We start from the raw sequence: 115,343 nt of genomic DNA on the forward strand, positions 1-115,343 counted from the left end.
AGGCCAGAGGGATGGAGCGGCACTCTCCGCATCGTGGGACATACCGATGCTCAGGGGCCGGATGCCTACAACCGTGCCCTGGGGCTCAAGCGAGCCCAGTCCGTCAAAACCTTTTTGCTGTCTCTTGGCGTGGCTGAGGATGCCATCCAGGTGGACACGTTGGGGAAAGACGGATCGATCTGTCAGGAAGAAACGCCGGAATGTTTTGAACAAAACCGGCGGGCACATGTGGCCTTGCTTCCGACTTTCACACCAGAAGGAGAAAACCTCCAACTGTCGATGACTCCCGCCGACACGGAAAGCCCGGCCGGTGAAGAACTCGTTCTGACCACTGACGAATCACCCATCGTCTCTTCAGACACTGAAGTCTCCTTCCAGGAGGACGTTCAAGAGGAATCGGTCTCTTCCGATCCACTCCTCACTGTCGAATCCCTTCCCTAAGACTCTCACCCCGGGTTGGCTCACCCTGCTGTGGGTCGGCCCGGGCCCGCCCTGACGGACAGTTTTGGCCCTCACCTTTCATGACGATAAAGGAGCCGGTATGAATTACTGGAAGCAAATTCTCCTGCCACTTGCATTTTGGCTCACCGGCAGTGTGGTGGATTGCCTGGGCCTTCCTCCCGTGTCCGCTCAACCACCGGAAGCTGACGTCACGGCCCCCTCTCAACAGGCCGGACCGGACATACCACATGGCTTGTCGATCCGCCCCATGTCAGGAGGACCCATTCTCCCCGCCCCCACCGTCTCCACCCATGTCACCACGACCATCAGCGGGCTGATCGTCCGCACCACCGTCTCACAAACCTTTCATAATACCAGCTCCGAATGGGCCGAGGGCATCTATGTCTTTCCGTTACCCGACCAGGCGGCCGTCGATCACCTGCGCATGCGGATCGGCGAGCGGGTGATTGAAGGGATCATTCAAGAACGGGCCGAAGCCAAGAACACATTTGAACAGGCCAAGCGCAAGGGACAGCGTGCCAGTCTCCTGGAGCAGGAACGATCCAATGTGTTTACCGCGTCCGTCGCGAATCTTGCGCCGGGTGAACCCATCATCGTGGACATTGAATATCAGGATACGGTCCGATACGACCAGGGCCGGTTTTCTCTCCGATTTCCGATGGTGGTCGGGCCACGCTATAGTCCCGGCACTCCCCTGTCGATGGTCGAAGCGCCATCACAGACGACCGGCGTGGGATGGGCCGTCAATACCGATCAGGTTCCCGATGCATCACGGATCACGCCGCCGGTGCAACATCCCGGCGAAGGCCCCATCAATCCCCTCACCTTGCAGATCGATCTGGCACCCGGCTTTCTTCTTGATCGCGTGGAGTCGCCGACTCATCCCATTCAGGTTGACACCCATTCCAACGGACGCACGCACATCACGCTGGCCGACACTTCCACCTTTGCCGATCGCGACTTCGAATTGGCCTGGACGCCGCAAGCTTCGAATGAAACCCAAACTCAACTGTTTCTGGGGGAACACGACGGCGACACCTACGGTCTGTTGTTGTTCCTGCCGCCACAACTCATCGAAACCGGGCCGGGTGATATACCGCGTGAAGTCATCTTCGTGATCGACACGTCAGGATCCATGGCCGGCGCATCCCTCGTGCAAGCCAAAGCCGCACTGAAACTGGCCGTGTCGCGGCTGACTCCCACGGACCGATTCAACATCATTCAGTTCAATTCCATCACGAAACAATTGTTTTCGAAGGCGCGGGCCGTTGATCCCCGTTCGACTCACCTGGCGCTTGACTATATCGAGACCTTGCAGGCGGAAGGCGGCACGGAAATGCTTCCGGCTGTGATCCAGGCATTGTCACATCAGGAAGACCGGGGCTTTCTCAGGCAGGTCATTTTTATCACCGACGGACTGATCGGCAATGAGAAAGCTTTACTGGGAACACTCAATCGGCTGCTCGGGCGGAGCCGCTTGTTTACCGTGGGCATCGGCTCGGCACCCAACGGACATTTCATGCGAAAGGCCGCCCAACATGGCCGCGGCACTTATACTTTCATCGGCACCGCTAAGGAGGTGCAGGACAAAATGAACCGGCTTTTTGTGAAATTGGAACAGCCGGCCTTTCTGAATCTTGCGGTAAATTTTCCGGCCGGAGAAACCCTGGATCTTCTCCCCACTCCGCTGCCTGATGTCTACGCGGGCGAACCGCTCATGATGACGTTTCGAACTGCGACTCCCCCTGAACAACTCGCAGTGTCCGGTCATCACGGCACCCTGCCCTGGAACCGGGTGGTCCCGTTTTCGTCCGGACTTTCCCGCCAAGGCATTGCCGTGCATTGGGCCAGACAAAAAATTTCTCAACTCATGGATTCTCACACGACCTCGACTCAAACAGGCGAGCAGACGGAACTCCGGCAGGCCGTCCTCGACCTGGCCCTCCGCCATCATTTGGTGAGCAAGTACACCAGTCTGGTGGCCGTGGAAACCGTTCCCGCCCGGCCTGAACACCAACCGCTTCATTCCCATGCCATGAAAACCAATCTTCCCCACGGCATGAAGCACGAGGCGATCTTCGGCTGGCCACAAACCGCTACACCGAGCACCTTGTATCTTCTGTTAGGTACGTTGATGCTCTGGATGGCCTGGCTTTTGTCACGGCAACAGGTCGGACGCGAATGAGACGACGGTTCTGTTGGTTGTCGGCAGGGACCTTATTGCTCCTGGGAGGCTGGCTGATCGGACAGGGTGTGTGGATTTACGTGAAGGCCACAGCCGCGCAGTGGCTGCTTCACAGCGCGTGGGACCGGACACTCGAGACCCAGCAACCGGCCAAACCCTGGCCATGGGCCGACACCTGGCCAGTCGGACGACTGCTCGTTCCAGAACATGGCATCGACCAGATCATTCTGGCCGATGCCAGCGGACGATCACTAGCTTTTGGACCGGGACAGGTGAGGCATGGTGCTTTTCCTGACGGCACTCAGTCACTGATCCTGAGCGGCCACCGGGACACACATTTTTCTTTTTTGCGGAAGGTGCAACCGGGTGAGTTCATGATTGTGCACACCGTTCAGGGAAATCGGCTCGCGTATAGAGTGGAAGATACCGCGGTGGTGGACAGTCAAACCGATCCACTGTTCAATCATCAATCCGATGACAGCCTGGTGCTCATCACCTGTTATCCCTTCGATGCGATTCTGCCGGGAGGACCACTGCGATTTGTGGTAAAGGCCGCTCAAATGACTTCAGAAGCCATGTTGGCGCTAGAGATAGAAATAGCCCCATGACAGGGTATTACGCAAGGTCTTCTCCTGTTTGTACGGACACAAGCGGGCGTCCGAGTCTTCCTAGAACCGGCGGTTTGAACGACCACTGCACGCCAACACAGGTCGGTTACAGTTGTGCGGTGTCCGCCTGCTGATCGGCCAGAGCCGCCCCTGAACACATGGCGGATCGCGAGCTGCGGTCGATCGGTTTCCAGTCAGGCGGGGGCTGCCCACTACACCTGGAGCGATTCACTTGGCAAACAATTGCCCCATGTCCTTGAATGCCTTGAACTCTATGGCGTTGCCGGAGGGGTCGAGCAGGAACATCGTGGCCTGTTCGCCAACCTGTCCTTTGAATCGGACGTAGGGCTCAATCACGAATTTGGTGCCACGCGATTTCAGACGCTCGGCCGGTGCTTCCCATTGCGGCCATTCAAGCACAATCCCGAAATGTGGAATCGGCACGTCACGGCCATCGACAGGGTTCGTGTGCGCATGATCCTGGGAGGCCGTCTTGGGGTGCTCGTGGATCACCAACTGATGGCCATAGAAATTGAAATCAACCCACTGCGGACTTGAGCGCCCCTCTTCCAGGCCAAACACTTCACTATAGAAGCGTCGGGCTGTAGGGAGGTCGTGTACGGGGATTGCAAGGTGGAAAGGGGAGAGACTCATCAGAGACTCCAATTGGTTTTAGTGGTTAACGAATGGGGACGACGCTATAGTCGGTTTACTAATGAATAAGCCTTTACCTTCATCCACACCCGCTCCCTTAAAAGGGGAGGGAAATTTAAAGTGTCATAGTGGAAAGTTGAAAATTCTAGCAGACCAGGGATCAGAAACGCGTCACGCCTGACGTACGGAGGGTTGGTACGTTACCCTATGGCCCCGCCGAGAACGGGGGCCGGAATCAACGGAATTGGCGTAATCGGAATAGTCGGCTGTGACTTGAGGTAGGCATGGTGTTCATGTATGACCGCTCCCGGAGGCAGATGCTCCCCACAAGGGTCCCAGTTTTCCCCGGATGTTCCTGGCGTAAAATTCAGGCAGCTCCGCAGTTTCCCCTTCCATGAATTTTCTGACCGGGACATTGGTGTCCAACAATTTACGGATTTTGGTGTGGTATTTGATCCGGCCGAATCCTTCACTGGACACCGACCTCACGAAATTAAACCACTTGGAATCCAGCCCCGATTCAACGTCAGTTTCCTGCAATAATTCCTGGTGTAACTCTTCGCGGCCGGTATCACACCTAAAATGCACCTGATGGCCGAGCTCTTCACACCAGACTCCCACCACCTGAGGCAAAATGCTGGCCAGATTTTAGTTCATGACCCTGGCGTAGAGAAAATCCGTGGGCTCTTTGGTCACCAAATGGATGATCGTCACCCGAAGTGGGCGCATACGCATCTCCCAACGGAAAAAATCATTAAATACGAATATGAAGACGGGATTGAGTAAAGGGGAAGGAAAGTTTCCACAACTTGGGGAAAGGTCCACCACAGCGAGGGGTAATTCCTTTTTCATTAAGCCGCGGCTTCAAGGTCACCAGAACATCGGACACGATCGTCTCCAGGTCCATGTCTTGGAGACCGAAATCACTTTTACCTATCCTGGAGTACTTCAATACGGTGTTCTGTTGATCAGGCCCTCCGTACGAGATGACAAATACATAATGCCCTGGCATTTTTGACGCCCCTCCTCACCGTGCACGCTGCCATAGTCCTCTACCAGAAACCGGAATAGTTGGTATCCTCCGCCAGGGTTCCTACCAGGTTTTCTCTCGATATACCTACGATACAGTAAATAATATTGCAGTAAGCTGATGGAGAGTAGTTACAAGAAACAACAGGACATTCGGGAGGCGGGGAAAAACGACAACCTTCTGCACCCAATTTGAATAGCAGCGGTTTTCCACTCATTTTTTGAGAGGATGATGTCATGTCAAAACATATTTTTGTTGTCGGCCTCGATGAGTTCAACCTGGCCCTGCTCACACCGATTGGCCAAAAAAAGTCACTAACCTTTCATCCTCTCTCACGGGCTCATGAGGTGAAAAGGCGCGAGAGTTATCACCCGGAAAAATTGTTGCAGGAAGCTGAGCGCATTCTTGACTCGTTTCCGGGGACCGTTGATGCGATTGTAGGATATTGGGATTTCCCCACCACTTGTCTCGTCCCCCTGTTGAATCAAAAGCGGGGCATGCCGGGTCCTTCGATGACAAGCGTATTGAAATGTGAACATAAGTATTGGAGCCGATTGGAGCAACGCCAGGTGCTTACTGATATTCCGGAATTTTGCGCGTTCAATCCTCTTGAGCCCGATGCCCAATCGCCGGTGACTCTGGCCTATCCCTTCTGGATTAAGCCCGTTAAAGCGTTTGCCTCGCAGTTAGGATATCGCATTCATGATGACCGGGAATTTCAGGAAAAGGTGGAGAGCATTCGCCAGGGGATTCACAAATTTGCCAAACCGTTTAATTTTTTTCTTAATCACATCACGCTTCCACCATCAGTGGCGGGTGTTGGAGGCGAATACTGTATCGCCGAATCCCTGGTGTCAGGACGGCAATGTACCTTGGAGGGCTATGTCTACCAAAACCAGGTCGAGGTGTATGGGGTGATTGATTCTATCAGAGAGAGCAACCGATCCACGTTTAGCAGATATCAATATCCGTCGCATTTGCCGCAAGAGGTGCAAACACGAATGAAGGCTTCGGCGCAGACGATCATGCTTCATCTCGGCTATGACCAGGCACCCTTTAATATGGAATTTTTTTACGACGAATCGAACGACCGCCTGTGGGTATTGGAAATCAATCCCCGCATTTCCCAATCGCATTGCGAAATTTTTCGTAAAGTGGACGGAGCCTCCCATTTCGAAGTCATGATCGATCTGGCTCTTGGCAAGAAGCCCGGATTTCCACACCGGCAAGGAGAGTTCGGCTGTGCGGCAAAAATTTTTCTCCGCAAACATGAAGATGCCGTTGTGAAGCGAGTGCCGAATGATGAGCAGATCACGCGATTGAATGAACAATTTCCAGACGCTCTCGTGAATATTCATGTCAAAGAAGGCATGCGACTCTCCGAATTGACTAATCAGGAAAGTTACAGTTTTGAATTGGGGTATATCTTTTTGGGAGCCAAAAATGAACAGGATCTGCTGGAGAAGTACCATCAATGCCTGGACTATTTACCATTCGAATATTCTTCTTAGCCCGATAGCCCTATTCCCGAAAGGAAACCCTATTCGCATCTTTTAATGGCAGGAACTTTCAAAACCGTCCATTCGTTCCCGTATCCCGTTCGTGAGATGGATCATGTCTGATCCCTATGTCGGACGGCATCCGCTTGGCCGCCAGAATCTGGCTGCCGGAGCAGAGCGAAGCCAATCCGGTTCCCGGAATTTTAGAATACCTACCCTATCGTAAACGCGATGGCACCGCTCATCGGGATTCCGTCACGCACCCCTATCTAACCGGCCATGGCTATGCCTGTGTCCGCGTGGATTTACGGGGAAGCGGCGACTCCGAAGGCATTTTGACTGACGAATATATCCATCAGGAACAGCAGGATGGATTGGAAGTTTTGCAATGGATTGCTAATCAACCGTGATCCCTCACAACCATCCCTTCCGCTTAAAATACCAATATGGAGCGATTCCGGAGAACACCATTGCGCACACGGCCAAAGGGTATCCCCACCACCAATGCAGTTCCGGCATCACATCGAAATTCATCCCATAGATGCTGGCAATTAAGGTCGGAGGCAGAAAGACCACGGCGGCGATGGAAAAGGTCTTGATAATCTGGTTTTGTTCGATATTAATCAACCCCATGGCCGCATTCATTAAGAAATTGACCTTTTCAAACAGAAACGTGTTGTGGGGGAGCAGAGAATCGATATCGCGCAAGATTTCGCGAATCCAATCGCGTACCGTTTCGTCTCCCCGCCCTCGCCGCAGGAGGAAGGCTAAAGCGCGTTGCGTATCCATCAAACACAGCCGTACCTTTCCACTGACATCTTCCTGTCTGGTCAGCGAATCGATCGCCCCCTGCAGATTTCTGCCCTCTTTCGCCAGTACCGTTTGACTGATGGTTTCCAATGCCAAATGTGTGGCTTCCAACTGGTCGGCCAGATGTTCAATTTTCAGTTCAAACAAAGCCAGAAGAACCGACAATGGATCCCGGATCAGATCCGATTCATGTCGGGCTCTTCGCCGCATCAGACGAAACAACGGGATGGGATGATCGTGTAAGGTAATGATGCAATTGTCTTTCAGCGTAAAGGCGACCGCCCTCGTGGTGGCGCCATGATCCTCTTCCTGAAAAAAGAATGAATAGATATGGAGGCTATCCTCTCCCTCATTGACACGGGCACTGGCTTCAATTTCACGCACCTCTTTGCTCGTGGGCAGAGATTGATCGTACAAAGTCTCAATTATTTGCCGTTCGTCGTCCGTCGGAGCGGTGAGATCGATCCATATGGGTACGTGAAGAGTATTGGAAAGCTCCGGGACGGGCAAAGCCTGGAACTTTCCATCATGTAAGGCATAGGCATTGATCAATGGTCGATCCTCTCTTGTTCGCGAGATCGAAAAGAGTATCCCTTCATTGGGATTCTTCGTTCGATCCCCGGTTCGGTACTACCAGGCCCCTGCAAAACTTATTGCCGCAGAGCCCCCCTCATCAAATGCACGCCAGGATTGGGAAGAGAAAAAACAATGCGCCGTTTTTACATCAACGGGATTCGATGAAGCAAGCGATGCACCCGTGAGCGACAGTCTTGTGTTACGCGGCTACAATGAGGCGATCCTTTCCCGCTGAAAAAGAGCCAAGGGGACGGGAGAACAGCGAGCATTTTTCTATTCCGGTAAGAATCAGGAATAGATCAGAGGAGGAGGATGGTTTAAATCCTGCTGACGGAAGCCGGTCTTCTTATGGGTCTGTTGAAAAAAGCCGCCAGCGGCGTTCTCGCCATTTTTCCGTGCTCACGTATTACACATACGCTCCGCGCGTAAAAATGGCTGTGGCCTTTCCTTCGAGGGGCCTCAGGACAGGACTGGACGGACCCTTCGGGAAGACTCAGGGCATGCTTTTTGGAACCGACCCGATTCCCCTAAGGGGCCGTATGGCTGTGCGACGTTTTGCCATCGGAGATCAGAATTATTCAACACTCCGTTTATGGAACGATGAAGTGGACTCAGGGCCTTAATGCACCAATCCCGGGAGTGGTCCCACCTCAACAAGCGCAGGAGTGGGCTCCTGGTAGGAGTGCAGATACGCATGATGATCATGCATCGTGGCCCCTTCCGGAAGCAGGTCGTATAATGGACCGAGTTTTCCACGAATTTTTCTCGCGTAAAACTTGGGCAATTCCAAAGTTTCCCCTTCCAGAAAGTTTCGGACCGACATATTCGTATCCAGTAATCTCCGGATCTTCGTGTGGTATTTGATCCGGCCGAACCCTTCACTCGACACCGACCGGATGAAATTAAACCATGTGGGAATCCAGCCACGATTCAGCATCATCCGCTTGCCAATCATCGGCCAGGAAAAGGCATGCCGGGACAGATCCACGACGTGATCATAAAATTCCGGCCAGGCATAATGCTTGGGACGCACATTCATCGCGTGGTTGTTATCAAGAAAATGAAAAGGGAAGGGCAGCACCCGTCCATCCCGTTGCAATTCCCGATTAAAGGGAGCTGCCTGGCCAAATGCCGTGAGCAGGGAAAAGGCGGGAAAAGCTCCGGGAGCCAAATCTAAAAATTGTTTGGTGAGGTCAAAGGGTTCAGATCCCTGGTCGGAATCCAGGCCCAACACGAAATTCACCTGAACATAAGGGATATAGCGGAGTATCAGATTGATATGATCGGCCACCTGCTTCACTTTTCCTTGTCCTCTGTGGCGACCGGTCCGTGATTTATCGCCCATGTCATACCACGACTCAATCCCCGGCAAAATGGCCTTGAATCCATTCTGCTTTAATCGTTTCAGGTGGGGTTCGGCCAGGAGCGACAGGGTACTTTCTGCAATGAAGTCAATACTATCGGGTGGAATCGCCGTTTCAATGGCATTCATATATTCCTGAAACCGCACCCCGAAATTCGGGTCGTGCCATGCCACAATCGGTCGCTTCAACTTTGTCCGCAGAAATTTGAGATCCTCGCTGATCTGGTCAAACGACAAGGGCTGATAGTCCACATTGGCGTCCACACAAAACCCGCAGGTATAGGGGCACCCCATGCTGCCGATCATCGGCACGACTTTAAATGACGTGGGCGCCTTGGCGATGGTCGGTTCGATGAATTTCCAGCGCTCCTTCGCTCCAGGCAATGCGGTCGGCTGCCGGGCTGCTGCGAGCTGCACTCCCAGAGGACGATGCTGCGCACAATCCGCCAGAATATCCTGAATGAGATTCTTGTCCGTAAACCCCACCACATAATCGAAGTACTTGGCCGCATCCTGCGGATAGCTCCGAGCATGAGGCCCGCCCAATACCGTCACGGCCCCTCGGGCTCGAAACATGCTACTGATGGCATAGGCGGTCAGCGCGGACCGGGTAAAGGCCCCGATAAACACAATATCCGTCTCATCCAGCAATTCCCGGTGAAGATCTTCACGACCGGTATAGCAGACAAAGCGAACCTGATGGCCTAATTCCTCACACCACACCCCAACGACCTGCGGCATAATGCTCGCCAGGTTTTGATTCATGACCCGGGCATAGAGAGAATTGGTCGGTCCCTTCGTAACAAGATCCAATATCGTCACCCGACGTGGTCGCATATAAAACCTCCATAAACTCAAGCGCTAAGGCAGGAACGGTTCCAGAATGGGGAAATAGGGTTTTTCAGCAGCCTATGCTGCCCGTGAAGTTTGAAATCGAATCCCGTTGATCGTTCGGAATTGGGGGGATGCACTTCTTATTGGAACGAGAATTCATTCTGATCGTCATTCCGAACGTTCTGCCCCATTTCGCCTTTGATAAGCTCCGACCTTGTCCCAACGTAGAAAAATTGGAGAGGTAAAAGATCTGAACGGTTAATAGTCATTCAATTATACAGGAACGAATCTTACCGAAGCTGTTTTAAATTATTACGAATTGGTAAGGTTGGGGGTTTTTTGTACGGCTGAGAATTGGGCAGGGGAAATTCCAATGTTACCCGTAATCCTGGTTGGTTGTCGGAAAGACTGATACGGATTCCATGAAGATCGGCAATCGCGGACACTAAACTAAGGCCGAGTCCGCTCCCGGTTGTCGTTCGACTGGCTTCCAGCCGGTAAAAGCGTTGGAAAATTTTTTCTCGTTCGGATTCCGGAACGCCAGGTCCTGTATCGGTGATGACGGCCGTCATCCCGGACATTCGTTGAGAAAGGATGAGAGAGATTCTAGCACCTGACGGGGAATGACGAATGGCATTTTCTATGAGGTTGACGAGCATTTGGGTGATGAGTCTGCTATCGCCATGGAACTGCAGATCTGGTTGGATAGTGGCAAAGAGAATTTGATGACGCTCCTCGGCAATCGGGGCGTAGGTTTCTTCAAGGATTTCAAAGATTTCACTGAGTGAGATCTCATGAAATTTCTGCCGGTAGGCACCAGAGCCCAACTGTGCGATTCCCAAGAGGGCACTGAACGTTTCCAGAATTTCATCATTTTGTTTGAGGGCCTGATCAATAGCCTGCTCATAATCCTCCAGAGAGGTTGCGCGGTTACGCGCTCCTTCCAGTTTCTGTCGCATACGCGACAACGGCGTCCTCAAATCATGAGCCATATCTATTGAAACCTGCCGCAATCCTCCCATCAATTTTTCAATTTGTGCCAGCATCAGATTAATTTGGCGACTTAGCCGATCAAATTCGTCATTGGTCCCCTTGAGAGAAATACGACGGTCAATGTGCCCCTTGATGATGTCCCCCACAGTGAGATTGATTTCTTCCACACGTCGCAACGTAATGGCGCTCACAATCGCTCCGCAGGCGAGCCCCACTATGAGAATAGCGGCTAACAACCATCCAAACGCTTGCCGTAAAAATTCTTTCGCCGCTTCAAGATCTTTTAAATCCTGCCCGACGGTCAATTGGGTGCCATCCGGCAACAACACCGCCTGCGCGCGAAGTTTATGTGATGCATCATCAATCGGGATGTCTTTCGGCGGCAGTTCCTGAAACCATTTTTGGACAGGAGCCCCTGAAGGCAAATTCTGAACAATTGATCTCCCGGCGCTATCCCGCAACAGAAGGTAAGTCCCCGGTTCCACCAGATCGGGATTCGCCGAATTGAGAGATCCGGCCTGATACTCCTTGACGAGCATCTGAATCTGCCAGGTGATTTCTCCGTCAACACGCTCAAGTAGGTACCGGACGGCTATCCAATATGACACGACAAAGGTGGTGATCACAAAAACCGCAAACAGACACGCGGTGAAAAGGGTTAATCGGAAACTGGCAGTACGTAGAAGCTTACGCATCGGCACTCATACGATAGCCCGTGCCACGGACCGTATGGATCAGTTGCTGTGCAACGCCTTTATTGATCTTCATCCTCAGACGGCTGATATGCGTGTCGACCACGCTGGTACGGGGATCAAAATAGAAATCCCATACATGCTCAAGCAGCATGGTGCGGGTCACCACCTGACCGACATTTCGCATGAGATATTCGAGCAGGCGGAATTCGCGAGGCTGAAGCTCAATACACACCTCTCCCCGTTTTACGATTCGTGTGAGTAAATCCATTTCCAGATCCCCGACGCGCAACCGTGTCTCAATCCTTGACATGGGCGGACGACGACGCAGAGCCTCAACTCGAGCCTTTAATTCCGAAAAGGCGAAGGGTTTAGTGAGATAATCATCACCACCACATTGGAGTCCTTCGACTCGATGATCAATCTCACCCAAGGCACTGAGAAAGAGTACGGGTGTTTTCACATTTGTGGTTCGCAGTCCCTTGACCAGACTGATCCCGTCAAGACTGGGTAGCATCCGGTCTACAATCAAGACTTCATACACCTCATTTATGGCCTTCTTAAACCCCTCCTTCCCATCCGTGGCGATATCGACGACGTACCCTTCCTCGACTAGACCACTGGCAATATAGGACGCCGTTTCTTGATCATCTTCCAGCACGAGGATCTTCATTACCGTACGTAAGCCTTTATACTTGGGTTGGGGATAACTTCAGCATAACACGGGAAAGGACCCTGTCTCAGCTAAAATCTCCTGGTCCAACACCCGGAGCGAACGAGGAAATCTCCTCCACCATGTCATTAAACCATTTTGCGTTTATCGGTTTTACCCGACGTAAGTCCATCATCTTGAAACTCTAAACTCTACTTAATTCGCCCGGGTACATCGCCTTCGTTTAAATCAGAGGCCATCTAGGTTCCGGTGGTTCTCACCTTAAAGAATCTCCTTAGCTGGATGAAAGGGTAAAAAATCGCCGTCAAATGTTGAAGGGGCTTTTTTAAATTTAAGGAAAGTCAAGGAATGCCAGTTGCATTAAGACCGATCTTCCTGTACGGTTTTCCAAGAATCGACCGTCTCGCAGGATCCAAGCCATTCTCCGGCTGTTCTGGCCGGTGCCGTAGCCCAAACCTCCTCAGACCGGCCTCGATACGCAACCTCAGCATCGAACAATGTCGTTCGTGCTTCGTCTGGTTGTGTCCAACAAAGGAACCGACTGTCATGCTGAATCAAAAACGCCGAAAAGACCTTCGCAATGTCGCCATCATCGCTCACGTCGATCATGGCAAAACAACGTTAGTGGATGCCCTGCTCAGGCAAACCGGCGCGCATGTCTTCAAAGAAGGCGAAGCCGTCATTATGGATTCGAATCCATTGGAAAAAGAGCGTGGCATTACCATTTTTTCGAAAAATGCTTCCCTCCTCTATAAAGATACCCGCATCAATCTCGTCGATACGCCTGGCCATGCCGACTTTGGGAGTGAAGTCGAGCGAATTCTACGCATGGTGGACGGCGTGCTCCTGCTCGTGGATGCCTTTGATGGCCCGATGCCCCAAACCAAGTTCGTCCTGAAAAAATCGTTGGAACTGCATTTGAAACCCATCGTGGTGATTAACAAGATCGATCGCCCCAGCGCCCGTCCCGAAGAAATCGTGAATCAAACCTTTGATTTGTTTTGCGAACTCAACGCAACCGACGAACAGTTAGATTTCCCCATTGTGTATGCATCCGGAAAAGAAGGAAATTCCACGCTGGACATGAGTGATCCCGCCGTTGATATGAAACCCTTATTAGACACGATCATTCATCGGGTCCTGCCGCCCGTGGCTGACCCGGAACAACCGTTTCAAATGCTCGTGACCATGTTGGAATATGACTCCTATATCGGTCGTGTGGCAGTGGGACGGATTGTCCATGGGATGATTGAAGTCGGCAATCAGATCGTCGCCATTAAACGGGATGGCACCATTTCCCGCGGCAAGGTCACCAAACTGTTGGCCTATCAAGGGCTCACCCGGATCGAAACCGATTCCGCTCAAGCCGGAGATATTATTTCCCTGGCCGGCCATCAGGACGTTCGGGTGGGAGAAACCTTGGCTTCTCCTATAAATCCGACAGCCTTACCGACCGTCAACGTTGATGAACCCACGATTTCCATGAACTTCTCTCATAACACCAGCCCTTTGGCTGGAAAAGACGGGGGGCGCTTTCTCACATCACGACACATTCGTGAACGCCTGGCTCACGAAGCCATGATGAATGTGGGCATTAAGGTGGAGGAGGCCGACGGTGGTGAGCGATTTACGGTTTCAGGACGCGGCGAACTCCATTTGTCCATTTTAATCGAAACTATGCGTCGGGAAGGGTTTGAATTAGAAGTATCCCCGCCCAAAGTCATTTACAAAGAGATGGACGGCGAAATCCTGGAACCCGTCGAACTCGTGGTCATTGAGGTGGATCCCGGTTATCAGGGTGCGGTCATCGAAGCCCTGGGTGGCCGAAAAGCCGAAATGAAGGACCTGCGGATCAGTGCAGTCGGCACCGTCCGCATGGAATTCCACATTGCGTCGCGTGCCCTTTTGGGATTTCGCAGTGAATTATTGAGGATGACCAGAGGCAGCGGTGTCATGTCACAAATTTTCCATGAATACCAACCCTTTAAAGGAGAGATTCCTCATCGTTCGGCTGGAGTCCTCATTTCTCATGGTCCTGGGCAAGCCGTGGCCTATGGCCTCTGGGGACTTCAAGATCGTGGAGAAATTTTCCTCCATCCCGGCGACGATATTTATGAGGGCATGCTGGTTGGGGTCAACAACAAAGGCAATGACCTGGTGGTGAATGCCATTCGCGAGAAAAAACTCACAAATATTCGAGCCTCTGGAACCGATGAAGCCATTCACCTCATTCCGCCACGGGAAATGACCCTGGAATTCGCCTTGGAATTTATCGAAGATGATGAACTGGTCGAAGTGACTCCAAAAAATGTGCGCCTGCGAAAGCGCTACCTCACCGATAACGAGCGCCGCTCCGCTCGCAACCTGTCCAAGAAGGCTCAATGACTTTTGCCTCCTCCCAATTTTTGATCTGATTTTTGGGCCTTGCCATCACTCAACCGTGGCGGCGGGGCCCATGGCCATTTTCTCCGAATCAACCCGCATGACTTGTGGACCAAATAACTGTTCGCCTGGCTCGAATACCCTTTGACCAGAATTTATCCAGGACGCCTTTTTCCCAGGCCTTTCCCAACAATCATTCAAGAAATTGCTCCCGAAAGGCTGGAGAAAAGTCCTGTTTGCCCCCTCTCATTTTCAAATTGACCGGCTCAAGAGTCTAACAGGCAACTCTCTGCCCCACTCGCCATAAGATTTTAACCCCTTAGGCGTTTTCCCTTCTTCAGCACTTTCCTCTTTCATCATTTTTACGTATAATTCACGCCTACCGTCCAGACGGGAAAAAGCCTTGCCGGCAAGGCCTATCACCCGATAGCAGTCCATACCATTGTGGAGCAGGCATGAACAACAATTTCTTCAAAGGACATGGCCTGGGCAATGACTATATTGCTCTCGACCCGGCCAAAATGTCTTTTAAATTAACACCACGGACCATCCGGGCTCTCTGTGATCGGCATTGGGGAGTGGGAAGTGACGGCATTCTGGCGCTCGGGCCTTCAAAAAAAGCCGACTTTGGACTGCGCATATACAACCCGGACGGGAGTGAAGCCGAGAAATCCGGTAATGGACTGCGGATTTTCGGCTGCTATCTGTACCACACCAAACATACGAGGAAAAAACACTTTACCGTAGAAACCAAGGGCGGATTGGTTGAGATCCATTTGGAACTTAACGGCCATGGATACGTGAATGGGGCCACAGTCGATATGGGACGAGCCTCGTTTCAACCCATTTCTCTCCCCTGCACCTTACGGGTGCCTGAATTAATTCAACAGCCGGTTAAAGCCGCAGGCCAGTCTCTCCGGTTTACCGGGGTCAGTGTCGGAAACCCGCATTGCGTGGTGTATAAGAAACAGGAAGAACAATGGACCCGCCAGGACCTTCTTGAAATCGGTCCGGAACTGGAAAATCATATCATTTTTCCCAAACGAACCAATGTCCAACTGGCCGTTCCAACCGGGCCTCGGACCATTTCTATTTTGATCTGGGAACGGGGTGCGGGAGAAACACAGGCCTCAGGCTCCTCCGCCTGTGCGGCGGCTTGTGCGGGAGTACGGTTAGGGTTAGTTAAAAGTCCCGTGTGTGTAAAGGCGCCTGGAGGAACATTGGATATTACCGTTGATCCTCAGTACAACATCACGATGAAAGGGCCCGTTACCGAGGTCGCCAGAGGGGAAATCAGTCAAGCCTTCATAGACGCCCTGCGTTGAAATAGATATCTATTCCCCCACTCCTCCTCTCGCTTTAGGATTTGCTTCTTCACCCTGCTGGGGTTACCTCCCGAACCCTCACAGAAAGGCCAAGACATTCCGTATGTGCTGCTACGATAACTCTCCCTTCCTCTAGGACATCGAGGTCCCTGAATTTCAATCTCGAATCATCCTTAACAATTCTTTTTCCGACTTTTTCTGCATTGTCTCCGAGGCGGGGTCAGCGGGCCTAGGCGTGAGACTATCCACCCTCGGACCATCTCCCTGACCTTTCGTCCCGTGACCATTCAGGCAATAGCCATGGTCCGATACTCAGTTTTGCCCTGCTCTGCCTTGTCTGTGGGATAATCCTCCAACATCATTTCTCCCGACAACCTGCTACAGACCTTTGCGAAACAACCTCGAAAATGAGCATTCACCTACTCTCCGGTTTAGGCCCGTTTATTCTGGTAACTTCGGAAACTCAAACGGAATCGGTTCGCCGGTCAATGCTTTCAGAAAGGCAACAAGATCGGCTTTCTCTTTCGGCGCCAATCCCAGTGGTTTCATCAACGGACTCAACTGAGGATTGGCATTCCCACCTTTATCAAAAAAGTCGATCACCTCCTCTAATGTTTTAAAAGCGCCATCATGCATATACGGTGCAGATTCCGTAATGCTTCGAAGGGTTGGAGTTTTGAATGCTCCTTTATCGCGTTCTCGAAGGGTCACATAATACCGCCCCAAATCTTCTTCCATCGGTCCCACTTGCGGCACGCCGAGGTTGTGGAACCGATTATCTGTAAAATTGGAACCGTTGTGACAGAGAATGCACCGGCCTTTTCCTTTAAAGAGGGCCATCCCCCGTTGGGCCTCTTCTCCCATCGCTTGTTGATCACCTAAGACAAACTTATCGAAGGCCGAATTGGTGGAGATGATGGTCCGTTCATAGGCAGCGATCGCTTCGGCAATTCCCTGCAAACTCACTCCGGTTCCGAATACTTTCTGGAACTCTTCCTTATAGCCGTTTATCTTGGCAATTTTGGGAACGACACTTTCATGGGTCTCGGCCATTTCAACGGGATTATGAATAGGACCAATCGCTTGTTCTTCCAAAGAGCCGGCTCGACCATCCCAAAATTGAAATGTATTGAAAGCCGTGTTGTACACGGTCGGTGATTGCCGGCCTCCACGCTTTCCACCCACCCCCGTCGAGGTTTGGTTGGGATCGGCAAAACCCGCCACTGGGTTATGACAAAATGCACAAGAGATCGCGTTGTTCTTGGATAACCGCCCATCAAAATACAGCTGTTTACCCAGAGACAGTTTGGCGGCATAATTCAAATTGGTGGCGGGCACAGGAACCGCCGTCGGCAGTGGACCAATATCGGGAACTGTATGACCATCAACCGTAATCATTCCCACTCCGGAATCAGGGCTCGTTTCACTCCCTATTCCAGTGGAAGGGAGACCCAGTCCTACCAGGATTGTGCAAAGTACTATGGTCCGTTTCATTTTAATTGCTGGCTTCATTCCGTCTTCCCCTCCTGATCAGTTTGATGCCGTTTCCGATGTACATAACCCCTTATTCAATACTTCAGTGTACCCTAACTCTCAATAAAATTGAAAAGCAATCGCTATATACATACTGGAGAGGGATGCTCCGATCGTCTCCCTTCAGGTATGTTCCCTGTTCAACAATGAGGCCTTCCTGAGAACCTCTGATTCGCCATTCCACTTCCAATTAATTTTTCATGAAGACCCACACGTATCCCATTGATGCTATAATTCCCCAGCTACAACAGACGCTCAGGCAACACCCAATCGTCCTTCTCACCGCACAGCCGGGCGCCGGAAAAACGACACAGATCCCGCTGGCCCTTCTCAAAGAGCCGTGGTTGATCCCAAAAACTATCATCATGCTGGAGCCCCGCCGGTTGGCCGCGCGCGCCGCCGCGCGCCGCATGTCCGATCTTCTGGGGGAAACCGTTGGCACCACCGTTGGATATCGAACACGGTTGGATACCAAAATCAGCCCGAACACAAAACTGGAAGTGGTAACCGAAGGCATTCTCACCAGAATCCTGCAGCACGATCCCTCTTTACAACACTATGGCCTGATCATCTTCGATGAATTCCATGAACGCAGCCTGCAAGCCGATCTGGGCTTGGCCTTATGTCTGGAATCGCAGAAGGTATTTCGAGAGGATCTCCGGCTGTTGATCATGTCAGCCACACTAGACAGTGCGGCCATCTCGCAACAATTGAGACAGGCTCCAGTGATCAGCTGCGAAGGCAAGATGTTTCCCGTCGAAACCCGCTACATCGGAAAGCCGGAGGGGAAAAGTTTCGCCATGCAGGTGGCCCATACCATTCATCGTCTGCTGAAGACCGAACAGGGCAACCTCCTGGTGTTTCTTCCGGGTGCGGGAGAAATCCGTCAGGTGGAACGGCTCCTGGCAGACCTGCCTCTTGACCCACAGACGCGCATCGCTCCGCTCTATGGGGATTTATCCGCTCAGGCCCAGGACCAGGCTATTCTTCCACCGCCTGCCGGATGGCGCAAAGTGGTCCTATCCACAAATATTGCCGAATCCAGTCTCACCATCGAAGGCATTCGTCTCGTCATCGATACAGGGCTCATGCGCGTACCACGTTTTGATGCACGCAGCGGTATGAGCCGGCTGGCCACCCTCACGGTCTCCCAACAATCGGCAGAACAACGTCGCGGGCGAGCGGGACGCCTGGAACCCGGCCTGTGTATACGGTTCTGGTCTGAGGCCGCGCAGCGTACCTTCACTCCCCGAACCACACCGGAAATTCTTGATGCCGACCTCACCTCGCTCGTGTTGGAGTTGTCTCAATGGGGAAATCACGATCCACAGGAATTACTCTGGCTTGACCCTCCTCCTTCCGGAGCCATCGCTCGGGCACGACAGCTCCTTCACTCCCTTGGCGCATGTGATACTCATGGGCACATCACCGATCATGGCCGGGCGATGGCCGATCTCCCCATGCATCCGCGACTCGCCCATATGGTCCTGAAGGGAAAGGCGCTGGGAGTGGGAGCCTTAGCATGCGATCTCGCCGCAGTCTTAAGCGAACAAAACTTGTTCAAAGGATCATTCGCACGAGAGCATGCCGATCTTCGCACCCGATTTGATATTCTCTATGATGGCGCCCCTGGGCAGAGAAGCACCGGGGCTCTGGATATGGCAACCATCCAACGCATTCGCCAGGCCTCACAGTCATGGCAACGGACAATGCACATCGCCACTCCTCACCATGTCCCCAAACAACAGATTGATCAGTTGGGTGTACTCCTGGCGCTGGCCTACCCCGACCGGATTGCGCAACGACAATCAGATGAGGACAGACGATACCGCCTGGCCAACGGGCGAAGCGCAAGATTTCATCACCCGGATCCATTGGAACATGAAGAATGGCTCGTGATTGCAGATCTTAACGGTGCCCCGGCAACGGCACTTATCTATATGGCTGCCCCGATTTCAGTTGAAGATCTGCTCTCCCACTGCGGGGATCTCATACAGTCAACGGATTCTGTGATGTGGGATGCCTCGACGCAAGCGGTCAGATCCATCCGGCAACGACGACTCGGAGAACTCATTCTTGAGGAAGGCCGACTTCCCGATCCTGATCCTGATTTGGTGTTAACCGCCCTTCTCGACGGCCTTCGAAACACGGGCCTCTCCTGTTTGCCCTGGAACCCCACACTCAGAAACTGGCAGGCGCGCGTCCAATTTCTGCGTCGCGCCACGGAACCGGGATCCGCTTGGCCCGATGTCTCGGACGACACACTCCTTCAGACATTGAACCAGTGGCTTGGGCCTTTTCTCATCAATCTCTCCAGCCTCAATCAGCTGAAACGGATCGATCTTGCCTGGCCGCTTCAGGCGCTCCTTTCTCCTGAACAACGGCGCACGCTCGACACTCTGGCGCCCTCTCATCTCACGGTGCCCACAGGATCGCACATTCCCTTGGATTATCTGTCAGGAGAGATTCCCATTCTGGCTGTCCGTCTTCAGGAATTATTCGGACAATGCGACACGCCCCGCCTGGTCAATGGGAGAGTCCCTGTCCTCATTCATCTGCTCTCTCCGGCCAGACGCCCCGTTCAGGTCACCCAGGACCTCACAAGTTTTTGGAAAACCGGTTACACGGAAGTGAAAAAAGAATTGAAGGGCCGCTACCCCAAACACTTCTGGCCCGATGACCCTCTTCAGGCCCCGCCCACTCGCGGCATCAAAAGGCGATAATTCATCGAAGGAGGGTATACCCATGTACCTGGCAGACCAATCCGATCAAGAAATATTAGCCATCGCCATTACGGACAATTTCATGGAAGGATCAACCCCAATTGACCATGCTACACATACGAGAGATTTTACAAAACGGCTGAAGGGAATGGTCACCAAAGAACATTTGGAACGGATTTACAGGCGTTACCAAGATGAATGGGGATATTTTTCAAGAAAGGAATGGATTGCAGTCGTTCGTGGTCCTTCTTCCGTCGCCATCCTTTAAATGGGATTTTTCATTCATCTATTGACCCGTAATCCAGGGTCATGTTCCTGCATAAGGCATTGGTCTCAGACCTACCTTTCAAGGTTATTGGGACTCATTGAGATTCCAAGTGGGGCATACTTGGCTAAAAAACGGACGACTCATCCCTTGACCTCAATATTCTCAGCAAGGATTTTACCTTTACATCTTAAGGGGAGCATCCAGACTCTCTTGCTATTCTTATGGAGAATTTTTAAGGTACGCTTGACGAAGAATTCCTTCTGTAGGCCTTTTCATTTTCGACCTAAGGAGCCGGCCTCATGCATTCAAAATTAACTTCTCATATCCTGGTGACGGCGGGTTGGGTCTTCGGCAGCTTTTTTCTGGGATGCTCCAGCGTGGAGCTCACAAAGATCCCCAAAAAACCCCTGCCCTTCCATCCCTCTCCACTGATTGAATTACCATTGGAATTGCCACCGGAAGGAGGTCCGCGACGCCCCGTCGAAGCCATGTCCCCCACGACCTTATCCGGTCCGGGACCGGAGATTATCATTGTCGAATCCGACCAGCCTGCCTTACGTGCCACAGCAGAACAGGATCCGGACGTGAAGACCCAATTGGGCGATCGTTTTGCCTACATCAATACCGAGGAGGTCCCTGCCAACCAATGCCTGGTGACCCTGCAGGAAGACGACACGGCTAACCCTCGAACAACGGAACGGGCATCGGCTGCCGATGCCTCCGCCTATCGGTTAACCTACTACAGTTACACCCATAATGTGGCCGTGCATGTCTGTATGGAAAATGACCGAATGTCTTCTGTCCGGCAGGATCCGCGTGAGGGCTACCAGCCCGAAGAAGGTGAAGAAGAAATCACGACAGCCATTGAGCTGGCCAGAATAGATCAACGAATTGCCCAGGAGGTGCAGAATCTGCACGGACATGCCATTCTGACTTCCCCTGAAGAATACCGGTACTTCTGGGTGAGCGACGAAGCGGGGTTCGGCGACCGGGTATTTTGGGTCACATTTTCTGAAACGCCGGAGAGCTTGCCCCTCTACTTTGCACGAGTTGACCTCACTTCTCAGACCGTCTTAGACGCAGGCAAGGAGGCAGGACCCCAATGACTATTCCCAAACAAGGAGCGCGTCGCATGCCATCATTTCGATATTTTCTCGCCGGTGTGGCATTGACCAGTGCTTTGATGGTCAGCCCCGCTTTGGCCGACTGGGAATCCAAACCGTTTACCTGGGGTCCGTGGGCCTTATACCTTGAGATGAAAGATGCCGCTGGCCTGGGGCTACGCAATGTGTCCTATCAAGGCAGCCAGATTTTAGGTAAAGCGGATTTGCCGGTGATCCGGGTCAAGTATGTCAGGGAGTGGCCGGCCTGGCATCCCTTCAGTTGGTTTGGCCTAGGGCGATCCAGTGGCCGATGCGGACCTTTCGAGGACCGGATCAGCCCACAGCGCCTCAAAAAAAATCCTAACTGCGATGGGAAAAAGCTCTGTCAGGCCGAGCATACCATCCAAGGCGTCAAGTGGTTGGAATTAGGTGTGTATGCCAAAATCGGTCAATACCATCTGTATCAGGCCTGGTATCTGAGCGAAGACGGTCGACTGTATCCAAGCGTTCAGAGCTGGAATCTCTCCTGTAATACCGACCATGAACACCATGCCTACTGGCGGCTGGACTTTGATATCGGCGGATCCGATCAGGATCAGGTCTTTGTCCTGGACCGGAATTCTGTAAAAGACAACGGTTGGGGGCCGGGGTGGGAAAAATATTTGGTAGAGGAGGATGACAAGAAGCCCGGCACCAACAGCCAGGATCGCGTCTGGTTTGTGCGCGATTACCCCACCGGGCAGGGTGTCTGGGTTATTCCAGGTCCATTTGATGGGGAATCGAATAAGTTTTCAGATCGTGATGTCTCGATTCGAAAATTTTACCGGGATGAATATGCCGGCTGGCCATTCGGCGCACGCGGAGATTTGGAATTTAAAAGTGATGAAAGCGTCCAAGAGACCAATGTGGTCTTTTGGTATGTAGCCCATCTTCCTCATAAGGCAGCGGAAGGGGATCGACCGATGCGTTACTGGATGGGGCCACTTCTCCAGGTTCATCAAGAAACTCCCTAACACATCTTGAGGCAGTCTTCAGCAAAACCCTGCCAGTGAAAAAAGGGCGATTCCTCTCACCTGAGGCTTTACGGAGAATAGACTTCAAAGGAGGGCACGACTAATGGCTTGCTCAGGCCTCACCCGCTGATCCGGGCAGAGCATTCCAAATACCCCAAGGAGGAAGACCATGAGAAGTGCCAAACTCTCGACAAGAGGTTTTCCTGCACCGTCAATTAAGAGAACCTATCCAAGAAGGCCCCAATGCGCCCAATGAATTCGATACTCGTCACATTTCCAAATTGATTTCACAGGCCCCCTCAACAATTTCTTTCTGAGTATCCAAACTCCTGGTATGGCCTCAATTGTTAGTTTTCCTGCAGTGCATCATCGCCTTTTTCAGGAAAGGTTTGCTATGGTGACCTACTCATAACAAACAGCCGATATTATCTAAATAGTTCTTGTTTTCTTCATTATCTCTAGCTTCACGAGTAAGGAACCTCATGTCATGAAACTACTTTCCGGCATCCTAAGCATACGAACCTGTGCTCTCCTCACCTGTGCTTCAATTGTCCTATCTAGTGGGCTTGTATTGGCAGATCCCGGAATTGATGGCTTCCGGGATTTAAAATTCGGCATGACAGAACAAGAGGTAGCCGCCATACCAGCCTGCAACAACTCTAAAGAATGTCTCTATGAACTTACCGATAAAAATCGATATGTTGAACTGACCTATTTACCCGACGACGTCTCAGATACGACGGAACCAGCCGGGGAACTGGCAAAGATTACCATCGATATGGGGCTATATAGAGATGAATGGTACCAGCAGTTACAGATTATTCTTGGAGCGAGTTATCACCTCACCCAGGATCTCACTGAAGCAACCAAGCAATCGTTTCTTTCTGGACAACTCAACGAGCTGAATTCAGGTTTTGAAGATGGTCAGGTGTTACTGAAGGTTGTGCGCCGCCCGTTCGGAAATTTGGAATTAAAGGTCGTGTATCAAAATGCTGCCCTTGCGAAAACATTTATTCAAGAGAGACAAGCGACCATTTCCTCCAAATAAATCCACAATGATAGATCATCTCCGACCTAGCACTAGTGTTTGATCCATTTTCCCCTATTCCTCACCCTCTCTTCATGACGAGGATTAGGACGCTTGCTTGGGTACGGAAGCCATTTTGGGTATCAACAGGCGAGGCCGGAGACTTTTCTCTTTCGCAAAGAAGGAAATGGGCAGGGTCACCACCCCCGTCTTCCGTTGTTCATGCATCAACTTCCGCCAACACCGCCGGCACAGATCATGATCCTTCAACGAGACAGCCCGTCCTAATTTACTGGAATGGGGATTTCGTCTGGGTGAAACAAAGACCTTCACCTCACTACCACATTTGGCACAACAGATCGCCCCGGCCGCACTGCTTCTTGACGCCCGCTGGGTCTCCAGACCAATGCTTTCAGTCATATATTTTCGTTTTGGATTCCACGCATGTTCATGTGACGTGACGGATTCGGGAATATCCCATGTCAGCATTCGTCTCATGGCCCCCTCCTTGAAAAGAATGGTCGGTAGTTCAGTAACTCTTACACTGAGCAAGGGATATGCCTGGTAACACACCGGATAAGACAGAGAAGAGAAAAGCGTGTGGAAACAAAAGATAGGAGATCCAAGAACCAGAAGACGGGGCTCAGGAAGATAGGCAGGATATACGGTGGACGGGCATATCTTTCCTGTTTGAAGTCACTGGAAAATTGACACCTGTTGGAACCTTTGACAGAGAGAAAGAGAGCGGAAATATTCAACACCCATGAGGAGATTGATCAAAGGACAAGACCAGGAAATGCCGGAACATTCCACCGATCTACCCAAGGCAGACTCACGCCCCCCAACTGAGATGGGTATTCATTTTTACCTAACCGGATCACACCCTTTCCGGTGCCGATTCATTTAAAATCAGCCAATAGAGCCCCAGGTTTTGAACCGCTTGAGAGAACTCTTGAAAGTCCACTGGCTTGCGAACATAACTATTGGCTCCAAGTTGATAGCTTTTCACAATATCCTGCTCTTCCTTGGACGACGTGAGCACAACCACCGGTAGAAACTTCGTCCGTTCATCAGCTCGCAACCGTCGAAGCACTTCCAGCCCATCAATTTTAGGAAGCTTGAGATCCAGCAGAATAATTTGCGGCATCTGGCTTAAATCACGACCGACATGCGCTCCGGTTCCAAATAAATATTCCAACGCTTCTACGCCATCCCGAGCCACCACGACTTCATTTTTTATATTGTTTTTCTTGAGCGCCCGCATCGTCAACTCTTCATCATCAGGATGATCTTCCACTAACAGAATTGCTTTGTTGGTCATCATTTTCTCCTCCTTCGGTTGCCTTACAATGTAAAATGAAAGGTCGCGCCTTTGCCCACCACTCCTTCTGCCCAAATTTGACCGCCATGCCGTTGAATAATACGATGCACCGTCGCCAGCCCCACGCCCACTCCCGGAAATTCTGTATAGGCATGAAGCCGTTGGAACGCGCCGAAGAGTTTATGCGCATAGGTCATATCAAAACCCGCCCCATTGTCGGAGACAAAATAGGCTGCCTGCCCTTTATATTGCCCATAACCGAATTCGATACGGGGATGGGTTTGTTGCTGGGTAAACTTCCACGCGTTGCCGATCAAATTTTCTAAAACGGCCCGAAGCAATTGCGGGTCAGCAGTGGCGAATACATTATTGGCCACAATACATTCGACCTGCCGGTCCGGGTCCATCTTTTGAAAATCTTCAAGAACAGCCCGGGCTACAGCACTCAGATCAAAGGTCTGGGTATGAATTTCGGCTCGTGTCAACCGGGCCAGATTGAGCATGGCATCGATAAGCTTGGACATTCGTTGACTGGCCGTCCGCACCCTCCGCAAATAATTTCGTCCTGACTCATCAAGTTTTTCATCATAATCTTCCAACACGGCCTGGCTAAACCCATCGATTCCCCGTAATGGCGCGCGTAAATCATGGGAGACCGAATAACTAAACGCCTCAAGTTCCTTATTACTCGCCTCAAGTTGCGCCGAGCGCTGGACCAACTGGGAATTGAGTTTGCGTATATCCTCCTCTGCCCGCTTCCGTTCCGCCACTTCCCGAATGAGTTCGGCATTTGACGCAGCCAACTTCCCCGTTCGCTCCTGGACTCGCTTTTCCAGATTATCTTTCGCCTTCCGAAGGGTATCTTCGGCCAATAGTCGATCATGAATTTCCAATTCCAAGTGTTCGTTGGCACTTTGCAGTGCGCCGGTTCGATCGCGTACCTGGTCTTCCAATTCACTTGCCACCCGTCCGAGCTTTAACACCACTAACCCGAATCCGCCCATCCAAATGACGACCAACATCCCCATCAACCCATAAGTTCCCTGCCAACTCATTCCCATGATCGACTCCAACGAATCAACGGGATACACAACCTCCAACAAGCCGCCCACCTGCCCGATCTGCCAATCACGCTTTGGACTGTCCGGATGTCTGTTATGACACTCCACACATTCCTTCTGCATCCGATCGGCCTTCGCAAAACGGAGGGACTCACGCCCATCGACTTGCTCAAACCGATAAAATGGCTCATCCGTATCAGGATGTTGTGTGAAAAATTCCCACGCCTCTTCCTGGAAGCCATCAAAGGGTCCCCCTGATTTCTTTCCAGGGTAAAACTGATAGGGGCTAAGTAACTTCAATCGTTCGCCATTTCGCCCGGCGACCAATCGATTACCCAGGTCCCGACTGAGAGCCGCAGGGAGAGGAATTTCGCCTTGATGGTCCCGATACCCTGTCGAGGCTTCAATTCCCTGGTTGTGAAGGCGTTGAATAACTTCGACGGTGTACCATATCCGCATTTCATTCAGCGCTCTGGTATAGATCTCGGATCCCCGAAAGGCCATGGCCGTCACCATTTGGGTTTTCAATTGGGAAATATGCAGATAAATCACGATGAGACAGAGCCCAAAAAGCACGGTTAGCACCAAAATCGTATGCCGATGTAGGAGCTCCATGGCTCCCAGGATTCTGCTCACACAGGTGCGCCATAGTGCCAAAACCGACAACGGTAATACTTTACGAGGCGTCAACTCAGATACCGACAAAGGTCTTTCCTATTCTCAATGCAGGCTTTTCAATCCCCTCCCTCTTCGAGGGCGGTCCTCTGACTTACGCTATCGGATTCTTACCAACAAAATTGAGCATTCCTCCCATGAGAGGCTCCGTCATCCCCATGGCCCGGAAGACTTTGGCTTGCGTTTTTTCCCCAAGGGATTACGCCTGAATACGACTCATAATGGGCTCCCGCTATTCAGAAGATCATGGGTACCCATCCGGTCAAATATATTTGCGGAACCTCAATAAGAGAAAGGAGGGGAAGCACAGCAGAGACTAAAATTTTGCCGTTTATTCCTCGGCAGGAGGATGGCCTTTGCGCAATACGGCCGATTCCTCCACCTAGTACGCTTACTCACACAGGAGCTTGATTTTGCAAGGCGACAGCCATCAAACTTTCTTCCGACTCTGGTATCTTTTCAGAGTCAATGTCATCTGCCAGCGTGGGTTCCAGCTCCTGATCCTCGTCATACGTTTGCCGCACATCCAGAATTTCAATGTCTAATTGAGCTTCAGGGTACAATCGTCGCAAGTCCCATTCGGTAATCCATCCACGTACATACTCGCGCATCCGGGTACTGGATAATTTCTCTACAGCTGAAACGGGTGGAGGTGTCCAACTATAGGCCGATCCATGCAGAGACCGAAGCCGCTCATATAAGGCATCCACCATTGATTCATAGGGACGAATCAATGATTCGCCCTCCTGTTCGATGAGCCGGATACCCTGAATTGCCTGTAATGCTTGCCTATGAGCTTCATCCGTCGATTCCTCCTGACACATCTGCTCGATTTTCTGGGAATCCTTTTTTTCTTCCAAGATCACGCTTTGGAAATCATCAGTCAGAGCAACAATGGCTCCAATAGCCGGACAGGTATCCTCGGCTAACACCCCCATCCACCGTGCCACCTCCCTATAGGACTTGGTCCGTTGTTTAAAAGAATATCGCCCGATGATTTCCGCCTCATCAATAAGCAAGATCCACCCTTTATAGCCAGCCGCCACCATCAAGCGTGAGACAAATCGAAACCGTTGGAAGGCCAAATCCTGACCGGAAATTTTATTGAACACATAAGGGTTTTCCGGCGGACACCCCTGGAGATATTTATTGAATTGGCTATTACTCAACGGATCTCCCGCCCAATACCGGATCATGCGATGACTCAGCTCAGGATCATTTATCATCCGCTCATAGAGATACAGACTGGCAGCAAACCGGGAATCGCATCCTTGGTCCTTCCGATGCACCCAATCAAACAGATTGGCAAAGTGCGGGCTTTGGAAATTCAATTCAGCGGCTATTTCGGTGAGAGCATCACCATGTTTACCGGGAACAATGGCATTGTTGATGGCTGCACGAAAGAGGGGTACACCATTATACAAGGGTGTCTCCTTACTGATCACGATGGGACTGCAGACAAAATTCTTCTCCAGCGCTACCTGTTGCAACGCATGAAGGAGATGGGATTTCCCACTCCCAAACCCTCCTTCAATTACGATACCCTTGGTAGGCGTGTCATGAGGAACGTTCGCCTCCATCTGTTGAAGCAGCCGTCTAAATTTTCCTTCCAGGTCCGGTTGGTGACTTCCCAGTACCTGCACCACATCACGATTCGGCACTCCGGATCGCAAAGCTTCCATGGCGCGTTGATGCCCAACATCACCATTGGCCATCGCCGGCCGATCAGTGTATTCCTTTTTCCCGGTATCATGGGCATCCCCTGCCTGTTGAGATCCAAGACGAAGCAATGCCCCTAATGGGTTTTGGTATTGGCGGTCACGGACTTCGTCCCAAATGCGTAATTTCAACGCCTCATACCGGTTGAGTCCCCTCCGTTCATCTGTCAAAAATTCCTGCGGCACCTGGACCACCAACAAGAAACTTTCCAATTCATCTGTCCCATCAATAAACTGGCGAAGCATTTCGTAGGCATCTAACGTCGTGGAAATGCCGTAATACAGGCCTTCAGGAGAATCCGGCTTCTTACTGAGCAAACATCGACTCAGGTCCAGGGACACGACTAACCCTGTTTTCCCAACTAACCGTAACCAACGGCATAACGAAACAAACATATACCGGGCATTGGTCCGATTAATTTTCTGAAAAATTAGGGCTTCTTTGAGAGCTGAAATCTGACGAATCTCCCCGCCCAGCCATGACTTGACCGGCTCGGTCATAAAGGGAACTTCTGAGCCAGAGTCCAATTGTCCCAAACACAATCGGATCATGGCCATACGAAATTCCTGACACATCTGCGTATCCCGATAAATAGCCCGCTCTAACCAACTATTTAAATCTCGTCGCAGTAACGGTTCGGCCCGTTCATTCATCCGGGCGACTCCCGTCATGCAGAACTCCTCCTTGTTGTCCGGGATCTGGTACCCGTTTTCTTGAAGGAGTCGACGAACAAATTGTGAGGCCAGATCATCCCATGGGATGCGACGAGCAATCTGATGGAAAAACTTATCCATCATATGAATTTTGGTGTCTTTGGCATCAACTAAGATGCACGCATACCCCTCCTGCTGAGCCAAGGTAGCCAATTGGTCTTGGATGTCGACTCTATCCGAGTCAGAATCTGTTACCACAAACTTGACCGATGAACCTCCTTGCCCAATGAATCGTTGAAGATATTCTTGCCGAAGGGTATGAAACCATTCTTGAGATCGTAACTCCATTGCTCGTATCCTTCACAGGTTAAAAAGTCACAGGCATACACAGAAAGGTTTTTACAGACTGCCGAAAAGGCAGAGCCCTATGCTGAAACAATGTGTGGCCCCGTCTTGAAAGATTCATTCCAATCTGGTGGTTAAATTGCGCAAATTTTCTGATGACAGCCATTTTGGTCAAGATCCAAATTAGTTCGACTCGGAGAGTGCCGGGTGAAGCTGGTCTTCCTCATCCCCTTCTAATTCAGAATCTTCCGAATAATTTTGTCGAATTTCCGTTAATTCAATGTCAACTTTTTGTGTTGGATCAAGACGTGTTAGATCCCATTCGGTAATCCAGCCTTTGACATATTCACGCATCCGGGTGCTGGATAATCGCTCAATCGTTGGGACCTGAGGTGGTTCCCACCCATACGCCGCCCCATGAAGGGATCGAATTTTATGGTAAATTTCTTCTACGAGCTGGTCATAGGGACCGACCAAGGGTATGCGTTCGCATTCAATAAGCCGCATTCCCTGTTCTGCTTGGCGGGACAGCACCAAATCAGTTTCCGATCCTGATTCCCGCAACTTTTCCGGCACTTTTTCCCGATCACCTTTTTCATCAAGAATCGCACTTTGAAAATCATCTGTGAGCGCCATCACGGCCGCCAATCCGGACTTATAGCCGAGATCGGCAAAACTGGAGGCTTCCAGTCGGCCCAGCCACCTGGCTAATTCCGCATAGGACTGGGCTCGTTGCTTAAAGGAATACCTGCCAATAATTTCTGCCTCGTCGATCAGTAAAATCCAACCAGAATATCCCGCCGCAATCATCAGTCGTGAAACAAATTTAAATCGTTGCAACGCCATTTCCATGGGCGAGACTCGTTCAAATCGATAGGAAACACTCGCATCACAGGATTTGAGTAATCGCTTGATTTCAGCATCGGTTAAGGGATCCCCTGCCCAAAATCGAATGATCCGGTGACGTAACTCCGGGTCATTCACCATGCGTTCATACAGAAACACCGAGGCCGCAAAGCGCCCATCAATTTCTCCACCCTGACGATGGACCCATTCGTAAAAATTGGCGTATTGGGGACTCTTAAAATTTAAATCCGCTGCCACCTCGGCCAAAACATCTCCTCGTTTTTCGGGGATATCAGCAGACTCAATGGCAGACCGAAACATCAATGCGGGACTATATAGAGGCGTTTCCTTACTTATGACGACCTTGCTACAAACAAATCTGGATTCCAAGGCCATACGTCTTAAGGATTCCAGCAAATGTGATTTTCCCGTACCAAATCCTCCTTCAATCAACATCCCTTTTGTGGTCCACCCCTTATGAATGCTGGCCTGAGCGTCCTGCAACATCTGTTGAAATTTGGATTTGACCATCGGCTGTGGACATCCCAACGCTTGGACCACACCCGGGCTCGGGACACCTGCCCTCAAGGATTCAATAACCCGTTGATGCTGCACATCTTCTTTTCGGTTTCCCACTCTGGCCAGGAGTCTGCTCTCGGCAAAGACTGCGGTCTGGTCGGTCAGCCTGACCATCGGCGCAAAGGGATTTTGTCGGGTTTTATCCCGGACATCATCCCAAATTCGAAGCTTTAGGGCCTCATACCGATTCAGACCCAACCGTTGATCCGAGAGAAAGGCTTGCGAGGCAACGACCACGACCAATAGCCCTTCGATTTCATCGCTGCCATCAATGAATTGTCTCAGCATCTCATAGGCATCCATAACCGCAGAGGGCGAATAGTTCAGGGAGGTCGCACCGGCTTCTTTGCTGCCAGTAAAGGCTGAAATATCGATGGTCAGGACCATACCGGGTTTCCCCAACAGGCGGGTCCAATGGGCTAAGGAGACAATAAGGTCACGCGCATTACTGCGGGTGACCTTTTCAAAAATCAATATTTTTTTGAGGGCAGCCATTTGTTTCAGCTCGCCGCGAAGCCAGGCCTTAATTGCTCCAGACTCTTTAGAGGGACTATCCGGCAATTCCAGCTGAGCCACACACAACTGGATCATGGCCAGTCGAAATTCCCGACTCATGTGAAAATCCTGAAACAAGCTCCCTTCCAACCATGCGTTCACTTCTCGGTGCATCGTGGCTTCATCGCAACTATTGAGAGAGGCCAGAGAAGACCAGCAACATTCCTCCCGCCGCTCAGGAATCTTCCATTGATGCTCTCGAAAGAGTTTTTTGACATACTCGAACGCCAAGGCATCCCAATCAATTTGTCTGGCCATTTCCTTAAACAAGAGATCAATGAGTTGAACCTTCGTACAATGAGAATCCGCGTGAATCGTGACAAAGCCTTGTTCCCGTGATAGCGCACCCACCCCCACGCTCACAGCTTTAGCGACCTGAGCCTCCTCCACGACCGCAAATTTGACGGCCGATCCTCCACGACGAATAAACCCCTGAAGATAGGCAGATTTGAGAACGTTCAACCATTCCTGTGGAGACATAAATTTTTCCTTAATATCCTGTTAATCTCATTCGTCTTCTCGGTTCACCCTAGGGAAACTTAAATACGGTGCAACGGTTTATCCCGACTGGACAAAGGAAATTCCATAATAGGTTTTCTCCCGTCCCCCTTGCGCAATCACGGTTAAGGTTTTGTTGGCATCCCGCACGCCGGTACTGGCATGAAAGTTTGCCCGATGGTTGTTTTTGGTGGAAATGGTTCCACTTTTATCCAATAAATAAACATCCCGGCCAAATTCCTGTCTGGTATATTCATTGGCCTGCCACGGAAGGAGCGTCAAGAGTTGATACAGTTCCAAGAGTGGAATCACCGTTCCTTTGCCAATGAGGTGCTTCCCTCGACCCGCCACCACAATGGAATAGGCCGTATAGACCATCTCCAAAAACGTTTGCGGCTTAAATCGAAGGGGTTTATTTTGAACTTCCTTTAATCGTTTGACCAAGACCGAAGGACGAAGCCGGTTTTCCCGCATTCGATCAATGGCGACCGCACGTTCTTTATGAAGAATCCGTAATAAGACTGGATAGGAAAATAAATAGCCATCGTGCTCATAGAGATTGACACCCATCTGCTGGGCAGCGGTAAGAAGTTCCTGGCGAAACGCTTTGCCCTCCAAATATCCAGCTTCATCAAAATTCAGACGTTCCTGGGTTTTCACAAAGTCACATCCGAGGCTCAGCGTCACCTCCTTGCCCTCCTCCAGTAATTTTCGCAGATTGATCAAATCACCCACTTTCGCTGCATCTTTAATTTTTTTAAATGACGCCATCACCTGCTTCGTGGTTTTCACTAATCCCCCGGCTTGCGCTTCAATATCAGCCAAGGCCTGCTCCAAATTGACGTTCTTCGTGACAGCCTTTGAAGGTGGGCAAGAATCCGGCAACTCAAGCACACCAGTTGCCGAACTCGTACCACAGGCTTCTACCGTATTTTCAATTCCTTCGGCACTCATGTCGGTTATCGAGTCCTCTGGTTTGTGGTGAATTCAGGCAATCGGCTTTAAAGAACCGATTGATCGGCGCATACCTGTTTCATTCGGCACATCCCTGATAATTCTTAATATTTTCGGGCTTATTTCATGAGCATGGTTCAGTAAAAACCGACAACGCCTTGCTCGTGTTCAGAGCTTCTGGGTCGGCCCGCAGTTGACCTGTAGAAAGAAAGCCTTTTATGGTTGAACGATTTCTTCAGACTTTATTCATGAAAAATATGGCGCCATTCGCGGTTATTACAGGAGCTTCACGAGGGATTGGGGCCGAATATGCCAGAGCCTTGGCGGCTCAAGGCTATCATCTCCTGTTGGTCGCCCGGGATCAAAACCGCCTGAAGGAATTATCCAAGGAAATTCAACAAACCACCTCTGTTCAAATCTGGACAGAAACGCTGGATTTGGCCAGACCTAACGCGGCTGGAACCCTTTACCAATTAGCTCAATCATATGGGCCGGATGTGTCGTTACTTGTCAACAATGCCGGTTTTGGGCTGTATGGCCTATTTACAGACATGCCCCTCTCAACGATCCAAGACATGTTACAGGTCCATATCCATGCGACCACAGAAAGCACAAGGCTATTCCTACCTGGTATGATGAATCGACGGCAGGGTGCAATTATCAATGTGGCTTCCGTGGCAGGATTTTTTCCAATTCCCTATATGGCGGAATACTCCGCCACCAAAGCCTTTATCATATCTTTCTCTGAAGCCGTGGCGATGGAGGCCAAAGCAAATGAGGTAACCATCCAGGTATGCTGTCCAGGTTACACAGAAACCGATTTTCATAGGACGGCAGGGCACTGCCCACGCCACATTTCTTCTGCTCACACTCCCCACGACGTCGTACAAAAATCATTAAAGGCCTTGATGTCCCGTCAAACCCTCGTGACTATTGGATGGCAGGGACTGGCAACCCAATGGATAACTCCATTTTTTCCTAAAAAGTGGCTCATTCGTCTTGCCAGCCGATTTGTTCGACCAAATTCCTCCTCTCATTGAACACACGGCCTCCATACTAAAGGAGCACAGCATGTCCCATTCCTATTTCCATTCTTTTATTGTCCCTCTTAGCATCTGTGGTCTCTGTATCCTAGCCTTTGGGTGCTCTGGCCCTCGCCCAATCCTTTATCCCAACGACCATCTTCAACAAGTTGGCCCCGATCGAGCAGAACAGGACATTGAGGAATGCCAACAGCTTGCAGAGGATTATGTCCCGGAACACGATGCCGCGGCGGTGGCTGGGAATACTGCCGTTGGAGCGGGAGCAGGGGGTGCCATCGGTGCAGTCAGTGGGGCCATTCGAGGAGGAGCGGGTATTGGAGCAGCCATAGGTGCCGCAACAGGTGCGACCGTTGGCTTTATTCGTGGCTTATTCCAGGCCTCGCAACCAACACCCGCTCACAAGTCCTTCGTTAACCGATGTCTTTCGGAACGAGGGTACGATTCGATTGGTTGGGAATAGATCAGAAAAAACACATAGTGAACATGAGGCAAGAACACCTCGAGGCGCTGTTCGTGGTGGTTCCCACTTTGAGCCAATCCAGTATCGAAACTTGGCTCACAGGAAATGTAAGGAATGCTTAAAATGAGGAGCTTTCTGCACGACGGAGGGCTCGCATCAAAACTGGATCTTGATAAGCCACTTCACTTAAAGCGTCCAATAAATGAAGATCTTTTTCCTTGGCCAGAGCTTTAGCTTTACTGAATTGTCGTGAATTAAAGCGGGCCACGGATGGCTGACCATTGATGATCTGACACGCAAGACCTCCACCATCTTTCAGTGCAAGAGTACCCCCATGATCAAACAAGGTACGAGTCTCATCCACGCTGATCCCATGCAGTTCCGCAAAATCATGGAGCCCACTGGTCTCAATCAATCGTCCATCTGGCATGACACATTTTCGCTTAAAATGGGGAGACCAATCTTTTCGGAAATCAATATATTGAATGCCTCCACTACACGCGTTCCCGGATTCAACTTTTGTCAAATCGATCCCTAAGTTTTTTTGCCGCAACCGATCCTGTAATTCCTGAGGAAGGCCTCGATAAAAAACCCGCTCCATGCCTTCTTCCAAGGTTAGACCATAACTTTGACGCATGCGCTCTGCTGCCGCATATTGCTCAAGATCCATGACCCACGTGTGTTTCGGATCTTTGCCAAGAGGATCAACACGACAGACGAATGCGCCTTTTGTGACAAGCCTACCTTTATGCGGATAGAGATAAATTCCTCCGTCTTGAAGCACGCCTGTTATAGCTTCAAGAGGAATAGCATAACTTTCAGACAGGACTCGTGCATGCATCTCCAAATTTTCCGGTTCCGTCATTCCGCACACCATTACATTTCCAGGAGGATCATAATCCGTATAGTTCTCTAGAATATTATAGAGAACCGGGAGCTTCTCTTTTTTTAATGGACGTTTTTTTACTTTAAACATTCAATACGCTCCTTCACGCTGAGTTTCCTATGGGCCTTGAACTTCTCCACCCCCGAGGGAGAGGCAAAATTTCCACGACACCGGTGCATTCCAATTCCACACAAACATTCTCATTTTTAACACCATAATTTTTCCGCGCCCTGTTGCAGATCTCGAAGTCGTAATGGTAGAAGGAAATCGCTTGTGACTCAACCGTAACACTCTCCTAAACTTCCTATGCCAAAAAATGCCCTCATTCAAGCTTTCCATCAATTGGAAGCCTTCAAATGGAATCAGCAAGAAGGCTTTCGGCTCGCCTCAGGGAAAAACAGCCCCTATTATGTTGACTGTCGTATTGTATTGGCTCATCCGCACTCACGTCACCTTGTGGCTCAATTAGCCTATCACCTGCTCAAATCCTTAGATTTCACACTCATTGGCGGACTGGAAATCGGAGCAATTCCCCTGGCCACCTGTATTTCAGATTATGGCTATAGGGCCGATCCACAACGGGAGTGGCGAACGTTCGTTGTGCGCAAACAACCTAAGGATCATGGATTAGGCAAATTAATTGAAGGCACCATTCATTCCGGGGAAACAGCTTTAGTGGTCGACGATGTTTTAACAACAGGCGGATCATTGATAAAGGCCGCCGAAGCAGCCCGCGCCCAGGGCTTAATAGTGACGCATGGGTTAGTGGTGGTGGATCGATCTGAAGATGAGGGGAAAAGCAATCTGGCTCACATGGGCATTCAATTGCTCCCTCTTCTCACCCTGGAAGATTTAAGACAAACGCCTTCCCACCGGTAAGTCCTGGGAATATTTCCCACCACGGTTCAAAACCTTAATCAGTTTTTACGGCCATAACGGGTAGGCAGCCCATTTCTCAAAAATTATCCAGTCCAATTTGATCAATGATGACCATTTCAACTCACAACCTGGTCGGTACTCCTCTATTCCGGATGACTCCCTTGACCGTCTCTTCTGACCAACCATACAATTTTAAAACAATTACTCAACCATTGTCTGGTCCACATTCCTTTCAGAGAGGACAACGCCATTTCCCTTAACCTCCTCAAACAAGAAAGCCATTCCCAATACTACGGAGGATAACCATGAAACGTTTCTCTTTCTCCTTAACCGTTGCTCTTCTTTTTCTAGGATGGTGGAACCCCGCCATCGTTACTGCTGAGCCCTACCTTTTAACGGTTCAGCAACTCAAAACAGGACTTGAAAAGGCATCCCAACCCAAACAAAAAGGATTTGTGCTCGTCGATGTTCGGAGTCCAAACGAGCATATGAGTGGCTTCATTCCCGGAACGGATTTCAATATTGATTTTCGGGAAATGCAGGGACGCCACCAAGAGCTCAATGCGAAACTGGATCAGCATATCGTGGTGTACTGCCAATCTGGACACCGCAGCAATATCGCTGCTGAAACCTTAATGGGATTAGGATATCGGCATGTTTATAATGTGGAAGGAAGTATGAATGCCTGGACAGAAGCGGGGTATCCTATCGAACACCCCAAGTAATCAAAAACAGCCTGCGGCAAAGAATGTTAGACTTCGGCTACAGTAGAATAGATGCCGTTAAAGTCCTGATGCATCTCCCGGAAAGCCTCCAAAAGGTGTGGATCAAAATGTGTCGGCTTTGTTCTGTCGTTCCCGTTTAGAATGATGTCGCATGTCTTCTCATGGGTAAATGCTGATTTATAGGGCCTTCGGCTTCGCAAGGCATCGTAAAGGTCGCACAGCATCACAATTCGTCCCGTGATGGGAATCTGTGTTCCCTTCAGCCCTCGAGGATATCCACTTCCATCCCAACGCTCATGGTGAGTCAGCGCAACTTCCTTGGCCATCTCCAGCAAGGGAGACATCGAGCCATCCAATAAACTCGCTCCCAAAAGAGGATGCTGCCTAATTGATTGCCATTCTTCTTCCGTCAACGGGCCATGCTTTCCAAGAACGGCATCTGGAACCCCAATTTTCCCCACATCATGCATCGGCGCAACGGCGAATAAACAACGAGCGCGTGGCTGATCCCAGCCAATAGCCAAAGCAAGCGATTGCGAGTAATGGCTTAACCGTTCAATATGTGCCCCTGTTTCCTCATCTTTATAGCGTGACGCCCGGGCTAAGCGAAGAATAGTGTCGGCATAAGCCTGTTCCAATTCACAATTTTTCCGTTGCTCTGCCTCCAAAGAGAGCTTAAGGTCCCGGGCGTAAACAAGCATTTGGGCATGAGCTTTTTTAAGCAGTTGAGTTTTCTGACCTTCCTGGTCCAACATCTGCTTGAGATCTTTGGCATAGGCCATGAGTTGAGAGCGGGCCGCCTGGAGTTTCCCTGTGGCAGATACTTGTGAAGCTTCGGCCTTTGATTTCGGCATAAATGATGAAGGAAAACCCCCACCTTCCTCCTTGGGTTTATCCTCATTCATTAGGCAAGTACTTCCCGAACTTTTTGAATCAACTCTAATGGGCTAAATGGTTTGACCAAATATCCCGCAAGATCAAAAGAAGCTATCTGCTTACGTGCATCAAGTCCGTCTTTCGCCGTTAACATGACAATTGGAATTCTAGCCGTGTCGGAGTGTAGGCGAAGCTTTCGTACCACCTCACACCCATTTAGACCCGGCATCATCCAATCAAGAATCAATAAGTCTGGAATGTGGGTGCAAACGGCATCTACCGCCGCACAACCATCTATAGCAGTGAGAATCCGATACGAGGGGTTTTCAAGAGTAACCTGGACCAGGAGCCTAAGATCTTCCTCATCATCGGCAATGAGGATCGTTTTCACGGGACCCACCATGGTGAACATTTCCTGCTGGTTGGCCCTAAAGGGCTCAGGGAATATCTAATCCATCACCGCCATATTCATCCTCCTTGATGACATGATCGTCTTGTTGAGACGCAGGTTCAGTAGCGTTGTATGACCCAGAATTCCAAATATTATTTTCGACTTTTCTGGCCACGGTAATAAAACCGGAATGGGCAACCATTCGGTGATCGGGTCGAACACTCCGGCCTTTAATATTCCACGTCCGCAACAAAGTTTCAAAATTTTGAACCATGGTAAAAACTCGGCTCTGCTCCAAAGCCTGTACCGTTTGCATCACCTGCGGCACCGTCGGGACATAACTCAAATACAGACCCCCAGACCGTAATGCCCGTGCCGCATGCGGAACCACTCGCCATGGCTCTGGAAGATCCAACACCACTCGATCAAACATCCAGGAAGACGCTCCTTCCCCAATCTCGATACCTTCGTATGCATTACGAATCTGAAGGAAATGGTTAGGTACCTTTCCCATGAACCGTTCAATGTTTTTCGTGGCCGTGGCCGCAAAATCCTCTCGCATTTCATAGCTGACCACACACCCACGATCCCCCACCGCACGCAAAAGAGCCATCGTTAATGCTCCAGAGCCCACCCCGGCCTCAAAGACCCTGGCTCCTGGATAAATATCTGCCCACATTGGAATGACGGCTAAATCTTTAGGATAAATCACCTGAGCTCCTCGAGGCATTTTCAAGGTATACTCAGCTAACGTTGGATGAACGGCTACCATTAACTTTCCATTGGAAAACTGGACCACTGTCCCGTCCGGTTTTCCAATGATGTCATCATGACTAATCCGGTCTCCACTATGCTGAAAAATTTCTCCGGCTTTAAGTGTGACCGCATACGGCCGTTCTTTCTTGTCAATTAAATGAACTCGTTCTCCCGATTGAAATGTTTTCATAAGGCACGCATTCTAGCAAGGCTTTTCTCCGCTTTGATACCCACCATAATGGTGGAAACTTTTTAAGTGAACCAACGCGACAACTAATCGACATTTCAATGGGATCATTCTTGACACCCTCCCCATTCAGACGTATGATTAACCAACTTCAGTCTTTACATACCTATCGCCACCAAATTCTCCAAATTTTTCAGATCCTTTAATTTTGCAAGGGGCACTTGTGCGAATGTTCTTAATATACAAAAAAAACCGAACACCGGCTCTGGAACGGATCAGAAGAATTTTCTTAACCACAGCACTCTCGGGTACTCTTGATGCAGGAATAGTCGCATGATGAAAACCATGGTCGTTGCTAATTTACCATGAAACGCCTTTTTACAGTTATTGGGCTTGGGCGCTTTGGCTATAGCGTGGCGCAAGGATTGGTCACCAAAGGATGCGAAGTACTTGCCATCGATAAGGATGAGGAAAAAATCCAGGCGATTAGTGACATTGCGACATTTGCCGTCCAATGCGATGCGACTGATGAACGCGCGTTAAAAGCAGTCAGTGCTCAAAACGTCGATGTCGCAGTCGTCAGTATCGGTGAAAACATTGAAGCCAGTATTCTTATTGTTCAAACACTCAAAGAAATGGGGGTAAAATCCATTGTGGCGAAAGCCGTGGCTCCAATCCAGGGGAAAATATTAATGAACCTAGGGGTCGATGAGGTCATCTACCCTGAACGAGATGCGGCTATCCGTCTCGCACACAGGCTAGTCTCACCGAGCGTACTCGAATACTTAGAATTGGCTCCGGGCTTTAGTGTGGAAGAAGTGTCCGTTTCAGAGAGCTTGTCCGGATTAAGTCTTGAGGACGTAAAATTACGCGGCAAGCATAACTTGAATGTGATTGGGATAAAAAAACAAGTTACCAGAATGGTCAAGGGGCGCATGATGAAAGAAGAAATATTTAATTTCACCCCAAAACCCGATGACGTCATTGAAAAAGGTGATGTCTTGGTCATGATTGGCCGGGAAGAAGATTTGGACCGTTTTTGCAATAACGTGTAAGAAATATAACAGTTCCGTCAATTACCTCTGCACTTTTTAATTCCTCACCACCTCTCTCCTATAAATTGTGCGTTTTTCCCCTTTCGCACTATCCAGGGAATGCGATGGGCGACCGATTTCTTCAATAGCAATCCTTTCATTCTAAAAGATAGGATAAATTTCACGGAGAGCAGTTTTATCCTTTAATTTCATAATGTTATCACTTTGATGAAATAAGAGCTTCACTTCATACCATCCTAATAAAGGAAATTCAGCTTTTCCAAAAAATGACATTAAATTCCTTTCCATTGATAGATAGGGCTAAAACATATTATTGGCTTGATTTTTGCTTTTATAGCTTATTTAAAATTCACATTGATGTTGAACTATTGCCTATCGAAAATCTGAACCCACAGGGGAAACTATCATGGAATACCAAACTGTTTTGGATGAGCCCACAGAAACCGAACTCGCTACCATAAAGACTGAGGGAGTCAAATCTTCGATCAGAGGATTCGGGCCAGCTCTTGAATCATTATATTTCCGATCATTTGGCAGCCGCCCCCTTCTCAATAAAGATTCCGAAATCGAATTGGCGAAGGAGATTGACCAAGCGTCCAGAACCATCAGGGTCATTATCAAACAAAGCCTTCACCTCACACAGCCATTAAAAAAGGGACCAGAGAGAGAAGATACTATTGCTTTACTCAAGGAAACGTTTGCCTTAAGTGGCTTTTCGGCTCCCGCCATTGAAAAATTGAAATCCGTTCTGTTGGCCTTAGGCCAAACGTATCCCTCCCTGTCCTCACCCATTCAGGACCTCTGCCAACAACTTCAAAAAGCGAAATTTCAACTAGAAAAAGCGAAATCCGAACTCGTTCAGCGAAATCTTCGCCTGGTTGTAGACATCGCGAAACGATATACGGGTCATGGATTGGCCTTTTTGGACTTAGTCCAAGAGGGGAATATCGGGCTTATGAAGGCGGCAGAACGATTTCAATATCGCAAAGGGTTTAAGTTCAGCACCTATGCCACATGGTGGATTCGACAAGGGATTACGCGATCACTCGCCGACCAATCTAGAACCATTCGTGTCCCCGTCCATTTAAATGAAATCTCCAATAAGATTGCTCGTGCCTCCAAACGGTTGACACAACGATATGCCCGCCCAGTTCTGTTGGATGACATTGGAGAGTCGCTCAAATTGAGTGTGGAAAAAGTTCATGACACCATTCAAGCCTTTCAGGATCCTATATCGTTAGAAACTCCGGTTGGGGATGGAGAATCCTTTCTCACAGACTTCATTCCAGATATGGGAACATTGACGCCCGATGGACCGGTCTCACGCCAGGAGACGAACCAACAAGTCGAACGGATTTTGGATTCGCTGACTCCAAGGGAACAAATGGTGATCCGCCTGCGTTTTGGCATTGGCCAAGACGAGCCATGGACTCTTGAAGAAGTCGGGCAAAGTATGTCGGTTACCCGGGAACGTGTCCGCCAAATTGAAGCCAAGGCCCTTCAAAAATTAAAGGAGCCTGCTATGAAGGATATGCTATATTCCATTAAGTAGAAAATTACTACGTTCAATCCCTCATTACCCCTTGCATTCAACCATTTCTTCTAGGTGGATTTGCCTTTTGTAAGCAAGGACTTGTCAACAAGCCAATTCCCGCTTTAATATAGGTCTATTCGGCTTCTGTTTCATCTATGAAAAAGACCAGTGCACTTGTTGCCATCCGACCCTATTTACAGACTTCGACAAGAATTCAGGGGGCATCTTGAAGAATTCTACACCCATCTGAATCTGGCCCCGCCCTACCACAGTATTGAAAAAGCGGTTCAACATTTTTCCAATACGCTCAGAACAAAACCTGAAGAATTCTCCCGGGGATTGCTACAAGATGCTTCAAAAAAATGGACGGTATTTCAGGAAATTTTCTTAGCCTCTGGCTTACATAAAAAGCATCGAGGAATCATTCAACAATTAGCTCATTCTCATTATGCGACTTTAGTTGATGAACCTGAATCCCGTCGCTTCCTTCAAAATTTTTTAACAAACTAGCAAGAATCCACTTCCAAACCAGTAAATCATCCACCACCGCAGCCAATCCTTCCCCACTGACCAATCCTTTAACAACCATTTAGTGAAAAAAGTATACATTTGTTTGGTTTCTGCAACACTCAAAAACAGAAAGGCATAATTTCAACTACAAACACCGCCTTTCTCTAAATCATTGCGTAGTACAAATTTTGCATAATTAAATACTAAAGATTCCCACGAACTTATGCGTCACCAACAAACACTCGAAACATCATCATTCTTATCTGGCATTGGTCTCCATTCTGGTAACCCTGCCTCAATTGCCATTCATCCAGCCCCGGTAAACACCGGGGTGGTCTTTGTGAAGCATGTAGCTGATCAAATCCAGCCATGCCCAGCCAGCATCGCCTTTTTAGGACAAACCGATCATTGCACCACACTTCAAGTGGGTGATTTTGACATTCAAACGGTTGAACATGTGTTAAGTGCACTAGCTGGCCTGGAAATTGATAATGCCTACGTGGAATTGCTTGGTAGTGAAATTCCTGCAGCCGACGGCAGTGCCACTCCGTTCGTCCATATGGTTTACCAAAGCGGGGTTCTCACCCAGGAAGAACCACGCAAATACCTTAAAATTATTCAACCAATTACCGTGGAGGATGGGCACCGATCAATCAGTGTTCTTCCCTCATCCCTCCCACAAATAACCTATTTCATTGATTTTCCTCACCCCCTTATACAACAACAAGAATATCACCATTTTTGCACACCACAGGATTATGGCAAAAATATTGCTGGAGCCCGTACTTTCGCCTTTCGAAAAGAGGTGGAATATTTATGGTCGCGAGGACTTGGGCTCGGTGGTTCACTACACAATACTCTCGTCTTTGCTGAAACGGGATTGGTCAATGATGATGCCTTACGGTTCTCGGACGAATGTGTTCGACATAAAGTGCTCGACCTTATTGGCGATTTATCATTATTAGGAATCCCCGTTATTGGTCACTTCTTCGCAAAATGCGCCGGGCACGCACTCCATACTCAATTGGTACAAGCCATCATGGATAATTCTGACAAGTGGATCATGTTAAACGCGGGGGAATCTGGAAAGGATGACATCTTCAACGGACAGTCCTACTCTAATCCAACGATTCATCTCCCTGAACTCCAACCTGCCTTTCACGCATTCTAACGCCTCTCCTTCTTTCCCACTGTGTGCCCTCAATTAACCTTGCGTTTGCTATTTGCCTATCAATATTCTTTTCTCCATTGTCTTCATCCCCTACGCGTGGTAGCGTCTGGCATTACCATGAGATTTCAATCATTTGTCCGCCCTAATAGAACCAGCAGGTTTAAATTACTTTTCATCATTTGCGTCTGCCTTTTCCCGTGGACGCCCGCCATAAGCGCTACACCAATAGAAAATGATCCCAAAGGATTTTTTGGCAGCCTCTGGGGCCATTCTCTCGAAGATCGCGCAGACCTAAAAGAAATCGATTCCATAGATTCATTGCGTATCTATACGGTTAAACGCGGGGCTCCCTTGCTTGGATCTACTGAGTTGGAATCCGTCAAACTTTATACCTTAGATGGAAAGTATGCCCGGGCTCTCTTTCATTACCAGGGGGAAGCTATCCACAAAGCCATCCTACAGTACCTGAGAAATGAGTTTGGAAAAACAAACAACCCGTATGGATCCATGATCCGGGGATTAAGCCAACAGTACACTTGGCGAGGACCAGAAACCGAAATCACGCTTACCTACCATGGATTTCGAGAGCGGGGAACTTTAACTGTTGAGGGTCGGATCTATGCCCCACTGTTTCTTGACGCACTTTCTGCGAATTCCTATTAATAGCTGAGTTTCCTTCGTGATCACAAACAATAAATTATCAGACATTGTGATAATTCTTCGCAGACCTCGCATGGAGGCAATCATGTGTTTCTTTTCGGTTTATCTCTCCTTTCAAATATGCCGAGGGGCAAACAATAAAAGATTTCAATACGATAATTGGCTCTCCATAAGCCAGGTGGCAACAACAATCGGTTAAAAAAGTATTACTTCACCCCCGTTCATAACTTCCTGATACAAAAAATTAGAGAATTTCCCAATTGAAAGCATTGCGTTTTAACAGAATGTCACGGAATGCTCATGCATTTCGGTTTCCTTTATCTGGAAAAAGTGTCCACTCCTTCGGGATTCATCCAAGGAGAATGTCCGGGCCAAAGTTACCCAGATTACCACCAACTACTTGGTTATGATCTTAGCCTCATAGAGACATCACGCCGCCACTTCCAGCTCGGCAAAGCCGACCCCACGACTATATTCACCCATACTAAATTGGGGTATAGAGTGAAGCGACCAAGGCACCATTAAGAAGAGCGATCGTAACGCGGGGACAACACATTTCCTATTTCCAGGTATGCCCCCATACAGTGAGCCCCAAACAATACTGAACTAATCCTAGATGACAGCCTCTACACAGCTGTCCTTTCCAGGTTACCTTCTAGGCTCAGCCCTGTGTAAATCCAATTCACCACATCCACCGAGGATGGGACGTTCACTCTTCATGGCATCCACGGCTTCAACGGCCCTCATAATGCTATGGACAAAAGAGGAATAATGAATATGGTCTGATATCGGCTGAGGAAAGGTCATTCGAATCTGCTTTCATACTTTTCCAAATATAGGTCCCATGGCTCCAGACTCCTTTCAATGCGATGCTGGCCTCATGTGGTAATCGTTCCTCTATCCAGCAAAATTTCATGAAAAGCCCTTGACTCCTCCTGAAACAAGGTTCACTATAGGCCCGTTTTTCAAGGTCATCCTAGCCGAATATCAATAGGGACTCCATGTCCAATCACATTCGCTCGGATCTTCTCGCCCTCAATCCCCACCAAACGGCATCAATTCAGCGCGTTGGAATAGGCTACCATCAGGTCGTGATTGTAGATAATTTCTATCAATACCCTGATGAAATATTGAAAGTCGCGTTGAGCCTGCCCTATACCGACCGCTTCGAAATCGTGGGAAATTTTCCGGGAGTCCGAGCCCGCCTCAATTATGAGCACCGGGAACTTGTGGAATCTCTAAGCGCACTTTGGGGATCTCCTCTCTTCACATTTTTTTCTCCCCAACCAGTCGTCTTTCAAGGTATCAAAACCGACAACTACACGCTAAACGTTGGGCAACGGCAACCTCACATCGATCAGGATATCACCGCCATGGTCTATTTGAACCCTGCAGATTCATGTACGGGTGGAACCGGCTTATATCGCCACCGACCGACAGGACTCGAACGCGTACCATCGATACCCGATGGGACAATTCGACAACTTGCGAACCAACTGGAACTCAGCGACGAATTTTTCAACAGCCCGGAAGGTTATGAAAACTTCCAAAATAGCATGATTTTTAATCCACTCTTCGCTTGTCGAGACAATAGGTATATCAACGATGGCAATGAATATTGGGAATTACTGAAACTTATCGAGATGCGTCCAAACAGATTGATGATGTTTGATGGACGATGCTTTCATTCTCAGTATATCCAATCCGGCTACTACAACCAGGCCTTTCGGGTAAACCAAATTTTGTACCTCAGTCAAAAGCGACAAATGTTCTGATTCTTTATTACCTCCGCCTAATCCTCCCCTCCCTACAACGCTTCTTTCGTTTTCATTAGACTTCCTAACTCCTCCTAGTCAAAGCTTAAACAAATATCAGAACATCATAAGGGTTCTTTGCCTATATCTGGTTTACAACCTGGGAGAGAATATCCCTCTCAACCAAGGGCAAAAAAGAAAAATGTGATTATCTGAACGTGCATAGATCCAGGCCTATGATGCTCTGGTCAGATCATCACGGTCGTGTTCCGTGCAAGTACGCTTTTTCCTCGTACCCTTTCATCACCAGAAGAAACAGGCAGGCAACAAGAAACATGATGCCTGCAAAAAACCAATAGTAGTCCGGGCCAGTCAACGCAACAGTCCCATCTGAATTCTGAATCCAGAAATTTACAAAGGCGGTAAATCCGTTGCCTAAGGACACGGAAAGCAAAAATAAGCCCATCAAGAGCGATTTGAGTTTGAGTGGAGCCTGTGTATAAGAAAATTCGAGACAGGTAATGGACACCATGACCTCTGCCGCCGTAATCACCACAAAGGCCAATAACTGCCAGGCAATCGCCGGTTCCATCCCCGACTCAATTTGTTGCTCAATATAGGCAGAGATCAGAAACGCCCCAACCGCCAGAAAAAAGCCTATAGCCATTTTTCGCAAAGATGTGAGGCGAACCATTCTATTCAACACCGGATAGACCACATAGGTAAACAACGGAATAAACACCATGATCAAGACCGGATTCACTGCTTGAATTTGCGAAGGCAACCATTCAACACCCAGCCAGATCCGATTCATATGTTGAGCTTGAAGAACCCACGCTGAAGAGGTTTGGTCATAGAGGGACCAAAAAAATGCGACAAACACATAAATACCCGCCAACTTCCCAATCGCTCGCCATGTCTGCGGACGAGAAAGCGCCTGAAATACACCTGAACGGTCAGGAGGAATATGCGCATAGTGGGTCCGGCCAAACCAAAAAATGATGGTCGCCACAAACATCAAGATGCCAGGCACCCCAAATGCCAGGCCGGGGCCAAAATGCTCCAACAGCCAGGGGGTGAGCATCACGGATCCAAATGCCCCCACGTTGATGGCAAAGTAAAACCAGGCAAAGGCCTTGGTTAAAAGATGTCCATTGACCAAACCAAACTGGTCCCCCAAATTAGCTGACACACAGGGTTTAATTCCCCCGGAGCCGATCGCGATTAAAGTCAATCCAACAAGCAGGCCGAATCGGGTGTGATCTAAAGCCAAAACGACATGGCCGCCACAATACACCAGAGAAAGGAGAATGATGGTTTTATATTTTCCAAAAAAGGCATCGGCCAAGATCGCCCCCAAAAAAGGGAAAAAGTACACTCCCGAGGCAAACAGATGGAAATAACTTTTCGCTTCCGCCTCGCCCATGGGATCCAAGCTTCCCTGTGTATTCAGCAACATCCCCGTCATAAACACCACCAGAATGGAACGCATCCCGTAGTAACTAAATCGTTCAGCGCCTTCATTGACAACCAAATGCACGACTCCCGATGGCATGGAAGCCGTGGTCAATGGCTCTGTTCGAAATTCAGGTTTTTTCATGAACAAACTTTCATCTGTAAGAAGTGGACAACCATTGAAAATTCGTATAGATCCTATCCGGTGAGAACGGCTGTGTCAGTCCGACAAGCAAACCTCCGTCCCCACCGGAATGTCATTGTATAATGCCGACCCCTTTCCCGCCATTCCCAGGCATAATCCTCTTGGCCAGTCTTTCAGTTATAAGAATATGGCTTCCCACCCCGGTACAGTCCGAGGAATCATCGGTTACCACTCTTGATACGATGATTGTCACAGGTTCCGCACAACCCACCCAACCCCACCAATCAACTCAAAGCATTTCGACCCTCAATGCTGAACAGATTGCCCCCCTTCAGCCCAATCGGGTTACCACCATCCTCCAGCAAGTCCCAGGACTCCATACCGATGAGATGAGCGGAAGAAGCGGAATCAGCTCAGTGTATCTCCGAGGTGCCGATCCCAACTTCACCTTGATTATGTTGGATGGGGTTCCCATGAATGACTCAACGAACCAGCGAGGCGGATCAGTTGATCTTTCCACAATTCCTATTGATCGGATTGAGCGAGTAGAAATTGTTCGTGGGCCTCTCTCGGCATTTTATGGTTCTGAAGCCATGGCGGGAGCAATCAATTTCATTACTAAATCTGCTTCCACGGCTCCCTCCTTTCGCCTCTTGGGGGAAGGCGGTCGATACGATTATCTCAAAGGGCTTGTCCAATCAGGAGGATCACTTGGACCATTGTCCGTCAATCTGACGCTGTCCCATACCCAAAATGGAGAGCAAATCGAGAAAGATTCATTTTTGATGGACTCGGCTGGATGGAATTTTTCCATTCAGACAGATCCCAACTTTGCCATTCAACTAAACGGGCAATTTACAGATTCAACGGTCCGGAGTTTTCCGGAAGGCAGTGGTGGGTCAAAACTGGCTTTACTCCGGGAAACCGAACGACGAAAGACCCAAGAATTTCTGACCGGTTTGTCAGCCTCATTTCACATTCATTCGGGTTGGCAGCATCAGATATTTCTGAGCGTCATTCGAAGACTTCAAGACGTGTCAAACCCCGGAATTCTTGCGACTCCAACCACCTATGCCCTGCCTCCGGCTGACTTTGAAACACTTTATACCCGTTTTCAAACACGTATGACGACAACATGGACGATCAGCCCCCAATGGAAGTTTTCACTTGGTGAACAGCTGACTCATGAACGCGGAAGGCGAAACGGGACTCAAGACCTGAGTTCCTTCGGAGGCTCCTCTGACCAACCAGATGACTTTACCATCCAGCGGACACTCGGAGGAACCTTTGCGGAACTCACGTCCGTCTGGTGGCAAAAACTGACCCTGAACTCCGGTGTTCGAGCCGATCTCTCACAAGGGTTTCAGCCGAAGATTAGCCCCAGGATTGGAGCGAAATATCAACTGGTAGACTCAATCCAGATTCGTGGTGGCTATGGAAGGGCGTTCAAATTGCCCAGCTTATCCAGTTTAGGAGACCCTTTAATTGGGAACCCTTCCTTACAACCCGAAACCAGCGTCGGATGGGATCTCGGCCTAGACTATCACACATTCGATGGAAGATTTACCGCAACGATAGAATACTTTCACAACCGGTTCAGGAACCTTATTGACCTCGATCCCGACCTCCTTAATCAAGGAATTATTCGCCTGGCCAATATTGATGAGGCAGAAACTCATGGTTGGAATATTTCACTGTCCCTCACGCCAATCCCTGCTGTTTCTTTCCAGTCGAGTCTCACACACCTCACCACTCGAGTGACGGAAACGGGAGATCAACTAAGAAATCGCCCAAAATGGCGCGCATGGCTTGGGCTTATGATGAAGCTATCTCCCGCCCTCAATGTCAAAAGCCAAGTCACCTGGGTCAGTTCAAGTTTTGATTTTCAAGTTCCAACCCAAACCACACGAGTAGGAGGATTTGCCAAGGCAGACATCACGGTCAATTACCATCCCTTTACTGAATGGAGTTGCTATGCAGCCCTCGAAAATGTCACCAACTCCTCATATGAACAGTTTGCCGGGTTCCCAGCTCCGCCCTTCACCTTTCGATTAGGATTGGAATACCGGCCAGAATTGTAAGGTCAGTAATTATTTCTCCAAAGGAGCCATTGGCGACATCATCAATCAAGTTTTCTCCATGAACCTATCGCAAAAACCTGCTTAAGCCAGGTCCTCTTTTGACCGAAAAAGGAAAAGACGTTGAAAAGACGTAGGCGAAGATGTGACAAACATCGCCTCCTACCTTACATTTCACTAGGAATCTTTCATGCAACTCATACTTCCATTAGATCCGGTTCAGGACGAAGAGCGTTCCACGATTTTTGCGAGAATAAAAAGCTGTAAATCCTTACCTATTCTCTCTCCCTTGGCCTCGACCATTCTCAAGATGTGCCAAAATGAGGAAACCAGTGCTTCCGAATTAGCGGCGATTATAAGCCAGGATCCAGGAATGGCGGCACAAATTTTATTTATGGCGAATTCGGGGTATTACGGTGGGTCTCGACACAAGGTGACCGGCATCGGACAGGCCGTGACCTTGCTTGGATTTTCAACGATCGCCAATCTGGCTCTATCTTTTTGCTTTTACCGTTTAATTAAGGACATGAAAGAGGTCTCAACATCCGGGATTGACCATGTAAAATTCTGGCGGCGATCCATTCTGGCTAGTGTCGCAGCTCGTGCCATTGGAACACACTTCGCCTTTCCTGATGTCGAGCTCATGTTTCTTGGTGCCCTGCTTCAAGACATCGGACTATTAGCATTAAACGAGGTGGCCGCAAGAGAAATTGCCTCACTCCAGGATCACAATCAGGACGAACATGCCAACTTACACCAATATGAACTTGAACACTTAGGAGTTGATCATTCACAGGTTGGAGCTTGGCTGGCCCAACATTGGCAACTTCCTGAGGAGTTTCAGGTGGCCATCCTCTATAGTCATACGCCCGAATTATTTGAAACGCCGCCGGACTTTCAATCTCTGGTAGATACCGTTGCACTCTCCGGTATCATCGCGGACATCTGGATTAATCCCGATACCGAGGCGGCCATTGCCTCAGTCCGTAAAAATAGTCAGGGTCGCTTATCCGTGCAACCGGAAGATTGGGAACCGATTCTTGGGCACATGATGACGGGAATTCCACAAATTGCCAGTTTTTTTCACAGCCGGATTGGGAACTTCGAAGACATCGCCCACATCCATCACGTAGCCTTACAACAGCTGAACTCCACTGATCCCCAATTATTCAACTAACCAGACCCAACTCCCGCCACTCTGACTCAGCCATTCTTCCCCACTCCGTCATGCTCATTCGCCAAACACAGTTGGTTCCGACCATTGTCTTTTGCCCGATACAACGCACGATCTGCACGTTCAAGCCAGGAAAGTGCGGTTTCGCCGGGAAGTAGCTCCGCCAAACCGATCGATGCCGTGACCGGAATGGTGATATCTTGGTAAGAAAATCCCTCTCCTCTCACGGCATCCAGCAGCCGCTCACCCAGTCGTTGACTCAGCTTCCCATCGGCTCCCTGAAGCAAAACACAAAATTCCTCCCCTCCATATCTGGCAATAAAATCAGTTTTTCTGGGAAAAGTCGATACCAGACGTTTCGCCACCTGCTGTAGCACCACATCCCCAGCCGGGTGGCCATAGGTATCGTTCACAAGCTTAAAATGATCGATATCAACCATCAAAATGCAGGCCGACGTCCCAGAGAAAAAACTCATCCCGGCCGTTCGTTCTAATTGAAGATCCAATGCTCCACGATTATACAGCTGGGTCAAACCATCCAGCGTCATTTGCTTTCGCGCACCTCCCAGTTCCTCCTCAACAAGACGTAATTTTTCTCCGAGATTTTCCAATCGTTGCTGCTGACGTTCTTTTCGTTCATCCACAAGAGCACTGATGCCTTCAACCACAGCCAATAAGGCCTGCTTCACATCGTGAAAGGAACCGTCCTCGGTTGCCGTGCGCAATTGAACAAGATGATTGGTCACTTTTTGATCGGTTTCCTGATCCTCGACAAACGCGCGCCCCATGATATTGGTAAATTCGCAAAGAACAGTTCGCATATCTTGAAGATTCCGTGTCACATAGGATTTTTCCTGTTGACGATGTCCATTAACAAATTGCGTGAGTGCCCCCCAATCACGGCGTGGGCCGGCCTCGGGTTTTTTTGAATCGTCGGCATCAATCTGAGTGCCCACCAACACATGTCTCGCCCACCGTTCAAACTCTTTTTCTATATCCTCTTCCGACAGTTGATCGAGTTCAAATGCATGACGGCCGAGACATCGCAAAACCCTGGCCAATGATTGAAATACCTTGTCGGACTCTTCGGAAAACTCTGGGGCCCGAGATCCGTTGGCGACCGGCTCTTTTTGTGCCCTATTCTCATTAGAGTGATCTTTTTTCCCAATGGACCAAGATCCTAACATGCCTTCCTCCTCTTCAATTCACTTCTGCCTCTGCCTGTTTCAGTGACCATCCAGCTAATGCATGGGGAGAGTGGGGTAACGGTTTGATTCAGTTATCGGCATTTCCTCTATGTCTCTTGAGTCACTTTTTGCTATGCTCTTCGCCAAGAGCTACACAACACCATGTCTCAATGACTACATTGATATTCCATTTCATCGTTCACGCGCATTTTTCTGAACCCTCGTGAATCAACGATACACGATCTCCAGCAGACAAAATTCCCATTTCAAACGATGGGTATCGTTACTTGACTCTCAAGGGATTAAACGTCATCACCTCTGCCTCGTTTCCGGGAATAAACTCCGGAAGGAAATCGGGACGCATTCTGGGGTAAATGTCCACGAAATCTTACTTCCGCCCTGGTGGACATCCAGAGATGACCTCCCTTCTCAGGCCCTCCAGTATGATTTATCACACTCCCTGTTTCAGGAGTTGGACGTGTTTGGGACAAAAGAACCGCTCCTGGTCTGCGGTGTCCCCGAAATGTCGCGAAGAGATCTCAGCCAGGCCCCCAATGGATTGGAAGTCCTGTGTCCGATTGGAGACCCTGGGAACCTTGGAGCCTTACTTCGGTGTTGTCGGGCCTTTGACGTGCAAACGGTCGTGTTGCTTCAGGAAGCCGTACACCCCTTCCACCCGAAGGTCATTCGTGCCAGTAGCGGTGCGGTTTTTGTCCAGTCCTTAGAATGGGCAGGCTCCATCACCGACCTGGATGCCCCGGAAACCTTGCAATGGATTACCGCATTAGATTTACATGGGACGAATATGTCCACGGTACAATGGTCCAAACATGTTCGATTACTTATTGGAGAAGAAGGCGTTGGTATTCCACCCTTTCAATTTTTGGAACGCCTGTGTATTCCTCAAATCCATCCATCGATCCCATTAAATGCGACAGTCGCAGGTAGCATCGCCCTCTATGCGTATCGCCAACACCACTCACAGCCCTAACCATGTGCGATCCGCCCAACTACGAGGCAGTCCATATCTGGTGGTAGCACCACGCAATCAGAGCAACACCCGCACATCTTATTCATACATTACAGCCGCGTCAGGATGAGGGTCTTAACGATGATTCAACCAGGCAGATATCGTCACTATAAAGGGAAAGAATACCAGGTTATTGGCGTCGCCAAACATTCCGAAACAGAAGAAGATCTCGTGGTCTACCGGGCACTCTATGGCGAATTCGGCCTTTGGGTCAGACCGGAAAAGATGTTTAGGGAAAAAATTGAAATAGAGGGGAAACTCGTCTTCAGATTTGAAAATATCGACGGTGCCAACGCCGGAACAGACACCACGACCATCAAACCCTGAGGAGTGAAACCGGAATTCGTCTGATCAGACAGGCTGTCTTTCCATGTTGATGGCCAGCCCGGCCGGACAGCTCATCTTTGATTTCGCTTCGGGAGGCTCCTGGGAATTCCCCCCATCAAAGACCGAGCCTGTCATGCACCTTGCTTCACAAACCATCTGTAGAATTCTCCATCGACACTCACAACTGTTCTGCCAACACAACACGCGTTTGTTCTTCTCTATAGGCATTCAACCGTTTGGAGAGAGAAGCATCTGCCAAGGCTAAAATCGCAGCAGCCAACAACGCCGCATTCACGGCTCCAGCGCCCCCTATCGCCAAGGTTCCTACAGGAATACCTTTGGGCATTTGCACAATGGACAAGAGGGAATCGAGGCCTTGCAGAGCCTTTGATTGCAGGGGGACACCCAACACCGGTAATTGGGTTTTGGCCGCAATTGCCCCGGCTAAATGGGCCGCCCCTCCAGCCCCGGCAATAAACACCTGCACTCCACCAGCTTCCGCCTCACGAATATAATCCTCCAAGGCATCTGGAGCCCTATGGGCAGAAAAAACCCTATTCTCATGGGTTATATCCAGCTTAGTCAGCGTTTCACCCGCTAACCGCATCGTGTCCCAATCCGATTGGCTGCCCATGAGAATTGCAACCCGAAATGATGACTGAGCCATAACCTCTTGTACTCCTTCTTACCTTATCTATTCATAGATGACGAGGGATGGGCGAAAAGTCCATGGTTCCTTAAACGGGCTTACGATAGCGCATCTTGACCCAAGTTGACCATATAACAGAAACTGTCTTACACTAGTTTTCCTCCGTTTTTTGTAAAAATTTTCTTTAGGAGCTAACAAATTTTCTCGCGGGATTTTCTATACCTGAGAGATGTATTATTCACCTCATTCATAATGGGAGAGAAAGATTATGGCAATACGTCTAGGAGATGAAGCACCAAATTTTACAGCAGAAACGACGCAAGGTACCGTGAATTTCCATGAATGGCTCGGTAACGGGTGGGGCATACTCTTTTCACATCCTAAGGATTTCACTCCCGTGTGCACCACGGAATTGGGAACCATGGCGAATATGACGGAAGAGTTTAAAAAACGAAATGTGAAAGTGTTGGCTATCAGCGTGGATCCACTCGACTCCCATAAAGGCTGGGTCAAGGACATTGATGAAACTCAACACTGTACGGTCAGTTATCCCATCATTGCCGATCCCGAAAAAAAGGTCGCAAACCTCTATGATATGATTCACCCCAACGCACTCGATAATATGACCGTTCGTTCGGTATTCGTGATCGGACCGGATAAAAAGGTCAAATTAACGCTCACCTATCCCGCATCAACCGGCAGGAATTTCAACGAAATTCTTCGTGTAATTGACTCACTGCAATTAACGGCCAAACATAAAGTTGCCACCCCGGCAAACTGGAAAGACGGAGAAGATTGTATTATCACACCAGCCGTGACGGATGCGGAAATCCCCGCACTGTTCCCGAAAGGGCATCGTGCAGTAAAACCTTATCTACGCTTTACCCCGCAACCCAACCGTTAGAGCTTCTGAAAAAAAGTTGAGGCAGCGCCATACACATGTGGCGCTGCCTCCTGTGACGCATCCAATCATTTTCTCTCCGCATCCCCTCCCAATTGCTCAAGGAGTCAGGTTCACACATGACTACCTTAACTACGATTATCCCACGGATGACAGGGGGTACCTTCAGAATCGCAAGTGTCCCAAGACCACCCAAAGTCAGAAGAACAAGTACACTCAAGTTCTGTACGGGGGAGACCGCTGACAGACAAGTGAAATATCCCACACAGGACTCGCTTCCGTTCAACCCTTCTCAGAAGACGCTTCAAAATTGAGAAACATCTGTGGGCATTCAAGAGAAACGTTGAAAAACGACAAGAACGAATTGCAGAAAAAGATCAGTCAAGATTGATGGGTCTCAAACAGGGCCACATGCAACTCATAGGTATGATGACAGGAGCCACATTTGAATTCTACCGCAGACTGTTCGATATGGACCAAGCTGACCCTGACATCCTGAGGATGATTCTGAACACATCCTTGAAGCAGAAATAGTTTCTGACGCGCAATTTCGGTACCCGACTCCGTGGACACGGGGGCCTGCGGAAGGGTTAAACGATGGCGCATCCGACAATTCGTACAGAGCACACCGACAATGTGGGGGGGAGAAACAAGCTTAACATTCAGACAAAGCGGGTGTACTGAGAAACATTGCTGAAGAAAGGCTCCGCTTTTATGCACACTCATGCGTTTAATCCCATCAATTCTTTTGTGTGAAAATTCCTATCACCACGGTGAGGATCTCATGCTGACTTCTGTGAACTGAACCATACCTAGCCGGAAAGTCCGCGTTGAAACGGATCGGGGGGTTGGGGAATTTGACAGAGCTCCCGCACCCAATGGCGCAAGACCCCCTCTTTGTCAAAGGTCAAAACATACATAAAACAATAGACTTTTTCACGTGGGCCACCTTGAGCCCCACCCATCAAGCTTCCAGCCTGCTTACCCAAGGCTTTGACTCCGGACGGATCCAATTCACTTTCGGACATCGCAAACCTGTACGTCCAAGTGGTCTTGTCCGAAAGCAATGGATCTTTAACTATATGAGGTTTTCCCAGCTTCTCTTTGATATCCGACTGCGTTAACACCCCCACGCCATCATCGAAATAGCTATCACGCCAGTGAGAACAGGCTGCGAGTGTGAGACAGAGCATAAGGACTACCCATGGAATAAGTTGGCTCACAACAAGACGATGAGGCATCGCACTACCGGATAATTCAGTCATCCCCCTTGCCTTGTGAACCCACAAAACAGGCCTTCACTAATGCAAACACTTGTGCGACTAAGCCCGTCGCAATCATCCCTAAAGCGGTCGGAAGCATGGGAGAGCCAGGATGTTCTAATCCATGAATACCCAGCATAAATCCTACAGCGACACACAGAATCCCAATGACTCTGGCAATCATAACGGAACGACGTCTCCCGGTCGATGTTGAAACAGGAGGAGACTTCTCTGAGGAAGAAGGACTATTGACAGGTTCTCTTGCCATCCTTATTCCATCAGGATTTGGTCAGTTTTCTGTATCGAATTTGATGGGGATGTTCTGCAGCCTTCCCTAATCGCTTTTTGCGATTAGCCTCATATTCACTGTAATTGCCTTCATACCAACTCACCTGGCTGTTCCCTTCAAAGGCTAATATATGGGTGGCCACACGATCCAGAAACCATCGGTCATGACTGCTGATCACCGCACATCCTCCGAAATGATTCAAGCCCTCCTCTAAAGCCCGCAGAGTGTTGACATCCAGATCGTTCGTCGGCTCATCCAGCAATAACAGGTTCGCACCCTCTTTCAGCGTGCGGGCTAAATGCACCCGGTTGCGTTCTCCTCCTGACAAATCCTTCACCATTTTTTGTTGATCAGATCCTGAAAAATTAAACCGGGACACATACCCCCGCGAATTCACTTCCATCTTTCCTAATGTAACAGTTTCTTTTCCATCAGAAATACATTCCCAGACGTTCAAATTACCATCAATCTCGCGATTCTGATCTACATAGCCCAATGTTACCGTTTCACCCAAAGTCAGATTGCCGGTATCCGGCTTAACCAACCCCGCAATAATTTTAAACAGGGTGGATTTTCCAGCCCCATTCGGCCCAACCACACCGACGATACCCCCTTTGGGAAGAGAAAATGAGAGATTATCAAACAGCAGGGAATCCCCATAGCTCTTCGAGAGATTGGTGGCTTCCACCACGACATCACCAAGACGCGGGCCGGAAGGAATATAAATCTCCAAATCGTCTGTTTGTTGGCTCTGCTCTTCACTCACTAATTGTTCATATTTCGTTACACGGGCTTTCCCCTTAGCCTGGCGGCCTTTGGGAGACATGCGAATCCATTCCAGTTCCCGTTCCAACGTTTTTTGTCGTTTTGACTCGGATTTTTCCTCCTGCGCCAGCCTCGCCTGTTTCTGCTCCAACCAGGAAGAATAGTTGCCCTGGAAGGGAATCCCTTGCCCACGGTCCAACTCCAGGATCCACCCAGCCACATTGTCTAAAAAATACCGGTCATGGGTCACCGCAATCACAGTGCCCTTATATTCCTGAAGGTGTTGCTCCAACCACCCCACCGTCTCCGCATCCAAATGGTTTGTGGGCTCGTCAAGCAGCAAGATGTCGGGTTCCTGGATCAGCAACCGGCACAAAGCCACCCTCCGACGTTCGCCGCCTGACAAGAGGTCAACTTTGGTATCCGGTGGTGGACAGCGGAGAGCATCCATGGCGATCTCCAACTGATGTTCCAATTCCCATCCGTTGACCGCTTCGATTTGCTCTTGCAGTCTGCCCTGCCGCTCAAGCAATTTTTCCATCTCTTCAGGACTCACATCTCCCGAAAAGGCCTGACTGATCTCTTCGTAATCCCGGAGTAATTTGGCAACCTCGGCCCGCCCTTCTTCAACGACTTCTTTCACCGTTTTCCCAGGCTCCAAATACGGCTCCTGTTCAAAGAGTCCGATGGAATACCCCTTCGAGAAAGTAATTTTCCCGATATAATTGGTATCCACGCCGGCAATAATTCTGAGAAGGGTACTCTTTCCCGATCCATTTAATCCCAAAACCCCGATTTTTGCCCCGTAAAAAAATGAGAGATAGATATCCTTCAAGACCTGCTTTTTCGGGGGATGGATGCGGCCCACACCCACCAAAGAAAAAATAATTTGTCGATCATTCGTACTCATGCCGTTGGCTCCAATCAGTTCTCACACGATCTAAGATTTGTCAGGGTTGCAAGAAAGCACATGCAGATGCCAACCTTACCAAAGGAATACGAAGATTCACAATGCAGGGCGGCAAATGGGCCCCTTTCCTTACAAAATGTGACTGGGATATGCTGCCCATAATGAAAAGGATCCGTCATGGAAACACGCCATTGAATTACAGGCGAGACAGAGTATGATAAAGAAAAGCCCACATGACCCAGGTCCTTCAGATCGTGAAACACGCTCAAGTATCTCGCTCAACATCTTGTCCATCTAAATTTAGATCTACCACCTTGCCCAACACCATCAAATACTGTGCTCAATGTGGAGGCGTTGTTGAAGAAAAAATTCCTTCGGGTGAATCCCTTCTCAGAGCCGTTTGTCCCTCCTGCCATACCATCCACTATGAAAACCCCAAGATCGTGGCGGGCAGTATTCCTGAATGGGAAGACAAAATTCTCCTATGCCGACGGGCCATCGAACCTCGTTTAGGGCTCTGGACCTTTCCGGCTGGATTTATGGAATTAGGCGAGAGCACCGAAGAGGCGGCAACCCGGGAAACCCTTGAAGAAGCGCACGCGGAAATCACCATTCATAGTTTATTTGGTATATTTAGCCTTCCACATGTTTCTCAAGTCTATGTGGTCTACCGGGCCCATCTACAAAACCTGAACTTTAAACCGGGTCCGGAAAGCCTGGAGGTCCAACTGATTTCCCTAGCCGACATCCCCTGGAAGGATCTGGCATTCCCTGTCATCCATGAATCATTAAGTCGATACGTCAAGGATATCCAAACCTCCACCTCTCAAACCCATTCTTCCGTCGTCCCCACCCAAAAGCCTCCGTCCTTTTATTCATCCTAACCATTGGCCAAGGAGACCGTGTAGATGTCCGGACGGGACCTCTCTACGAAATGCCGTGCCAACCTGAGTATTTCCCCCGTAGAGACGTTCCGGTGGAACGTCCTCTTTCCCTTCTCGTCATGGAAAAAAATTCCGGCTAACAACCGACTGGAATGACAACATGGGAAAATTTCTGCGGCCGTCCGGGGCCGTCGGAATGTTGCCTATCACACTTGTGTCTCCAACTCTGGTGACAACGTGATTTCCTGTGTTGCCGGGTTTCGCCCCGGCGGTCGAGGTCCCCTTCTTTCGGGAAAAGGACCCAAAACCAGTGACGCCCCGTCCGGCCGCATTGGATGGGACGGACGCGAGTACTAGGAGGGCGGGCCAACTCGCTGCCCTCACACAAGGCCCGCCGGATGAACTGCGCGTCCATCCCTGATGCCTAGCGGCAGGCATCGGACCAAGGGAAGAGGGAAGAGTGAGGAGGGGAAACCTCAAACGGTGCCTAGTGCGAGGTAGAGGCGCAGAGCAATTCCTGCCAACTCATAGACAGAAGGACAGATCGGATAATGGATGGGCCAGAAAGCATCCTGCATGATGCATCAATCGACGAGTCATCTCTGCAGCTTGTCGGCAGGGATCTTTCTTGTGTTTCGCCCGACGAAGCAAGCACCAGATTTGTACTCAGGCCTTGAAAACAACTTCCTTCCAGTTTAGTGTCTTTGGATGGCTCATCCGTGCACCTTCAATTTCCCCAGAATTCCTTTTATGGGTTTCTCCAAGAAAGGGAAACCAGGTGCAGCAGATTTACCGTGCATATCCTTTCCATACCTATCCAAGACTAGGCATGAATTGGTTCGTCTTTTGGTTTTTCCAACTTTTTCCCACGTTTACCCTCTTTTGTTTATTCAACGGTTAATGGTGATGGACTGCAGACCACGAGAAAATTAGCAAATGTGGAACAAATTGATCGAAATAGCGCAAAATCCTATTACAACCTTGGCCTTAAGCTTAATCAGTATTTTGCTCGCCGTTATCCTATATGGAAAGAGTAGACGAGTTAAGGACCCAAAATATTATGTTGAAAGCAACACAATCATTGAAGGGCTGGAAACCGAACTTGACGAGATAGAGGTAAGGTTCAAGGGCATCCCACAAACTCGCCTCACAAGATCGTTGATCTTTTTTTGGAACGCAGGAAAAGGGACAATCGACCGCGACGATCTGGTACCATTGGACCCTCTGAGGTTAATAGTTCCTTCTAATACGAAACTTCTTGATGCACGAGTTGTGAAAACATCGAGTCCATCAAACGAGTTCGGTATAGTCAAGGTGAACCAGGAAGTGGGTGAAAATCACGAGGGCGGAGTTATCCTAGACTTCCATTATCTTGATTTGGAGGAAGGTGGAGTGATTCAGCTGATACACACTGGGAACAGACAGACAAAAATTCAAATGAAGGGAAAGATTAAGGGCGTGAAAGCGTTAGGCATTACTTTGCCAATTGCAAGAATACTCTACAATACATCTCCCTACCTCTTGAAAGTAATCATGCGCAGCCGATTATATGCTTGGCAAACTTCGCTTTTTTATTCATTTTTTGGGGTTTACCTCTTAGTCACACCGATAATTTCTGACGTAGCTTGGTATGTTGCTTTGCTGGCTCCATTTTTCTTCTTTGTCGCTTGGTTAATACATTTCATGTTTGTCTCAAGCAGACTGCCCCATCATCTGACAGAGGTGTAACTTGCTAAATCTAGGGAGCACACAATAACAGGTCTTGTCATGTGGGTACACTTCTCTTCTACCATTTAGCGGGAAAAATGATATCAGACATCTTAATCGAAGAGGCTTGAGCAGATTTTTCCCAATCTCTAGCGATCGATCGACAAAAATTTCTTACCCGTTTGGTGTTGTTCCAATCCCAACAAGGCGGTTTTGATGGGCAGTCCACCTCCGTAACCGACCAGTTTTCCATTAGATCCGATTACCCGATGGCACGGGACGATAATAGACACAGGGTTTTGGCCATTGGCGGCTCCCACAGCTCGTGAGGCTTTCGGGCTGCCAACCTGTTGAGCAATTTCTCCGTACGACACCGTTCGGCCATAGGGAATACGTTGCAGGGCCTTCCAGACATGACGTTGAAAAGGGGTCCCTTGAAGGTTCAATGTGATCTGAAACCGTGTCCGTGAACCGTCAAAATATTCCTCCAGTTGCGCCAGCACCGCGTAAAACGGCTCACGGGACTGTGTCCATGTCGGCTGGATGTCCAGAGGGTGGGCTCCATCTTGAAACTGCAGACCCTGCAACCCATCTGAGTTTCCCACCAAAAGAAGGCGGCCAACCGGACTCGGACTAATCCAGTAAAAAATCCCGGAATCCTTGGAGGATTTTTGGGGCAATGGTGGCTTCACTATCCTGATCCTCCCGTTTATCGCAGATGAAACTGTTTAGGGTGCGGCCGAATTGAAGATGGACAGGCCGACGAACATTCTCATATGATCGAATCATGTCCATTCAGCAACATTTGAGTCAATGGTGTCAAACCAGAGGACTCTCTCTGGCCGACCTGAGTCAACAAACGGGCGTGGCCCTGACGAATTTACAGGATTTTCAAAAGGGCAACTGGGACCCTCCGTTGTCCACGATGGCGTTGATTGCAGAATCCTTGAATGTGCCTGAGCCCTGGCTCCATCATGATCCACGGACCCTTCTGCGATTATGGAATGACTCTGAGGAAGATAATCCGGAACTTCCGAGCACCTCTTCTCCCGATCCCCTATTTCAACGAATTATCCAAACCAGCCGCGATTACCAAGACCTCTTCGTCCTGCTCACAAGCCTGCTGCACCACGGTGATCCCAAATTAATTCGCGCCGCTCAGGTTAACCTCCAAAGCCTTTTTAAGCAGGTGCGCCCCACCACTGTCCCCTGGGGGTCGAGACCTCCAGGACACTTCGAACCTCCCAACGATTAACCACCCAAACCCTCTTACCCAAAGGTTGAGTTGAACCAATGAAAGAAATGGCTGTTATGAAAATGGGACAGGAACGGGAGAAGAACCAACGTAACCGACCAAAGCCCTTTGCACGGTTTGGAGAAGCTCATCAACAGTAAAGGGTTTTTGCAGGGTGCAGATCGGCTGGAATATTTGGTGAGGACCCTTCATTCGTCCACCAGATGCAGGAATATTTCCCGTCAGAGTGATCATCGGAATACTAGAAGATTGTTCAAGAACAGGTGCAGTGAGTTCGTCCTCTCTTTCTTCCATCGCCAATACATCCATAATAATCAAGGACGCTTGGAAATTTTCATGATTTTGGAGTCCCTCCCGGCAGGACCCTGCGGCCATGACCGTATACCCGGCCGTTTCCAAAGAAAGAGAAACGGACTCCCTCACCTGGATATCATCATCAATCAGCAAAATTCGATTCATGTGTAAACCAAAAGTTATTCACAAATAAAAATGCTCGTTACCCTTGAAAATGGCGCAATTTCGTCGCCCCCAATTTACGAGCAATTTATGTTCCTTCCAAATTAAAATTGTCGGTCAATAAAATTTTCTTTAAAAATCAAAACTTACACCATTACTTCAGAAATAATTTAGTGACCGCCATGAAGGAGGAAACCTGCAACATGCAGGGTTTATCATTCACCGTTCTCCCCATCATCCCCCCTAATGAACCTCCAAACCACCTGACTGGTCCAGGAGCCAGCCGAGCACTCCTCGAACAATCCTTAAAATTTGTGTAAGTGGGAGTGTTGAATAATAAAGATTTTCAAGGGAAAATTTGCCCAGGATTAGATTTCTCATCAAAGGCTCCGGGTCGGTTCAAAAAGTCCGTCCAGCAAGGCCGCAGCCGTTTTTACGCGCGGAGCGTACGCGTAGTACGTGAGCACGGAAAAATGGCGAGAACGCCGCTGGCGGCTTTTTTCAACAGACCCTAAGTGGACATCAAACCTGCAACTGTTTCCTCCATAGCCACCATAGTTGAAATCCTAAGCCGCTAAGCATCGCGGCCAAGCCCACATATAATCCGGTCACTTGTCCATAAAGAACTCCGGCCAGTAAAAAGATGGAACTTCCAAACAGATACAAACACACGGCTTGAGTAATAACGGAAGTCATCCCACGATGAACAAACTGGCCTTGAAAAAAACTTTCCCATGGACTCAAAGCGGGAAAAATCACCATGAGCCAGAGCGCTGTAGAGGCCAACACGGTCAGCTCCGGAGTCAGAGCCGCGCCCCATTCAAACCAGAGAGTGGAGAGAGGAGTGGCAGCAATGATAAAAAGGATTCCGCTCGTACAGATTGAAACCATCGTCACAAATTTCTTCAGAGGGACGAGGAAATGCGGTCGGTCATAGAGGGCGACAACCACCTCCTGCATCGCCAATCCTCCACTCCGAAACACAAACGAGAGCCCACCTAACACCGGCCAGACAGCCAAGGACTCTATAGCATTTGGCATCCGACTGATGGCCGCACTGACAATCGGTAAATTCCCAAGAGAAATGAGTGGAGTAAATGCGAGAGGCCAATAAAACACGCGTAATTGATTCAGTGTGAGAGGCGATGGATGCACAGGACTCAATTTAAGATTGGCGAGGATCGGACGCACGAAAAACAAAATAAAGCCAGCCTCGACCATTGCCCCGGAAGACATCGCGACTGTCGCCACGACAATCCCTGGGGAACTCTGTAGAACTATTCCGCAAAATAAGACCGAACTGCTTATGAATAAACGGACCAAGGTTCCCAGGCCAATCAGGCGCGTCTGCCCTGCACGAATCACCACTCCCTGAAAAAACCTTCTCACCGCAATCGAGAGCGTCCATGGCGTCATGCATTGAAGACCGATTCTGGCCGGTTCCACAATACTATCAGGAACACCTAGCACGTCTTGTACGATCATCCCGTACACCGGCGTAAAGGCCACGACGATATGCACGACAGTTAGAAGACTTCCCAAAACCACAATGAAATTTCGAATAAGCCGATAGGCCAACCAATCTTTACATAAGGCGGTAGACGCAACCAGAATCATAATGACGGGTGCCTCGATCAACAATGAGAGAGGAAAAACCACTCCACCATAGGCTGCTAAATGGACCTCAGGATCGGCCAGGCGGGATACCGTGGCAGTGACCAGTGGAAACTCCAAGCCCATGAGCATCCAACTCGCGGCCAGGGGCCACCACATGCGGAAAATCGTGAGAAACGGAGAAGGAGAGGCAGGTAAGGCCTGCGTGTTAGCAGTCACGAAACGACAAGCGGATCAAAAAAACCCATATTCCTAGTGTCCAAAAATAGATAGGAAACCTGAGAGGAGGGAAAAGGAAACCAGGTACATTTGCAAATGAATACGGCTACATATTCGGGGATAGTAAAGTAGAGCGTCATGCACGAAAGGGAACCGCCCTTTCGTGATGAGCCTACCTTATCATGAACGCGAGGAGTTCCGCCAAAAGGTCAGAACCGGAGCTAGAAAGCAGTTTTAGGGCCATTCGTGAAGGAGCCAGAGGTGTTTGGAGTGCCGGGGGCAACAAATTCCTGTTCTCCGGATTTTTCCGCCATCATCGAATCGGCTTCCACCGCAAAACGCCCCCCATGGCTTTTCTGCTGGTTATCTTCTTCCGCGTTGGCTTTCTGGGCGTTTTCCTGCTCAACACAAGACGGCTTCCATGGCGAAGCTTCAATTTCACACGCTTCTCCGGGATAGAAACGAAGTGAATCCCAATGTGTCACCCAACTCTTCACGTATTTCCGCATACTGGTTCCCGGGATAATTTGGGCCGGATCATTTGCCGCATTTTCCCACATATGCCACCCATGCCCTTTCAGATGAAGCGATCGAATCGTCTGATAGGATTCTTGAATAATATCGTTCGGTGGCTGTCCGAGGGGAATACGTTGTGTCTCCAATAAACCCATGCCTTTCTCCGCTTTGTCGGCTAGTAGTCGTTCGGCTTCCGTATGCTTCGCTCGAAGTTTTTCCAGAAGTTTGATCTTGTCACCTTTTTTCTCTAAGACCTCTTCCCGAAAATCATTGGTTAAGGCCAGCACGGCACCCAATCCTGGCAGGGTAGGACCGCCATCTAAATTCATGAGGCGTGCCACTTCAGCATAGGATTTCGCGCGCTGATTCACCGAATATCGGCCAATCAGTTCCGCTTCATCGATCAGCAAAATCCACCCGGCATATCCCGCGGCTTGCATCAGACGGGCAGCAAACTGAAAGCGCTGAAGCGCCAATTCTGCAGCCGATATTTTTCCAAACGCATACCGCTCTCCAAATCCGGCTTCTTGCAGGTACTTTTTTAAATCTCCTACCCCGATGGGGTCTCCCGTCCAAAATCGAGTCATTCGGTGGCCCAACTCCATATCGGAGCTCAATCGTTCATACAGCATCAACGTCGCGGCAAACCTGGCATCAATCTGACTCTCCGGATCATTCACCCACGTCACAAGATTCTTATAGCGCGGCGCCCAGACATCACATTGACCCGCAATTTCCGAAAACACTTCCCCGCGTTTGTCAGGAATTACCGCAGCTTCGATCGCAGAATAATACAAACGGACAGGGTGATACAGAGGCGTTTCCTTACTGATCACAATCCTGCTGCAGATGAAATTGGCATCCAGCGCCAGATTTTGGAGATACTCCAGGATATGCGATTTTCCACTACCAAACGCGCCCTCGATCACCATACCACGTGGGCACGAACCCGCAGTAATATTTTGCTGTGTGGCTTCTAATAACCGCCGAAAACGTCCCTCCACCTCCGGCTGAAGACATCCAAGCGTCGTCACCACATGCCGGTTCGGAACCCCCGCCCGAAGACCTTCAATGACACGACGGGCTTCTCCATCAGGCACCATTCTCCTCGGCGTGGCGGTGGAAGCAGCATGCTCTTCTTCAGAAACCTGTTGATGATGATTATGAATCCGGACCAACGAGGCCAATGGATTCTGACGGTGTTTCGGACGAACGTCATCCCATACTCGCAATTTCAAAGCCTCGTACCGATCCACACCACGGCGGGAATCGGTCAGGAACTCTTGCGGAGCCAGGACCACCATCAGCAAGCCTTCCATCTCATCAGCCGAATCAATAAATTGACGAAGCAATTCATACAAATCTATCGTGGCTGAAGGCGAAAATGACAGTGAACCATCATTCGGCAAGCCATCCTTTTTCATAAGATACCGAGAGATATCGAGTGAGAGAATGAGGCCTCCCTGTCCCGTTAATCGAAGCCAGCGAGTTAAAGAAGACAGCATGTACCGTGCATTATGGCGCGAGATTTTTTGATAGATGAGCGCCTTTTTGACTCCACTCACCAGTCGAAGGTCTCCACACAACCACTCTTTCACCGCTGAGGCCAAGACACGATCGGAATCGCCGGCATCCAACTGAGCCATACACAGCCGGATCATCGCCATGCGAAATTCACGGCACAGGCCTGAATCGCCTTCAATCGCTTTTTCCATCCATGTTTGAATATCCCGGCGGAGCATCGGCTCCTTCCGTTCATTCACCATTGCAATCTGCCGCAACGAGAATTCTTGTCGGTCTGAAGGAATTTGGTGACCATGCTCTTCGAGCAATCTTTGAAGAAATCGATAAGCGAGTTCATCCCAATCTATTTGTTTGGCAATTTTCTGAAACAGTCGCTCGATCATGTGGGCTTTTGTGAATCGCGCGTCGACTTTTGCCAAGACATATCCTTCACGTTTGGCCATTCCCTCTAATTCCTGTTGGCAGGTTTTTAATCCGTCTTCACTGGGAAACACGGCAAATTTGACCGCTCCACCCCCCTCACGGACGAAACTTCCAAGATATTCATGGTGAAGAATCCCCAGCCATTCGCCGAGAGCCAGATTAAATCGTGGACTCTCCTCGGAGTGACGATTGTTCTTGGACGATGGTTTCGTATCCGGCCGATGTTGTTGCACAGATTCCGGCTTGTCCGGACGTGAGTCAGTGAGCAAAGAATGGGAGGAAGGTAGACCTTCTTCTGTTCTCACGGACTGTAAACGATTTAAGGCCTCAATTAATTTGCTCATCGTACGGTTCCTTCCCCCATATACATACTGAAATTTTCAGACTTCTACATTTCCACACCTGATGCGATGACCATGGCCACACTCTGACGGGCTCTCGTGATCTTGAACCTCTTACACAGGAAAATGCACACTGATTTGACACGCACGTTTATACATTTGATTGGCTCGCGCTTCGCATATTTCATCATCGTGTAGATGAAATAACGTTCGTCCAATTTCATGAAACGGCACGCCGAGATCCACCGCATCCAGGACGCGGAGATACATCGGCCATTCGTCACGACATTTTCTCCGTTCGAGATTTCGACCGACTTGATGTTGTTGCCATTCCATAAGATCTGCCTTCACTTTTTCGATTTGACCCGACAACGGCTTTTTCAGATCAAACACGGCCGCCATTCGCCATTCCGACAAACACAAGGTGACCTCTTCACCTCCCCCGAGCCAATCCGGTCCCTGTCCGAAATAGATCCGGCCGTAATTCGAATCAAAGGACAACATCCAGGGTTTGGCAATGGAGGGATTCGGTAGCCCACTGAGATGGTATTTTTCTAATGAATTCGGCATGCGAGCTTTAAATGCCGGATGATCCGGCGTAAAAACTTTTTTGCGATACCGAGTGGGATATTGAGGATCTTTGGCACAGGACAGATCAAAATCGTACGTTTGCAAATAGTGCTGTTCCCAATCCTTCCGGTAATCTGAACGACGCCGGAGAAACTCCCACCGCCAAAAGGTATCGTTTAAACTCTGGGCGCAGGGATAGGTATCCTCACGTTGCCAGTTGGGAACGGTCCCTACCACTCGTGGATGCCGGTGTAGTTCCTTGGGCGGTCGTTTGCTGCTCGACATATCGCCGGACCTCCTGTTCGGGAGTATTCAAGGTAGATCGCGGAATATGAGTTACGTGCCGGGTCCGAAGAGAGCCAAAGACAGTCAATCCCCGCTCACACGACATTCCAACAACCAACCTCAAAACCGCAAGGACTCAGGAATACTGATAGCACGGTCAAAAAAGAATGGATTCGGTTCTCAAACTAAATACGAACAAACGAGGCAGGCGTCGGGAGATGAGCTGAGTGATCTTTACTCATGATGAGGAGAACAGGTTTTGCGCCTTGACCAAGATACTCCATGGACCCACCCAAACCAGGAGAGCACCGTCACGCAGCAAGCGAGAGCAACCATGGCCAAGACAAAACAAATTTTCCCTAGCATGTCGAAGACCCCCAGGATAGCGGTTCTTCATTCCTGCCTCTACTCTCTGTATCGGCAGGGTTTTTACAGGTCTTTACTCGATGCTTAAAAAAAACATACCCTTTCTTTAAAGAAAATAACTCCAAAAATTCTACAAAACAACGGGCAAGACTTTCTTCCCGGAAACTTTCATCTTTTTTCCTTAAAAAACAATGGATTATAGAAAAACTTCAATTAGGAGACGCCTCAGGTGGCGATTTCAACTCCGCAACACTCTTCAGAATTCATATTTACGTTCCAGCCAGGGCTTTGAGCCGCTCACTATTCCATTGAGCCGGATAGTAAAAAACACTTATAAAATACAGAGCCCAGTTGGTTGGCACACCCTTCATCGAATCCAAGGCTATTGGATCAGAGTACCGGAAGCGATTCGTGGAGACATTTCTCTCAAAGCCACAACCATTTGGCCAAGAAGGAGCCCGAACTTGTGAGTGGCAACAAGAACCACCAGAGATCTCGAATTCCTCCGCCACTGTCGATTCAATAAAAAACAACCATGTCTGAGTTCAAGAAATTGGGCGCTGGAGCAGGTCCTTCTCCTCCGGCGCGAACCAGCGTCATCCTGTTCCATAAGCCCAAAGGGTACCTGGTGACTCGAAAGGATGAGAGGGAGAGAAAAACCGTCTACCATATCCTACCGCCTTTCTTATTGCAGGAAGGCTGGGTACCAATCGGCCGATTAGACAAAGACTCCCGTGGCCTCCTACTCTTCACTCAAGATGGAGCATTGGTTGACCGGCTCACAGCGCCAGGCGGATGCGAAAAAACCTATGAGGTTGAGGTCCGGGGAAGAATTTCAGACGATGACTTATCCCAATTGTTACAGGGAGTGTCCACTTCCATTGGAATTTTAAAAGTACACAGGGTTACAAAAAAAAGAGAAGTCGGACCCAAAACACAGCTAGAAGTCGTCTTACAGGAGGGGAAAAACCGGCACCTCCGTCGAATCTTCCATGCCCTGAAAGATCCAAAATTTCATACGCCGCTCAAAGTTCTCGATCTCAAACGCATACAAATCGGCCCTTTGCCCTTGGATATCCCGGCAGGAACCTGGAGATTTTCAACACCCGACGAGGAGACGCAATTGTTGGCTATTTTCAAAATACCAATACATCGGGGTTGAATCTTTGGTAAAAGAGCGCTCACTTCTTATCAATTTTCGCCCATGTATCTCGAAGCGGCACCGTCCGGTTAAAGACCAAACGATCCTGTGTGGAATCCGGATCAAGACAAAAATATCCCTGCCGCTCAAACTGAAACCGACTACCTGATGGAGTCCCTCTAAGACCGGGTTCGACCTGGCAATCAGACAACACGGTCAAGGAATGTGGATTGAGCAGACGGTGAAGGTCCTGAGGCTCACTCCCCGAACCGGGATTCGGTTGAGTCAACAGGGCCTCATAAAGTCTTACTTCGGCAGGAAGGGCATGCTGAGCCGAGACCCAGTGGAGAGTCCCTTTTACCTTTCGACTTGATTGACTCCCGCCACTTTTCGTCTCAGGATCGAAGGTACATCGTAGAGCCGTCACTTCTCCGGTTCCGGGATCCTTCTCGACACCGACACAGCGAATAATATAGGCATAGCGCAGACGTACTTCCTGCCCTGGAGATAAGCGAAAAAACTTTTTAGGTGGATCTTCCCGGAAATCGTCTTGTTCAATATACAGCTCACGAGAAAATGGGATTTCCCGTTTGCCCTGGGTGGGATCCTCAGGATTATTGATCGCCTCTAAGACCTCAACCTGCCTATCCGGATAATTTTCAATAATGACTTTCAGAGGATGCAATACCGCCATCACCCGCGGCGCCGACCGGTTCAGATCTTCTCGAATAGCATGCTCCAACACAGCCATTTCAATCACACTGTCACGTTTCGCCACCCCCACCCGCTCACAAAAATTGCGAATCGCTTCAGGCGTGTAACCCCGACGCCGAAGCCCTTTCAAAGTGGGCAACCGAGGATCCCCCCACCCGTTCACATGCTTCTCCTCCACCAACTGGTGAAGCTTGCGTTTACTCATCACAGTATGCCCGAGATTCAAACGGGCGAATTCAATTTGCTGGGGATAACACGAGACCTCACACACCCGGAGCAACCAGTCATATAAGGGACGGTGACCCTCAAACTCCAGCGTACACAACGAATGCGTAATGCCCTCTAATGAATCGGAAAGAGGATGCGCAAAGTCATAGGTGGGATAGAGGCACCAATCATCGCCGGTCCGATAGTGCGAGGCATGTCGGATACGATACAAGGCAGGATCTCGCAGATTAATATTCGGCGAGGCCATATCTATTTTGGCTCGCAACACATGGGCTCCGTCCTCAAATTCTCCGGACCGCATTCGGGTAAATAAGGCCAAATTTTCTTCAATGGTACGATTCCGGTACGGGCTATCCTTCCCTGGCTCAGTCAGCGTCCCTCGACAAACCCGGATCTCCTCGGCCGTTAAACTATCCACATAGGCATGGCCGCTTTGAATCAGTCGCACCGCAAATTGATACAGCTGCTCAAAATAGTCTGAGGCAAAAAAGAGGCGATCATCCCAATCAAAGCCCAACCACCGGACATCTTCCTGAATTGAAGAGACATATTCCATGTTCTCCTTGGTCGGATTCGTATCATCGAAACGAAGATTACACAGCCCACCGAATTCCTGGGCAATGCCAAAATTCAAACAGATGGATTTCGCATGACCAATATGTAAATGCCCGTTAGGTTCAGGGGGGAAACGAGTGTGCACTCGTTTGCCAATAGTCTGGTTTTCCAGATCTGCAATAACCTTGGCTCTGATAAAGTCGATGGAATCATGTTGGTCTGGTGACGACATAGTGAACAAGCTTTCAGAAAATTAAATGCAAAATTATTCAGCGACTCGCATCTTCAAAAAAAAGACTCGGGCCGTTTAAATCTCCCGTATCTAGGCATAGAGAATGTCCGAAAAGGTCCGAGGACGGCCTTCCCCAACAACTTTTCCAAACGACCTGTGGGTTATTCGCCAGGCGTGGAGAGTACAGTTGCCCCCACGCTACCATGAGTCGCGCCAACTCTCAACACGAGCAAGACAATACTCGATCTTTCAGGGTTACTAAATCCCGTCAAACCGGATCCGGACAGAGACGGCATGAGCGTCGCGACTCTCAAGAATAACAGGCATGACGGCTAGAGAGAAATTGAGGATCCCACGGGGCAAATGCAATCCGGCTTCCGGAAAGAGATTGGCAAGCCACCGCCCCAGGGTTTCATCGATTCATATGGTGGATTCGAATCAAGAACCTTGGGTGGGGGCACGGAAGGGATGACAGGGGGTGAAGAGCACTTCAACGCCCTTCAGGAGACCCCTTCCCTGTTATAAAGATGAGGTGGATCAAAAAACAACCAACAGCGGACGGACCGCAACCGGATTTTAGGAGAAGGTTTTGGTATACACAAAATTCTGACGCACAGAGACTCCATCTTTGCCCGCTGCAGGGGGTTTTCCCTGTTGGGCTGCGCCTTTCTCTTTTGGCCCTTTCTCGCCTTCTTCATGGTTCGCGTTCAATTCAGCGAATTCAGATCCCTTCGCAGCTTTCGATTCCCCACCCTCATCCTGACCTTTTTTCAATTGCCTGGCCCAGAGGTTGGGCTGACAAACAAGGTGAAAGTTGGGAGCAGGGACGGAATCATCAATGCGCCATAATTCAAGTTCAGCGCCGTAGAATGTCACTTCATCACGGGAAACGCCATTCAGCCAATCCAGGGTTTGGCGTATCTCCGCAGAAATACCCTGGGCCACACACACCACCGTCTTCGCATCAAGGCCCGCAGCATACATAATCAGTTTACCCAGGGCGTCGGGATCAATGCCCTCCAAATGACCCAACACAATCACGTAACTCCCGGTCTTCGCATCTTTGGCGAGGACTCCTCCGGCCAAAATACTGAGTGGAATGTCACTGCCAGCCGGCTTAAGGGGGCGCTCGATCGTCTCTCCCAATATGTCTAAAATTTCCTCCTGCTGGAGCCATGAAGCAAACCCGTCGGCCTCATTTCCCCACACTTCACTCAAATTTATTTTTCGAAGCTTTCCAACTGGTTTTGCCATAACAACCTCGACCGCAAAAAAATTGTTGTTTACTACTTACTATCCCAATGAGACGTACTAGTCTTATCGACAGGTATTCAAAAAAGTTAAGACACAAAATATACATAAGGCACCACCTCCCCATGGACCGTGTCCTATCCTGTCATAACCGAACCACAACAGGACAACCAGATTCATGGAAGACCTCCATCCAAATCGCCCCCTGTCCAGAGCATCCCTAGATATCGGTTTCAATCAGGTCAATGGTCAGGCAAGACATTCACGTAAAAAAAATTACCTACTTATCATTGATCTTTCTTCAAATTAGAGTACAATAGATTAAGTTCATTCACGCATGGATTGGTCCTCGTACCCCATTCAACCCCTTCTCCAGACTCGTAGACCCCTCTGGAACGAAGGACCAAAAGGATGGACAGCAAGGTGTTCCCCAACTTTAACAGGAGGTTTCTGCTATGAATCGATTTTCCCTATTAGGGCTGAGTCTCGTCTGTGCGCTTGGACTGATGGCTTCACTCTCAGGGTGCGGGGAAACGGAAGGTCCTGCCGAAAAAGCTGGGAAGACCCTTGATCAAGCGGCAGAAAAAACAACCGAATCCGTCAAGGACGCTATGGAAAGCACAGGGGAAGCCATGGACAACGCGGCCGAAAAAACCGGAGAAGCCCTCAATGAGGCAATGGAAAGTACCGAGAAAATGGCAGAGGATACCGCGAAACATTAAAAAAATTTCCTGAACTCACGTCTCTGAGGGTCCATGACACCCTCCCAAATTTTCCAGCTTATGCTGGCAACGGGCGGGAGGAGATGGGCCAAAGGCCTCATCTTCCTTTTTTCTTGGGCCTTCAGATGGTCGATGGTATACCATCAGGATCCAGGGAAGAGGGAAGTTGTGAAAACGAGTTTAAGCTAAAACGGCGGGGGCAGCACTAAAGACCAGTGAGTGATTCAGAAATAAGGAAAGGATAAGTCCCATCGCTCACACAACCAATTGAATCAAGAGGAAAACGAGACATGATGATCGATAAGTGGATAAAAACGATCTTGGCCGTCTTAGCCCTCCTTTTTGCGCTCTCAGTAGGCAGTCCTTTCGCACGGGCAGAAAACAAGTGGGCGTTTGGAACGGATATCGGTTTCCTGTCAGATACCACCGACGACACCGTGTTCACGCTCGGTTTCCAGGGAGACTATTTTCTCAACTCACAAGTTTCTGTTGGCCCGCAACTCTTGTTTTCTCCCGGCGGCGACCTCACTCAAGTCACCTTCGCCGGAATCGGTCGATATCACATTCCCGTCGGTGCTGTCACCATCATTCCTTTTGGCGGAATTGGCTTTGTCTATGCGGATTTGGAACACGGCCGTCGTGATGACAGCGATGTCAGTTATAGCTTTCCTTTTGGGGCTACCGCAGCCTTCAAGATCAATCGGACTGTTGATCTGTCAAGTACACTCATATTTACTTTCCAAGATATTGATCTGAATAATCGGAAAAGTAGCGACAATTTCAATATCGGTATGTTATTCGGCTTTCGGTTCCAACCCTAATACCCTCACATCACCCTTTACGATGGCAGGCGGTCGTACCGTTGGATGACTATTACCATGGGAACTGACGTGCTCAAAGGGATTCGGAGAGCTTACACTAAAAACAGATGAATGGATGCGTTCCCATCGTGTGAAGCTGCCAGAGGGTTGTTACTCCTTCACGTTTTCTAAATACTCGGCCATTCGATCCAACGCCATCGCATTCAGTCGCTTCCCATACCATCGGGGCATCACCCGATCGGAGTATCCGGGCACCACGTAGGCGCCTGGATTCAAAATCGATTCCTGGACATATTCACGAACGGTTGTCGCCGTCCCGTGATATTGAGGGTCCGCCAATCGAAGGGGTCCATTCGTCCCTAGGACTAACCGAGGACCCTCACGCCCCAGAGCAGGAGCAATACCTGGAATCGTATGACACACCGCGCAGCCGGATTGCACAAACAACTTTTCCAGCGGCTCGGTACCCGTGGCCAGTGGCACATCGGTTAGCTCCACAGACGGAATTTTGGCGGATGGGGATTTTGTTTGCTCCGGATTGGTGGATTCCCCCACGCGGGCTTCGCTAGGATCCGAAGGCGATTGATTGAACAGATTCACTGAAATGGTCGCCATAATCCCGCAGGCCACCACAATAAAAATGAGAAAGGTTTCCCGGCTTCCTGCAAATTGTGAAGACTTTGGTTTTTTCATAGACACGTTCACGATCCTACGGTAAAGATTGACGGAATATGGGCAAACTAAATGGACCAACAACACATAAAAACCTGAGGTGGTCTACCGAAAGTTCTCGTGCCCTGTCAAATAGTCATTCCCCGTGTAAGATATTCACACCCACCCGATCGGCCACTTCCTGTCTAATGCCCTTATCCTGACTTGTCTTACGCACAGGAGTTTTGGTATCCCAAACATGCGAGACAATCGAAAAGCCGCCATCGAAAGCCTCATCCTGCTCACCCATGGTTAATCATTGTTTGTGGCCGTCCCAACCTTTTATTCCACACCCGTGGTTAGATGGCCCGCACCGCATGACCCTTCTCCCCCGCTGGTGGCCCCGTGGTCGTTTCCCATCGGCACTGCCCACACAAGACCGTATCTTTCAGGTCTCTCCCGAGGTAGGCCTACTCACAAAATGTCATTGGCAACCCTGCCCCTCACAACACCCCACCATCCTGATGGTTCATGGCCTCGAAGGGTGCACCGAATCCCACTATATGCGGGGACTGGCCAGGAAATGTTGGGATGCAGGATGGAATTGCATTCGCATCAATCAACGCAATTGTGGCGGATCCGAACATCTGACACCTACCCTCTATCACAATGGGCTCAGTCAGGATTACGCCAGGATTATTCAAGAAATTACCGAGGAGAATCGCTGCACCGCGGTGTGGCTCATCGGGTATTCCATGGGAGGCAATCTTGCCCTCAAATTGGCTGGCGAGCATGGAACCACCCTCCCCTCTCTTCGTGGAGTCGCGGCCGTCTGTCCCAACATCCAGCCCGCAGCCTGCGTACACGCCCTGCAACATCCTTCCAACTGGCTTTATCATCGGTATTTCCTGAAAAGCCTAACAGGAAAATTGCGCAAAAAAGCCCGCCTCTTCCCAGGTCGGTGGGATCTCTCACACCTTTCTCATATACGGACCATGTGGGAATTTGACGAAATCTATACCGCTCCAGACGGAGGGTATCGAGATGCCGAAGACTATTACGAACAAAGCGCCGCTTGGAACACGCTATCTTCAATCACCATCCCGACCCTCATCATCACGGCCCAAGACGACCCGTTTATCCCCTACCACATGTTTGCCGACCCTGCTCTCGACGCGAACCCCTTCATCCAGCTTGAGGCACCTGCTCATGGGGGCCACTGCGGATTTTTTCAACAACACCATAAGGATGAGGATCCCTTTTGGGCCGAAAATCGTCTATGCGACTGGATTCATGCTCAACTTAACTCAGCATGACCACGATCGGTTCCCGGACTCATTCCCTTTGAACGCCATTTAAACGCCCTTTACTCCTATGCTTCACTTGCCTGAGACCTCTCAGGTAGGGTAGAACTCTGTTCAAATGCGTAGCGAATCCTTTCCATCACGATTCTCATCACAAGTTTTCACACGTCCATGAAATTAAAACCCGGATCCCCAGGAAAAGGCATTCTTCGCCAAATGCATAAGGCGCAAGAAAAATATTTGGAAGGCTGGTTGGATGTTCCCGCCCATGTGCATCACACCGCCTATCGTATGGCGAACCCGGCAGTTGAACGTCCGCAGAGTCGAAAAGAGTTCCAACAGCTTTTGGCCTGTTTAGAGATCGATCCCACCCACGCCGTCATGGAAGACAAGGTTGGATTCGGAGTAAAAAAAGGAACGAATGAGGACAAACTCATTGTCATTTGGGAGGCTCACACTGAATATTACAGCTATCAGGTTTGGCATATCCCCTCTAACGCAACCCAACCATTAGGATTCGGACCGTTGGGATTTCCCGACTATGTGTTTCCCTTTTCTCCGTTGGGCATCCAAGTCAACGCCTTGGATCTCTTGGTCATCCCTGCGCGTACTTACGACCAGGAGGAATTGGCAACCCTTCTCCCCGGACCACAAATGTATGCCAGCAAGGTTCTGGGGGAGGACATCTCCGTGGCCACCAGCTTTACTCCAGACGAACATGATCGAGAACGATATCTCATTTGGGCTCCTGATCCTGTTTTGCTTCGGCAAAAACTAGCCAGACTCATGACGATTTTGACGACTCTTGAAAATTATACCCATCTGATTTTACTGCCCTATCCAGCCTTTTCCCGGTCAGTCGATCAGGTTCAAATCTTTGAACAGCGTCATCTCTATCAACGGACCCTTATCACAAAAGAACTGAACCGAGCCACACACAGCACACTTCAACAATGGCTGGAAGGGTTAACCCATGATTTCCTTGAAGTGGGACGGTTGACCGCTTCGCTACGTTACCGCCTTTCGGCTTCGGTCCCCTATGATCGAATTGTGCACAGTAATACTCTGGCACTCCAAGAGCAGCCGCTGCCCTACGGTCGAACGCTCATCGATTATTTTCAATGGAAAATTACAGGAGTCGCCGATGGATACCAGCAATTGCTCTCCCGGGTTCAGGCCTTAGAGCAGGACTTTGAAGGCACCATTGCCGTCTTGCGCACCAAGGTGGAACTACTCTTACAAGAGCAAAATTTGGCGCAACAAGATCAAAACGTGAATCTCCTGGCCAGCTTGGATAAGACCACCAAAAGCCAGGTCGTCTTGCAACATACCGTGGAAGGCCTCTCCGTGATCGTGATTGCCTATTATGTAAGTGGCCTCGCCAACTACCTCTTTAAGGCCCTGCACGAACTCGGTTGGCTCGACAAGTATGAGTTGGCCTCCGGGATCTTCGTACCCATTGCTCTAGGTCTCTCGTTTGGCATCATCACATGGGGAAGGAACCGCATCCAAAAAAAAATTACAGCAATGCCTCCGGCCTCCACCTCTCACACTCCCGATCGTGCCTAATCGTTCCTCCCACAATGCTCGTTCCTTCACAAGCATGACCGCAGCCTGATCTGACCAACCAGGGACAGGCTTTCTCCGGCATTCTCCACAAACAAACCGTTTGGCCCCCGCCCAGTTCCATGGTTCAAAAGCCCGGAACGGGAAAGGATTCATTTTAAGTACCCCGGGGAAATATCCGAGAACTATAAGAAAAGGTCGACGTTTTGACCATTGAACTCCAGAGTTGCACCAGAAGGGATCACCATGCTAACAGCCGAGGAATTGGTAAAAAATTGCACGAAACTCTTTACCCTGCCGGAAGTCTATCTACAAGTCAAAAAGGTCATCGATAATCCAGAGTCCACCATGGCCGATCTGTCCAGGGCGATCAGCATTGACCCCGGCATGACCGTCGCCGTCCTCAAATTAGTGAATAGCGCATTTTATGCCATGCCTCGAAAAGTCGAGACCATTTCGCGGGCTGTCGGAATCCTCGGGATGCAACCTCTCCATGATTTGACGCTCGCCATCTCGGTCACCAAAACTTTTTCAGGCCTCAATCAACACGTAATGAGTATGAGTGTCTATTGGTCTAACAGCTTTTTTAGTGGACTGGTCGCACGGGAATTGGCCAGAAAATGTTTTCTGGTTGATAGTGAACGGATGTTTGTTGAGGGCCTGTTGAGAGATATTGGACATCTCCTCCTCTATGAGCAACTTCCCGAACCGTCCGAACAGGTGTTACGGGAGTCGGCCAAAGATGGCTCTCCCGTCCATATCCTGGAACAACAGTTGTTGGGATTCGATTATACCGAAGTGGGTCAGACACTCATTGAGGAATGGCAACTACCCAAAAATTTCGGGATCGCTATTCGGTATCAGAACAATCCATCAGGGACCAGCGAGCACGGATTTGAAGCGGCGCTCCTCAATATGGCCGGCGCACTCACGGAAGGGTTCCAATCTCCCAAGGGACATGCCGAATGGCAAAATCTCGTAGCTCCTGAATCGTGGAAATTAACAGGGCTGGATGAGGAAGGCCTCAAAGAGTGCATGCTGGAAGCAGGCAAACAGCTCTCCGCCATGTTAACCCTCATGGAAGAAGCCCGCCTACCCGTCACAGCCTCATAAAGACGAGAGAGACCTGAGTGTCGGCGCGTCAAACAAAAAAAGCTGAACACCGGAATGCACCCATATGAAGGCTGGGAGGCCTTTCAGACACATATCCGGTTGGCGACGAATGCAGTGGAGAACGAATATACCCCACCGTATCTCTCCCGTATCGGGTTACGTTTCAGAAATATCATTCGGAAGTCCGTCCTTGGCCTGACGGACAAAGATTGGAATCAACTGCCACAGAAGAAATGGACAGGAGATCTCGCCTGGTCTGAGGTGGCCGGAGCCATGAAAGCCACGCACAGTGAAGTGGTGATAGGACTGAATGGTGGAGATGACCTGGTGTGCGTTCGACATGGTCTCGTTCCGATCGCGCAACCTATACAGGAAATGGGCTATCTCATCGACCATGATTTATTTGTGAATGGGCAATTTGCAATGACAGAGATCGCAGGGAAACTGACAGAATATCACCAAGTCGCCCAACGATTCTTCAAATTATGGATCACTGATATGTTGCATCAGGCCATGAACCCGACGAACTGAGCTGGGTGCGTTCATCCTGGCAGGAAGCAGAAGGTTTTCAAGAGATGCTTCTCAAATTTTTATAGTACTCTGCGCTTTCCACCACATTCACTCTTGAGGGTATGTAAAATAAAGAATAATTCCAATCCAAACTATTAGACCAACCCAAAAACTGACCTCTCTATATGGTAGTTCGCTTTTAATGGCCTCCTTTTTAAGTTGAGGTCGTTTATACCCTAAGCTCAAAATACCAAGACAAAGTTCTCCAGTTACCAGAAAAAGTGGTGCAATAAAAGACAAAATTAATTGTACTGCAGTTCCAAAAATCGCCCAGAAAAATTCCATCGTAAAGTCATCCCATAGCACTACACTCACGCTTTCCATTCAGACCGCCGAAAAAATCCTTCATCCACTTCGATGTCATCTGCGAGGGGCATTTCCTCAAATAGGGGCTAGGTAGAAATCATCCGTAAATTGCATATGATCCGACTTCCTCCTCCGCTACAGCTAGGATTCTGAGTGACTCATTAATTTCTCATCCTGAGCCGACCCAGCGACCGCTTCATCAACCGTCCACTGTTTCACCCGATTTCGCCCATTCTCCTTGGCCACATACAAGGCTTTGTCGGCTTGGGCCACCAATTCCAAATAATCAGAAGCTCCTAAAGTGGCGGCTGACACACCAAAACTCATCGTAATTTTCTGTCCGGAGGTGGTGCGAATAGCCGTACTGGCCGAAAGCTCAATGGTTTCGCGTAACCGTTCGGCCACCAACATGCCCTCGACACAAGTCCGCCCAGGCAGGAGAATGCAAAATTCCTCTCCCCCATATCGGCCGATAATATCCAACGGACGCAAAGTTGTTGATAACAATTTCGCCACGAGTTGAATCACTTGATCCCCAACCGCATGGCCAAACCGATCGTTATACGACTTGAAATGGTCGATATCCGCCATAATACAGACCAAATCGCTCCCATCATGGTGAGCCCTCTCCCACAGTTCTTCAAACGCCTCGAATAACGCTCGCCGGTTGCAACAACCCGTCAAGGGATCTCGGTGAGCCAGTTTTTCCAATTCGGTTTTTGACAACTCTAACTCCCGAATCGTGCCCTCCAATACCGTCACATCATTGAAAGACACCAAAATTCCTCGGACCTGCTTGCGTTCACCCAAGATGGGAGTGCAATTGACTCGAAACTTTTTTACGGTTTTTCCCCTCCTCTCCCAAACCAGGGGCACATCCAATCTCAAGCATTTTCCCTGTCGCGCCGTCTTCCACGGGTAGATGCTCAACGGGTCAACCGTGTCAGATGACGTCCATTCAAAACTATCCAGTGTTTTCCCGATCAGGTCGTGAGGAGCCACGTCAACAATGAGACTAAAGGCGCGATTGGCTAGCACAATACGGTCCTCACCATCCAGGAACACCACACCCTCCGCCAACACATCAAACGCGGCTTGCACACGCATGGGCACCACTGAACTGGGATCGAGTTGCCGCAACGTTCGCTTCATATATAGGAAATAGCCCACAAATCCGTAGACCATGACCAGCCCAAGAATTCGGACCCAGGCATTATCGAGGACACGGGCCCAAAAACTAATATCCGGCGAAGGAAATCGGAGTTGTAAGGTTCCCCAATGCAGGTCCCCCTTGGAAATGGGAATCTGAATGTGTTCAGGCGTAGAGTGACCTTCTGAAGGTTGGCTCCAGAGAGCATGATGGGGCCCGGCCATGGCCATAATCTCACCGCTTTCCAAGACCAAAGCCACTGATTGGATATCCCCATTCCGTTCAACCAAGAGATCCAAAGCCTGCTGAAGGCCCTGATTGTCACCCCTCTGCGCCAGGATGAAATACTGGACAGCCATCGCTTCGCTGAACTTTTGCCGGTAGGTAAAGATTTGGGCAGCTTGGTCCGGAATGAGACCCACCATCAGGTCACTGATTAAGAGGATACTCAGGGTAAGGGATACCAGCCCCAGACTCATCCAAAAGATGGGCGTCAGTCGTTTCATGAGGATACGGAGGGGAAAGTCGAGGTGAGAACGAGACCATTACTGTCAACCGTATATATAGAAGAGGGTGTACTATCATATAAAAAGGCTTGGCTCCACGGCTTGATTGAGTGAACCTCATTAGATTGCTCGCCCATCTCCAAGGACGCTGATTCAAATGCGATATATGCGGTCTCAGTTAACAGCCCGTGCCATTCATCGGGTCCGGCACTGTTAATGATGAGGTATGGGAACTCCCCGTTGAGCTTCTGGTCCCCTTGAACACCAAAATTCGTACTTCCTGGCAGGTCGGTTTTAGCGGCAATATCTGCGTCGGTGAGCTGCGCAAATTTCCCTGGTACGGCTCGCCCAGCGGTCCGTTCCCCATCCTTCCAGCCGTCAATAAAAATATTGCCCGTGCTCGAACGGGCGTCGGAAATAATGGTCCACTCATTGCCGCAGGCCTCATGCATTGAATCAAACGTGAGGAGACCTGTCCCCAACCGAAGCCCTGCTTGGTTCCCATGCGAAATGAGATGAATGACGTCAATGTCCGTACGACCTTTCAGGACTTCAGTAATTTGTTCGATACCATCTTGCGTGGAATTTAAAAAAATGACCTCAGCGGCATGATAGATCCCTTCCATATCTTTACGTTCCGGCGTCGCAGAAAAGGAGAGACCAGACAATCGCAGGGCACCCTGGGCAGAAGAATCCGCATAAGTCCAATCTGTGGTTGTTTCGGCCTCGATGCCAAGAGTGTCCGCCGTGGTGGTAGCTTGAACGATTTCTGCTCCCGTGGCGAAGGCGGCTCCATCAAACTGGATCCTTTCCTTTAAGGCCGTAAAGGTTCCGGGAAATCTGACGGTGGAGGATCCTTGGAGTGGAGTGTGCCTCCGGATCTTTTGGGAACCAGGTTTCACCACCTTGACGTCATTCACGGCTTCGAGCGTCGCGGGCTTGTAATGCATAAGTTTCATGGGACGCTCTTTAATAGTAAAAGAAATATGAGGATAAAAATTCTCGTGCCACAGATGGTGCAAAAGCCTTGATTTCTCCAGAGGAAATCGGTCAACGCAATGGACCCCTCAAAAGGAGGATCTCCCATATCCTTTGTCGGATCCGGGGGGGATACTCTTGATGTGGGTTGAGGGCTGTTTTAGCGGGTTATTGTGGCGCTGCTGAATGGTGGTGGATGTTCGTCTGTGGAAAATGACAATTCCGGGTGTCGGGTGTCAGAAGGCCTACCAACACAAATAAAGTTGCCAGAATTTTTACTATACAGTAAGGATTTAATATAAATGAAAGGAGGATGCCATGCCCTTTGCCACATTAATCAGCAAAGGACAAATTACCCTTCCCAAGGAGATCCGAGGACAATTAAAGCTACAACCCGGAGATCGGGTGGAATTTCTTGTGGGGCCAGATGGCGGATTACCGTGTGGCCGGTGACCTCGGATGTCACAATATTAAAAGGTTTGCTTCCTAAGCCCAAACAACCAGTCACTCTCGAAGCCATGCGAGCTGCCATAAAACAGCGAGGGGCAGACCATGACAGACCCCGATACGAATGTGCTCGTCCGCTATCTCGTCCAGGACGATCCCGCCCAACCCAGGGCTGCTACGCAGCTTATTGAAAAGCAATGCTCGCAGGAAAACCCCGGCTTTTTAAACCACTTGGTGTTGTGTGAAACGTTTTGGGTTCTTGAGGGCTATTACCGACAAACAAAAGAGACTCTCGTAAAGACCATCGAATACGTATTGCATGTCGCCCAATTACGAGTTGAAGATCCCCAGGTGGTCTGGCAAGCTTTGGACGATTACCGAAAGAGTCGTGCTAATTTTACCCGCCATTTACTAAGCCGAATTAATGATGGTCATGATTGCATCACTACTGTGACTCTTGATCGGGAGGCCGGGAAGTCTCGAGGATTTTCCTAGTTGCAGTAGCCAAAGAAAATGCCGATTAACCGAGTGCATCTACCCAACTCCACGTTTCCACCTAACAATCAGGCTCCGCTTTCACGAATGAGAATGGAGGCCGCACGTGCCCCAAGGTGCCCCATCACACTTTGACCATTGCCCTTCACATGGACCACCCCTCGCACAACCTGATTCCAGAAGAGATCCTTGTCCGTCACATCCAGTTCCACCCGGTACACGGAATGCTCGGGGATCAATCTGCCCCGCGCATCCTGGCGCACGGGCACACCTCCGGAATAGGTGGAGGCTAAATACGGTAACGCCATTTCCGATTCGTCCACATGACGAAGGTCCCGAAGCTGCCCTGGTCGGGCAGACCGCGTAGGGTCGTCCGGATAAAACCATCCTTCATTCCCCACCGAGAGCCTGGCTTTTTCTTTTTCCGTGGCGAGGGCCAGCACCACGGATGGATGTTCCCCAATCACATGGGCCATCGCCATGTCGGTATTCACCCACAGCCCTGGATGGAGGGACGACGACAGATCCGTGACCACGCCGGAGAACGGAGCACGCAAGGTCAATTGTTCCCGGAGCATGATCAGGCCGTCCAACGCCTTTCGTTCGCCCACCAGCGTCTCCCAAATCACCAGATGATCATCCCGATCATCCTGATAGGCGACTTCTCGTCCCGCGCGCAATTCTAAGGCCGCAATGCGATGTTCGATAATGTCAATCTGATGTTCCACCTGCGGCGACTGTAACATCAAAAGTGTTTGGCCATGTTCGACCCGATCTCCCTCCTCAACCAACACCTCCACCACCATTGCCGGAGCCGGTGGAAACAGGGTCGTGCGTTCCGGAGCTTCAAGAATTGCGGGAATCTCCACTGTCGTATCCAATGGCATCATGCTCATGAGCAGACACCCCGTCAGTACGACTCCAATTCCCCGCCCTCGCCAGGATTGAATCACGGCCGTCCGACGTCTCCACCAGACCTGCAGTTCCTCATAGACCGGCCATGCCAGAAACCAGCCTATTTCCACGAGAAAGAGGATGACGCCCAAAACCTTGAAAAAAAAGTAATACACCAGGACCGCAATGCCGACAAACACGACGGCCCGGTAGACCCACACCGCCCACGCATAGGCGATCAGCACCAATTGCCGTTGCCGGGGCATCTGTTCCGGAGGAACATCTCCCCAGGCAAACAGCCATTCCCGTAATTTCCAACGACCAAACCCGAAAGCCCGTGATTGCAAATTCGGGACACCCAGCCAATCCGAGAGGACGTAGTAGCCGTCAAAACGGAGCAGCGGATTCAAATTGATCAACAGCCCGGTCACCCAACTGGTGGTCGCCAACACAAAGAGCATGCTTTTGACAATGCCATCAGGACAGAAGTTCCACAAAAAAGTCGCGAGCATCGCCACACTGAGTTCCACCACCATTCCCGCAGCGGCAATGGCCGCGCGTTGCTTCCGGACCGTGAGCCGCCAGGAGTCGGTCGTGTCGGTATAGAGGACAGGCACCATAATGAGGAACCCGAGGCCCATCGTGGGAACCCGGCACCCGTATCGAACAGCGGTATAGGCATGCCCCAGTTCATGCAAGATCTTAATGGCCACCAACCCGATGATATATCCGGCCATCCCTTGAAACGTAAAAAAGTATAAAAAGACATTGGCAAACGATTCCCACCGCCGCACGACTCCCATACACCCGATCACACCCAATATGATCACGCACCATACGGCCCAGCGACTAAACAGCGGAGTGACGAACGGAAGCGTTGCTCGTAAGAACCGGTCGGGATTACATAAGGGAATTCTGAAAAATAAATAGTTGTGGAGCACTCTCAGCACCCAATGTTGTTTTGCCTGTTCGGCCTGCCCGAGGAACCCCTGACTTCCACCGGCTAAGGAATCCCGGGTTAAATTGTTCCGATAGAGAAACTGGATCAACTCCATCACATTCCCGGTTGAGACCTTGGCCGAGGTGGTTCGAGTAACCGAATCCACCAGTCCCTCGACAGTTCCCGCCTGCCAATGTGAAAGCAGTTGGAACGCGGACCATTCAATTTGGAAAAATTGATTTCGAACCGTGTCCACAATCGTCCAGGTGGGGACACCATCGGGCGTGGGCGTACCGGGCAGGATCTGAAGATCTTCTCGCAAGGGTGGAAGGGGAACGTCTTCTTGAGGCTTTGACTGACCCATTTAGATACCTAACGTTTGTCGAAGAACTCCAAGGGGGCGACGGAAGAGATGGAAAAACAGAGTGACCGGTTCCCCATAGATTTTGGCAGTGCCCTGCCAGCCGATTCGAATATCTTCAGGCGGGTCCATGAACGCGGCTTCCACCCGATAGGCCAGGACATTGGTCGGGAGAATACTTGCATGGTAACTGGCATGGATTAATTGGGCAGGAATGGCTTGTAAGGGATTGGCATTCAAAAACACCTCAACCTCGGCGCCTTCCCGTAACACAATAGCGTCTTCCACCGGTAGATCAATTTTCAATTCAAACTCCTGGGGATCGGCCACTTCCATAATGCGTTCGCCCACCACCACCGGCTTGCCGATCCACTCGGATTTATCCGTGAAAATCACAATGCCCGCCCGGGGAGCTTTGACCTCCACTTGCTGTAACATGTCCCAGGCGTAATCCCGTTCGGCTTCCTTTAGCCGGACTTCCGAAGCTTGCACGGGCATACCCGCACCGGTGTCATGGTCGACAAAGGCACTCTGCGACACTTTGCGATACTCCATCCAGGTGACGGACAGATTCTTTTCCGCCACTTCAAACTGATTCCGGAATGTGGTGTCCTCGTAGCGAAAAAGGGTTTGACCGGTTTGAACAAGTGTATTCGGGTGGACAAGGATTTCTCCCAGCACCCCATCCAATGGAGCCGTCACCACCGACGGATCCCGCGGCACCACTTCCACCGGAGCCAGCGTGGACAATCGAACGGGCAGCCACATGGCGGCCATCACTACCACCAGCACTCCCCATATCCAGGTCTTGATAACCTGCCAGTTTTTCACTCTCCGTTTCGTGCCCCCGAGCGCCTGCCAGGCATGAGCCACCGTTTCGGCAAACCGCTGGATCACTTGCACTTCCTCATCTTGCCAGGCTATCTCCCTGGTTAACCACAGACCACCAATTACCTGCTGATCCCCACGGATCAATGGACACCAGAGGACATAAGGAAATGCAAAGGACTTCCAATCACGTCGGAATTCTGTCGAACAATGAGTGGAGGAGAGAGGACCGGGATCTTTGAGACTACCTTGTTCCCATAATTCTGAAATGACGCGTTCGATCCAATTGATCATCGGCGCATTGCGGTCAACCACGGCCACACTGGACACCGCTTCCACCCTGCCCCGCGCCCGCCCCTTCGGATTGATGGAAAAGATACAGGCTTGTCGAAAGTCCACGAGACGTCGGGTCTCATTGGCCAGAAGAAAACAGAGTTCTTTTACTGTTTGAGCCTTGCGAACCTGACTTTCCAGTTGAAGCAGTGCCAGGAAAATACTTGAATCTTTTTCCGTTTTGACCTTGGACGCGATGGAAGGGGCGCCAGCCAGACCGGAGGAGGGTTTAAAGTCCTTACCGGTCCCTCGCGAAGGGGACTCTGTCTGGGTTACTGTTTGCACCACGAAGGTTTCCCTCATTTTGATCAACAGAGAGGTCGATCCGGAAAGGAGTTAATGTTTGACAGTCTGCTTACTCTTGGACGTCGGTGAGGCTACAGGTTTCGTACTTGGCGTAATTGTTGATTGAGTGGGAAACGTGCCTTCCGGAAATTGCGCGCTTCCACTCATACCGGCCAAGACACCTGTGGGGTGTTTGTGAAATCGACCAAAGACCCGAATGGTTTGACTCACGGGATCTACACGAGAACCAATTTCCACCACTTCCGCGGAGTAGTCCTTTTGAGTCTCATCGATACTAAACGAAAACGGACTCTTCTTGGCGATCCACCGCAGCGAAGACGACGGAAGAATCAATTCAATATCCAAATCCTGATTACTCACAATACTCACCACATCATCGTAGGGATTCACACTTTCATAAGGGTGGACCAACGTCTTGACCACATGGCCGGCAAAAGGGGCAGGAATCCGGCAACCTTGAACAATCACTTGTGCTCTGGTGAGAACCGCCTGAGCCTTTTTTAGTTCGGCCTTGGAGATGTCCACTTCCAACCGGCCAATCCCGTGAAGAGCGGCCAGCTCCTCGTTATTGATGACGGTCTTTTGCCTTGCATCCAAATCCGCTTGGGCGGCCGATAATTCCGCCCGGTATTTGGCACATTCAAATTCAACGAGGATGTCTCCCTTATTAAATGCGTCCCCGTCTCGAAACGGCATCCGCTTCACTAACGCCTGAATTTCACTGGCCAGGACCGCTTCAACGACGGGTTTCACGATGCCCCGGATTGTCTGAAGGTCCGATGAGGGCAAACGGCTGCGTCCTCCGCTTTTTGCCAAACTGACGCTTGACGGCAGCATGATCAGATTCAGGACTAAACACAGAATAATGATAGGGTATCGATGTATCATGGATTGTCTCTCTCCTGAGGTTGAGTGGTTGTCTCTTGGGATGGCATGTCAGTTTCTTGGGATTGAGCGACAGTCTCCTGGAGTTGAATGTTAGTCCGTTGGGGTTGTGTGTTTGTCTTTTCAGGTTGAGTTTCAGATTGATCAACTCGCGCGAAGACCTCGGGGCGATCAAGCCATTCCCAACGTTCTTGTAAGGCCACGGCCAATTCTTCGACTCCGTCTCCAGTGATGTCCGTGGGGAAGGGGTCTTCTCCTATCGCGGCCAGCACATTGGCATAGGCCATTTCCAATTTGGCCAGAGCCGATTCATACCGTAATTCGGCCACCAGGCCTTGCATCTTTTCCCGGATGACCAGATGTTCACTCAGCCGGTTAAGGGACCAGGCACGTTGGACCTGGTCGGCAATGGCCATTTGAGTATCGAGATAGCGCTTCCCCGTGGCTACATCCTTCATCGCCGCATGATATTGCGCCACCGACACATGGACCTGACTCATCAGAGCCATCGTCAACGCCAGACTTTGCATGTCCAGCACCTTCTCCTGGGCGTCAATAACCTGCAAACGGACGGGGTGTCGGAACACATTCAACAGATTCCAGCTGACTTTGGCCCCGTAATTCAGCCAATTATTATGAAACAGGAAATTATTGCTATCGTAATTGCCCCCCATATACACATGGAGATTCGGGAGCAATTCCAGGATGGCGGCTTTGGTTTCTTTGGCGTTAATCCGTTTTTGGTAGTCGACCTTTCGCAGTTCCGGACGATTCATAAGTGCCCGGTATTCCAAATCTTCCAGCTTCTCCTCGACTTTCGACACGAGGGGTGGATGTTCCGGCACCGCCAGTTCATAGGGTTCCCCCGGATCCAGGTTCATGAGTTCGGCAAGGTGAATTCGTGATAACGATAAGTCCTGATAGAGCTGTTGAATTTCCCGTTGCGCGCTCAGGAGTTCTCGTTCATATTGCAGTGAGGTCAGTGGATCCGCCAAGGCCCGCTCCCGGATTACATGCACTTCACCCAGCGCTTGTGTGACCCAATCCTGGAGGAAAGCCAGGCGACCCAACGCCCGTTCCGCCCCCACGGCTTTCCAAAAGGCCGACCGGACATCTTGGATGACCCGATTGGCAATTCGGCGTTTATCTTCTTCCGCAATGAGGACGTCGTCCGCGGCTTGTTCGGCCCGCACATAGGACAAACCGAAATCCAAGACATCCCAGCTCAATGCCAAATTCGAGGTATAAATATTTTTATCAGATGAGGTAGAACTCACGAGAGATTGTTGGCCCGTTTCTAACGACTGGCTGCTCGCCCCCGCAAAGTTGCTGCGTCCGTTATAGGCCGCATCCGCCACCACTTTTGGCAACATATCGTAATGCGCCAGATCCAGTTGCCGATGCGCCACCATTTCCTTTAATCCCTGCACCCGTGTTTCTAAATTATATTTCAGCGCCCGCGCCATCGCTTCAAACAACGTGATGGGACGAGCCACCGGTTCCTGGAATTGCGTGAGTTGGGCCAGGTTCTCTTGGACCCGCTGTTGAATTTCGACCTGAGTAAGTGGAGTGGGCAGAACCGCACAACCCGAGCCAATCAGGGCCAACCCGATCACCACCAGACCGACTAGAATTTTTTGAATGTGTAACGCCATAGATAAGTGGCTACCGACCCATTCGATACAATGTACTTGCGCACGTGTCTCATGCCAGCCCAAACCGGCCTTCGGATAGTCGGCACCCGACTGACTGCTTGACCGGCAATGTCGAATCTTCCTCAACTCAAGTCCGTCTATCCTTCCGGCCTCTTCGACCATTTTTTCTTACAGGATCACGCACAGCCACCTCTTTGCAGCTTTCCAGCTCTGTTTCTCGGAGTTTCTTTTGGCAAGATTAAGAAAGTAAACCGTTCTCATTTATGTGATTTCTGCCCAGGAGTTAAACAATCTTCATCAATTCCTCACAACATCTTGCCAACTCATTATTTGAGCAACATGGCACCAAAAATTTATTTTCAATTTCACCTCATTTTTCCACCAGGTCTTATTTTCACTTACCTCATGAACCCGACCTCAAGTGGATTTTGGTTAATCAAAATTCCGATCCGGTTCTCTCAATTGGACACTTGTGCTCCAGAATCCAATCTCATCCTCATGAAAAAATCTTGATGGGAAAATTTTCCATAATTCTTCCAGTAAATGAAGCTCATAGCCGATTAAGGAGATGGATGAATCTCATGCCGTGAGATTGTGTCAAAAGGGAAAACAAGGGAGAGGCTCCATGGAAATTCGATTGGATTCGTGCCCACAAGGGAAATACAAAACGAAGAATCATGTCAATGGATAGATGCCTGATACCAGGTGCACCAACACAAGCAGGGAGAATGCCTGAATCAAGCATCGTATACGCCAGCGATAAAATGGCATGGAGATGGTCGGCGGAATGAAAACACTGTTAGCCCTCGAACCCAGAATTTTATTTGATGGAGCCGCACTCGCCACCGGGGCGGAAGTCGCTCAGGATCAGACAGCCCAGGATCCATCTATTCCGGTAAACGATGCTGATGCAGCAACTAATTCCGGTGAAACCATGGGCACTGACAGTGCCGCCTCCTGGTCCTCCGGTTTCTCACCCGCAACTCCAACAGATCGTCGGGAAATGGTCTTCATCGATACGCGGGTTGAGGATTACCAGGCACTCATGAACGGTATCCATCCTGGCGCAGAAGTCATTCTCCTTGATGCCGGGCGGGACGGGATCGAACAAATTTCTGAAGCGCTCAAGGGCCGGAGTGCTATTGATGCCGTCCATCTCATCGGGGAAGGCACCGAGGCGGAACTTCATTTGGGCACGGCCTTCCTCACCAATGATTCGATCAGCGGTCACTATACAGCGCTGTTGAGTCAAATTGGGCAAAGTTTGTCTGCAGACGCAGATTTACTGATCTATGGCTGTAACTTTGGACGTGGTCAGGCCGGTCTAACCGCGATGCAAACCTTAGCCGAACTGATAGGGGCTGATATTGCCGCGAGCACGGACCGGACCGGGCACGTCAGCGAATATGCCAACTGGGAATTGGAAGTAGCAACCGGGTTCATTGAAACGTCAGTCGTCATTGGCGAAGCCACCCAGGAAGCCTGGGAGGGCGTGCTGGCCACTTTTACCGTGACCAACACCAATGACGCCGGAGCGGGGTCACTCCGCCAGGCCATTATCGATGCTGACGCCACGCCAGGTACTGACACGATCATCATTCCAACAGGAACATACGTGTTGACCACTGGTCCAATGCAAATTAATGACGATGTAATCATCACCGGAGCCGGCGCGGCCACCACCATCATCGATGGCAACAATGCCTCACGCTTATTTGAAACCAGGGGAAGCAGTACGACCACCATGAGTGGAATTACCATTCAAAACGGGGATAATGGTGGTAATGGGGCCGGGGTGTTAGTCGATAACACCAGCACCTTAAATCTCAGCGACGCCATCCTGACAAATATCGACGGCACGGGTGGGCAAGGTGGGGCGTTTCATGTCCATGGCACGCTGAATCTCAACCGCGTTCTCATTGCCAATAACCTGGCGGATCATGGGGCCGGGATTTACTTTCACAATGCCGTCGGTGGAACCCTGACCAACGTGACGTTCAGCGGCAACACTGCCCTCTACGAAGGGGGCGGGATCTGGACGGATACACCGATCACCGTGATCAATTCCACCTTCACGCTCAACAATGCCAATGACGCGGGTGGCATATACTCCATCGGCGCTTTGGTTCAAATTTCCAACACCATAGTCAGCGACAATACGGCGGCTACAGCCAATGATGATGTCCTGGGCAATTTCAGCAGCAGTGGGTACAACCTGATCGAAGTCGTAGGCGGAGCGATCGGTTTTGTTGGAAGCGACATTACCGGCCTGAGTGCCAATCTTGATGTCCTCGCCGACAACAGCGGTCCGACTCGAACACATGCGCTGCTGGCCGGCAGCCCCGCACTCAATGCGGGAACACCAACGGGTGCCCCTGCCGTCGACCAGCGGGGAATCACTCGTGATGCCGTACCGGACATCGGAGCCTTCGAATATACGACCTCCGCCTTTGTCTCGAAGAGTGAATTCATGGTCAACGATCCTTCCGGGAACAACGAACAAACCAGCGGGCCCGTGCGAGGAGCCGAGCGAGCGGTTGATATCGCACCGAACGGCGATTATGTGGTGGTCTGGACGAACGGGACATCAAACGACAAAGTGTTCGCCAAGGTGTTGGATGGTGGTGGCAATGAGAAGGTCGCGCAGTTTCAAGTCAACATCGGGAGCGGAACGAACGCGTGGACCGATGTGGCCGTCGACGACAGCGGAAATTTTCTCGTCACCTGGACCCAAGGCGGGGATATTTTCATGCGACGATTTCTCGCCAACGGCACAGCCGTCGATGCTGGAGACCTCATCGTCAACACCGGCACGCCTAACACTCAGCACAATCCATCCGTGAACATGAATGGCGCCGGTGATTTCGTGATCGCATGGGAAGGCGACGGCGGGGGCAACGAAGGAATTTTTGTACGACGCGGCAGCATGGGCGGAGGGTTGACCGGCAGTGACATCACCGTCAACACCGCAGCAGCTGCGAAGGATCCCTCGGTAGGGATTGCGGATTCTGGCGGATTTGTGGTCGTCTGGGATAACGGTTCGGACGTCTTCTTTCAGCTCTACAACAGCGCGGGTGTTCCACAAAACAACGGGCAGGTTGACGTGCTCTTACAGCTCAGTGCCGGTGCCGCTGCAGTGGATATGAGTAGCGATGGGCGGTTTACCGTGGCCTATCGCGCTACAGTCCTTGATGTGGAAGTCTATGTCAGGCAATTCGACGCAGCAGGAAATGCGCTCTTTCTGCCCAAAATTGCCAATACCTCAGGTCTCTTGACCACTCAGACTAATCCCTCTATCACCATGGATGATATCGGTGAATTCATCGTTGTATGGGAGGGGGCGGGAAATCGGCCTGGGCAGAATGACACCGCCGGGGTCTTTGGCCAGAAATTCAACTCCAGTGGTCAAAAAATCGGTGTCGAGTTTTTGATTAATCAAACCACCGCCAACGTGCAGGACCGCGCCTCGGTGGCCATGCTGGACCGAGATAACTTTGTCGCCGTGTGGACCGGTAGCGACGGGACGCAAACCGATATTTTTGCGCGCCAGTACGGAGCGACAACCTCACCGACTCTCGACTTGGATGCCAACAACAGTTCCGGAGCCACCGGCAACGATTATGCATTCACGTTTACTGAGGGAGACGGCCCCACGGCCATTGCCGACAGCGATACCGACCTTGCGGATGTGGATAGTACGACCTTCGCCTACGTGACCGTGTCTCTCAGTGGCCTCCTAGATGGCAATGCGGAAGCCTTGGTCCTCGACGGGGATACCTTTGCGCTGGCCACCGAGGCGCCAGGCCAGGATACCACCGGCGGCAACTACCATGTGCGTGTATCAACGGCCGCCGGCACGGCCATTGTGACGATCATCAAGCAGGGCGGCGGGACGTTTACAGAGGTCGAAACGGAAACACTCATCAAGGCGATTCAGTACCAGCACCAGGATACGGGCACACCATCTGATGGTGACAGGTTGATCGAGGTGAAGGTCAATGACGGCACGACCGACAGTGCCGCCGCCCGCACGACCATTAACGTGGATCCTGGCAATGACCAGCCTGTCTTCGGCGGTCTGGATAACACGCCCGCCTTCACTGAAGGCGGTGGGGCGGTGGTGCTCGACAGCAATGCCACAATCGCCGACCCTGAACTGGATGCTGCCAATGATTACACCGGCGCTTCGCTCACGTTGACCCGGAACGGAGGAGCCAATGCCGAGGACGTGTTCGCTGGGAGCGGGACGCTGAGTACCCTGACCGAAAGCGGCAGCCTGGTGGTTGGCGGTACGACCATCGGCACGGTCACCACCAACAGCGGTGGAACATTGATCCTCTCTTTCAACAGCAACGCCACCACCGCCCTAGTCAACAGTGCCCTGCAGCAAATCACGTATGCCAATAGCAGCAGCAACCCGCCGGCCAGCGTGCAGGTTGATTTTGTGATGAACGACGGCAACTCTGGCGGACAAGGCAGCGGCGGCGCGCTGAGCGGTACGGGATCCATTACCGTCACCATCAATGCCATCAATGATCCGCCGACCGTGGACCTCGATGCCAACGACAGTTCCGGTGCCACCGGCAACGACTATACCGTTACGTTTACTGAAGGCGGCGGGCCGATTGGCATCGCCGATAGTGACACGGATCTGTTGGATCCGGATAGCACCACATTCGCCTATGTGAAACTGGGCGTGAACGGTCTGCTGGACGGCAATGCCGAGACGCTCATGCTCGATGGCGACACCTTTAACCTGGCGACCGCCGTGGCCGGTCAGGACACCACAGGCGGAAATTATCACGTCGTGCTCGCCACGGGGGCCGGGACAGCCACTATCACGATTACCAAACAAGGCGGCGGGACGTTTACAGAGGTCGAAACGGAAACACTCATCAAGGCGATTCAGTACCAGCACCAGGATACGGGCACACCATCTGATGGTAACAGGTTGATCGAGGTGAAAGTCAATGACGGCACGACCGACAGTGCCGCCGCCCGTACGACCATCAACGTCAATCCCGTTAATGATCCCCCGGTAGCCATGGGGGACGGTTTTATCGTCAATGAAGGGTCGACCACCCGGCTGAATCTTTCCAACAATGATGGCGATCCCGATGACGGGTTGGATCTGACCAGCATCGTCATTGTCTCCGGCCCCACCAATGGCACCATCACGAGCATTAATGCTGATGGGACGGTGGATTATACCCATGATGGCTCCGAAACCCTCTCCGACAGTTTCACCTACAGCATCAAGGACCTGTCAGGCGCTACCTCGAATACGGTGACGGTGAGCTTGACCGTGACGCCACAAAACGATGCCCCTACAGCCGTAGCCAACAGCTTTACGGTCAACGAAGGCTCGACCACCATCCTGAACCTTTCCAACAATGATAGCGATCCCGATGACGGGTTGGATCTGACCAGTATCAACATTGTCGCCGGCCCCACCAATGGCACCATCACCAGCGTGAATGCCAATGGAACAGTGGATTATACCCATAATGGCTCCGAAACCCTCTCCGACAGCTTCACATATACGATCCGGGATCTGTCCGGCCTCACCTCGAATACGGTCACGGTGGACCTGACCGTGACACCGGTCAACGATGCTCCCGTCATCACCTCAGATGGGGGTGGCGCCACGGCGAATGTTCCCGTTGTCACGGGCAACACGGCGGTGACTAATGTGAATGCCACAGATGCAGAGAGCAACCCCCTGACCTACAGCATTGTGGGCGGTGTGGATGCGGCTTTTTTTACTATCGATCCCGCGACCGGGGCCCTTACATTCATCACCGCTCCGGATTTCCAGGCACCGGGCGATGTCGGGGCCGATAATATCTATGACGTGATCGTCCAGGCCTCCGATGGCACATCCGTCGATACGCAGGCAATCGCCGTCACGGTGACCCAAGCCAATGTTCCGCCCCAAATTTTTATTCCCCCGCCACCGGACCCTGCGCCTTCAATCGATCCCCCCCCGAGAGATACCGGCGAAGAGACTTCAGAGGACCAGGCGCCGAGCAATGGGGGCAGTCTTGATCCCGGCTCGCCAGGTAATATCCCTGACGGCGGCCAGGGTTCCACAATCACTGGGGCGGAAAATTCGGAGACGGATAATACCCTGGGACGACCTGAATTGCCGGCTAAGCAGGAGGATGGAGAACGCACGGGCCTCGTGGGGATAGTGAGTGACATGTGGAGTTTGCTCAGGAAGCCCCTTGATATCACAGCCTTCAAGGATGAAATCCGGTCCTTGCTGCACAGATCAGGATTCCTTCAGGACCTGGATCGGGTTCGCGACGATGTTCAGGAGGTTGCCGCCACCGAACAAACCTATTTGGCCTCCAGCATTGCGGTCTCCACCGGGTTGTCCATCGGCTATGTCGTCTGGCTCCTTCGCAGTGGGGTGCTATTGACGGCCCTCCTTTCATCAGTGCCGGCCTGGCAGTTTGTGAACCCCCTGTTGGTGCTCGATGCCGCGGGGAAGAAGAAACGACAACGGAGCCAGAAAGGCGTGGACGGCGATTCAGTAGAGTCCCTGTTTGAGAAACCCACCGCATCTGCCGAGATAGGTGAGGGGAAGACCGGGGCCGCCGCTAAGACTCTTAGAGCCCGGTGGTTCAATTGGAATAAGGGATGAACATCCTTTCGACAAAATCCCGTCTGGCCTTCGGCCAGGTCAGTCTCCTTATCAGTGTGTTACTGACAGCGAGCTTGTTTGGTTTGATGCCGGACCGAACCGGTGCGGTTCGCCAGGGACGTGCGGCTCTGGCCGAGTCCATTGCCGCCAATAGCACGATTCTGATTACCCAGGATGATGTTGACCGCCTGGAGGGGATTTTACAGTTGGTCGTGGACCGTAACCCAGACCTGTTGTCTGCCGGATTGCGAACTGAAGCGGGTGATTGGCTTGTCACAATAGGTGACCATGAGAACAATTGGCGGGACAACAATTCGGACTATTCGTCTAATACCCAGGTAATGGTCGCTATCTGGGAAGGGGAAAACAAATGGGGCCAAGTCGAACTGCGATTTACACCATTAAATGACGAAGGCTGGCTCGGGTATATCACCGGCCCACAGCCACAACTCCTGCTGTTTGTAGGTCTGATGTGTTTCATCGGATTTTATCTGTATTTGGGAAAAATGTTGAAGCAACTCGATCCCTCTCAGGCTGTTCCTGAGCGTGTGCGATCCGCTCTGGATACGATGGCAGAAGGGCTCCTGGTGCTCGACAACAAAGGGCAAATCATGCTGGCCAACCGAGCCTTCGCCACGTTGTTAACCAAGACGCCTGAGACGCTCTTGGGCCAGGCGGTCGGAGCCTTTCCGTGGTCGGACATCGAAGGCCATCCATTGGCACCGGGGACACACCCCTGGTATATCGCATTGAATTCGGGAGAAGCGCAAAAGAACGAACGCGTCCGATTGACTCTTCCCGACGGGACACGGCTGACATTTATGATTAACTGCTCCCCTATCCTTGGCAGCGGAGCCAAAAATGTCGGAGTCCTGGTCAGCTTTGACGACGTCACCCAATTGGAAGAAGCGGAAATCGAGCTACTGAAGTCCAAAGAGGAGGCCGTTGCGGCCAATCAGGCCAAGAGTGCCTTCCTGGCCAATATGAGTCATGAGATCCGCACACCGATGAATGCCATCCTGGGTTTCACAGAACTGATTAAACGTGGATACGGACGTGACTCGGTTGAAACCCGTAAACACCTCGAGATCATCCATTCCAGCGGGAAACATTTGCTTGACCTCATTAACGATATTCTGGATCTCTCGAAGGTCGAGTCGGGACATCTGGAGATCGAACGGGTACGATTCAATCCCTATCTCGTGATCATGGATGTCGTCAGAGTCCTGGGTGTGAGGGCACACGAGAAGGGCATCAAACTCGAACTCAAGATACCTGATGACGTCCCGGAGACCATAATCGGCGATCCGGGCCGGATTCGCCAGATAATCACCAACCTTGTGGGAAACGCGGTGAAATTCACTGAGCGCGGCGCGGTCACAGTGACTGCGCACACCAAGCAGGTCGCGGGAGAGCTGATCCAATTTCATATCGATGTCGCAGACACCGGGATTGGAATGAATGCAGAAGCCACTCAGCGAATTTTTGAAGATTTTGTCCAGGCCGATGCGTCGGTCACCCGAAAGTTTGGCGGAACCGGCCTTGGATTAGCGATCAGCCGCAAGTTCGCACGCGCCCTGGGTGGGGATATTACGGTGGACAGTCAGCCGGGAGTCGGCAGTGTATTCAAGATCACACTGGATGCCGGCAGTGCGGTGGAGGTGGCCTGGGTCACACCCGAGCAGGCCTTAACGACCGACGAATCGGGCATGATGCAGGAGCACACCAACTGGATCTTTCCATTGGCCAGGATCCTAGTCGTAGACGATGGCCCGGAAAACCGCGAATTCGTGAAGGTGGTCCTGGAGGGTTATGGTCTGAGCATCGACGAAGCGGGGAATGGTCTGATAGGAGTGGAAATGGCTATGGCCAGCGAGTATGACATCATTCTCATGGACATGCAGATGCCTGAGATGGACGGGCTCACTGCCACTCGCACGTTACGTGACAGAGGCCTGCAGATCCCCATCCTTGCGCTCACCGCCAACGCCATGAAAGGCTTCGAGCAGGAGTTATTTGATGCCGGATTTTCCGACTATCTCACCAAGCCCATCGACATCGACCGGTTCCTCGCTAAATTGGCTCAATTCCTCCATGGTCAACCAGTCGGTGAATCGTCCAGACAATCCGTCCTCCCGGCGTCCTCACACCATCAAACCTCACAGATTGAGGATTCCTCACCCATCGTTTCCAAGTTAGGATCAACCAACCCCAAATTCGCTAACGTGATTGCCCGTTTTGTAGGTCGCCTGGGTGAACAACTGCAGGCAATGGATGCCGCCTATTCGAATCGGGATATGGAGACCCTGGCCAAGCTGGCTCATTGGCTGAAGGGTGCGGGTGGCACTGTGGGGTTCGATGTGTTGAACAAGCCGGCTGCTGAACTGGAAGCCGCGGCCAAGGCTGTCGATCTGGTAATTATTGAACAGCACCTTTACCGCATTCACCTTCTGGCGACACGAATAGCTCTTGGAGCTCAAGGCATCCTAAAGCCTATGGCAATGGGAGTGCCCTCTGCATCCAAGTCTGTCGGATAAAGCTCGGCAGACCTTTCCAACGTCGGGGGCTGCCCCGGCTGACGTTCCGGCTCCATAACCGTCAGGTGGCCCCCGGGTATCCAGACTTAGTCGTCTTCATCTTTCCGATTTTTCGCCTTATAAACTTTATTTTCCCTTTCGAAAGACCGAAAAGTTCCCATAGAAAAAGAACACCCTTGCCCCCAAGGGGAAGATACGGGCCATTTAAGCTTTGAAATGATCGCGGCATGGAAACAGAACAGACAGATCAGAGAGCATACCAATCACACAATAACGACGGGCTTCTCTTGGCGAAACCCGTTCTGAATGAATTGGGGTGCGATGAAACCTCCCTGACTCAGGCCACGATCATGATGGTCGACGATGAGGAAACGACCATGGAGATCATGCGGGCCTATCTGGAGGATGCTGGTTATCAAAACTTTGTGCTGGTGGAGGATTCCTCTCTGGCCATGCAACAGATTGAAGAATATCGACCGGATATTCTGCTACTAGATCTGATGATGCCGAACGTCCCGGGATTCGAAATCCTGCAGCTTGTGAGGGACCATCCCAAACTGAAACATCTCCCTGTCATTATCCTGACTTCCTCCTCAGACGCGGAAACCAAACTCCAGGCTCTTGACCGGGGTGCCACAGATTTTCTCGCCAAGCCGGTCGATCCCAGTGAATTGAAGCTTCGGGTTCGCAATACTCTCGCCGCCCGAGCCTATCAGAACCAACTTGCCTACTATGATGCCTTGACGAAATTGCCGAACCGGAGTTTGTTTCTTGACCGATTGGCTTGGTTTATACAGCGAGCGGAACGCCATCATGACAACCTGGTTTTGCTCCATATTACTCTCAACCAGTTTAAGCGCCTCTCCACGACCTTCGGGCCGGAAATCTCGGATCAGCTCATCTCACAGATCGCGGAGCGGATGAGTTCCTGCATGCGCCGATCGGATGTATTTGGGCGAGGAATACCCGATTCGACTGAGCTGGATAGCCTGTTTCGCGTGGATGGGGATGAATTCTCTTTATTGTGCCCGACAATGGCGCATGCCGAACATGCGACCAAGTTGGCTTCTCGTATTCTCAAGGTCATGGAATCTTCATTTAATGCCAATGGGACCGAGGTCTTCATTTCCCCAAGTATTGGGATTGCGAGTTTTCCTGCGGATGCCACAGATGTGACCGCCCTCATCCAATGCGCTGTTGGTGCGAGCACCCAGGCCAACTTGCATGGAAAGGGAGGTTTCAATTTTTATTCGAGCGAACTGAATTCTCAAAGCCTGGAGCTCCTGCGGATGGAAGCAGACTTGCGCCATGCCATCGAGGGAGACCAACTGCTGTTGTACTATCAGCCGAAGGTTGAGGTGAAGAGCGGTCACATCATCGGGGTCGAAGCGCTGGTTCGATGGCAAAAACCGGACGGCACGCTTATCTTTCCGGACCAATTCATTCCCTTAGCCGAAGAGACCGGCCTGATCATCTCTCTGGGTGAATGGGTTCTCAAAGAAGCGTGTGCGCAATTAGGACGATGGCAGGCTCAGGGGATACGGCTTCAGGTGGCGGTCAATGTGTCGGCAAAACAATTCAATGACGGCTATCTGGTGCAATTGGTGAGGGAGACCTTACAGAGCACGGGGATCGATGCAACGTATTTAACACTCGAGCTGACGGAAAGCCTCTTAATGGGAAATGCCGAACAGGCCGTGGAGACCTTGAACCACCTGATGGCCTTGGGGCCAAAGATCTCTATGGATGATTTCGGAACAGGCTACTCCTCTCTCAGCTATTTGAAACGTTTCCCCATTCATGAATTGAAGATCGACCGCTCCTTTTTGACCGATATTACCCATAACCCTGAAGCCCGAGCCTTGGTCTCTGCCATGATTTATTTGGCGCATGAGTTTTCTCTGACGGTTGTTGCCGAAGGGGTAGAGAATCAGGAGCAACTTGATCTTCTCACCACCTTGAATTGCGACCAATATCAGGGTTATTTCTTCAGCCGACCTATCAGAGTTGAGGCCCTGGCTACCCTTCTCCATCCTAAATGCCTTTCAGTGAAGGCATAGACTCTTTCCCAGAAAATCTCGGATTTTCGCTGGGCATCGATTCCGTTCGCTCACATGCCATGGCCTTTCATCCGGTTGAGCCGTCTTTCCCATAAACCGAAGCTCGGCCCCATTCACCACCCTAAAGATGCCAAGGAAATCGCTGAACAGAGGCAGATTGTTACTCCTCTCATGATTTCCCTACCCGATGTTTGTGAATACTTGAAAAACTGCCTGGAACGCCAAACAAGTGCATCGAGCGCAGCCATCGGGAAGTCCTCGGATAGCTAGGCGGCGTGCATAACAAGCCGGAATTTCCAGATCCCGATCAACGACTTCCGTATTCTTTTGCGGACTTCAATACATATTTTTGATTTCTCAATTCATTCCTGTGAACGACCGACAATAATGAAAGGAAACCTCTACCAGATTGGAAATCCCAGATGAGAATAATCGGTATCATCACAGGCATAGGCATGCCGCTCCCCTCGAGACAAATTAACACTGCTAATCTTCGTCTGTAGTCATGAACACCGGCATTGCCAACTATGGAAATATCTTCGTCGGTCGCCAGCCCATTTTAGGCCCGAATCTGAAAACCATTGGCTATGAGGTGCTGTATCGAGATTGTGAATCCGACTCCGCGAACATCCCGGATGAGGCAATGGCCACGGCCCAGGTCCTCTTAAATACCTACCTCGATATTGGACTGGAACATGTGGTGGGAACACATCTGGCTTTTTTGAATATTCCCAATCAATTTTTATTAAACAGACATTGTGAGGCCCTCCCGAAACACCGCGTGGTCTTGGAAATATTGGAAACGGTGGAGCCCACCCCAGAAGTCATTGAGGCCTTGGCCTCCCTCTCTCAGCAGGGCTATACCATTGCCCTGGATGATTTTGTCTTCCATGATCGCTTCCGACCGTTTCTGGAATTGGCCGATATCGTAAAAATCGATGTCTTAGGTAAAAGCTCCGAACAATTACAACTTGAGATCCAACACCTCCGGAATTACCGTGCGCGCCTCCTCGCCGAAAAAGTGGAGACACGGGAGACCTTTGAGACCTGCAAACAACTTGGGATTTTCTATTTTCAAGGATTCTTCTTTTATCGCCCAGATATTATTCGCGGACACGAAATCCCCGCGAACCGTGTCGCCCTCCTGGAATTATTAGGAAAAATTCAGGATCCGAATATCTCTTTTGAATGTCTGGTCGAAAGTATCCGAAACGATCTGTCTTTGAGCTACAAGATTCTTCGATATGTGAACTCGGCCTCTGTCGGACTTCCCAGGAGAGTGGAATCCATTGAGCAAGCTGCCTGTATGGTAGGCCTCGACAGGATACGCACTTGGGCCTCCCTTATTCTGATGGCCATTGGAAAGGACCAGCCGATGGAAATGCTGGTAATTGCCTTGGTGCGAGCAAAAATGTGTGAGAGCCTAGGACAGCAGCTTGGCACCAATTCTCCAGAAAAGTATTTCACCATGGGCCTTCTGTCGGTCTTGGAAGCCTTGTACGGATCTTCTATGGAAAAACTTGTGGGGAACCTTCCACTCCCGGACGATATTCTTGAAGCCTTAATACTGGAGAAGGGAACAATGGGAGCCGCGTTGAGTAGCGTGAAAGCCTATGAAAAGGGGGAGTGGTTGCACCTCAAATCACTCCAACTCTCCCCTGGCACAATTCGGGATTTCTATGTGAAAGCCATTGATTGGGCCAACCATTTTTCTCCTATGATTGATGAACCCGCTTGACATGCTGATAACCCCCCCATTTGCTCACATTCGCTTACCTCAGTTCAACCCTCATCTCTCAAGATTCCCCTCGCTCCTTGAGTCTCTTGCAGATATCTTCGAGAAAGTAGGCATCCCTATATTCACGTGTTAGAATAGGCCATGGCTATCGGGTTCGTGATCTCTTTGATACCACCTCAGAACACATTCACGGGTCACCATAAAACTCAAAGACATCCATGACATTCATCCCTACTTCAGAAATCACTCCCGTCTCTTCTTCCGGAAAGACCTCCCGCAGGAGAAACCTCCCTGCCTGGTTCAAAGTCCGTTTCCGGCCTGGCCCCCATTACCAGGAAATCCGTCAACTGATGGATACGCACCGCCTGCATACCATTTGTGAAGAAGCCCGATGTCCGAATATATGGGAATGTTGGAATAATCGGACGGCCACCTTCCTTATCCTTGGAGATATTTGTACCAGGCGTTGTCATTACTGTTCGGTGACCACCGGACGCCCATCCGCAGTCGACCGAGAAGAGCCTCAGCGCGTGGCGGATGCCGTCAAGCTCCTTAAACTGCGGCATGCGGTGGTGACATCGGTCAATCGAGACGATCTCCCCGATGGAGGGGCCGCACTATTTGCGGAGACCATTCAACGAATCAGACATGAAAATCCCGCATGCACCGTCGAAGTATTGATCCCGGACTTTCAGGGGCATCAGACTGATCTGGAAATAGTTATGAAGGCCAAGCCGGATATTTTGAACCATAATATTGAGAGCGTTCCTCGCCTCTTTCCTTCCATTCGTCCACAGGGAAAATACCAACGCTCGCTTCAGGTTCTTGATTGGGCTAAGACCATGGGAGGACGAACCAAATCCGGACTAATGGCAGGTTTGGGAGAATCAAACGATGAAATTCGGCAGGTGATGCAGGACCTTCGAAAAGTGAATTGTGACATTCTGACCATCGGCCAATATCTTCAGCCGACTCTTCAGCATGCGCCGGTTTCTCGATACTATAGTCCGGAGGAATTTGAAGAATTCAAACAGGAGGGAACGGCTTTAGGTTTTCAGCACGTAGAATCCGGCCCCCTCGTCCGGAGTTCTTACCATGCAGAAGAGCAAACACACGGACAGACTTATCCCTGAAACCCGTTTCTTCTGTTTGTCCCAAGCCATTCGATCTGCGTGGCCGCAGACTCTAGTCAGACCGGTTGGTGAAGATCTAATCGAGAAACAGGCTTGTCTGACTGGGCATAGGAGGGATTCTGCTTCTGGGCGAGGGAATCCAAATACACATGTTCGCAGAGGTTCCGCAGAGTGACGAAATCAAATTGCGTATATTCTTGACAGCAGGTTTCACATTTCATCATTGGCCTTCTCTCCAATAATTTGCTAACATGCACCCAATAAATTAAAATTAGCGGAAGGACGAACACTTCGAATCACACACCGTGACTCCCCCAAGTGACAAAGTGAATAATTCTGAAATGTCCACCCTTCCCGCATTCATGACATCGTGGTGTCTTCCTCTTATCTCCATTCGCGATGCCCTCTTCCCATAAAATTCTTTCTTACCGTTTCAGTCTCAGGCAACGAATTAGCACTTCATGTTATCGAATGATCAACGCATGTCCGTCCTGGGCGGAGACCAAGGCATTAACGGGTTGCCCGAGTTCTTTTTGCCCATTGGGAAAGGCGGTATCTTTCCCCACCTGGATTTTAATCTGTTGTTCGGCTGACGCCCCTTCAATAATAAACAGATCTCCCTGGATAGACTGAAGCGTCCCTTCCACATTGACATATCGTGCCGTCGAAGTCGGCGAATTCGTCCTTAGTTCCTCTCGAACTTGAGGTGCTTGAGACATCTGCTCCCCCTCCATGGCAAGTCCCGAGAGAACCCACTGGGAACAACCCATCACCAACATCAAGATACAAAATTTGGTCAATGGTTTCATTTCAACCTCCTTCCACGACATATAAATGCGACTGAGGACCTTATCGTGTTTCGTTGCTGACACTTAATTGATATTGCAAGGCTCATTCCCTACCATGACATCTATTTTTTCATGAACAACATCAAGTGTTTAGATTTCTCCTGTGGCAAACCGCAACAGGATTCACATGAGGAGGTGCAGGCAATCGCCTACAACTTCTCCAATAACCCTGTAGGGAGATAAATGCAGATGGACAGATACATGAAACAGGACGGGCCCCTCCTCCTGTTGATGAAGAAGGGGCCCTAAAGGCGGACTGGTTCGAACGCTCGATGCGCCCAAACATCAATACGTCCTCTCAGGTCCAAAAGAAAACGAAAGAAATTTCCTCAAGGGACCTTTTTATGATCAGGGATGGTTTTTCTCTATCTCACCGCCACGACCATGCTATTTTTCGGGATACTCTCCATGATCTCCTGAATGAAAGGCCATGCCTTCCATATGTTCACGTAGCCGGGACCGAAACTGTTCATATTGCACGGGCGTCAAGACCTCTTTGACTTTGAGATAAACCCCGACACGGTACATCATCATGTTTTTTTGTAACAGGCTGATTTCATCAACCTTACTGGCAATGGCGGCCATATCGGCTTGTTTCGCATCCATAAGGGTTCCCATATCGACCATCGCCACCCGCAAATCGGCCCCATTCTGAATCATGGTTTTCCGATAGTCCATTTCAAGCGGACGGAGCCGGGTCACTTGATCCTCAGAAAGACCCAACTCTTCTTTCATGTCCAATGGAGAAAGACCACCATGATGCTCCATCCCTTCATGAGCACTTTTGCCATATCCCATTCCCGCATGCGGCTGTTTCCCATGTGGATCGTGAGCACTCCCGGAGTCCGCTCCTGCCAAGGATCCTATTCCCCCCATGACAAATGTCACCAATCCCACAACGACCATGAATTGTTTAAAACCCTGCATACTCAAATCCCCTTTCATGAAAGTAAAATACTCCCCTTCCGAGACCAATGACCATGCCTCTATTATAGTCAAAACCTCTTTTCATAATAATTTCCCAATTCACTATAGCAAATTCATCCGGAAAGTTGGGGGGAAGATCATGAGCAAGGTATACTAAAAATATACGCCATTTTTCGGAGATGAAATCTAAGAGAAAGAGAAGATGATATGGAAGATTTTTTGCCAGGCCTAGCGGGGGTTCCTGCCGCGAAATCAACAATCAGTTATGTCGATGGGAACCAGGGGATTCTAGAATATCGCGGGATCCCGATTGAGGAACTTGCAACCCGAAGCACCTTTACCGAAACGGCGTTTTTATTATTATTCAACCGGCTTCCAACCCGGGAAGAACTCTCCCGCTTTCATGAGGATCTAACTCACCATCGCCGGATCAAATATCGCATCACCGATCTCCTGAAATGTCTCCCGGAACATGGACACCCGATGGATGCCCTTCAAGCGGCCGTGGCCGCCCTCGGCATGTTTTATCCGGTGCCGGATGTCCGTGATGATGCTACCCGCTACTGGACCGCTGTCCGGCTCATCGCCAAACTCCCTACCATCGTCGCCGCGTTTGCCCGGCTGCGTCATGGTGATGAGCAGATACAACCGCGTGACGACCTGTCCTTCGCCGAAAACTTTCTGTACATGCTCACCGAAAAAGTTCCTGCTCCCGACATGGCCAGGATGTTCGATATCTGTTTGATTCTTCATGCCGAACACACCATGAACGCCTCGACATTCAGCGGACTGGTGACGGCCTCCACACTCGCCGATCCGTTTACGGTAATCGCCTCTGCCATAGGCACCCTGGAGGGCCCACTACATGGCGGCGCTAATGAGGCGGTCATTCACATGCTGGAGGAGATAGGAACCCTTGAGGCTATTCCTGCATACCTGGACCAGAAATTTTCATTAAAGCAAAAAATTATGGGGTTCGGGCATCGCATTTATAAGGTCAAAGACCCACGCGCCACTGTGTTACAAGAGTTCGCCCAAGAATTGGATACCCGACCGGATGGCAGTTCCTTGTTTGCGCTAGCCAGAGCGGTTGAACAGGAAATGGAAAAACGCGTGGGATCCAAAGGCATACGGCCCAACGTGGATTTTTACTCCGGGATTATTTACCATCGAATGGGCATCGACACTGATTTATTCACTCCGGTCTTTGCCATGGCCAGGGTGGCCGGGTGGTTAGCGCACTGCTTTGAACAATATCAGGATAATCACCTATTCCGGCCTGACCAGATTTATGAGGGACCCCGCCATCGTGCATATCAATCAGTGGAAACACGTGAAACCCGTTAATCAGGTCACATCCCCGACCGACGTCATCGCTGTAAGAATCTTTGTGCCACGTATTTTTGCTTGAAAATAATGAACTCTTCCTTTTCTTATGATGTGCTCGTCATTGGGGCCGGTCTGGCGGGAATGCGGGCTGCTATCGCCGCGCATAACCAAGGGGCTTCAGTGGCCATCATGACGAAAGTCCATCCGGTGCGCAGTCATTCCAATGCCGCGCAAGGCGGCATTAACGCCGCTCTGACCGACCGGGGGGACCACTGGGAGGACCATGCCTTTGAAACGGTGAAAGGCAGTGATTATCTGAGCGACCAGGACGCCGTTGAGGTCCTCGCTCAAGAAGCCGGCCAGGATATTATCGCCTTGGAGCATATGGGGGTCATCTTTAACCGAAACGAGGAAGGCCAGCTCGGGACGCGTCGATTCGGTGGACAAAAACGGGCACGAACTTTTTTTGTGTCCGATTTTACCGGGCAGGCGCTGCTTCACGTGCTGTATGAACAAACGCTGCAGGCAAAAATTCCCGTCTACGAAGAATGGTTTGCGACCTCCCTCGTGAAAGACGACCAGGGACGGTGTGCCGGAATGGTGGCCTTTGAAATTCGTACAGGGACGTTCGCGCTATTTCGAGCCAAAGCCGTGATCATGGCCACAGGCGGCTTAGGCCGGGTGTACGAACCCAGCACCAACGCCTTGATTTGTACGGGGGATGGCATGGCCGTGGCCTACCGTGCCGGGGCGCCTTTAATGGATATGGAAATGGTGCAATATCACCCGACGACCCTGAAGGGGAAGGGCCTACTGATTACAGAAGCCGCCAGAGGAGAAGGGGCCTATCTTCTCAACAGCAAGGGGGAGCGCTTCATGGAACGCTATGCGCCCAATATGCTAGAGCTGGCTTCACGGGATGTCGTCTCCCGGGCGGAACAAATTGAAATCAATGAAGGGCGTGGCATCAAAGGCTGCGTCCTGCTCGACTGCCGGCATTTGGGACGGGCCTTTCTTCAGGATCGTCTCGGACAAATCTATGCCGAAGCCAAAACGTTTGCCAATATCGATTTAGCCGAAGAGCCGTTACCCATCCGACCGGGCATGCATTACCAAATGGGGGGCATCAAAACCGATACCGAAGGCCGATGTTGGGATGTCCAGGGCCACTGGACCGGCGTGCCGGGCCTCTTCGCTGCGGGAGAAACTGCCTGCGTGAGCTTGCATGGCGGCAACAGGCTTGGCGCGAACTCTCTCTTGGACACCGTGGTATTTGGCCGACGGGCAGGAACATGTGCCGCGGAGTATGCCAACACACTCCCTTCTCCCACCATTTCAGACAGCGCGATGGACGCAGACAAACACCTGGTGGCCGGCATCGTGTCACGGAAAGGACCGGGAGAACGAGCGGCTGCGCTGCGGCTGGAAATGGGCACCACCATGAACCGGCATGTGTCGGTCTTTCGTGAGGAGGAAGGCATGGAGACCGCCCTCCACCAAATCACCCAATTAAAAGCCCGTTGGCCCGACCTCACCATCCAGGATAAAGGGCAGGTGTTTAATACCGGATTGATCGCGGCACTGGAATTGGGGTTTATGTTGGACTGTGCAGAAGCCATCATTGTGGGCGCGCTCACCAGACAGGAAAGCCGTGGGGCCCATTTCCGGACGGATTATCTTGATCGGGACGACGAACACTGGCTCAAACATGTGTTGTTGTATCATAGACCCGATGCTCCTCCACACGTCGACTATTTACCGGTGCGAATCACCCAATGGCAACCTCAAATTCGCGTCTATTAATGAAGTCAAAATGCGCATTATGGCCTCTTTGGAACCATTTTAGAGTTGCCAAGCCACCCGGTAACGGCCTAAAGGAGGTATACTATAAACATAAGCCGAGGAATCACCCCCACTGATGCACACCACTCTTCGCATACGCCGCTTTAATCCTGAACACGATCATCCCTCCTCGTACTATCAGGAATATGACCTGGAAATCGATCCTTCCGACAGTGTCCTCGATGGACTCATTAAAATCCGGGAAACCATTGATGATTCTTTAACACTTCGTTGTTCCTGTCGTGGAGCCATTTGCGGATCTTGCGGCATGCGCATTAACGGACACGCCACACTGGCCTGTAAAACCAAAATGATTTCGGTCTCCTCGGAAGGAGGGACAATCCAGGTTGAACCCATGAATAACATGCCGGTCATTAAAGATCTGGTCACGGATATGGCCCCATTCTGGACAAAGATTCGACAGATTCAGCCGTGGCTCCAACCGGAAGGGCCGCTTCCCACCGCTGAATACACCGCCTCCCCGGAATCCATGAGCCACCTCTCCGGGGTCATGAGCTGCATTATGTGTGGCGCCTGCGTCTCCGACTGCACGGTCTTGGATGTCGATAAGACATTCGTCGGGCCTGCTGCCCTGGCGAAAGCCTATCGATTTGTCGCCGATCCGCGGGATGCGGCGACTTTCCAACGACTGACTTCCCTCAATCAGGCGGGCGGCATGTGGGATTGCACCCGCTGCATGGAATGTATTCAGGTCTGCCCCAAAGGGGTAGGCCCGATGGACCGAATCATGGCGTTGCGGGCAAAAGGTCTGGAAGAAAAAGTTCCTGCGACTTGTGGCTCCCGCCATGCCGAGGTATTTTCGGACATCATCAAACACAAGGGAATTCTTGACGAACCGATGCTGGCGATCAGAACCTTCGGCCTTAAAAATATTGGCCGATTACTCGGTATGATCCCCATGGTTGTTCAATCGGTCTTTAAAGGCAAAGTCCCTCTCTCGGGTCCGCTTCACCGGCCGATTCCGGGAATCCAACATATCCAACGGCTCTTTAAACAGGTCAGGATGAAACGATGACATCTGCCAAAACCATCTCATGTATTTCTGGGCACAAACCTTTCCTTCCTGATATTGCAAGAAATACGGAAGGGGGAGAGCGATGAAATATGCCTTCTTTCCCGGGTGCGTCTCAAAGGGAGCCTGCCCCGAATTGTATCAATCCGTCATGCAGGTCTATCCCAAATTGGGAATCGAACTCGCGGAAATGACCACCGCCTCCTGTACCGGTGCGGGTGTGTTGCAGGAAAAAGACCTGCGGCTGGGCGATGCGCTGAATGCCCGCACCTTTGCGCTGGCCGAACAACAAGGTCTCCCCATCATGACCATCTGCAGTACCTGCCAGGGCGTGATGAGCCAGGCCAACCATCGTCTCACGACTCAACCGCACTATCTTCAGGAAATTAACGGCTTGCTCCAAGAGGAAGGATTGACCTATCGGGGAACCACCACGATCAAACATTTTTTGTGGATTCTCCTGGAAGACGTGGGGGAGGAAACTTTGCGACGCCACATCACCCGTCCCTTATCGGGTCTTCGTGCCGCGCCGTTTTATGGGTGCTATATTCAACGGCCGACCAATGCGCTGGAATTCGACCGGCATCCCGATCGAGGAAAATCCCTTGAACGGATCATCGAAATATTAGGAGCGGAGGTCGTGAACTTTCCAGGGAAAACCCGATGTTGCGGATTTCCCATTTTGACCATTAATGAAAAAAACTCGCTCACGATGGTCGCCACGCATACGCGGGATGCGAAATCACACGGAGCCGATATCATGGTTACCCCCTGCCCGCTCTGCCATCTCAACCTCGACGGCATGCAGACCAAAGCTGCCAGCCAAGAACAGGCCTCTATCGATCTCCCGATTCTCCATCTTCCCCAACTATTAGGCCTTGCCATAGGGTTGGATACCAAGAGCCTCGGATTACAACGAAATCTCATTTCTCCTGAATCGGCTCTGGCTAGAATTGGTGGCGGCGGATAACCACATTTTCCCTGTTAAAGGTCTGCAGTTTTAGAGCGGTGCCTCATCGAAGCTTAACGCAATCGCATAAATACCGAATTGGGGCACCCAATGGCCGTGTTTTCGATAATCATCCCGCCAATACTGGGGCATCTCCATATGCGTCACAATATGATTGACGTATAAGTCACGAAATGCCAGGTTCCGAGTGGATTGAAAGAGCGTCCAGAATGCCCAAGCACGGCTAAAGTTGAGTCCTGCGGAATGTGGCGTGGGAGCTGTGGGGATCGGTTCCATAGAAAAGCCGTCTGGACAAAATGACTCAAACCATCGCCAAGATTCTTCTTTGGAAAGAATCGTAAAAATGGTTCTGGTCCGTTGCAGAGAGGCCGCAAAAAACTCATTCGTCACGTTGTCATATGAAGGAGGTAAGGTCTCATCAAGAAGGACAACCCACATTCGTGTAAACCTAAGAAGTTTTTCGATTAAAACTTGGTCGGCCTTCCATTGACTCCAATTCCACAAATTCAGCAACGCCCATGACAAATTACCATAGTTCCTCTGTTTCAAATGACAAATGACCTCTCCAGCGGGAAGAGAAAAAATCCATTGTTCCAAATGTGTGGAAATTTCTGCCGCCAACGGTAACAAGTCTATCTTCCCCCACCCCTGCTCCCGCTCTAGGGCCAGTTTCAAAAACCAAGAAAAGCCATAGGGTATTTCATGATTGAGTTCTCCGTTCCTGAGTGAGGCCAATTCGGCCTCCAGACAATCAGGCGAGAGTGCCGCATCGACTATTTCAGCCCAGCGAGGTTGTCCGGTCAGCCGCGAAGCCGTTAATAAGGCGTAGGCGCCATGAACACTGGAATGCCAATCGATACACCCACAGAAGGTCGGATGAGTCGTATCCCGCCGGAGAAAACTCTGCTCCACCGTCTCAGCCAAGATCCGAACATAGTCCAGCCGGGCCCCGCAAAATGCCTCCCACAACGGATAGTGTTGACCGGACTGTGCATTCACCATTGATCCTACTCCCTATTTCATTCGTAACCTACATCAACCCATCATGGCTCAGCTAGACAGTCTGGTTCCTCTAAAGATTTCGTTTCCCCTCGCCAGATTTTGGGTACGCAAACTTATCATGGATCTGCTACACTCCCTCGACGTTCAGATATCTCATGTCCACCGACAAAGGCGTTTCCCATGAATTTTGATCCAGCCATCGCTGCCCTGCATGCGCTACAACACGCTGAAGAGCAAGGAGAACTTGGCGATCTGGAATCGGACATTTTAGAAACGGAGGCGATATTTTCCACCGACCAAGGCCCACAAGCCAAGCACGCGTTTGATACTCTTCAGGAATTGGGGGCACAGCTTCCACAGGCCCGACACCTGCAGGAGTTCCTCATTTACATTACCTGGCAGCAAGTCACCGAAGGCCCCCTGCCCCGTTATTTTCAACTTGGGCTGGACCTCTGCAATCGGTTCCTCGATCGATTCGGAAAACAAATTGAAGGCACTCCCTCACATCAACACGTGATCGCCATCCGGGAATCGTTTCAGGGCGGATTAGGCATCGAGGAAGAAGAGGATCTCATGCCGGAACATGACGAGGATGCCTTCCTGGGCGGTGATTGACCCTGAGACATCCCCTGTTTATCCGCCGGTATCTCCCAGAATGATCAGACCTCCTGCGGCTTCGTCCGATCGAATGAATGAGCTTCGCTGAAAATCACATGCCGCCTCTCCTTTCCCTTCATCTCTCCTCTATCCTTGCCTCACCAACTTCCCATTTTGTACAGTTCGCTGAAATCCGTCAGCCTAAAAATATACCAACGTATTGCTTCTTGCTCTACTCTTCGAATGCCCCCAACTAATCGAGCTTCGGCCCGCAAAACTAGATGGCCCGTTCCGATGGAAGTCAAACCCAGTGGCATTGAGGGCCGCGGCCTATTCACCAAGGTGCCATTGCGCCCCAGACAAAAAATCGGAGAGTATGAGGGAGAACGCATTACCCAACGAGAAGGACGAAGGCGCGCCAAAACTCAAAAGTGGATTGCCATCGTCGAAGTGAATAATGGGAAGTCGATCGATGGGGCAGCAGAGACAACAGGATTCCGGTTCATCAACCATTCCTGCACACCCAATACCTTTATGCGCATCATAGGTGAACGGGCAGAGTTTTATGCCTTGCACCCGATCAAGGCCGGAACCGAACTCACGCTCGACTATGGCGACTCGCACCATAACGGGGAACTGCCCTGTACGTGTCAGTCCACACACTGCCGGCGTTACATTTAACATTCGCATCATCTTTCTCTTAAACATGACCGTAACCAGAATTGTGAAGACTTTCACCTAACAATGAAATACACACGCTTTAGGGAATTTTTTTCCTTCCCTGCTTTAGCCACAGGCAAAGCAGAGACACACTTCCATTTGATATACTAAAGGACTAACCCTTTCAATTACTGTTTTTCACACAGGAGGTAGGAATGAATCGGACAAGTCAACGCCGCATGATCCATGAGGGAACAATCCAAACAGTCTCGCGCATGATGGGGCTTTTCATGCTGACAGCCGCATTGAGTCTGTCTGGGGCAGCAGCCTGGGCCGATGGAGATGGTCACGGTTACAGTCATGATCCAAAATCCAAACTGGAGAAACTCACGAAGAAGTTGGATCTGACGAAAGAACAACAGGACAAGATCCTCCCCATCCTTGAGGAGAAGCACCAGAAGATGGAGGGGCTTCACCAACAAATGAAAGACATGCGCCATCAGGCCATGGGCAAAATTGAGGCCGAACTGACGCCGGAACAACAAGCGAAATGGAAGGAAATGCAAGAAGAACGGGAAGCAAAGATGAAGGAATACAAAAAAAAACATGGCAAAGATTGTGACAAAAAAGGCAAACACGGCAAGGGCGAAAAGCACGATTAAGCCTTAATTGAGAATGGGGGGCGGATCTATTCACTATCAGGTGCATATCCGTCCCTCTTTCCTACCCTTTCAGCATACTCCTGCTCCCTATCCTCCCCTGCCAAATTAACCGCAGGCCGTAAATTGTCTCCCCTTCCATTGACTCTCCGATGATTCAAAGGCTTACCGATCTGGTATCCCCACGACTATCCATCCGTAGAAGACGCGACGGGCTCAAATGGAGAGCCGGAAATCAACCGGGATGCTTGATAAAAAATCCGGCATGAGAGGAAAGGAGGGGGACAAGGCAAGGCATGTCTGGCAAGACAAAAAAAAATTCACACGTGCTCTACTCAATTTCCCAAGAGACGCCATTATTGTTAGGGTATGACTTCAAATAGGGTTTATTCGACCGCACAGGGAGATCAAGGCATGCTTGAGGTGGTAGAAATTCGGGTGAGCTATCGATATGTGAAAGAGCATTCCTGGGTGGTACAGGGCATCACGGGGTTTCTTTCTGCTTATTTCATGGAAAAACCAGGATTTACTCTGAAACGACACTTTGAAGAATTGGAAACCGGCATGCACGTCTGGTTGTGTGATGTTCCTCCAAAGATGAAAGTTCCCACGCTCCTGAGGCGGCTGAAGGATGACATTCCTCCCTGCCAATATAAACAGCTCGAAACGAGTCCCCCGGCGCCACCGCGATTTCTCATCGATTCACTGGAGCCGGAATCGGCATCTTCCTAATCTACTCTAAACGAAGGTTTTGAAGCGAGAAAGGACGGAAGGGCAACAGAGCAATAACACGGGAAGCGCCACGAGGTAAGCTGAAATTCACGCTCACTAGGCTGAGCAAACTACAGGGGTTGGTTGGGATCGATGCGCAAAGCCGACCGAAGAAGATGGACCCGATCGGACAGCTGTTCAGCGGAAAGCCGAACAGGCTCATGCGGCACACACCACACCGGTTTCAACGGATCGGGGTCGGTCTTGAGCCTTGGAATCAGATGCCAATGGATGTGAGGCACCTGATTTCCGAGCAGTTCATAGTTGATCTTCTTCGCGTCAAATACTTGTGTCAGTATCTGCGCCACGTGGGTGATTTCCTCCATCAACACGCCGCGCGCAACTCTGGATAAATCAAACAGTTCTGAAGCATGGTCTTTCAACACCAATACGGTCCAGCCCGCAAAAAACTGGTCCTCAAACACAAACGCTCTGGTCAGACCACAATCGACAACAAAATGATCCGTGAACGGCCATGCTCCAACACATATTTTGCAAGGTGGCTCAGTCACGGCAACGAAAAAAACGAGGGGATCAAGAATTCCCCAATAGAGAGTAAAGATTTCAGGGACACCACACGGAAGAGACGAAGCCGATTGGACCCATGACACCTTCCGTTATTCTGGGACAACATACCGCACACTCCCTTCATCGTGAAAGGCTACATCCTGCAACATGTGGTATTTGAAAGTAGGGAGAATATATGAAAAAATGACCGAAGAAGCGAACGGTCCATCCACGGTCCAGAGTTGTCACCCGTCGGCCATCAGCCTTACGGTTGCTATAGTCCTGCCACTTCCATATTTGGAGAAGGAATCCATATGACAATAGACCCTCATAACTTGTCCAGAAGAACCCTGTTAAAGCGGGGTATGGGCATCTTCGGCTTGTTAGCTGGAGGCCTCATTAGCTCCTCCAGCCTTGCAGAAATACTCAAGGAACCTACTCCGCGTCAATCCCTGGGGCCATTTTTCCCCGACGAGGGAGACCCGATAGATGCCATTCGCGAAAACCACGGGATCGGCATTCCCATAAGTCAGGCGAACGATCAGGATCTCACGTTTGTCAAAGGCCGCAGGGGAAAAGCCAAAGGACAGGTCATCTATCTGAAAGGAAAAGTCCTGAGCGCAAAAACCGGAAAGGCAATACCTCACACGGTGATCATCATGTGGAGTGCCTCAGCCTCCGGCCGATACAACCACAAAAAGGATGACGGTATGTTGAAATTTCCCCATCCCACGACCGGAGAAATCATTCACCGGACGTACGATGCATATTTTCAATACTGGGGACGGGCGGTCACCAATGAGCAGGGAGACTATTGGTTCAAAACCATTGTACCCGGCTTTTACCCCATCGATCTGGAAGCCGGACTGTACCGCCCTTCCCACCTGCACTTTCAACTGTTCCCTCCAGGGCACCCGAAGCTGGTCACACAGCTCTATTTCCGTGGCGACC

At 50.4% G+C, this 115,343-nt stretch carries 96 protein-coding genes and 1 pseudogene (2 of these 97 cut by a window edge); 53 read left to right on the forward strand and 44 right to left on the reverse strand.

Translation table 11 applies throughout. The features are described 5' to 3' along the window. The 3 genes from ACTRXD_RS04605 to ACTRXD_RS04615 all read left to right on the forward strand — a co-directional run. On the forward strand, positions 1-441 hold the 3' portion of the coding sequence (locus ACTRXD_RS04605) for an OmpA family protein (protein WP_442430668.1). The gene continues 429 nt to the left of window position 1, outside the view; the window shows 441 of its 870 coding nt (coding positions 430-870); its start codon lies beyond the left edge, outside the window; its stop codon occupies positions 439-441. A 100-nt stretch (positions 442-541) separates the two neighbouring features. Next, entirely contained in the window at positions 542-2,647 is a 2,106-nt protein-coding gene (locus ACTRXD_RS04610) for a marine proteobacterial sortase target protein (protein WP_442430669.1), read from the forward strand. Next, positions 2,644-3,255 carry a class GN sortase gene (locus ACTRXD_RS04615; protein ID WP_442430670.1) on the forward strand — a complete coding sequence of 204 codons (612 nt, stop codon included), beginning with the start codon at positions 2,644-2,646 and terminating at the stop codon, positions 3,253-3,255. The genes ACTRXD_RS04610 and ACTRXD_RS04615 overlap by 4 nt, the downstream gene beginning before the upstream one ends. Positions 3,256-3,483: 228 nt before the next feature. On the opposite strand, the gene ACTRXD_RS04620 is transcribed toward ACTRXD_RS04615, so the two are convergent. Then, entirely contained in the window at positions 3,484-3,909 is a 426-nt protein-coding gene (locus ACTRXD_RS04620; RefSeq protein ID WP_442430671.1) for a VOC family protein, read from the reverse strand. 1,266 nt (positions 3,910-5,175) lie between these two features. Between ACTRXD_RS04620 and ACTRXD_RS04625 the strand changes: the two genes are divergently transcribed. Together ACTRXD_RS04625 and ACTRXD_RS04630 are read left to right on the forward strand one after the other, a co-directional pair. Continuing rightward, the gene (locus ACTRXD_RS04625; RefSeq protein ID WP_442430672.1) at positions 5,176-6,450 is read left to right on the forward strand and encodes an ATP-grasp domain-containing protein; all 1,275 of its coding nucleotides are present in this window, start codon (positions 5,176-5,178) and stop codon (positions 6,448-6,450) included. 45 nt (positions 6,451-6,495) lie between these two features. Next, positions 6,496-6,845 (forward strand): annotated as a pseudogene (locus tag ACTRXD_RS04630) (CocE/NonD family hydrolase); the annotation flags it as partial. Positions 6,846-6,852: 7 nt separating this feature from the next. Here ACTRXD_RS04630 and corA read toward each other — a convergent pair. Then, positions 6,853-7,800 carry a magnesium/cobalt transporter CorA gene (gene corA, locus ACTRXD_RS04635; RefSeq protein ID WP_442430673.1) on the reverse strand — a complete coding sequence of 316 codons (948 nt, stop codon included), beginning with the start codon at positions 7,798-7,800 and terminating at the stop codon, positions 6,853-6,855. On the opposite strand from corA, the gene ACTRXD_RS04640 reads away from it, so the two are divergent. After that, the gene (locus ACTRXD_RS04640; protein ID WP_442430674.1) at positions 7,793-8,059 is read left to right on the forward strand and encodes a hypothetical protein; all 267 of its coding nucleotides are present in this window, start codon (positions 7,793-7,795) and stop codon (positions 8,057-8,059) included. The two genes, corA and ACTRXD_RS04640, sit on opposite strands and share 8 nt — an antisense overlap. Before the next feature lie 384 nt (positions 8,060-8,443). Here ACTRXD_RS04640 and ACTRXD_RS04645 read toward each other — a convergent pair whose 3' ends face one another. The 3 genes from ACTRXD_RS04645 to ACTRXD_RS04655 all read right to left on the reverse strand — a co-directional run bounded on the left by ACTRXD_RS04645 (position 8,444) and on the right by ACTRXD_RS04655 (position 12,379). Next, positions 8,444-10,024 carry a B12-binding domain-containing radical SAM protein gene (locus ACTRXD_RS04645; RefSeq protein WP_442430675.1) on the reverse strand — a complete coding sequence of 527 codons (1,581 nt, stop codon included), beginning with the start codon at positions 10,022-10,024 and terminating at the stop codon, positions 8,444-8,446. A gap of 287 nt (positions 10,025-10,311) precedes the next feature. Next, positions 10,312-11,709 (reverse strand): ATP-binding protein, encoded by a 1,398-nt coding sequence (locus ACTRXD_RS04650; RefSeq protein ID WP_442430676.1) that lies wholly within the window; start codon positions 11,707-11,709, stop codon positions 10,312-10,314. Beyond that, entirely contained in the window at positions 11,702-12,379 is a 678-nt protein-coding gene (locus ACTRXD_RS04655) for a winged helix-turn-helix domain-containing protein (RefSeq protein WP_442430677.1), read from the reverse strand. Before ACTRXD_RS04655 ends, ACTRXD_RS04650 begins: the two co-directional genes overlap by 8 nt. 546 nt (positions 12,380-12,925) lie before the next feature. On the opposite strand from ACTRXD_RS04655, the gene typA reads away from it, so the two are divergent. Then, complete coding sequence (typA, locus tag ACTRXD_RS04660; protein ID WP_442430678.1) at positions 12,926-14,764, forward strand: translational GTPase TypA; 1,839 nt, start codon at positions 12,926-12,928, stop codon at positions 14,762-14,764. A gap of 452 nt (positions 14,765-15,216) precedes the next feature. Further along, positions 15,217-16,086, forward strand: a complete 870-nt coding sequence (gene dapF / locus ACTRXD_RS04665) for a diaminopimelate epimerase (protein ID WP_442430679.1) — start codon at positions 15,217-15,219, stop codon at positions 16,084-16,086. 441 nt (positions 16,087-16,527) lie between these two features. Here dapF and ACTRXD_RS04670 read toward each other — a convergent pair whose 3' ends face one another. After that, a complete protein-coding gene (locus ACTRXD_RS04670) occupies positions 16,528-17,598 on the reverse strand; it encodes a cytochrome-c peroxidase (RefSeq protein WP_442430680.1) in 1,071 nt (356 codons plus the stop codon). 221 nt (positions 17,599-17,819) lie between these two features. Here ACTRXD_RS04670 and hrpB point away from each other — a divergent pair, with 221 nt between their 5' ends. The 5 genes from hrpB (at position 17,820) to ACTRXD_RS04695 (ending at position 23,774) form a co-directional block, all read left to right on the forward strand. Then, positions 17,820-20,342, forward strand: a complete 2,523-nt coding sequence (gene hrpB, locus ACTRXD_RS04675) for an ATP-dependent helicase HrpB (protein ID WP_442430681.1) — start codon at positions 17,820-17,822, stop codon at positions 20,340-20,342. Between the two features lie 22 nt (positions 20,343-20,364). Further along, positions 20,365-20,610 (forward strand): hypothetical protein, encoded by a 246-nt coding sequence (locus ACTRXD_RS04680; RefSeq protein ID WP_442430682.1) that lies wholly within the window; start codon positions 20,365-20,367, stop codon positions 20,608-20,610. A 299-nt stretch (positions 20,611-20,909) separates the two neighbouring features. Beyond that, on the forward strand, positions 20,910-21,716 hold the full coding sequence (locus ACTRXD_RS04685) for a hypothetical protein (protein WP_442430683.1): 807 nt from the start codon (positions 20,910-20,912) through the stop codon (positions 21,714-21,716). A gap of 26 nt (positions 21,717-21,742) precedes the next feature. Then, complete coding sequence (locus ACTRXD_RS04690; RefSeq protein ID WP_442430684.1) at positions 21,743-22,726, forward strand: hypothetical protein; 984 nt, start codon at positions 21,743-21,745, stop codon at positions 22,724-22,726. Positions 22,727-23,213: 487 nt separating this feature from the next. Then, on the forward strand, positions 23,214-23,774 hold the full coding sequence (locus ACTRXD_RS04695) for a hypothetical protein (protein WP_442430685.1): 561 nt from the start codon (positions 23,214-23,216) through the stop codon (positions 23,772-23,774). An 84-nt stretch (positions 23,775-23,858) separates the two neighbouring features. Here the strand turns inward: ACTRXD_RS04695 and ACTRXD_RS04700 are convergent, their stop codons facing one another. From ACTRXD_RS04700 to ACTRXD_RS04725, 6 genes are all read right to left on the reverse strand, one after another. After that, a complete protein-coding gene (locus ACTRXD_RS04700) occupies positions 23,859-24,251 on the reverse strand; it encodes a hypothetical protein (protein WP_442430686.1) in 393 nt (130 codons plus the stop codon). Positions 24,252-24,630: 379 nt separating this feature from the next. Further along, the gene (locus ACTRXD_RS04705) at positions 24,631-25,077 is read right to left on the reverse strand and encodes a response regulator (RefSeq protein WP_442430687.1); all 447 of its coding nucleotides are present in this window, start codon (positions 25,075-25,077) and stop codon (positions 24,631-24,633) included. 20 nt (positions 25,078-25,097) lie between these two features. After that, positions 25,098-26,771, reverse strand: coding sequence for an ATP-binding protein (locus ACTRXD_RS04710; protein WP_442430688.1), 1,674 nt, complete (start codon positions 26,769-26,771; stop codon positions 25,098-25,100). Between the two features lie 434 nt (positions 26,772-27,205). After that, positions 27,206-29,530, reverse strand: a complete 2,325-nt coding sequence (locus ACTRXD_RS04715; protein WP_442430689.1) for a BREX system ATP-binding domain-containing protein — start codon at positions 29,528-29,530, stop codon at positions 27,206-27,208. Between the two features lie 180 nt (positions 29,531-29,710). Next, positions 29,711-31,987, reverse strand: coding sequence for a BREX system ATP-binding domain-containing protein (locus ACTRXD_RS04720; RefSeq protein WP_442430690.1), 2,277 nt, complete (start codon positions 31,985-31,987; stop codon positions 29,711-29,713). Positions 31,988-32,065: 78 nt separating this feature from the next. Next, entirely contained in the window at positions 32,066-32,959 is an 894-nt protein-coding gene (locus ACTRXD_RS04725) for a hypothetical protein (protein WP_442430691.1), read from the reverse strand. Positions 32,960-33,177: 218 nt separating this feature from the next. On the opposite strand from ACTRXD_RS04725, the gene ACTRXD_RS04730 reads away from it, so the two are divergent. After that, positions 33,178-33,999, forward strand: coding sequence for an SDR family NAD(P)-dependent oxidoreductase (locus ACTRXD_RS04730; RefSeq protein ID WP_442430692.1), 822 nt, complete (start codon positions 33,178-33,180; stop codon positions 33,997-33,999). Positions 34,000-34,030: 31 nt separating this feature from the next. After that, positions 34,031-34,462, forward strand: coding sequence for a glycine zipper family protein (locus tag ACTRXD_RS04735; protein ID WP_442430693.1), 432 nt, complete (start codon positions 34,031-34,033; stop codon positions 34,460-34,462). A gap of 118 nt (positions 34,463-34,580) precedes the next feature. On the opposite strand, the gene ACTRXD_RS04740 is transcribed toward ACTRXD_RS04735, so the two are convergent. Next, the gene (locus ACTRXD_RS04740) at positions 34,581-35,438 is read right to left on the reverse strand and encodes a hypothetical protein (protein ID WP_442430694.1); all 858 of its coding nucleotides are present in this window, start codon (positions 35,436-35,438) and stop codon (positions 34,581-34,583) included. A 216-nt stretch (positions 35,439-35,654) separates the two neighbouring features. On the opposite strand from ACTRXD_RS04740, the gene pyrE reads away from it, so the two are divergent. Together pyrE and ACTRXD_RS04750 are read left to right on the forward strand one after the other, a co-directional pair. Further along, positions 35,655-36,227, forward strand: a complete 573-nt coding sequence (gene pyrE, locus ACTRXD_RS04745; protein WP_442430695.1) for an orotate phosphoribosyltransferase — start codon at positions 35,655-35,657, stop codon at positions 36,225-36,227. 305 nt (positions 36,228-36,532) lie between these two features. After that, entirely contained in the window at positions 36,533-36,952 is a 420-nt protein-coding gene (locus ACTRXD_RS04750; protein ID WP_442430696.1) for a rhodanese-like domain-containing protein, read from the forward strand. A gap of 26 nt (positions 36,953-36,978) precedes the next feature. On the opposite strand, the gene ACTRXD_RS04755 is transcribed toward ACTRXD_RS04750, so the two are convergent. Genes ACTRXD_RS04755 through ACTRXD_RS04765 form a run of 3 tightly spaced genes read right to left on the reverse strand, consistent with a single transcriptional unit; the run spans position 36,979 to position 39,165 of the window. Continuing rightward, positions 36,979-37,857: an HD-GYP domain-containing protein gene (locus tag ACTRXD_RS04755; RefSeq protein ID WP_442430697.1), complete on the reverse strand. Its 879-nt coding sequence runs from the start codon at positions 37,855-37,857 to the stop codon at positions 36,979-36,981. Continuing rightward, positions 37,857-38,231 (reverse strand): response regulator transcription factor, encoded by a 375-nt coding sequence (locus ACTRXD_RS04760; RefSeq protein WP_442430698.1) that lies wholly within the window; start codon positions 38,229-38,231, stop codon positions 37,857-37,859. The genes ACTRXD_RS04755 and ACTRXD_RS04760 overlap by 1 nt, the downstream gene beginning before the upstream one ends. Before the next feature lie 34 nt (positions 38,232-38,265). After that, a complete protein-coding gene (locus ACTRXD_RS04765; protein ID WP_442430699.1) occupies positions 38,266-39,165 on the reverse strand; it encodes a tRNA (adenine-N1)-methyltransferase in 900 nt (299 codons plus the stop codon). 362 nt (positions 39,166-39,527) lie between these two features. Between ACTRXD_RS04765 and ACTRXD_RS04770 the strand changes: the two genes are divergently transcribed. From ACTRXD_RS04770 to ACTRXD_RS04790, 5 genes are all read left to right on the forward strand, one after another. After that, a complete protein-coding gene (locus tag ACTRXD_RS04770) occupies positions 39,528-40,217 on the forward strand; it encodes a potassium channel family protein (protein WP_312748546.1) in 690 nt (229 codons plus the stop codon). Positions 40,218-40,623: 406 nt separating this feature from the next. Continuing rightward, complete coding sequence (locus tag ACTRXD_RS04775) at positions 40,624-41,769, forward strand: sigma-70 family RNA polymerase sigma factor (RefSeq protein ID WP_442430700.1); 1,146 nt, start codon at positions 40,624-40,626, stop codon at positions 41,767-41,769. Positions 41,770-42,484: 715 nt separating this feature from the next. After that, positions 42,485-43,432, forward strand: coding sequence for a UDP-3-O-acyl-N-acetylglucosamine deacetylase (lpxC, locus tag ACTRXD_RS04780; RefSeq protein ID WP_442430701.1), 948 nt, complete (start codon positions 42,485-42,487; stop codon positions 43,430-43,432). A 117-nt stretch (positions 43,433-43,549) separates the two neighbouring features. Further along, positions 43,550-44,095 (forward strand): hypothetical protein, encoded by a 546-nt coding sequence (locus tag ACTRXD_RS04785; protein ID WP_442430702.1) that lies wholly within the window; start codon positions 43,550-43,552, stop codon positions 44,093-44,095. 998 nt (positions 44,096-45,093) lie between these two features. Then, positions 45,094-45,867, forward strand: coding sequence for a DUF6445 family protein (locus ACTRXD_RS04790; protein ID WP_442430703.1), 774 nt, complete (start codon positions 45,094-45,096; stop codon positions 45,865-45,867). Between the two features lie 235 nt (positions 45,868-46,102). On the opposite strand, the gene ACTRXD_RS04795 is transcribed toward ACTRXD_RS04790, so the two are convergent. Continuing rightward, entirely contained in the window at positions 46,103-47,446 is a 1,344-nt protein-coding gene (locus tag ACTRXD_RS04795) for a POT family MFS transporter (protein WP_442430704.1), read from the reverse strand. 161 nt (positions 47,447-47,607) lie between these two features. Between ACTRXD_RS04795 and ACTRXD_RS04800 the strand changes: the two genes are divergently transcribed. Continuing rightward, the gene (locus ACTRXD_RS04800) at positions 47,608-49,527 is read left to right on the forward strand and encodes a TonB-dependent receptor plug domain-containing protein (protein ID WP_442430705.1); all 1,920 of its coding nucleotides are present in this window, start codon (positions 47,608-47,610) and stop codon (positions 49,525-49,527) included. A gap of 187 nt (positions 49,528-49,714) precedes the next feature. Next, entirely contained in the window at positions 49,715-50,701 is a 987-nt protein-coding gene (locus ACTRXD_RS04805) for an HDOD domain-containing protein (RefSeq protein WP_442430706.1), read from the forward strand. A gap of 26 nt (positions 50,702-50,727) precedes the next feature. Here the strand turns inward: ACTRXD_RS04805 and ACTRXD_RS04810 are convergent, their stop codons facing one another. After that, positions 50,728-51,885 carry a GGDEF domain-containing protein gene (locus ACTRXD_RS04810; RefSeq protein ID WP_442430707.1) on the reverse strand — a complete coding sequence of 386 codons (1,158 nt, stop codon included), beginning with the start codon at positions 51,883-51,885 and terminating at the stop codon, positions 50,728-50,730. Between the two features lie 478 nt (positions 51,886-52,363). On the opposite strand from ACTRXD_RS04810, the gene ACTRXD_RS04815 reads away from it, so the two are divergent. Both ACTRXD_RS04815 and ACTRXD_RS04820 read left to right on the forward strand, forming a co-directional pair. Then, a complete protein-coding gene (locus tag ACTRXD_RS04815) occupies positions 52,364-52,876 on the forward strand; it encodes a TrmH family RNA methyltransferase (RefSeq protein ID WP_442430708.1) in 513 nt (170 codons plus the stop codon). Positions 52,877-52,996: 120 nt separating this feature from the next. Next, positions 52,997-53,242 (forward strand): DUF1653 domain-containing protein, encoded by a 246-nt coding sequence (locus tag ACTRXD_RS04820; protein ID WP_442430709.1) that lies wholly within the window; start codon positions 52,997-52,999, stop codon positions 53,240-53,242. Positions 53,243-53,420: 178 nt separating this feature from the next. Here the strand turns inward: ACTRXD_RS04820 and purE are convergent, their stop codons facing one another. Beyond that, positions 53,421-53,909 carry a 5-(carboxyamino)imidazole ribonucleotide mutase gene (purE, locus tag ACTRXD_RS04825; RefSeq protein WP_442430710.1) on the reverse strand — a complete coding sequence of 163 codons (489 nt, stop codon included), beginning with the start codon at positions 53,907-53,909 and terminating at the stop codon, positions 53,421-53,423. Positions 53,910-54,159: 250 nt separating this feature from the next. On the opposite strand from purE, the gene ACTRXD_RS04830 reads away from it, so the two are divergent. After that, on the forward strand, positions 54,160-54,795 hold the full coding sequence (locus ACTRXD_RS04830; protein ID WP_442430711.1) for a peroxiredoxin: 636 nt from the start codon (positions 54,160-54,162) through the stop codon (positions 54,793-54,795). A gap of 378 nt (positions 54,796-55,173) precedes the next feature. Here ACTRXD_RS04830 and ACTRXD_RS04835 read toward each other — a convergent pair whose 3' ends face one another. The 4 genes from ACTRXD_RS04835 to ettA form a co-directional block, all read right to left on the reverse strand. After that, positions 55,174-55,518, reverse strand: a complete 345-nt coding sequence (locus ACTRXD_RS04835; RefSeq protein WP_442430712.1) for a hypothetical protein — start codon at positions 55,516-55,518, stop codon at positions 55,174-55,176. Positions 55,519-55,604: 86 nt separating this feature from the next. Beyond that, entirely contained in the window at positions 55,605-56,057 is a 453-nt protein-coding gene (locus ACTRXD_RS04840; RefSeq protein ID WP_442430713.1) for a hypothetical protein, read from the reverse strand. Beyond that, positions 56,050-56,322 carry a hypothetical protein gene (locus ACTRXD_RS04845; RefSeq protein WP_442430714.1) on the reverse strand — a complete coding sequence of 91 codons (273 nt, stop codon included), beginning with the start codon at positions 56,320-56,322 and terminating at the stop codon, positions 56,050-56,052. Before ACTRXD_RS04845 ends, ACTRXD_RS04840 begins: the two co-directional genes overlap by 8 nt. Positions 56,323-56,332: 10 nt before the next feature. After that, positions 56,333-58,018: an energy-dependent translational throttle protein EttA gene (gene ettA, locus ACTRXD_RS04850; protein ID WP_442430715.1), complete on the reverse strand. Its 1,686-nt coding sequence runs from the start codon at positions 58,016-58,018 to the stop codon at positions 56,333-56,335. Between the two features lie 326 nt (positions 58,019-58,344). Here ettA and ACTRXD_RS04855 point away from each other — a divergent pair, with 326 nt between their 5' ends. Beyond that, on the forward strand, positions 58,345-58,902 hold the full coding sequence (locus ACTRXD_RS04855; RefSeq protein ID WP_442430766.1) for an NUDIX hydrolase: 558 nt from the start codon (positions 58,345-58,347) through the stop codon (positions 58,900-58,902). A gap of 936 nt (positions 58,903-59,838) precedes the next feature. Then, positions 59,839-60,630, forward strand: a complete 792-nt coding sequence (locus tag ACTRXD_RS04860) for a hypothetical protein (protein ID WP_442430716.1) — start codon at positions 59,839-59,841, stop codon at positions 60,628-60,630. A gap of 128 nt (positions 60,631-60,758) precedes the next feature. Here the strand turns inward: ACTRXD_RS04860 and ACTRXD_RS04865 are convergent, their stop codons facing one another. Further along, positions 60,759-61,301, reverse strand: a complete 543-nt coding sequence (locus ACTRXD_RS04865; RefSeq protein WP_442430717.1) for a methylated-DNA--[protein]-cysteine S-methyltransferase — start codon at positions 61,299-61,301, stop codon at positions 60,759-60,761. Positions 61,302-61,396: 95 nt separating this feature from the next. Between ACTRXD_RS04865 and ACTRXD_RS04870 the strand changes: the two genes are divergently transcribed. Beyond that, positions 61,397-61,864: a helix-turn-helix domain-containing protein gene (locus tag ACTRXD_RS04870; protein ID WP_442430718.1), complete on the forward strand. Its 468-nt coding sequence runs from the start codon at positions 61,397-61,399 to the stop codon at positions 61,862-61,864. A gap of 54 nt (positions 61,865-61,918) precedes the next feature. On the opposite strand, the gene ACTRXD_RS04875 is transcribed toward ACTRXD_RS04870, so the two are convergent. From ACTRXD_RS04875 to ACTRXD_RS04890, 4 genes are all read right to left on the reverse strand, one after another. After that, positions 61,919-62,323, reverse strand: a complete 405-nt coding sequence (locus ACTRXD_RS04875) for a response regulator (protein ID WP_442430719.1) — start codon at positions 62,321-62,323, stop codon at positions 61,919-61,921. Positions 62,324-62,842: 519 nt separating this feature from the next. Then, positions 62,843-64,153, reverse strand: coding sequence for a hypothetical protein (locus ACTRXD_RS04880; RefSeq protein ID WP_442430720.1), 1,311 nt, complete (start codon positions 64,151-64,153; stop codon positions 62,843-62,845). A gap of 221 nt (positions 64,154-64,374) precedes the next feature. Continuing rightward, on the reverse strand, positions 64,375-66,960 hold the full coding sequence (locus ACTRXD_RS04885; protein WP_442430721.1) for a BREX system ATP-binding domain-containing protein: 2,586 nt from the start codon (positions 66,958-66,960) through the stop codon (positions 64,375-64,377). Positions 66,961-67,071: 111 nt separating this feature from the next. After that, complete coding sequence (locus tag ACTRXD_RS04890; protein WP_442430722.1) at positions 67,072-67,812, reverse strand: hypothetical protein; 741 nt, start codon at positions 67,810-67,812, stop codon at positions 67,072-67,074. Positions 67,813-68,713: 901 nt separating this feature from the next. Here ACTRXD_RS04890 and ACTRXD_RS04895 point away from each other — a divergent pair. Continuing rightward, the gene (locus tag ACTRXD_RS04895; protein WP_442430723.1) at positions 68,714-69,340 is read left to right on the forward strand and encodes a pseudouridine synthase; all 627 of its coding nucleotides are present in this window, start codon (positions 68,714-68,716) and stop codon (positions 69,338-69,340) included. Positions 69,341-69,359: 19 nt separating this feature from the next. Here ACTRXD_RS04895 and ACTRXD_RS04900 read toward each other — a convergent pair whose 3' ends face one another. Next, complete coding sequence (locus tag ACTRXD_RS04900) at positions 69,360-71,048, reverse strand: glutamine--tRNA ligase/YqeY domain fusion protein (protein ID WP_442430724.1); 1,689 nt, start codon at positions 71,046-71,048, stop codon at positions 69,360-69,362. 576 nt (positions 71,049-71,624) lie between these two features. Further along, positions 71,625-72,302 carry a hypothetical protein gene (locus ACTRXD_RS04905; protein WP_442430725.1) on the reverse strand — a complete coding sequence of 226 codons (678 nt, stop codon included), beginning with the start codon at positions 72,300-72,302 and terminating at the stop codon, positions 71,625-71,627. A gap of 452 nt (positions 72,303-72,754) precedes the next feature. Between ACTRXD_RS04905 and ACTRXD_RS04910 the strand changes: the two genes are divergently transcribed. Together ACTRXD_RS04910 and ACTRXD_RS04915 are read left to right on the forward strand one after the other, a co-directional pair. Continuing rightward, a complete protein-coding gene (locus ACTRXD_RS04910; protein WP_442430726.1) occupies positions 72,755-73,021 on the forward strand; it encodes a YtxH domain-containing protein in 267 nt (88 codons plus the stop codon). A gap of 290 nt (positions 73,022-73,311) precedes the next feature. Then, entirely contained in the window at positions 73,312-73,842 is a 531-nt protein-coding gene (locus ACTRXD_RS04915; protein ID WP_442430727.1) for an outer membrane beta-barrel protein, read from the forward strand. 150 nt (positions 73,843-73,992) lie between these two features. Here ACTRXD_RS04915 and ACTRXD_RS04920 read toward each other — a convergent pair whose 3' ends face one another. Further along, on the reverse strand, positions 73,993-74,535 hold the full coding sequence (locus ACTRXD_RS04920) for a c-type cytochrome (RefSeq protein WP_442430728.1): 543 nt from the start codon (positions 74,533-74,535) through the stop codon (positions 73,993-73,995). Positions 74,536-74,650: 115 nt separating this feature from the next. Continuing rightward, on the reverse strand, positions 74,651-74,803 hold the full coding sequence (locus tag ACTRXD_RS04925; protein ID WP_442430729.1) for a hypothetical protein: 153 nt from the start codon (positions 74,801-74,803) through the stop codon (positions 74,651-74,653). A 67-nt stretch (positions 74,804-74,870) separates the two neighbouring features. On the opposite strand from ACTRXD_RS04925, the gene ACTRXD_RS04930 reads away from it, so the two are divergent. The 4 genes from ACTRXD_RS04930 to ACTRXD_RS04945 all read left to right on the forward strand — a co-directional run bounded on the left by ACTRXD_RS04930 (position 74,871) and on the right by ACTRXD_RS04945 (position 79,007). Continuing rightward, a complete protein-coding gene (locus tag ACTRXD_RS04930) occupies positions 74,871-75,809 on the forward strand; it encodes a YheT family hydrolase (RefSeq protein ID WP_442430730.1) in 939 nt (312 codons plus the stop codon). 204 nt (positions 75,810-76,013) lie between these two features. Then, positions 76,014-77,366: a DUF3422 family protein gene (locus tag ACTRXD_RS04935; protein ID WP_442430731.1), complete on the forward strand. Its 1,353-nt coding sequence runs from the start codon at positions 76,014-76,016 to the stop codon at positions 77,364-77,366. 243 nt (positions 77,367-77,609) lie between these two features. Next, on the forward strand, positions 77,610-78,476 hold the full coding sequence (locus ACTRXD_RS04940) for an HDOD domain-containing protein (protein WP_442430732.1): 867 nt from the start codon (positions 77,610-77,612) through the stop codon (positions 78,474-78,476). 54 nt (positions 78,477-78,530) lie between these two features. Next, positions 78,531-79,007: a TIGR04255 family protein gene (locus ACTRXD_RS04945; RefSeq protein ID WP_442430733.1), complete on the forward strand. Its 477-nt coding sequence runs from the start codon at positions 78,531-78,533 to the stop codon at positions 79,005-79,007. Positions 79,008-79,094: 87 nt separating this feature from the next. On the opposite strand, the gene ACTRXD_RS04950 is transcribed toward ACTRXD_RS04945, so the two are convergent. The 3 genes from ACTRXD_RS04950 to ACTRXD_RS04960 form a co-directional block, all read right to left on the reverse strand. Continuing rightward, a complete protein-coding gene (locus tag ACTRXD_RS04950) occupies positions 79,095-79,361 on the reverse strand; it encodes a hypothetical protein (RefSeq protein WP_442430734.1) in 267 nt (88 codons plus the stop codon). A 132-nt stretch (positions 79,362-79,493) separates the two neighbouring features. Then, positions 79,494-81,008, reverse strand: a complete 1,515-nt coding sequence (locus ACTRXD_RS04955; RefSeq protein ID WP_442430735.1) for a diguanylate cyclase — start codon at positions 81,006-81,008, stop codon at positions 79,494-79,496. Then, on the reverse strand, positions 81,005-81,967 hold the full coding sequence (locus ACTRXD_RS04960; RefSeq protein ID WP_442430736.1) for a DUF4347 domain-containing protein: 963 nt from the start codon (positions 81,965-81,967) through the stop codon (positions 81,005-81,007). The genes ACTRXD_RS04955 and ACTRXD_RS04960 overlap by 4 nt, the downstream gene beginning before the upstream one ends. 337 nt (positions 81,968-82,304) lie before the next feature. On the opposite strand from ACTRXD_RS04960, the gene ACTRXD_RS04965 reads away from it, so the two are divergent. After that, positions 82,305-82,439: an AbrB/MazE/SpoVT family DNA-binding domain-containing protein gene (locus ACTRXD_RS04965; protein ID WP_442430737.1), complete on the forward strand. Its 135-nt coding sequence runs from the start codon at positions 82,305-82,307 to the stop codon at positions 82,437-82,439. Between the two features lie 99 nt (positions 82,440-82,538). Then, on the forward strand, positions 82,539-82,928 hold the full coding sequence (locus tag ACTRXD_RS04970) for a PIN domain-containing protein (RefSeq protein WP_442430738.1): 390 nt from the start codon (positions 82,539-82,541) through the stop codon (positions 82,926-82,928). A gap of 68 nt (positions 82,929-82,996) precedes the next feature. On the opposite strand, the gene ACTRXD_RS04975 is transcribed toward ACTRXD_RS04970, so the two are convergent. Genes ACTRXD_RS04975 through ACTRXD_RS04990 form a run of 4 tightly spaced genes read right to left on the reverse strand, consistent with a single transcriptional unit; the run spans position 82,997 to position 89,256 of the window. Continuing rightward, on the reverse strand, positions 82,997-85,126 hold the full coding sequence (locus ACTRXD_RS04975) for a site-2 protease family protein (RefSeq protein WP_442430739.1): 2,130 nt from the start codon (positions 85,124-85,126) through the stop codon (positions 82,997-82,999). Further along, positions 85,127-86,572 carry an efflux RND transporter periplasmic adaptor subunit gene (locus tag ACTRXD_RS04980; protein WP_442430740.1) on the reverse strand — a complete coding sequence of 482 codons (1,446 nt, stop codon included), beginning with the start codon at positions 86,570-86,572 and terminating at the stop codon, positions 85,127-85,129. Positions 86,573-86,620: 48 nt separating this feature from the next. Continuing rightward, positions 86,621-87,478, reverse strand: coding sequence for an efflux RND transporter periplasmic adaptor subunit (locus tag ACTRXD_RS04985; RefSeq protein WP_442430741.1), 858 nt, complete (start codon positions 87,476-87,478; stop codon positions 86,621-86,623). Further along, positions 87,475-89,256: a TolC family protein gene (locus ACTRXD_RS04990; RefSeq protein WP_442430742.1), complete on the reverse strand. Its 1,782-nt coding sequence runs from the start codon at positions 89,254-89,256 to the stop codon at positions 87,475-87,477. The genes ACTRXD_RS04985 and ACTRXD_RS04990 overlap by 4 nt, the downstream gene beginning before the upstream one ends. 661 nt (positions 89,257-89,917) lie before the next feature. Between ACTRXD_RS04990 and ACTRXD_RS04995 the strand changes: the two genes are divergently transcribed. The 5 genes from ACTRXD_RS04995 (at position 89,918) to lipA (ending at position 103,247) form a co-directional block, all read left to right on the forward strand. Then, positions 89,918-95,779 (forward strand): DUF4347 domain-containing protein, encoded by a 5,862-nt coding sequence (locus tag ACTRXD_RS04995; RefSeq protein WP_442430743.1) that lies wholly within the window; start codon positions 89,918-89,920, stop codon positions 95,777-95,779. After that, complete coding sequence (locus ACTRXD_RS05000; protein WP_442430744.1) at positions 95,776-98,316, forward strand: ATP-binding protein; 2,541 nt, start codon at positions 95,776-95,778, stop codon at positions 98,314-98,316. Before ACTRXD_RS04995 ends, ACTRXD_RS05000 begins: the two co-directional genes overlap by 4 nt. A gap of 227 nt (positions 98,317-98,543) precedes the next feature. Continuing rightward, positions 98,544-100,376 (forward strand): putative bifunctional diguanylate cyclase/phosphodiesterase, encoded by a 1,833-nt coding sequence (locus tag ACTRXD_RS05005; RefSeq protein ID WP_442430745.1) that lies wholly within the window; start codon positions 98,544-98,546, stop codon positions 100,374-100,376. Between the two features lie 505 nt (positions 100,377-100,881). Further along, positions 100,882-102,114, forward strand: coding sequence for an EAL and HDOD domain-containing protein (locus ACTRXD_RS05010; protein ID WP_442430746.1), 1,233 nt, complete (start codon positions 100,882-100,884; stop codon positions 102,112-102,114). A 218-nt stretch (positions 102,115-102,332) separates the two neighbouring features. Next, positions 102,333-103,247, forward strand: coding sequence for a lipoyl synthase (gene lipA / locus ACTRXD_RS05015; RefSeq protein ID WP_442430747.1), 915 nt, complete (start codon positions 102,333-102,335; stop codon positions 103,245-103,247). A gap of 56 nt (positions 103,248-103,303) precedes the next feature. On the opposite strand, the gene ACTRXD_RS05020 is transcribed toward lipA, so the two are convergent. The 3 genes from ACTRXD_RS05020 to ACTRXD_RS05030 all read right to left on the reverse strand — a co-directional run bounded on the left by ACTRXD_RS05020 (position 103,304) and on the right by ACTRXD_RS05030 (position 105,022). Further along, complete coding sequence (locus ACTRXD_RS05020; protein WP_442430748.1) at positions 103,304-103,471, reverse strand: hypothetical protein; 168 nt, start codon at positions 103,469-103,471, stop codon at positions 103,304-103,306. Between the two features lie 240 nt (positions 103,472-103,711). Further along, complete coding sequence (locus ACTRXD_RS05025) at positions 103,712-104,056, reverse strand: hypothetical protein (protein ID WP_442430749.1); 345 nt, start codon at positions 104,054-104,056, stop codon at positions 103,712-103,714. A 426-nt stretch (positions 104,057-104,482) separates the two neighbouring features. After that, on the reverse strand, positions 104,483-105,022 hold the full coding sequence (locus tag ACTRXD_RS05030) for a Spy/CpxP family protein refolding chaperone (protein ID WP_442430750.1): 540 nt from the start codon (positions 105,020-105,022) through the stop codon (positions 104,483-104,485). A 207-nt stretch (positions 105,023-105,229) separates the two neighbouring features. On the opposite strand from ACTRXD_RS05030, the gene ACTRXD_RS05035 reads away from it, so the two are divergent. From ACTRXD_RS05035 to ACTRXD_RS05050, 4 genes are all read left to right on the forward strand, one after another. Beyond that, positions 105,230-106,369 carry a citrate synthase gene (locus ACTRXD_RS05035; protein ID WP_442430751.1) on the forward strand — a complete coding sequence of 380 codons (1,140 nt, stop codon included), beginning with the start codon at positions 105,230-105,232 and terminating at the stop codon, positions 106,367-106,369. A gap of 69 nt (positions 106,370-106,438) precedes the next feature. Continuing rightward, positions 106,439-108,154, forward strand: a complete 1,716-nt coding sequence (locus ACTRXD_RS05040) for an FAD-binding protein (protein WP_442430752.1) — start codon at positions 106,439-106,441, stop codon at positions 108,152-108,154. 115 nt (positions 108,155-108,269) lie between these two features. Further along, positions 108,270-109,229: a succinate dehydrogenase/fumarate reductase iron-sulfur subunit gene (locus ACTRXD_RS05045; protein ID WP_442430753.1), complete on the forward strand. Its 960-nt coding sequence runs from the start codon at positions 108,270-108,272 to the stop codon at positions 109,227-109,229. 82 nt (positions 109,230-109,311) lie between these two features. After that, on the forward strand, positions 109,312-110,196 hold the full coding sequence (locus ACTRXD_RS05050) for a CoB--CoM heterodisulfide reductase iron-sulfur subunit B family protein (RefSeq protein WP_442430754.1): 885 nt from the start codon (positions 109,312-109,314) through the stop codon (positions 110,194-110,196). A gap of 30 nt (positions 110,197-110,226) precedes the next feature. Here the strand turns inward: ACTRXD_RS05050 and ACTRXD_RS05055 are convergent, their stop codons facing one another. Beyond that, the gene (locus ACTRXD_RS05055; RefSeq protein WP_442430755.1) at positions 110,227-111,198 is read right to left on the reverse strand and encodes a DUF2891 family protein; all 972 of its coding nucleotides are present in this window, start codon (positions 111,196-111,198) and stop codon (positions 110,227-110,229) included. Between the two features lie 180 nt (positions 111,199-111,378). Between ACTRXD_RS05055 and ACTRXD_RS05060 the strand changes: the two genes are divergently transcribed. From ACTRXD_RS05060 to ACTRXD_RS05075, 4 genes are all read left to right on the forward strand, one after another. Then, a complete protein-coding gene (locus tag ACTRXD_RS05060) occupies positions 111,379-111,813 on the forward strand; it encodes a hypothetical protein (RefSeq protein ID WP_442430756.1) in 435 nt (144 codons plus the stop codon). 276 nt (positions 111,814-112,089) lie between these two features. Further along, entirely contained in the window at positions 112,090-112,476 is a 387-nt protein-coding gene (locus tag ACTRXD_RS05065) for an SET domain-containing protein (RefSeq protein WP_442430757.1), read from the forward strand. Positions 112,477-112,670: 194 nt separating this feature from the next. Beyond that, complete coding sequence (locus ACTRXD_RS05070) at positions 112,671-113,117, forward strand: hypothetical protein (RefSeq protein ID WP_442430758.1); 447 nt, start codon at positions 112,671-112,673, stop codon at positions 113,115-113,117. A gap of 411 nt (positions 113,118-113,528) precedes the next feature. Further along, positions 113,529-113,846 carry a hypothetical protein gene (locus ACTRXD_RS05075; RefSeq protein ID WP_442430759.1) on the forward strand — a complete coding sequence of 106 codons (318 nt, stop codon included), beginning with the start codon at positions 113,529-113,531 and terminating at the stop codon, positions 113,844-113,846. Between the two features lie 110 nt (positions 113,847-113,956). On the opposite strand, the gene ACTRXD_RS05080 is transcribed toward ACTRXD_RS05075, so the two are convergent. Then, a complete protein-coding gene (locus ACTRXD_RS05080; protein WP_442430760.1) occupies positions 113,957-114,496 on the reverse strand; it encodes an HIT family protein in 540 nt (179 codons plus the stop codon). Between the two features lie 210 nt (positions 114,497-114,706). On the opposite strand from ACTRXD_RS05080, the gene ACTRXD_RS05085 reads away from it, so the two are divergent. Continuing rightward, positions 114,707-115,343 carry the 5' portion of a dioxygenase family protein gene (locus tag ACTRXD_RS05085; protein ID WP_442430761.1) on the forward strand. 173 nt of this gene lie beyond the right edge of the window, so 637 of the gene's 810 nt are visible here — the first part of the coding sequence; it begins with the start codon at positions 114,707-114,709; the stop codon falls past the right edge of the window.

It is taken from the genome of Nitrospira sp. T9, from assembly GCF_052156535.1.
GTDB lineage: Bacteria > Nitrospirota > Nitrospiria > Nitrospirales > UBA8639 > Nitrospira_E.

Excerpts from the sequence above, each read along its gene's own strand:
- ACTRXD_RS04930 (WP_442430730.1), top strand. The coding sequence starts at position 74,871 with ATGACCCTTCTCCCCCGCTGGTGGCCCCGTGGTCGTTTCCCATCGGCA.
- ACTRXD_RS05070 (WP_442430758.1), top strand. The coding sequence starts at position 112,671 with ATGAATCGGACAAGTCAACGCCGCATGATCCATGAGGGAACAATCCAA.
- ACTRXD_RS04840 (WP_442430713.1), bottom strand. The coding sequence starts at position 56,057 with ATGACTGAATTATCCGGTAGTGCGATGCCTCATCGTCTTGTTGTGAGC.
- dapF (WP_442430679.1), top strand. The coding sequence starts at position 15,217 with ATGAACAACAATTTCTTCAAAGGACATGGCCTGGGCAATGACTATATT.
- ACTRXD_RS04860 (WP_442430716.1), top strand. The coding sequence starts at position 59,839 with ATGTGGAACAAATTGATCGAAATAGCGCAAAATCCTATTACAACCTTG.
- ACTRXD_RS04735 (WP_442430693.1), top strand. The coding sequence starts at position 34,031 with ATGTCCCATTCCTATTTCCATTCTTTTATTGTCCCTCTTAGCATCTGT.
- ACTRXD_RS04740 (WP_442430694.1), bottom strand. The coding sequence starts at position 35,438 with ATGTTTAAAGTAAAAAAACGTCCATTAAAAAAAGAGAAGCTCCCGGTT.
- ACTRXD_RS04895 (WP_442430723.1), top strand. The coding sequence starts at position 68,714 with ATGTCTGAGTTCAAGAAATTGGGCGCTGGAGCAGGTCCTTCTCCTCCG.
- ACTRXD_RS04755 (WP_442430697.1), bottom strand. The coding sequence starts at position 37,857 with ATGAATGAGGATAAACCCAAGGAGGAAGGTGGGGGTTTTCCTTCATCA.
- hrpB (WP_442430681.1), top strand. The coding sequence starts at position 17,820 with ATGAAGACCCACACGTATCCCATTGATGCTATAATTCCCCAGCTACAA.
- ACTRXD_RS04975 (WP_442430739.1), bottom strand. The coding sequence starts at position 85,126 with ATGGGTCAGTCAAAGCCTCAAGAAGACGTTCCCCTTCCACCCTTGCGA.
- ACTRXD_RS05075 (WP_442430759.1), top strand. The coding sequence starts at position 113,529 with ATGCTTGAGGTGGTAGAAATTCGGGTGAGCTATCGATATGTGAAAGAG.
- ACTRXD_RS04685 (WP_442430683.1), top strand. The coding sequence starts at position 20,910 with ATGCATTCAAAATTAACTTCTCATATCCTGGTGACGGCGGGTTGGGTC.
- ACTRXD_RS04915 (WP_442430727.1), top strand. The coding sequence starts at position 73,312 with ATGATGATCGATAAGTGGATAAAAACGATCTTGGCCGTCTTAGCCCTC.
- ACTRXD_RS04795 (WP_442430704.1), bottom strand. The coding sequence starts at position 47,446 with ATGAAAAAACCTGAATTTCGAACAGAGCCATTGACCACGGCTTCCATG.
- ACTRXD_RS04785 (WP_442430702.1), top strand. The coding sequence starts at position 43,550 with ATGAGATTTCAATCATTTGTCCGCCCTAATAGAACCAGCAGGTTTAAA.
- ACTRXD_RS04835 (WP_442430712.1), bottom strand. The coding sequence starts at position 55,518 with ATGAGTGTGCATAAAAGCGGAGCCTTTCTTCAGCAATGTTTCTCAGTA.
- ACTRXD_RS04940 (WP_442430732.1), top strand. The coding sequence starts at position 77,610 with ATGCTAACAGCCGAGGAATTGGTAAAAAATTGCACGAAACTCTTTACC.
- ACTRXD_RS04625 (WP_442430672.1), top strand. The coding sequence starts at position 5,176 with ATGTCAAAACATATTTTTGTTGTCGGCCTCGATGAGTTCAACCTGGCC.
- ACTRXD_RS04655 (WP_442430677.1), bottom strand. The coding sequence starts at position 12,379 with ATGAAGATCCTCGTGCTGGAAGATGATCAAGAAACGGCGTCCTATATT.
- lipA (WP_442430747.1), top strand. The coding sequence starts at position 102,333 with ATGACATTCATCCCTACTTCAGAAATCACTCCCGTCTCTTCTTCCGGA.
- ettA (WP_442430715.1), bottom strand. The coding sequence starts at position 58,018 with ATGAGTACGAATGATCGACAAATTATTTTTTCTTTGGTGGGTGTGGGC.
- ACTRXD_RS04870 (WP_442430718.1), top strand. The coding sequence starts at position 61,397 with ATGTCCATTCAGCAACATTTGAGTCAATGGTGTCAAACCAGAGGACTC.
- pyrE (WP_442430695.1), top strand. The coding sequence starts at position 35,655 with ATGCCAAAAAATGCCCTCATTCAAGCTTTCCATCAATTGGAAGCCTTC.
- ACTRXD_RS05065 (WP_442430757.1), top strand. The coding sequence starts at position 112,090 with ATGGAAGTCAAACCCAGTGGCATTGAGGGCCGCGGCCTATTCACCAAG.
- ACTRXD_RS04715 (WP_442430689.1), bottom strand. The coding sequence starts at position 29,530 with ATGGAGTTACGATCTCAAGAATGGTTTCATACCCTTCGGCAAGAATAT.
- ACTRXD_RS04830 (WP_442430711.1), top strand. The coding sequence starts at position 54,160 with ATGGCAATACGTCTAGGAGATGAAGCACCAAATTTTACAGCAGAAACG.
- ACTRXD_RS05000 (WP_442430744.1), top strand. The coding sequence starts at position 95,776 with ATGAACATCCTTTCGACAAAATCCCGTCTGGCCTTCGGCCAGGTCAGT.
- ACTRXD_RS04970 (WP_442430738.1), top strand. The coding sequence starts at position 82,539 with ATGACAGACCCCGATACGAATGTGCTCGTCCGCTATCTCGTCCAGGAC.
- ACTRXD_RS04725 (WP_442430691.1), bottom strand. The coding sequence starts at position 32,959 with ATGAGTGCCGAAGGAATTGAAAATACGGTAGAAGCCTGTGGTACGAGT.
- ACTRXD_RS04810 (WP_442430707.1), bottom strand. The coding sequence starts at position 51,885 with ATGTTAGGATCTTGGTCCATTGGGAAAAAAGATCACTCTAATGAGAAT.
- ACTRXD_RS04775 (WP_442430700.1), top strand. The coding sequence starts at position 40,624 with ATGGAATACCAAACTGTTTTGGATGAGCCCACAGAAACCGAACTCGCT.
- ACTRXD_RS04845 (WP_442430714.1), bottom strand. The coding sequence starts at position 56,322 with ATGGCAAGAGAACCTGTCAATAGTCCTTCTTCCTCAGAGAAGTCTCCT.
- ACTRXD_RS04820 (WP_442430709.1), top strand. The coding sequence starts at position 52,997 with ATGATTCAACCAGGCAGATATCGTCACTATAAAGGGAAAGAATACCAG.
- ACTRXD_RS04920 (WP_442430728.1), bottom strand. The coding sequence starts at position 74,535 with ATGAAAAAACCAAAGTCTTCACAATTTGCAGGAAGCCGGGAAACCTTT.
- ACTRXD_RS04925 (WP_442430729.1), bottom strand. The coding sequence starts at position 74,803 with ATGGGTGAGCAGGATGAGGCTTTCGATGGCGGCTTTTCGATTGTCTCG.
- ACTRXD_RS04700 (WP_442430686.1), bottom strand. The coding sequence starts at position 24,251 with ATGAGACGAATGCTGACATGGGATATTCCCGAATCCGTCACGTCACAT.
- ACTRXD_RS04935 (WP_442430731.1), top strand. The coding sequence starts at position 76,014 with ATGCATAAGGCGCAAGAAAAATATTTGGAAGGCTGGTTGGATGTTCCC.
- ACTRXD_RS04680 (WP_442430682.1), top strand. The coding sequence starts at position 20,365 with ATGTACCTGGCAGACCAATCCGATCAAGAAATATTAGCCATCGCCATT.
- ACTRXD_RS05010 (WP_442430746.1), top strand. The coding sequence starts at position 100,882 with ATGAACACCGGCATTGCCAACTATGGAAATATCTTCGTCGGTCGCCAG.
- ACTRXD_RS04760 (WP_442430698.1), bottom strand. The coding sequence starts at position 38,231 with ATGGTGGGTCCCGTGAAAACGATCCTCATTGCCGATGATGAGGAAGAT.
- ACTRXD_RS04945 (WP_442430733.1), top strand. The coding sequence starts at position 78,531 with ATGCACCCATATGAAGGCTGGGAGGCCTTTCAGACACATATCCGGTTG.
- ACTRXD_RS05030 (WP_442430750.1), bottom strand. The coding sequence starts at position 105,022 with ATGCAGGGTTTTAAACAATTCATGGTCGTTGTGGGATTGGTGACATTT.
- ACTRXD_RS04995 (WP_442430743.1), top strand. The coding sequence starts at position 89,918 with ATGAAAACACTGTTAGCCCTCGAACCCAGAATTTTATTTGATGGAGCC.
- ACTRXD_RS04610 (WP_442430669.1), top strand. The coding sequence starts at position 542 with ATGAATTACTGGAAGCAAATTCTCCTGCCACTTGCATTTTGGCTCACC.
- ACTRXD_RS05020 (WP_442430748.1), bottom strand. The coding sequence starts at position 103,471 with ATGATGAAATGTGAAACCTGCTGTCAAGAATATACGCAATTTGATTTC.
- ACTRXD_RS05055 (WP_442430755.1), bottom strand. The coding sequence starts at position 111,198 with ATGGTGAATGCACAGTCCGGTCAACACTATCCGTTGTGGGAGGCATTT.
- ACTRXD_RS04730 (WP_442430692.1), top strand. The coding sequence starts at position 33,178 with ATGGTTGAACGATTTCTTCAGACTTTATTCATGAAAAATATGGCGCCA.
- purE (WP_442430710.1), bottom strand. The coding sequence starts at position 53,909 with ATGGCTCAGTCATCATTTCGGGTTGCAATTCTCATGGGCAGCCAATCG.
- ACTRXD_RS04770 (WP_312748546.1), top strand. The coding sequence starts at position 39,528 with ATGAAACGCCTTTTTACAGTTATTGGGCTTGGGCGCTTTGGCTATAGC.
- ACTRXD_RS05060 (WP_442430756.1), top strand. The coding sequence starts at position 111,379 with ATGAATTTTGATCCAGCCATCGCTGCCCTGCATGCGCTACAACACGCT.
- ACTRXD_RS04805 (WP_442430706.1), top strand. The coding sequence starts at position 49,715 with ATGCAACTCATACTTCCATTAGATCCGGTTCAGGACGAAGAGCGTTCC.
- ACTRXD_RS04750 (WP_442430696.1), top strand. The coding sequence starts at position 36,533 with ATGAAACGTTTCTCTTTCTCCTTAACCGTTGCTCTTCTTTTTCTAGGA.
- ACTRXD_RS04690 (WP_442430684.1), top strand. The coding sequence starts at position 21,743 with ATGCCATCATTTCGATATTTTCTCGCCGGTGTGGCATTGACCAGTGCT.
- ACTRXD_RS04705 (WP_442430687.1), bottom strand. The coding sequence starts at position 25,077 with ATGATGACCAACAAAGCAATTCTGTTAGTGGAAGATCATCCTGATGAT.
- ACTRXD_RS04670 (WP_442430680.1), bottom strand. The coding sequence starts at position 17,598 with ATGAAGCCAGCAATTAAAATGAAACGGACCATAGTACTTTGCACAATC.
- ACTRXD_RS05050 (WP_442430754.1), top strand. The coding sequence starts at position 109,312 with ATGAAATATGCCTTCTTTCCCGGGTGCGTCTCAAAGGGAGCCTGCCCC.
- ACTRXD_RS04985 (WP_442430741.1), bottom strand. The coding sequence starts at position 87,478 with ATGATACATCGATACCCTATCATTATTCTGTGTTTAGTCCTGAATCTG.
- ACTRXD_RS05005 (WP_442430745.1), top strand. The coding sequence starts at position 98,544 with ATGGAAACAGAACAGACAGATCAGAGAGCATACCAATCACACAATAAC.
- ACTRXD_RS05035 (WP_442430751.1), top strand. The coding sequence starts at position 105,230 with ATGGAAGATTTTTTGCCAGGCCTAGCGGGGGTTCCTGCCGCGAAATCA.
- ACTRXD_RS04720 (WP_442430690.1), bottom strand. The coding sequence starts at position 31,987 with ATGTCTCCACAGGAATGGTTGAACGTTCTCAAATCTGCCTATCTTCAG.
- ACTRXD_RS04645 (WP_442430675.1), bottom strand. The coding sequence starts at position 10,024 with ATGCGACCACGTCGGGTGACGATATTGGATCTTGTTACGAAGGGACCG.
- ACTRXD_RS04695 (WP_442430685.1), top strand. The coding sequence starts at position 23,214 with ATGAAACTACTTTCCGGCATCCTAAGCATACGAACCTGTGCTCTCCTC.
- ACTRXD_RS05040 (WP_442430752.1), top strand. The coding sequence starts at position 106,439 with ATGAACTCTTCCTTTTCTTATGATGTGCTCGTCATTGGGGCCGGTCTG.
- ACTRXD_RS04885 (WP_442430721.1), bottom strand. The coding sequence starts at position 66,960 with ATGAGCAAATTAATTGAGGCCTTAAATCGTTTACAGTCCGTGAGAACA.
- ACTRXD_RS05045 (WP_442430753.1), top strand. The coding sequence starts at position 108,270 with ATGCACACCACTCTTCGCATACGCCGCTTTAATCCTGAACACGATCAT.
- lpxC (WP_442430701.1), top strand. The coding sequence starts at position 42,485 with ATGCGTCACCAACAAACACTCGAAACATCATCATTCTTATCTGGCATT.
- ACTRXD_RS04955 (WP_442430735.1), bottom strand. The coding sequence starts at position 81,008 with ATGAAACGACTGACGCCCATCTTTTGGATGAGTCTGGGGCTGGTATCC.
- ACTRXD_RS04900 (WP_442430724.1), bottom strand. The coding sequence starts at position 71,048 with ATGTCGTCACCAGACCAACATGATTCCATCGACTTTATCAGAGCCAAG.
- ACTRXD_RS04910 (WP_442430726.1), top strand. The coding sequence starts at position 72,755 with ATGAATCGATTTTCCCTATTAGGGCTGAGTCTCGTCTGTGCGCTTGGA.
- ACTRXD_RS04765 (WP_442430699.1), bottom strand. The coding sequence starts at position 39,165 with ATGAAAACATTTCAATCGGGAGAACGAGTTCATTTAATTGACAAGAAA.
- ACTRXD_RS04960 (WP_442430736.1), bottom strand. The coding sequence starts at position 81,967 with ATGAAACTTATGCATTACAAGCCCGCGACGCTCGAAGCCGTGAATGAC.
- ACTRXD_RS04615 (WP_442430670.1), top strand. The coding sequence starts at position 2,644 with ATGAGACGACGGTTCTGTTGGTTGTCGGCAGGGACCTTATTGCTCCTG.
- ACTRXD_RS04890 (WP_442430722.1), bottom strand. The coding sequence starts at position 67,812 with ATGTCGAGCAGCAAACGACCGCCCAAGGAACTACACCGGCATCCACGA.
- ACTRXD_RS04905 (WP_442430725.1), bottom strand. The coding sequence starts at position 72,302 with ATGGCAAAACCAGTTGGAAAGCTTCGAAAAATAAATTTGAGTGAAGTG.
- typA (WP_442430678.1), top strand. The coding sequence starts at position 12,926 with ATGCTGAATCAAAAACGCCGAAAAGACCTTCGCAATGTCGCCATCATC.
- ACTRXD_RS04790 (WP_442430703.1), top strand. The coding sequence starts at position 45,094 with ATGTCCAATCACATTCGCTCGGATCTTCTCGCCCTCAATCCCCACCAA.
- ACTRXD_RS05025 (WP_442430749.1), bottom strand. The coding sequence starts at position 104,056 with ATGAAACCATTGACCAAATTTTGTATCTTGATGTTGGTGATGGGTTGT.
- ACTRXD_RS04650 (WP_442430676.1), bottom strand. The coding sequence starts at position 11,709 with ATGCGTAAGCTTCTACGTACTGCCAGTTTCCGATTAACCCTTTTCACC.
- ACTRXD_RS04875 (WP_442430719.1), bottom strand. The coding sequence starts at position 62,323 with ATGAATCGAATTTTGCTGATTGATGATGATATCCAGGTGAGGGAGTCC.
- ACTRXD_RS04965 (WP_442430737.1), top strand. The coding sequence starts at position 82,305 with ATGCCCTTTGCCACATTAATCAGCAAAGGACAAATTACCCTTCCCAAG.
- ACTRXD_RS04620 (WP_442430671.1), bottom strand. The coding sequence starts at position 3,909 with ATGAGTCTCTCCCCTTTCCACCTTGCAATCCCCGTACACGACCTCCCT.